The sequence below is a fragment of the Companilactobacillus huachuanensis genome, assembly GCF_005404815.1.
Taxonomy (GTDB): Bacteria; Bacillota; Bacilli; order Lactobacillales; family Lactobacillaceae; genus Companilactobacillus; species Companilactobacillus huachuanensis.
In genome coordinates this window covers 1-115,343 of the sequence record NZ_BJDF01000007.1, presented here as the reverse complement: position 1 = coordinate 115,343, position 115,343 = coordinate 1, and the positions used below count along the sequence as shown (strand labels likewise).

General features: G+C 36.9%; 109 protein-coding genes, 1 other RNA gene, 1 riboswitch and 1 other annotated feature (1 of these 112 running past the window's edge). Of the genes, 28 read left to right on the top strand and 82 right to left on the bottom strand.

Annotated elements, in window-relative coordinates; all coding sequences use genetic code 11:
• The 8 genes from queA to FFM71_RS05650 all read right to left on the bottom strand — a co-directional run.
• Window positions 1–1,020, bottom strand: the 5' portion of a protein-coding gene (queA, locus tag FFM71_RS05685) for a tRNA preQ1(34) S-adenosylmethionine ribosyltransferase-isomerase QueA (protein WP_137611203.1). The gene continues 18 nt to the left of window position 1, outside the view; 1,020 of the gene's 1,038 nt are visible here — the first part of the coding sequence; its start codon is at window positions 1,018–1,020; its stop codon lies beyond the left edge, outside the window.
• A 65-nt stretch (window positions 1,021–1,085) separates the two neighbouring features.
• Window positions 1,086–2,114, bottom strand: coding sequence for a Holliday junction branch migration DNA helicase RuvB (gene ruvB, locus FFM71_RS05680; RefSeq protein WP_137611224.1), 1,029 nt, complete (start codon window positions 2,112–2,114; stop codon window positions 1,086–1,088).
• Window positions 2,115–2,641: 527 nt separating this feature from the next.
• Window positions 2,642–3,229, bottom strand: coding sequence for a Holliday junction branch migration protein RuvA (gene ruvA / locus FFM71_RS05675; RefSeq protein ID WP_137611202.1), 588 nt, complete (start codon window positions 3,227–3,229; stop codon window positions 2,642–2,644).
• A 3-nt stretch (window positions 3,230–3,232) separates the two neighbouring features.
• Complete coding sequence (gene mutL, locus FFM71_RS05670; protein WP_137611201.1) at window positions 3,233–5,158, bottom strand: DNA mismatch repair endonuclease MutL; 1,926 nt, start codon at window positions 5,156–5,158, stop codon at window positions 3,233–3,235.
• Window positions 5,159–5,254: 96 nt separating this feature from the next.
• The gene (gene mutS / locus FFM71_RS05665; RefSeq protein WP_137611200.1) at window positions 5,255–7,897 is read right to left on the bottom strand and encodes a DNA mismatch repair protein MutS; all 2,643 of its coding nucleotides are present in this window, start codon (window positions 7,895–7,897) and stop codon (window positions 5,255–5,257) included.
• 13 nt (window positions 7,898–7,910) lie between these two features.
• A complete protein-coding gene (locus tag FFM71_RS05660; RefSeq protein ID WP_137611199.1) occupies window positions 7,911–8,714 on the bottom strand; it encodes a TIGR00282 family metallophosphoesterase in 804 nt (267 codons plus the stop codon).
• 87 nt (window positions 8,715–8,801) lie between these two features.
• Window positions 8,802–9,497 (bottom strand): DUF554 domain-containing protein, encoded by a 696-nt coding sequence (locus FFM71_RS05655; RefSeq protein WP_137611198.1) that lies wholly within the window; start codon window positions 9,495–9,497, stop codon window positions 8,802–8,804.
• Window positions 9,498–9,570: 73 nt separating this feature from the next.
• Complete coding sequence (locus FFM71_RS05650) at window positions 9,571–10,383, bottom strand: MerR family transcriptional regulator (protein ID WP_137611197.1); 813 nt, start codon at window positions 10,381–10,383, stop codon at window positions 9,571–9,573.
• Window positions 10,384–10,556: 173 nt separating this feature from the next.
• Between FFM71_RS05650 and FFM71_RS05645 the strand changes: the two genes are divergently transcribed.
• Entirely contained in the window at window positions 10,557–13,049 is a 2,493-nt protein-coding gene (locus tag FFM71_RS05645; RefSeq protein ID WP_137611196.1) for a DUF11 domain-containing protein, read from the top strand.
• Between the two features lie 270 nt (window positions 13,050–13,319).
• On the opposite strand, the gene FFM71_RS05640 is transcribed toward FFM71_RS05645, so the two are convergent.
• The 3 genes from FFM71_RS05640 to groES form a co-directional block, all read right to left on the bottom strand.
• Window positions 13,320–13,883 carry a hypothetical protein gene (locus tag FFM71_RS05640; RefSeq protein ID WP_137611195.1) on the bottom strand — a complete coding sequence of 188 codons (564 nt, stop codon included), beginning with the start codon at window positions 13,881–13,883 and terminating at the stop codon, window positions 13,320–13,322.
• Between the two features lie 457 nt (window positions 13,884–14,340).
• A complete protein-coding gene (gene groL, locus FFM71_RS05635; RefSeq protein WP_137611194.1) occupies window positions 14,341–15,972 on the bottom strand; it encodes a chaperonin GroEL in 1,632 nt (543 codons plus the stop codon).
• Window positions 15,973–16,022: 50 nt separating this feature from the next.
• Entirely contained in the window at window positions 16,023–16,307 is a 285-nt protein-coding gene (groES, locus tag FFM71_RS05630; protein ID WP_057892210.1) for a co-chaperone GroES, read from the bottom strand.
• A gap of 140 nt (window positions 16,308–16,447) precedes the next feature.
• On the opposite strand from groES, the gene FFM71_RS05625 reads away from it, so the two are divergent.
• On the top strand, window positions 16,448–17,074 hold the full coding sequence (locus FFM71_RS05625; RefSeq protein WP_137611193.1) for a CPBP family intramembrane glutamic endopeptidase: 627 nt from the start codon (window positions 16,448–16,450) through the stop codon (window positions 17,072–17,074).
• Window positions 17,075–17,467: 393 nt separating this feature from the next.
• Here FFM71_RS05625 and FFM71_RS05620 read toward each other — a convergent pair whose 3' ends face one another.
• The 3 genes from FFM71_RS05620 to FFM71_RS05610 all read right to left on the bottom strand — a co-directional run bounded on the left by FFM71_RS05620 (window position 17,468) and on the right by FFM71_RS05610 (window position 20,880).
• Window positions 17,468–18,748, bottom strand: coding sequence for a cation:dicarboxylate symporter family transporter (locus tag FFM71_RS05620; protein WP_137611192.1), 1,281 nt, complete (start codon window positions 18,746–18,748; stop codon window positions 17,468–17,470).
• A gap of 488 nt (window positions 18,749–19,236) precedes the next feature.
• Complete coding sequence (gene manA / locus FFM71_RS05615) at window positions 19,237–20,205, bottom strand: mannose-6-phosphate isomerase, class I (RefSeq protein WP_137611191.1); 969 nt, start codon at window positions 20,203–20,205, stop codon at window positions 19,237–19,239.
• Window positions 20,206–20,226: 21 nt separating this feature from the next.
• Complete coding sequence (locus FFM71_RS05610; RefSeq protein WP_137611190.1) at window positions 20,227–20,880, bottom strand: redox-sensing transcriptional repressor Rex; 654 nt, start codon at window positions 20,878–20,880, stop codon at window positions 20,227–20,229.
• A 136-nt stretch (window positions 20,881–21,016) separates the two neighbouring features.
• Here FFM71_RS05610 and FFM71_RS05605 point away from each other — a divergent pair, with 136 nt between their 5' ends.
• Window positions 21,017–22,930 (top strand): ABC-F family ATP-binding cassette domain-containing protein, encoded by a 1,914-nt coding sequence (locus tag FFM71_RS05605; RefSeq protein WP_137611189.1) that lies wholly within the window; start codon window positions 21,017–21,019, stop codon window positions 22,928–22,930.
• A 203-nt stretch (window positions 22,931–23,133) separates the two neighbouring features.
• Entirely contained in the window at window positions 23,134–23,985 is an 852-nt protein-coding gene (locus tag FFM71_RS05600; RefSeq protein WP_137611188.1) for a DUF368 domain-containing protein, read from the top strand.
• A 753-nt stretch (window positions 23,986–24,738) separates the two neighbouring features.
• On the opposite strand, the gene FFM71_RS05595 is transcribed toward FFM71_RS05600, so the two are convergent.
• From FFM71_RS05595 to FFM71_RS05420, 36 genes are all read right to left on the bottom strand, one after another.
• Window positions 24,739–25,449, bottom strand: a complete 711-nt coding sequence (locus tag FFM71_RS05595; protein ID WP_137611187.1) for a hypothetical protein — start codon at window positions 25,447–25,449, stop codon at window positions 24,739–24,741.
• A 102-nt stretch (window positions 25,450–25,551) separates the two neighbouring features.
• On the bottom strand, window positions 25,552–26,895 hold the full coding sequence (locus FFM71_RS05590; protein ID WP_137611186.1) for a PFL family protein: 1,344 nt from the start codon (window positions 26,893–26,895) through the stop codon (window positions 25,552–25,554).
• Window positions 26,896–26,904: 9 nt separating this feature from the next.
• On the bottom strand, window positions 26,905–27,171 hold the full coding sequence (locus FFM71_RS05585; protein ID WP_137611185.1) for an ACT domain-containing protein: 267 nt from the start codon (window positions 27,169–27,171) through the stop codon (window positions 26,905–26,907).
• 450 nt (window positions 27,172–27,621) lie between these two features.
• Complete coding sequence (gene tsaD / locus FFM71_RS05580) at window positions 27,622–28,644, bottom strand: tRNA (adenosine(37)-N6)-threonylcarbamoyltransferase complex transferase subunit TsaD (RefSeq protein WP_137611184.1); 1,023 nt, start codon at window positions 28,642–28,644, stop codon at window positions 27,622–27,624.
• A gap of 10 nt (window positions 28,645–28,654) precedes the next feature.
• Complete coding sequence (rimI, locus tag FFM71_RS05575) at window positions 28,655–29,194, bottom strand: ribosomal protein S18-alanine N-acetyltransferase (RefSeq protein ID WP_137611183.1); 540 nt, start codon at window positions 29,192–29,194, stop codon at window positions 28,655–28,657.
• The gene (gene tsaB, locus FFM71_RS05570) at window positions 29,169–29,891 is read right to left on the bottom strand and encodes a tRNA (adenosine(37)-N6)-threonylcarbamoyltransferase complex dimerization subunit type 1 TsaB (RefSeq protein WP_137611182.1); all 723 of its coding nucleotides are present in this window, start codon (window positions 29,889–29,891) and stop codon (window positions 29,169–29,171) included. Before tsaB ends, rimI begins: the two co-directional genes overlap by 26 nt.
• A gap of 68 nt (window positions 29,892–29,959) precedes the next feature.
• Window positions 29,960–30,481, bottom strand: a complete 522-nt coding sequence (locus FFM71_RS05565; protein WP_137611181.1) for a folate family ECF transporter S component — start codon at window positions 30,479–30,481, stop codon at window positions 29,960–29,962.
• A gap of 57 nt (window positions 30,482–30,538) precedes the next feature.
• A riboswitch (THF riboswitch) is annotated at window positions 30,539–30,633 on the bottom strand.
• Between the two features lie 63 nt (window positions 30,634–30,696).
• Complete coding sequence (locus FFM71_RS05560; protein ID WP_137611180.1) at window positions 30,697–31,440, bottom strand: acyl-[acyl-carrier-protein] thioesterase; 744 nt, start codon at window positions 31,438–31,440, stop codon at window positions 30,697–30,699.
• Window positions 31,440–32,315, bottom strand: a complete 876-nt coding sequence (gene rsmI / locus FFM71_RS05555) for a 16S rRNA (cytidine(1402)-2'-O)-methyltransferase (protein WP_137611179.1) — start codon at window positions 32,313–32,315, stop codon at window positions 31,440–31,442. Before rsmI ends, FFM71_RS05560 begins: the two co-directional genes overlap by 1 nt.
• Before the next feature lie 14 nt (window positions 32,316–32,329).
• Entirely contained in the window at window positions 32,330–32,695 is a 366-nt protein-coding gene (locus tag FFM71_RS05550) for an initiation control protein YabA (RefSeq protein WP_137611178.1), read from the bottom strand.
• An 11-nt stretch (window positions 32,696–32,706) separates the two neighbouring features.
• A complete protein-coding gene (locus FFM71_RS05545) occupies window positions 32,707–33,660 on the bottom strand; it encodes a DNA polymerase III delta subunit-related protein (RefSeq protein WP_137611177.1) in 954 nt (317 codons plus the stop codon).
• A 3-nt stretch (window positions 33,661–33,663) separates the two neighbouring features.
• Window positions 33,664–33,990 (bottom strand): cyclic di-AMP receptor DarA, encoded by a 327-nt coding sequence (gene darA / locus FFM71_RS05540; protein ID WP_137611176.1) that lies wholly within the window; start codon window positions 33,988–33,990, stop codon window positions 33,664–33,666.
• A 3-nt stretch (window positions 33,991–33,993) separates the two neighbouring features.
• Window positions 33,994–34,644 (bottom strand): dTMP kinase, encoded by a 651-nt coding sequence (gene tmk, locus FFM71_RS05535; protein WP_137611175.1) that lies wholly within the window; start codon window positions 34,642–34,644, stop codon window positions 33,994–33,996.
• Between the two features lie 616 nt (window positions 34,645–35,260).
• Window positions 35,261–35,548, bottom strand: a complete 288-nt coding sequence (locus FFM71_RS05530) for a YaaL family protein (protein ID WP_137611174.1) — start codon at window positions 35,546–35,548, stop codon at window positions 35,261–35,263.
• A gap of 1 nt (window position 35,549) precedes the next feature.
• Window positions 35,550–36,149, bottom strand: coding sequence for a recombination mediator RecR (gene recR / locus FFM71_RS05525; RefSeq protein WP_137611173.1), 600 nt, complete (start codon window positions 36,147–36,149; stop codon window positions 35,550–35,552).
• Window positions 36,149–36,478 carry a YbaB/EbfC family nucleoid-associated protein gene (locus FFM71_RS05520; RefSeq protein ID WP_137611172.1) on the bottom strand — a complete coding sequence of 110 codons (330 nt, stop codon included), beginning with the start codon at window positions 36,476–36,478 and terminating at the stop codon, window positions 36,149–36,151. The genes recR and FFM71_RS05520 overlap by 1 nt, the downstream gene beginning before the upstream one ends.
• Window positions 36,479–36,489: 11 nt before the next feature.
• The gene (gene dnaX / locus FFM71_RS05515; RefSeq protein ID WP_137611171.1) at window positions 36,490–38,199 is read right to left on the bottom strand and encodes a DNA polymerase III subunit gamma/tau; all 1,710 of its coding nucleotides are present in this window, start codon (window positions 38,197–38,199) and stop codon (window positions 36,490–36,492) included.
• Window positions 38,200–38,600: 401 nt separating this feature from the next.
• Window positions 38,601–38,683, bottom strand: an RNA gene (gene ffs / locus FFM71_RS05510) — signal recognition particle sRNA small type.
• A 43-nt stretch (window positions 38,684–38,726) separates the two neighbouring features.
• A complete protein-coding gene (locus tag FFM71_RS05505) occupies window positions 38,727–39,203 on the bottom strand; it encodes a nucleoside deaminase (protein ID WP_171000479.1) in 477 nt (158 codons plus the stop codon).
• A 1-nt stretch (window position 39,204) separates the two neighbouring features.
• Window positions 39,205–39,519, bottom strand: a complete 315-nt coding sequence (locus tag FFM71_RS05500; RefSeq protein WP_137611170.1) for a hypothetical protein — start codon at window positions 39,517–39,519, stop codon at window positions 39,205–39,207.
• 43 nt (window positions 39,520–39,562) lie between these two features.
• Window positions 39,563–40,165, bottom strand: coding sequence for a class I SAM-dependent methyltransferase (locus FFM71_RS05495; RefSeq protein WP_137611169.1), 603 nt, complete (start codon window positions 40,163–40,165; stop codon window positions 39,563–39,565).
• A gap of 70 nt (window positions 40,166–40,235) precedes the next feature.
• On the bottom strand, window positions 40,236–40,604 hold the full coding sequence (rplL, locus tag FFM71_RS05490; RefSeq protein ID WP_137611168.1) for a 50S ribosomal protein L7/L12: 369 nt from the start codon (window positions 40,602–40,604) through the stop codon (window positions 40,236–40,238).
• A 42-nt stretch (window positions 40,605–40,646) separates the two neighbouring features.
• Window positions 40,647–41,150: a 50S ribosomal protein L10 gene (rplJ, locus tag FFM71_RS05485; protein WP_137611167.1), complete on the bottom strand. Its 504-nt coding sequence runs from the start codon at window positions 41,148–41,150 to the stop codon at window positions 40,647–40,649.
• Between the two features lie 50 nt (window positions 41,151–41,200).
• Window positions 41,201–41,320, bottom strand: a sequence feature (ribosomal protein L10 leader region).
• A 34-nt stretch (window positions 41,321–41,354) separates the two neighbouring features.
• On the bottom strand, window positions 41,355–42,035 hold the full coding sequence (gene rplA / locus FFM71_RS05480) for a 50S ribosomal protein L1 (RefSeq protein ID WP_137611166.1): 681 nt from the start codon (window positions 42,033–42,035) through the stop codon (window positions 41,355–41,357).
• Window positions 42,036–42,138: 103 nt separating this feature from the next.
• Window positions 42,139–42,561, bottom strand: a complete 423-nt coding sequence (gene rplK, locus FFM71_RS05475) for a 50S ribosomal protein L11 (RefSeq protein ID WP_057880800.1) — start codon at window positions 42,559–42,561, stop codon at window positions 42,139–42,141.
• Window positions 42,562–42,742: 181 nt separating this feature from the next.
• Window positions 42,743–43,288, bottom strand: a complete 546-nt coding sequence (gene nusG, locus FFM71_RS05470; RefSeq protein ID WP_137611165.1) for a transcription termination/antitermination protein NusG — start codon at window positions 43,286–43,288, stop codon at window positions 42,743–42,745.
• A gap of 94 nt (window positions 43,289–43,382) precedes the next feature.
• Complete coding sequence (gene secE, locus FFM71_RS05465) at window positions 43,383–43,568, bottom strand: preprotein translocase subunit SecE (RefSeq protein ID WP_137611164.1); 186 nt, start codon at window positions 43,566–43,568, stop codon at window positions 43,383–43,385.
• Between the two features lie 14 nt (window positions 43,569–43,582).
• Window positions 43,583–43,732: a 50S ribosomal protein L33 gene (rpmG, locus tag FFM71_RS05460; protein ID WP_082330626.1), complete on the bottom strand. Its 150-nt coding sequence runs from the start codon at window positions 43,730–43,732 to the stop codon at window positions 43,583–43,585.
• A 70-nt stretch (window positions 43,733–43,802) separates the two neighbouring features.
• Window positions 43,803–44,363 carry a sigma-70 family RNA polymerase sigma factor gene (locus FFM71_RS05455; protein ID WP_137611163.1) on the bottom strand — a complete coding sequence of 187 codons (561 nt, stop codon included), beginning with the start codon at window positions 44,361–44,363 and terminating at the stop codon, window positions 43,803–43,805.
• A gap of 219 nt (window positions 44,364–44,582) precedes the next feature.
• Window positions 44,583–45,356, bottom strand: coding sequence for a 23S rRNA (guanosine(2251)-2'-O)-methyltransferase RlmB (rlmB, locus tag FFM71_RS05450; RefSeq protein ID WP_137611162.1), 774 nt, complete (start codon window positions 45,354–45,356; stop codon window positions 44,583–44,585).
• Window positions 45,337–45,750 carry a Mini-ribonuclease 3 gene (locus FFM71_RS05445; protein ID WP_137611161.1) on the bottom strand — a complete coding sequence of 138 codons (414 nt, stop codon included), beginning with the start codon at window positions 45,748–45,750 and terminating at the stop codon, window positions 45,337–45,339. The genes rlmB and FFM71_RS05445 overlap by 20 nt, the downstream gene beginning before the upstream one ends.
• Entirely contained in the window at window positions 45,743–47,155 is a 1,413-nt protein-coding gene (gene cysS, locus FFM71_RS05440; RefSeq protein ID WP_137611160.1) for a cysteine--tRNA ligase, read from the bottom strand. The genes FFM71_RS05445 and cysS overlap by 8 nt, the downstream gene beginning before the upstream one ends.
• Before the next feature lie 84 nt (window positions 47,156–47,239).
• Complete coding sequence (gene gltX, locus FFM71_RS05435) at window positions 47,240–48,736, bottom strand: glutamate--tRNA ligase (RefSeq protein ID WP_137611159.1); 1,497 nt, start codon at window positions 48,734–48,736, stop codon at window positions 47,240–47,242.
• Window positions 48,717–50,000 carry a PIN/TRAM domain-containing protein gene (locus tag FFM71_RS05430; protein WP_137611158.1) on the bottom strand — a complete coding sequence of 428 codons (1,284 nt, stop codon included), beginning with the start codon at window positions 49,998–50,000 and terminating at the stop codon, window positions 48,717–48,719. The genes gltX and FFM71_RS05430 overlap by 20 nt, the downstream gene beginning before the upstream one ends.
• 14 nt (window positions 50,001–50,014) lie before the next feature.
• Complete coding sequence (gene radA, locus FFM71_RS05425) at window positions 50,015–51,397, bottom strand: DNA repair protein RadA (RefSeq protein ID WP_137611222.1); 1,383 nt, start codon at window positions 51,395–51,397, stop codon at window positions 50,015–50,017.
• A gap of 19 nt (window positions 51,398–51,416) precedes the next feature.
• Window positions 51,417–51,959, bottom strand: a complete 543-nt coding sequence (locus FFM71_RS05420; RefSeq protein WP_137611157.1) for a dCTP deaminase/dUTPase family protein — start codon at window positions 51,957–51,959, stop codon at window positions 51,417–51,419.
• Between the two features lie 526 nt (window positions 51,960–52,485).
• On the opposite strand from FFM71_RS05420, the gene FFM71_RS05415 reads away from it, so the two are divergent.
• From FFM71_RS05415 to FFM71_RS05395, 5 genes are all read left to right on the top strand, one after another.
• Entirely contained in the window at window positions 52,486–52,788 is a 303-nt protein-coding gene (locus FFM71_RS05415; RefSeq protein WP_137611156.1) for a GNAT family N-acetyltransferase, read from the top strand.
• Window positions 52,789–53,478 carry a ribose-5-phosphate isomerase RpiA gene (rpiA, locus tag FFM71_RS05410; protein ID WP_137611155.1) on the top strand — a complete coding sequence of 230 codons (690 nt, stop codon included), beginning with the start codon at window positions 52,789–52,791 and terminating at the stop codon, window positions 53,476–53,478.
• A 13-nt stretch (window positions 53,479–53,491) separates the two neighbouring features.
• Complete coding sequence (locus FFM71_RS05405; protein WP_137611154.1) at window positions 53,492–54,835, top strand: C1 family peptidase; 1,344 nt, start codon at window positions 53,492–53,494, stop codon at window positions 54,833–54,835.
• A 467-nt stretch (window positions 54,836–55,302) separates the two neighbouring features.
• Window positions 55,303–57,726, top strand: coding sequence for a Xaa-Pro dipeptidyl-peptidase (locus FFM71_RS05400; RefSeq protein WP_137611153.1), 2,424 nt, complete (start codon window positions 55,303–55,305; stop codon window positions 57,724–57,726).
• Between the two features lie 124 nt (window positions 57,727–57,850).
• On the top strand, window positions 57,851–59,935 hold the full coding sequence (locus tag FFM71_RS05395) for a KUP/HAK/KT family potassium transporter (RefSeq protein WP_137611152.1): 2,085 nt from the start codon (window positions 57,851–57,853) through the stop codon (window positions 59,933–59,935).
• A 463-nt stretch (window positions 59,936–60,398) separates the two neighbouring features.
• On the opposite strand, the gene FFM71_RS05390 is transcribed toward FFM71_RS05395, so the two are convergent.
• The gene (locus tag FFM71_RS05390; RefSeq protein WP_137611151.1) at window positions 60,399–60,677 is read right to left on the bottom strand and encodes a hypothetical protein; all 279 of its coding nucleotides are present in this window, start codon (window positions 60,675–60,677) and stop codon (window positions 60,399–60,401) included.
• 472 nt (window positions 60,678–61,149) lie between these two features.
• On the opposite strand from FFM71_RS05390, the gene FFM71_RS05385 reads away from it, so the two are divergent.
• The gene (locus FFM71_RS05385) at window positions 61,150–61,437 is read left to right on the top strand and encodes a hypothetical protein (RefSeq protein ID WP_137611150.1); all 288 of its coding nucleotides are present in this window, start codon (window positions 61,150–61,152) and stop codon (window positions 61,435–61,437) included.
• 307 nt (window positions 61,438–61,744) lie between these two features.
• On the opposite strand, the gene FFM71_RS05380 is transcribed toward FFM71_RS05385, so the two are convergent.
• Window positions 61,745–62,563 (bottom strand): HAD family hydrolase, encoded by an 819-nt coding sequence (locus tag FFM71_RS05380; RefSeq protein WP_137611149.1) that lies wholly within the window; start codon window positions 62,561–62,563, stop codon window positions 61,745–61,747.
• A gap of 143 nt (window positions 62,564–62,706) precedes the next feature.
• On the opposite strand from FFM71_RS05380, the gene FFM71_RS05375 reads away from it, so the two are divergent.
• Complete coding sequence (locus FFM71_RS05375; RefSeq protein ID WP_137611148.1) at window positions 62,707–63,000, top strand: hypothetical protein; 294 nt, start codon at window positions 62,707–62,709, stop codon at window positions 62,998–63,000.
• 517 nt (window positions 63,001–63,517) lie between these two features.
• Here FFM71_RS05375 and FFM71_RS05370 read toward each other — a convergent pair.
• The 4 genes from FFM71_RS05370 to FFM71_RS05355 all read right to left on the bottom strand — a co-directional run bounded on the left by FFM71_RS05370 (window position 63,518) and on the right by FFM71_RS05355 (window position 66,777).
• A complete protein-coding gene (locus tag FFM71_RS05370; RefSeq protein WP_137611147.1) occupies window positions 63,518–64,375 on the bottom strand; it encodes a GRP family sugar transporter in 858 nt (285 codons plus the stop codon).
• A gap of 321 nt (window positions 64,376–64,696) precedes the next feature.
• Window positions 64,697–65,371 carry a 2,3-bisphosphoglycerate-dependent phosphoglycerate mutase gene (locus FFM71_RS05365; RefSeq protein WP_137611146.1) on the bottom strand — a complete coding sequence of 225 codons (675 nt, stop codon included), beginning with the start codon at window positions 65,369–65,371 and terminating at the stop codon, window positions 64,697–64,699.
• Window positions 65,372–65,435: 64 nt separating this feature from the next.
• Complete coding sequence (locus FFM71_RS05360; protein WP_137611145.1) at window positions 65,436–66,314, bottom strand: cation diffusion facilitator family transporter; 879 nt, start codon at window positions 66,312–66,314, stop codon at window positions 65,436–65,438.
• 250 nt (window positions 66,315–66,564) lie between these two features.
• Complete coding sequence (locus FFM71_RS05355) at window positions 66,565–66,777, bottom strand: hypothetical protein (RefSeq protein WP_223876480.1); 213 nt, start codon at window positions 66,775–66,777, stop codon at window positions 66,565–66,567.
• Between the two features lie 195 nt (window positions 66,778–66,972).
• Between FFM71_RS05355 and FFM71_RS05350 the strand changes: the two genes are divergently transcribed.
• On the top strand, window positions 66,973–67,710 hold the full coding sequence (locus FFM71_RS05350; RefSeq protein ID WP_171000478.1) for a DUF5067 domain-containing protein: 738 nt from the start codon (window positions 66,973–66,975) through the stop codon (window positions 67,708–67,710).
• Window positions 67,711–67,835: 125 nt separating this feature from the next.
• Here FFM71_RS05350 and FFM71_RS05345 read toward each other — a convergent pair whose 3' ends face one another.
• The 6 genes from FFM71_RS05345 to FFM71_RS05320 form a co-directional block, all read right to left on the bottom strand.
• Window positions 67,836–68,579, bottom strand: a complete 744-nt coding sequence (locus tag FFM71_RS05345; RefSeq protein WP_137611143.1) for a CPBP family intramembrane glutamic endopeptidase — start codon at window positions 68,577–68,579, stop codon at window positions 67,836–67,838.
• A gap of 493 nt (window positions 68,580–69,072) precedes the next feature.
• On the bottom strand, window positions 69,073–69,606 hold the full coding sequence (locus tag FFM71_RS05340; RefSeq protein ID WP_137611142.1) for a hypothetical protein: 534 nt from the start codon (window positions 69,604–69,606) through the stop codon (window positions 69,073–69,075).
• Window positions 69,607–70,316: 710 nt separating this feature from the next.
• Window positions 70,317–70,709 carry a DUF956 family protein gene (locus tag FFM71_RS05335; protein ID WP_137611141.1) on the bottom strand — a complete coding sequence of 131 codons (393 nt, stop codon included), beginning with the start codon at window positions 70,707–70,709 and terminating at the stop codon, window positions 70,317–70,319.
• 111 nt (window positions 70,710–70,820) lie between these two features.
• A complete protein-coding gene (locus FFM71_RS05330) occupies window positions 70,821–71,732 on the bottom strand; it encodes a PTS system mannose/fructose/sorbose family transporter subunit IID (RefSeq protein ID WP_137611140.1) in 912 nt (303 codons plus the stop codon).
• Between the two features lie 19 nt (window positions 71,733–71,751).
• Window positions 71,752–72,567, bottom strand: a complete 816-nt coding sequence (locus FFM71_RS05325) for a PTS mannose/fructose/sorbose transporter subunit IIC (RefSeq protein WP_137611139.1) — start codon at window positions 72,565–72,567, stop codon at window positions 71,752–71,754.
• Window positions 72,568–72,613: 46 nt separating this feature from the next.
• Window positions 72,614–73,588 carry a PTS sugar transporter subunit IIB gene (locus FFM71_RS05320; RefSeq protein WP_137611138.1) on the bottom strand — a complete coding sequence of 325 codons (975 nt, stop codon included), beginning with the start codon at window positions 73,586–73,588 and terminating at the stop codon, window positions 72,614–72,616.
• Window positions 73,589–74,213: 625 nt separating this feature from the next.
• Here FFM71_RS05320 and FFM71_RS05315 point away from each other — a divergent pair.
• Window positions 74,214–74,750, top strand: a complete 537-nt coding sequence (locus FFM71_RS05315) for a TetR/AcrR family transcriptional regulator (protein ID WP_137611137.1) — start codon at window positions 74,214–74,216, stop codon at window positions 74,748–74,750.
• Here the strand turns inward: FFM71_RS05315 and FFM71_RS05310 are convergent.
• Together FFM71_RS05310 and FFM71_RS05305 are read right to left on the bottom strand one after the other, a co-directional pair.
• The gene (locus FFM71_RS05310; protein WP_137611136.1) at window positions 74,739–75,566 is read right to left on the bottom strand and encodes an N-acyl homoserine lactonase family protein; all 828 of its coding nucleotides are present in this window, start codon (window positions 75,564–75,566) and stop codon (window positions 74,739–74,741) included. The genes FFM71_RS05315 and FFM71_RS05310 overlap by 12 nt on opposite strands.
• Before the next feature lie 258 nt (window positions 75,567–75,824).
• Complete coding sequence (locus FFM71_RS05305; protein ID WP_137611135.1) at window positions 75,825–76,505, bottom strand: DUF4867 family protein; 681 nt, start codon at window positions 76,503–76,505, stop codon at window positions 75,825–75,827.
• Between the two features lie 145 nt (window positions 76,506–76,650).
• Here FFM71_RS05305 and FFM71_RS05300 point away from each other — a divergent pair, with 145 nt between their 5' ends.
• Window positions 76,651–77,589 (top strand): 2-dehydropantoate 2-reductase, encoded by a 939-nt coding sequence (locus tag FFM71_RS05300; protein ID WP_137611134.1) that lies wholly within the window; start codon window positions 76,651–76,653, stop codon window positions 77,587–77,589.
• A 21-nt stretch (window positions 77,590–77,610) separates the two neighbouring features.
• Window positions 77,611–78,648 carry a PTS sugar transporter subunit IIC gene (locus tag FFM71_RS05295; protein WP_137611133.1) on the top strand — a complete coding sequence of 346 codons (1,038 nt, stop codon included), beginning with the start codon at window positions 77,611–77,613 and terminating at the stop codon, window positions 78,646–78,648.
• 150 nt (window positions 78,649–78,798) lie between these two features.
• Here the strand turns inward: FFM71_RS05295 and nagE are convergent, their stop codons facing one another.
• Window positions 78,799–80,778 (bottom strand): N-acetylglucosamine-specific PTS transporter subunit IIBC, encoded by a 1,980-nt coding sequence (gene nagE, locus FFM71_RS05290; protein WP_137611132.1) that lies wholly within the window; start codon window positions 80,776–80,778, stop codon window positions 78,799–78,801.
• A gap of 552 nt (window positions 80,779–81,330) precedes the next feature.
• On the opposite strand from nagE, the gene FFM71_RS05285 reads away from it, so the two are divergent.
• Window positions 81,331–83,982, top strand: coding sequence for an HAD-IC family P-type ATPase (locus FFM71_RS05285; protein WP_137611131.1), 2,652 nt, complete (start codon window positions 81,331–81,333; stop codon window positions 83,980–83,982).
• Between the two features lie 124 nt (window positions 83,983–84,106).
• Here FFM71_RS05285 and FFM71_RS05280 read toward each other — a convergent pair whose 3' ends face one another.
• On the bottom strand, window positions 84,107–84,847 hold the full coding sequence (locus tag FFM71_RS05280; RefSeq protein ID WP_137611130.1) for a winged helix-turn-helix transcriptional regulator: 741 nt from the start codon (window positions 84,845–84,847) through the stop codon (window positions 84,107–84,109).
• Window positions 84,848–85,233: 386 nt separating this feature from the next.
• Between FFM71_RS05280 and FFM71_RS05275 the strand changes: the two genes are divergently transcribed.
• From FFM71_RS05275 to pstB, 4 genes are all read left to right on the top strand, one after another.
• Window positions 85,234–86,136, top strand: a complete 903-nt coding sequence (locus FFM71_RS05275; protein ID WP_137611129.1) for a phosphate ABC transporter substrate-binding protein PstS family protein — start codon at window positions 85,234–85,236, stop codon at window positions 86,134–86,136.
• Window positions 86,137–86,213: 77 nt separating this feature from the next.
• A complete protein-coding gene (gene pstC / locus FFM71_RS05270; RefSeq protein ID WP_137611128.1) occupies window positions 86,214–87,131 on the top strand; it encodes a phosphate ABC transporter permease subunit PstC in 918 nt (305 codons plus the stop codon).
• A complete protein-coding gene (pstA, locus tag FFM71_RS05265; RefSeq protein ID WP_137611127.1) occupies window positions 87,132–88,019 on the top strand; it encodes a phosphate ABC transporter permease PstA in 888 nt (295 codons plus the stop codon).
• A gap of 11 nt (window positions 88,020–88,030) precedes the next feature.
• Window positions 88,031–88,825, top strand: a complete 795-nt coding sequence (gene pstB, locus FFM71_RS05260) for a phosphate ABC transporter ATP-binding protein PstB (protein ID WP_137611126.1) — start codon at window positions 88,031–88,033, stop codon at window positions 88,823–88,825.
• A 95-nt stretch (window positions 88,826–88,920) separates the two neighbouring features.
• On the opposite strand, the gene FFM71_RS05255 is transcribed toward pstB, so the two are convergent.
• The 3 genes from FFM71_RS05255 to FFM71_RS05245 form a co-directional block, all read right to left on the bottom strand.
• Complete coding sequence (locus FFM71_RS05255; RefSeq protein WP_137611125.1) at window positions 88,921–89,268, bottom strand: hypothetical protein; 348 nt, start codon at window positions 89,266–89,268, stop codon at window positions 88,921–88,923.
• Window positions 89,269–89,371: 103 nt separating this feature from the next.
• A complete protein-coding gene (locus FFM71_RS05250) occupies window positions 89,372–91,132 on the bottom strand; it encodes a thiamine pyrophosphate-binding protein (protein ID WP_137611124.1) in 1,761 nt (586 codons plus the stop codon).
• A 570-nt stretch (window positions 91,133–91,702) separates the two neighbouring features.
• Window positions 91,703–91,948 (bottom strand): hypothetical protein, encoded by a 246-nt coding sequence (locus tag FFM71_RS05245; RefSeq protein ID WP_137611123.1) that lies wholly within the window; start codon window positions 91,946–91,948, stop codon window positions 91,703–91,705.
• A gap of 190 nt (window positions 91,949–92,138) precedes the next feature.
• Between FFM71_RS05245 and FFM71_RS05240 the strand changes: the two genes are divergently transcribed.
• Window positions 92,139–92,804, top strand: coding sequence for a phosphatase PAP2 family protein (locus FFM71_RS05240; RefSeq protein WP_137611122.1), 666 nt, complete (start codon window positions 92,139–92,141; stop codon window positions 92,802–92,804).
• 72 nt (window positions 92,805–92,876) lie between these two features.
• On the opposite strand, the gene phnW is transcribed toward FFM71_RS05240, so the two are convergent.
• Genes phnW through FFM71_RS05210 form a run of 6 tightly spaced genes read right to left on the bottom strand, consistent with a single transcriptional unit; the run spans window position 92,877 to window position 98,243 of the window.
• Window positions 92,877–93,986 (bottom strand): 2-aminoethylphosphonate--pyruvate transaminase, encoded by a 1,110-nt coding sequence (phnW, locus tag FFM71_RS05235; RefSeq protein ID WP_137611121.1) that lies wholly within the window; start codon window positions 93,984–93,986, stop codon window positions 92,877–92,879.
• Window positions 93,980–94,774, bottom strand: coding sequence for a phosphonoacetaldehyde hydrolase (gene phnX / locus FFM71_RS05230; RefSeq protein WP_137611120.1), 795 nt, complete (start codon window positions 94,772–94,774; stop codon window positions 93,980–93,982). The genes phnW and phnX overlap by 7 nt, the downstream gene beginning before the upstream one ends.
• A gap of 17 nt (window positions 94,775–94,791) precedes the next feature.
• Window positions 94,792–95,643, bottom strand: coding sequence for a PhnE/PtxC family ABC transporter permease (locus FFM71_RS05225; RefSeq protein WP_137611119.1), 852 nt, complete (start codon window positions 95,641–95,643; stop codon window positions 94,792–94,794).
• Window positions 95,640–96,434 carry a phosphate/phosphonate ABC transporter permease gene (locus FFM71_RS05220; protein ID WP_223876479.1) on the bottom strand — a complete coding sequence of 265 codons (795 nt, stop codon included), beginning with the start codon at window positions 96,432–96,434 and terminating at the stop codon, window positions 95,640–95,642. The genes FFM71_RS05225 and FFM71_RS05220 overlap by 4 nt, the downstream gene beginning before the upstream one ends.
• Window positions 96,431–97,186, bottom strand: a complete 756-nt coding sequence (gene phnC, locus FFM71_RS05215; RefSeq protein WP_137611118.1) for a phosphonate ABC transporter ATP-binding protein — start codon at window positions 97,184–97,186, stop codon at window positions 96,431–96,433. The genes FFM71_RS05220 and phnC overlap by 4 nt, the downstream gene beginning before the upstream one ends.
• 13 nt (window positions 97,187–97,199) lie before the next feature.
• Window positions 97,200–98,243 (bottom strand): phosphate/phosphite/phosphonate ABC transporter substrate-binding protein, encoded by a 1,044-nt coding sequence (locus FFM71_RS05210; protein ID WP_137611117.1) that lies wholly within the window; start codon window positions 98,241–98,243, stop codon window positions 97,200–97,202.
• A 517-nt stretch (window positions 98,244–98,760) separates the two neighbouring features.
• Here FFM71_RS05210 and FFM71_RS05205 point away from each other — a divergent pair.
• Window positions 98,761–99,636 (top strand): aldo/keto reductase, encoded by an 876-nt coding sequence (locus FFM71_RS05205; protein WP_137611116.1) that lies wholly within the window; start codon window positions 98,761–98,763, stop codon window positions 99,634–99,636.
• A gap of 41 nt (window positions 99,637–99,677) precedes the next feature.
• Here the strand turns inward: FFM71_RS05205 and FFM71_RS05200 are convergent, their stop codons facing one another.
• Together FFM71_RS05200 and FFM71_RS05195 are read right to left on the bottom strand one after the other, a co-directional pair.
• The gene (locus tag FFM71_RS05200) at window positions 99,678–101,006 is read right to left on the bottom strand and encodes an aspartate kinase (protein WP_137611115.1); all 1,329 of its coding nucleotides are present in this window, start codon (window positions 101,004–101,006) and stop codon (window positions 99,678–99,680) included.
• On the bottom strand, window positions 101,006–102,181 hold the full coding sequence (locus FFM71_RS05195) for a homoserine dehydrogenase (RefSeq protein WP_137611114.1): 1,176 nt from the start codon (window positions 102,179–102,181) through the stop codon (window positions 101,006–101,008). The genes FFM71_RS05200 and FFM71_RS05195 overlap by 1 nt, the downstream gene beginning before the upstream one ends.
• A 112-nt stretch (window positions 102,182–102,293) precedes the next feature.
• Here FFM71_RS05195 and thrC point away from each other — a divergent pair, with 112 nt between their 5' ends.
• Together thrC and thrB are read left to right on the top strand one after the other, a co-directional pair.
• Window positions 102,294–103,784 carry a threonine synthase gene (gene thrC, locus FFM71_RS05190; RefSeq protein ID WP_137611113.1) on the top strand — a complete coding sequence of 497 codons (1,491 nt, stop codon included), beginning with the start codon at window positions 102,294–102,296 and terminating at the stop codon, window positions 103,782–103,784.
• Window positions 103,771–104,643, top strand: a complete 873-nt coding sequence (thrB, locus tag FFM71_RS05185) for a homoserine kinase (protein ID WP_137611112.1) — start codon at window positions 103,771–103,773, stop codon at window positions 104,641–104,643. The genes thrC and thrB overlap by 14 nt, the downstream gene beginning before the upstream one ends.
• Window positions 104,644–104,984: 341 nt before the next feature.
• Here the strand turns inward: thrB and FFM71_RS05180 are convergent, their stop codons facing one another.
• Entirely contained in the window at window positions 104,985–105,839 is an 855-nt protein-coding gene (locus FFM71_RS05180; RefSeq protein ID WP_137611111.1) for an AraC family transcriptional regulator, read from the bottom strand.
• 148 nt (window positions 105,840–105,987) lie between these two features.
• Here FFM71_RS05180 and FFM71_RS05175 point away from each other — a divergent pair, with 148 nt between their 5' ends.
• The 4 genes from FFM71_RS05175 (at window position 105,988) to FFM71_RS05160 (ending at window position 110,099) form a co-directional block, all read left to right on the top strand.
• Window positions 105,988–106,791: an alpha/beta hydrolase gene (locus tag FFM71_RS05175; RefSeq protein WP_137611110.1), complete on the top strand. Its 804-nt coding sequence runs from the start codon at window positions 105,988–105,990 to the stop codon at window positions 106,789–106,791.
• 13 nt (window positions 106,792–106,804) lie between these two features.
• Window positions 106,805–108,232 carry a PTS transporter subunit EIIC gene (locus FFM71_RS05170; protein WP_137611109.1) on the top strand — a complete coding sequence of 476 codons (1,428 nt, stop codon included), beginning with the start codon at window positions 106,805–106,807 and terminating at the stop codon, window positions 108,230–108,232.
• A gap of 474 nt (window positions 108,233–108,706) precedes the next feature.
• A complete protein-coding gene (locus tag FFM71_RS05165; RefSeq protein ID WP_137611108.1) occupies window positions 108,707–109,459 on the top strand; it encodes a DeoR/GlpR family DNA-binding transcription regulator in 753 nt (250 codons plus the stop codon).
• A gap of 13 nt (window positions 109,460–109,472) precedes the next feature.
• Window positions 109,473–110,099 (top strand): HAD family hydrolase, encoded by a 627-nt coding sequence (locus FFM71_RS05160; RefSeq protein WP_137611107.1) that lies wholly within the window; start codon window positions 109,473–109,475, stop codon window positions 110,097–110,099.
• 424 nt (window positions 110,100–110,523) lie between these two features.
• Here the strand turns inward: FFM71_RS05160 and FFM71_RS05155 are convergent, their stop codons facing one another.
• From FFM71_RS05155 to FFM71_RS05140, 4 genes are all read right to left on the bottom strand, one after another.
• A complete protein-coding gene (locus tag FFM71_RS05155) occupies window positions 110,524–111,336 on the bottom strand; it encodes an SDR family NAD(P)-dependent oxidoreductase (RefSeq protein ID WP_137611106.1) in 813 nt (270 codons plus the stop codon).
• Between the two features lie 57 nt (window positions 111,337–111,393).
• Window positions 111,394–111,972, bottom strand: coding sequence for a TetR/AcrR family transcriptional regulator (locus FFM71_RS05150; RefSeq protein WP_137611105.1), 579 nt, complete (start codon window positions 111,970–111,972; stop codon window positions 111,394–111,396).
• A gap of 99 nt (window positions 111,973–112,071) precedes the next feature.
• Window positions 112,072–113,466: a flavocytochrome c gene (locus FFM71_RS05145; RefSeq protein ID WP_137611104.1), complete on the bottom strand. Its 1,395-nt coding sequence runs from the start codon at window positions 113,464–113,466 to the stop codon at window positions 112,072–112,074.
• A gap of 1 nt (window position 113,467) precedes the next feature.
• A complete protein-coding gene (locus tag FFM71_RS05140) occupies window positions 113,468–114,853 on the bottom strand; it encodes a class II fumarate hydratase (RefSeq protein WP_137611103.1) in 1,386 nt (461 codons plus the stop codon).
• Window positions 114,854–115,343 lie beyond the last annotated feature (490 nt).

The following is a 115,343-nucleotide window of genomic DNA, read 5'->3' as shown; positions in this document are numbered from 1 at the left end:
ATCACCGAAACTGAAGAAACGATACTTTTCTTCAACAGCATGTTGGTATGCGTTCAAAATATTTTCTCGACCTGTAAATGCTGCTACAAGCATAACTAACGTTGATTTTGGCAAGTGGAAATTCGTGATAAATTCATCAACAACTTTCCATTGATATCCTGGTTTGATAAAGATGTCAGTCCAGCCAGAGTCAGCCTTAATTTCACCATCAAACTTTGTTCCAATTGTTTCCAAAGTTCTAATTGAGGTTGTTCCGGTTGCGACAATTTTGCCACCGTTCTTCTTAACGTCATTCAGGGTTTTGGCCGAATCTTCATCCAAACGATAAAATTCTGAATGCATCACGTGCTTGTCAACGTCAGTTTCAGTAACCGGTCTGAATGTTCCCAGGCCAACATGTAAGGTGACGTAAACTAATTTAACACCTTTATCCTCAACCTTTTGCAACAATTCTTTCGTCCAATGCAAACCGGCAGTTGGGGCAGCAGCAGAACCATTTTCTTTAGCATAAACAGTTTGATAGCGGTCAGGGTCATCGAGTTTTTCCTTGATATATGGAGGTAAAGGCATTTCGCCCAATTTCTCCAAAATCTCCATGAAAATACCTTGATAATGGAATTCGATAATTTTGCCACCATGTTCCAAGTTTTCAAGTACTTCAGCTTCAAGTTGACCATCCTCACCAAATTGAACCTTAGTCCCAACCTTGGCACGTTTAGCAGGCTTCATCAACACTTCCCACTTGTCGCCCTCAATATTATTCAGCAACAATACTTCTTCATGGCCATCAGTATCTTCTTTACTACCATACAAACGAGCCGGAAGAACTCGAGAGTTATTCATTACCAAGGCATCTCCGGGATTCAAATAGTCCAAAATATCATAAAAATGCTTGTCTTGATACTCTCCTGTTTCATGATCAAGAACTAAGAGTCTTGATTGGTCGCGATCCTTAATTGGTGTTTGAGCAATGAGTTCTTCTGGTAAATCATAATCAAAATCTTCTGTTGATAGTGACATAAAAATTCTCCTTTGATAGCTGGTTTAACGGAATTCTTCAGATACGCCAAAACGAGTAAATCACTTTACTCGTTTTTTTCAGGGTATGGCATACCCAAGTGTTCATAACCTTTTCTCGTTACAACACGACCCTTAGCAGTTCTCTTTAAGAATCCCATTTGCATAAGATATGGCTCATAAACTTCTTCAATTGTTTCTTGTTCTTCACCGATATTAGCGGCAATAACTTTTAGACCAACAGGACCACCATTATAAAGTTCAATAATCATTTCCATAATACGTCTGTCGATATGATCTAAACCGGCATCATCGACTTGTAATTGGTCCAAAGCCGATTCCGCCATATCATAATCAATCGTATCTTTATTGGCAACTTGGGCAAAATCACGCACTCGTTTTAACAGTCGGTTGGCAATTCTTGGAGTTCCACGAGATCTTCTGGCAATCTCATGAGCACCATCTTCGTCGACGTTAATATTCAAGACATTCGCTGAACGAAAAACAATCTTAGACAATTCATCTATGGTATAGTACTCCATTCTTTCGACAATTCCAAACCGATCTCTTAAAGGTGCTGAAAGCTTACCGGCAGCGGTTGTTGCACCAATCAAAGTATAAGGCACTAATTGGTGATGCAACGAACGAGATTCGCTACCTTGACCAACAATAATATCGATATAGAAATCTTCCATTGCCGAATATAAAACTTCTTCAACTGCTCGTGGCATTCGGTGAATTTCATCAATAAACAAGACGTCACCCGGTTCCAATTCATCCAAAACAGCCACCAAATCCCCTGACTTTTCAATTGAAGGACCAGTAGTTGTGTGAATTTTAACGCCCATTTCGTTAGCAATGATCATCGCTAGTGTTGTTTTACCTAACCCAGGAGGTCCATATAGTAGGACATGATCTAATGTTTGCTGACGTTGCTTAGCAGCTTTGATGTAAACATCTAATTCCTTTTTAGCCTTTTCTTGACCTAAGTATTGGTCAAAGCTTTGGGGACGTAACGTCTGCTCTACTATATCTTCGATATTATCAAGTGAGTCGGCATCAGTAAGCCGCTCGTCTTCATTTTCATTATGTTCGATTTTTTTAACACTCCCTTCTTGGAATATATGTGACCGTCTCCAGAGATGAGAGTATTTACCTGCTATGCGGACCGGATCGAGCCTGAGAAACGGTCTCGAACCTCGGTTTGAATCCTTGCACAAAACGCAAGTATCCAAACGCGCCCGGTGGTGTAATGGCTAAAGCCATAACGCCACACTCACAGCCGGTGAATACTCTCATCTCTTCCGACTAATTAATCTATTCTAACTTTTCGCTCGATTTAAATAATCTACCATGAGAATTATAACTTTTATAACTATAAATTCTATTTATTTATAAATGATTGCTGTACTTTAACCAACCAACTACAGGACACATTAGCTGGAGGTATTGAGGGAGAGGAGTAGCCCGCAGTGATAGTTTTGTTAGAGCTTTAGCTCTTACAAAACAGGACGTATTTTGAGACGCGGTCTTCGGCTCAAAATCGAGGGTCGAGACCGCTCTTTGGCTCGAGCCGTTCCCACAGCAGGCTGCTTCTCTCCCTCAAAACCGGAAGCGGCAACTTTTATTTGATCAATTTCAATCCCGCACGTAAATATTCATCCGCACTCTTGAGATTTTCTTTCTCTAATTGTGGTTTGATTCGGCTGATTTCTTTTGGTGAATATCCCAATGACTCTAAAGCCGCTAATCCATCTTCTAATTCTTGATTTCCTGATGTTAATTGTGCTGGCTCTTCGCCTAATGTCATTTGACCTTCAGCTGTAAATTTGCCTGATAGATCCAAGATAATTTGTTGTGCTGTTTTTCGGCCAATTTTAGGAAACTTAGTTAAGTATTTAACATCATCATTTTCGATGGCATGGATCAATCCTTGCAAGTCTTGACCAGCTAAAATTGCTAAAGCACTCTTGGGACCAATTCCAGATACGCTGATCAAATGTAGAAAAATATTTTTTTCATTCGAATCATAGAAACCATACAAGGCCTGTTCATTATCACGAACTACTTGTTCAACATAAACGCGGGTTTCTTGATTTTCTTCATAACGATAAGGATTGGCAACTTGAACCTTGTAGCCCACACCTTTGACGTCCACCACAATATATGAAGGGGTAACTATTGTTATTAAACCGTTTAAATATTCAAACATAATTTACTCGCTTTCTCTGGTATCATGTGAATCTTGAATTCGCTTAAACATTTTTTCGAGATCCTTATTACTGAATTCTACTAAAACAGGACGTCCATGGGGACAATTATATGGATTCTCAGCCTTTGTTAAATTGTAAAGCAACTGAGCGGCTTCCTGACTAGTTATATGGTGATTAGCCTTAATAGCTCGTTTACAGCTCATCATGATAGCATTTTTTTCACGGAATGCTGCCACACTGATTTTAGAATCATTTAAAACATAATCCACCATTTCTTTAATCGTTGATTCCTCTTGACCCTCAACAAACCATGTCGGATGTGTATTGACTACAAAACTATTCTGACCAAAGTCCTCCAGATATAAGCCGATATTTTCCAAAATCGGTTTCTTTTCTCGAATCAAAATACTTTCTGAATTCGGATATTCCAAGACGATTGGAACAAGCAATTTTTGCTGGTCATTGGAAACCTTCCCAATTTCTCGGCGATAATACTCATAATTAACACGCTCTTGAGCAGCATGTTGATCAATTAAATAAAATCCGTCCTGACTTTCGGCCACTAAATAGGTTCCGTGAATTTGACCAATATAACGTAAATCAGGGAAATCTGACTCCGTGATTGGCTGTGAATCAGGATTTTCTGAATCTTCAGAATCAATTACATGAACATTCTTAGCTGTTTCTTGTTGCATTCGTTGATCCCAAACTTGTAAATGCTCAGGATCCTCAAAAATAGGCATCCCTGTCATTGGAGTTTCGACTCGTTTAGAAGTCGAATTATCAACTGACTCAGGTGCAATTGTAGCAGTATTTCCTAATGGTTCATTAATTTTGTCAATTGATTTTATATCGTCAAAGCTTATTTGTTCTGGTTTATAGGTATCGACCGTTTGTGTGGTATCTTTACGACCCAAATTTTTCATAGCGTCGGGAATTAAATTCTGATTAGACAGACGCTTTCTGATGCCCTCACTGATTAAATCGCTGATATGACCCTCATTAGATAATCGGACTTCCTGTTTAGTTGGATGAACGTTGATATCCACCAATCCTGGATCCATCGTGATATCAATAACTGCAATTGGAAAACGTGCCACCATCAGTTTAGACCCATATCCTCGGACAACTGCATTAGCTAGTTGGAAGTTCTTAATGTAACGACCATTGAGAATTAAAGAAATATATGAGCGATTGGAACGTGTCGTATCAGGCTTTGAAAAGTAACCTTTGATTTCATAATCAGGGTCAGAATTTTCAAAATCTAACATGTGACTGGCAATTGTTCGTCCATAAATACCGGCAATCGTCTGTTGTAAATTATCGTTTCCCGATGTCCAAACGAGATCTTTGCCTTCATGAATCAAACGAAAGGAAATCTGTGGATATCCCATCGCTAAACGGTCAACAATATCGACAATCTTATTCAATTCCGTATGCAATGACTTGACGTATTTCAACCGGGCCGGCGTATTGAAGAACAAATCCTCAACCGTCTGAGTTGTGCCTTTCGACCGGGCAAAAGTTTCCTTTTTAATTAACTCGTTTCCAGAAAACTTAGCTCGTACTGCCGACTTGCCATCTTGACTTGTGACAACGGTTAACTTAGAAACAGAGGCAATACTTGCCAACGCCTCCCCACGAAAACCGAGCGTTCTGACATTAAACAAATCGTGATCTGTAGAGATTTTACTAGTCGTGTGCGGTAAAAAGGCGACTTCAACATCGTCCGCTGAAATCCCCTTTCCATTGTCATTAACTTCGATTGATTTTAAACCCGCTTGTTTAACCGTAATTAAAATTTGCGTAGCCTGCGCATCGATGGAATTTTCCACCAGCTCTTTAACAACTGATGCCGGGCGTTCAATAACCTCCCCAGCTGCAATCTGGTTACTTAATTCTACTGGTAGTTCATGAATAATACCCACTTTTTCCACCTTCTTCAATTTTGTAATTTAAATATGCTGCTTTTTGTGCCTCTAAACTTCCAGCTATTTAAAATTATTCATTATTCTTGATAATATTTATTTTAACTTCTTTTGCCATTTATAAAGTAAATTAATGGCCTCGATTGGAGTTATCCCCATTAAATCTTGGCTATCCAATTCTTTGATAACTTGTGATTCTTTGGTGGATAACTTTTTAACTTTTGTCGTTGTTTCTGGGAAAAGCGATAATTGTGTTTCTTCATCTGACGAATTATCAACTTCTTCTTTGACCACTTCAACCACTGGTTTAGATTCCACAATAGGAGTTGCTACGGGTTCCTTAATGCTTTCGGAAGTCGTTGTATGAACTGATGTCTCTTCCAAACTACTTAGTATTTTACTTGCGCGAGTCAATACGTCGTTTGGTAAGCCTGCTAATTTAGCAACATGGATACCATATGATTTATCTGCTGGACCTGGTAAAACTTTATGCAAAAATACTAGGTCACCGTTTTCTTCTGATGCATCAACGTGGACATTTCTTAAACCTGGTAACTGACTTTCGAGTTCCGTCAATTCATGATAGTGAGTCGAGAATAATGTCATTGCATTCACATGTTTATCGATATACTCGATAATTGCTTGTGCCAAAGCCATTCCGTCATAGGTTGCAGTACCACGGCCAATTTCGTCGAAAATTATCAAACTGTTGGCTGTAGCATTCTTCAAAGCATCGTTAGCCTCACGCATTTCTACCATGAACGTTGAATCACCAGAAATCAAATCATCTGCTGCTCCAATTCTGGTAAAAATGTGATCAAAAATTGGTAACTTAGCTGACTCTGCAGGCACGAAACAACCAATTTGAGCCATGATTACCGTCAAGGCCATTTGTCTCATATACGTACTCTTACCAGACATATTAGGTCCAGTTATCAACAGGATGTCAGTTTTATCGTCAAAATTAACATCATTGGGAATATAGCTGTTATTACTCAACACCTTTTCCACAACCGGATGACGACCATTAGTAATTTGCAACTCGTGTTTTTCGACAAATTCTGGTGCCACGTAGTGATACTCTTCACTGACAACAGCAAAACTTTGCAACGCATCTAAGCGTGATAAAACATTTGCTAACGCTTGAATCCGTCTAATTTGATCCTTAACTTGCTTCCTAATTTGATCGAACAGGTGATACTGCAAGCCTTTAGATTTTTCTTCAGCCTCTAGAATTAAACTTTCTTTATCCTTTAATTCTGGTGTGATATATCTTTCGGCATTGACGAGCGTTTGTTTTCTTTGATAACGATCTTCTGGTACCTTGTCGATATTAGCATGACTGACCTCAATATAGTAACCAAAGACCTTGTTGTAGCCAATCTTCAAATTATTAATTCCAGTCATTTCTTGTTCTTTAGCTTTTAAAGTAGCCAACCACTGCTTACCATTTTTAGAAGCATCAAGATACTTATCAAGTTGCTCATTGTAGCCTTCTTTGATCAATCCGCCACCTGTAACTGAAATTGGGGCTTCTTCAACAATGGCCTTATCAATCAAATCACGAATATCTGAAACTTCATCAATCTTTTCCACATAGGCTGTTAATTCATCGTCACCGATATCTAAAAGAATTGATTTAATCTCAGGAACTTGTTCCAAAGAGGTTTTCAATTGAATCAAGTCACGCCCATTGACTGTTCCATAAGCTACTCGACCAGCTAAACGTTCCAAATCATAAACTTTCGTCAAGTAATCTTGGAAGGATGATCTTTGGAAATAATTGTCCAAAAAGACTTGCACAAAATGTTGACGAGCTTTCAACTTGTCAACGCTGATTAAGGGACGTGCTAACCATTGCTTTAATAAACGGCTACCCATAGCAGTTTTGGTTTCATCCAAAAGCCATAAGAGCGTCCCTGATTTTTTGTTCGTCCGAATATTTTTGAACAGTTCCAAATTTCTTTGAGCAGAGTGATCCATCAATAAATAGGAAGAAGTTTCATAAGATTCGGCTGGTTTCAAATGATCCAACGAACGCATCTGAGTCTTGATCAAATAACTTATCAACAGCTTGACGGTATTAACTTCCGTATCAGCAGTGATTTTTGAGAAATCAAAAGAATAGTTATCCTCTAAATCATCTAATTTAGAAATCAAGATCCCGAATTTACGCAATTGGTCGAGATACTTTTGTGGAAAACTTCCAGAAACAACCGTTTCTTTGGTATCCAAATTTTGCAATTCATTAGTTAAATCTAATTGACTCTCAACTGATGTAACTTTAACTTCACCTGTTGAAAGGTCAGCATACGCTAGGCCGAAGGTATTTTGATGAGCAGTAATTGCTGTAATGTAGTTATTATCCTTGGCTTGATCAGACTTATCCATGATCGTACCGGGTGTAACTACTCGGGTCACACCGCGTTTAACCATGCCCTGAGCGTCAGCTGGATTTTCCAATTGATCACAGACTGCTACTTTGTAACCTTTATCCACAAGTGTATCAATGTAGCCTTCGATAGCATGGTGAGGTACCCCACACATTGGAATACCTTCATCAGCTTTTTTATTACGGGATGTCAATGTCAATTCCAGAATCTGTGAACCTTTAACGGCATCATCGTAAAACATTTCATAAAAGTCACCAACACGATATAGCAAAAAAGCATCTGGATACTGTTTTTTATATTCCAGATATTGCTCCATCATTGGTGTTTCTTTAGTTTTTTGAGGCATGAATTCCCTCCGTTTAATTTAAAAATGATTGATTATTTGGTGTAATAACGTAGTTCTTAATACTGCGAGCATTATTGGTTTCATCGTTGATATCAATAACCGCAAAGCCAATTTGCATGCGACCATCTTCATCAACATCAAACTTATTTGGTCTCTGTGTTAAGAAGCGATTAATAATTGGTTCTTTTTTATCGCCCAAGATACCATCGTATGATCCTGTCATCCCGACGTCTGTTAAATAGGCTGTTTGCTTGTTAATAACTTGTGCATCATTCGTTTGAACATGGGTGTGTGTGCCACAGACAGCAGAGACTCGACCAACCATATAGTTGGCAAAAGCAATTTTTTCACTAGTTGTCTCCGCATGAAAATCAACAAATTTAATAGCATCTTTATCTAAACTTGCAACTAATTTATCAGCCGCAATGAAAGGATTATCAAGTGGCTGCATCAAAGCAGTTCCTTGCATATTAATTACGTAAACTTCTTTAGTGTTAACTTTTATTTTTAGAAAACCACGACCAGGAACATGTTCTCCAGAGAAATTATATGGGCGTAAAATATTTTTCTTTGGATCGTCGATAAAATCTAAGATTTCACGCTTATCCCAAGTATGATTTCCTCCTGTTACCACGTCAGCTCCAGCACGAGTTATTTTTTGATAATCAGGTTCCTTCGTACCTTTTCCACTTGCAGCATTTTCACCATTTACAATGGTTAACTGTGGTTTGACCTTCTTTTTGATCTCGGGTAGATATGTTTCTATAGCCTTAATGCCGATACTACCAACGACATCGCCAACGAAGAGTATTTTCATAATATTTTATCCCCAATCTTTACCTTTGATATTGTATCAATTTTGACGAGAATTAAAAAGACCAGACGAACGTCTGGTCGTATCTTTTTAAAATAGTTGCATCACTGCAATAACCACGATTGGTACTACTAATGACGGCAATAAATTCAAAACTTTTATTTTTTTAATATTCAGTAATCCTAAGCCCGACGCCATGATCAAAATTCCCCCGACAATCGTCAGTTCTGTAATCATATTGTGATTGATCGAATTTTGCAACAACATTGCAATTAAATAAATACTACCTTGCCATGTGAAAACAGCGATTGCTGCCAAGGCCATCCCGATTCCAAACGTTGATGCTAAAACAATCGATGTAATTCCATCAAGCATCCCGTTAGTAAATAGGAAAGTATAATCCTTGTTCAAAGCCGCCTGAATTGGTCCCAGAATTGATAACGAACCGATACAGTATAACAAAATACCAGTTGCTAACCCTTCGGCCAAATTGTTCCCACCATTTTCTTTAGGCTTGGAAAACTTAGCGACTAAATTATCAAAGTGTTTTTCCAAATCAAACGCTTGTCCAATCAGACCCCCAACAGCCAGACTGACGATAAATAAAACTGGATAGTGACTCTTAGACATGTTCTGCACAACGGCATTGAGTCCAATGGCAATTGCAGCCAAGCCCAAAGCCTGTGTCAGGATCTCATTATACGCCGGTTTGATTCCTTTTTTAAAATAGCTCCCGACAAAGCTTCCTACTAAAATCATACAGACGTTAAAAATTGTTCCTATCATAAGATCCCCCCTCAATGAAGATGTTAATTCAAAATTATAAACTCTCTAGTGACTAGAGGGTCAACAATTTTCCTTAATCTTTAATAGGAATCCTGATTTCCGTCACGTATTTCGAATATTCGTTAGTAATACCATAATCAATCAAGGCCGTTTCTACCGCTGGGCCAATAATTTGATAATCATGTTTCTTACAGTAGTTCAACAATTTTTGATATTGCTCTGTAGCATTATTATGCGTGCCATGAAATCTTAATCGTAAATACTTTCCTGCAGCTAATGAGCCAGTGGCATCGGTATCATCCCCCGGTTCCAATATTAGTAACAAACCATTGTAATCAGAAAAATTTTGTTGCCGTAATTGTTCTACAGAAATCCTCAAAGCAATTTTTCCTAAAAAAATATTCTTATCAACACCATACTTCTGTCGCAAAGTTACGATAGGAAACTCAATATCATCACTAGGACGATAATCCTCATCTAAATAAATAACGGGGATTTCTGGTAAATCAATTAATTCAATCGTATCCAACTTACTATGTGTCGCATCCTCAACTTGTCTGATTCGAGTATCAATTCTTTGTTCAATATTTTGTAAAACCTTGATTTGAATTTGAACTTGTGACTTTTGTTTCTTTAACATTTCTTCCAATTTATCAATATCTCTGGCGTCAAAAAAATTCTTAATGGATTCAACCGATAAGTCTAAAGCACGCAAATAACCAATAACATTTAGGCGTTCGAATTCCTGTGTCGAATAGTATCGATAGTTCGTCTTAGCATTGACTTTAGCAGGTTTTAACAGACCAACTTCATCGTAATAACGCAACGTGGATATCTTGATATTAAAGAGTTCAGCAAGTTGACCAATTGAAAAAAATTGATTCATTTTTTCTTCCTTTTCTTAATGGTAGTTTATTTCATTCTGTGAAAAAAATAACATTGATATATGAACTATTAAATTATTTATTATGTATTATAATAAATTTGAATGGATTTGGGACAAATTAGGCTAAATTTTATAACTATTATATTTTTGATGGCGTTTTCGGGGGAATAAAAATGAAAAGGAATAAATTAGTCACTAAATTATTATTTATTTTATTTACAGCATTGATGATGATTTTAGTTCTTAATCAAACAGCTTTAAACGTTAAAGCTTTGAGTACCGGTGACTATTCGGCTGCTGAAAAGGTTTTCGAAAATTATGATGGTATCACGAACTGGAAATTGCAAAGCAACTCTCCATCTAATAATATCGGAAATATACCTATCGGTGGTGATGTTTCACTCGGTTATACTTTTGGTGCTGCTCGTGACTCTACTGGTAAGATTGTAGCTGGTGACAACACTATTACTAAGCAGAGCGCCTACACTATGAATAACAGTGTGCCCAATGTCTCTAATGGTAAAATAAACATTTTTTTAAATTACAATGGAAAATATTATGGAATATTACATCAGGGAACTGATTCATATAATGGAACTGGAGGTTCACCACAAAATGCCTCTGACTCTTCAATTGATTATGCCCTACTCACTGGTAATGGAACTTCTAATTACTATTCAGGTATGAATGTACTCACTAACCTAAGCGAGATTGACTCTTCCGCTAAAACTTACAAGCAATATTACACAGGTACAGATGCTAATGGTGTAGCTGCGTTTAAACTTTTGGGATATTACTCTAAAAGAAGTGTCTTTGTTGAAATAGTTCTCAAAGCTTCAATAACAGGTGCCCCCATTGTTCAACGTGAATTATATGTCTATAATCCATCTTCAAGTACCTCATCAACACAATTTCAGACATTCTATGGTGAAGATACTGGATTGAATCCTAATAATGGTGATACCACTGTTGATAACGTCCCAATGTACGCAATTGGTAATGGACAGGGATTATACTTGATGAGTGGTTCAAATTATCAACCAGCTTCAAAATTATTTGTTACTAACAATATTAATGGTGGTTTCCAAGATTTCATGGGTAGGATTCTCTCTAACCCAACTGATTGGAGCGTTAAAGGTAAACAAAATAAAAGTACTTCTGACATTACAGCGCCTAAACTCCCTTGGGCATCAAATCCTACTAGTGATCAAGATGGTGACACGAATGACGCTGCCGGTACCAATCTTCTAATCTCTAATGGTTATAACGTTGTAAATTCTGCTGGCCTTCAAGATTCAGCTTATACTCTCAGATGGCCGCAAACTAACCTATCCCCTGGTCAAGTAGCAGAATTCTCGTCTACTATCGGTGCAACTGTTGCAGGTTATGCTGTCCCTATGGTAAGTAAAACATACACCAATTTAACGTCACCCAACAGTACAGTAAATCATGTCGGAGATAAATTAAGATTTAGTTTGAATGTTAAAAATGAAGGTTATCAATCAGCATGGACTTTGACCAAAATTCTTGATAATATGCCTGAAGGTTTGACAATAGATAAAAGTACAACACAAAGCACATTAATAAATGGTGATGCAATTGACTTTAATCCTAATACTAATATCAACAGTGACTCTGGGGTTACGAGTGCTTCCTACACTTTCGATGCAACAATAAATAATCAAGCCCCATATTATTTGACGAATGGTAATTTGACTAATACCGCCTATTTTACAGGTAACAATGTTAATCAAAGTGATTCTAAAACGTATAAGGCAAGCATTGATGTCCCAGTTGAAACACCTACTTTCAAATATCGTTTCACTAAACAAGTCAGAAATGACACAACAGATCCTAATGGTACCTTCTCAAGCAAAACTACTGGTAAAAAAGATGACATAATTGAATACAACGTCAACTTTACCAGCAATGGTACTAGCACTTTAAGTGGGGCTAACTTTGCCGATAGTTTACCTGACGGACTAGAGTTAGTTCCTGGCAGTATAACATTAGACGGTACAGCTAAAGATAGTTTGAATTTCTCAGTTGGATCATTATCTAATAATTCTACTCACGTAATTTCGTTCAAAGCTAAAGTTACTGGCATAGAGGCATCCACAGCTTCCAATACTGCCTATCTAAACAATGTTTTAACTAATACTGGACAACAATACAGTAGTATCGCCACTGAAGCTCCTGCTGACGTCGATATTGAGGCTGCTCCATTGACAACTTCATTCGTAGAAGTACCAACAACCATCGACTTTGGTAGTGTCAACAGTGCTGCACTTGAACGTACTCTTTCTAACGTCAGTACAACTGGTAAATTAATTATCACTCACACCGCTGACACTCCTTTTCAAGTAAACGTTAGTTATGATAATAATGGTGATCACCCTATTGCAAGCAATGGTACAAAATTAATTCAAGATAACGGTGAATCATTACTATTCAATCAAGCAAATAGTGATACTGACAATAATTGGTATCCCCTTACACCAGATCCAGTTCCTATTAAAAGCGATGGATTCAGTGGATCACTTACCAATTACGACCTATCCAACTATGTCGGAGCTAATAAATGGAAATTACGTGTTCCTGCCGATAGCAAAGCTGGAGCTTATAGTGGTCAAGTAACTTGGTCTATGAATGATAGTATTCAATAACTGAAGGTTAAAAGTTTATTTAAGTATGCCGTTTCCAGAGCTGAGAGTATTCAATTTCTTTAATAGCAGGAACAGTAAATAAAGACTTATGTTTATTTAAATAAATTATCTCTAAGCCTGTAATAATAATGGTTAGATTAATTTCTCACCTTTCAACCATTAGTTCAATATTATACAAAAAAACGGAATCAACAATCAGAAATGATTATTGGTCCCGCTTTTTTGTATAATATTTTGTGTCAGATGCTTTTTCCTATTTTAAATTTTTAGTTAATTTTCTTGCTTAATGATTTCAGCCGGAATATCAGCTTCCGAACAAATCAAAGCAATGACATATTCAATTGTTTCTGTATCATCCCAATCGGCTGACAAATCCAAATTGACCTGACGACCGTCGTTCAATTTCAACTCCAAATAGTAGGGCGTTGGCAAGTGAAACATAATCTTCTTAGGAGCATTAAATGAGCCTCCTAGAATGTTACTAGGAGCATTCATCTCTTTACCAACAACTACTGTTAAACCTTTTATATCGTTAAATTTTAACGCCAGTTGACTTTCGCTAAACGGAAACATAACTGACTGCAATCTAATGCTGAAATTTAAATAATCGTAGCTTTTGATACCCTCGTCATTGATTTCCCAATAACCATAAAAATCATCCATTGAACGTGCATAGAGTAAAGCTGCAATAACCAAGGCTGTAACGCCTAGAAGTACCGCTAACAAAGTAATTTTTGTAAATACAAATATCAATATTCCCACTAATAACCCGACAACCAAACTCACCGTCATAGGGACATAGTTGATCTTACGACCAAATTCAATACTATCCATTATGATTCTCTCTTCTATTTTCTATTCGACAATAACTCATTTTATACTTTTATATGGCAGATAGGAAATATTACCTGATTTTCCGCCTCCGGACGACAGTAATATAAACATTGCTGTGACAGTTCTAAATTCAATTTATTTAAATATTAAAAGATCACAATTGTACATTCTTATTATTGAAAAACTAGTTGGAAGAGCTGAGAGTATTCATTTGCAGCGAAAGTAGCGTTATTGCTTCAGCAATTACACCACCGGGCGAGTTGGAGACTCGCGGGTTTTGCGAGGCTTCAACCGAGGTTCGAGACCGCTCCCCAGGCTCGGGCCGTTCCGCGCAGCAATTGAATACTCTCAGCTCTGGAAACGGCATACTTAACTAAACTTGTAACCTTTAGTTCAAAACAAAAAAACGTCAATAGAATTAATCTACCGACGTTTATAATTGTTTAATTTTAATGGATTACATCATTCCGCCCATACCACCGGCAGCTGGGTTAGCAGCTGGTGCAGCAGGAGCATTCTTATCAGGCTTGTCAGCAACAACGGCTTCAGTTGTCAACAACAATGAAGCAACTGATGCAGCATTTTGCAAGGCTGAACGTGTTACCTTAGTTGGGTCGATGATTCCGGCGTCAACCATGTTTTCCCACTTGTTAGTTGCAGCATTGTAACCAACTTCATTCTTTTCGTTCTTAATGTGTTCAACGATAACTGAACCTTCCATACCAGCATTTTCAGCAATTTGACGGAGTGGTTCTTCAAGAGCACGGGCAACGATATTGATACCTGTTTGAGCATCGCCTTCAGCTTTAAGAGCTGTGACTTTGCCAAGAACGTTCATGAAGGCTGTACCACCACCAGCAACGTAACCTTCTTCAACAGCAGCACGTGTGGCGTTTAGAGCATCTTCAATTCTGTACTTACGTTCTTTCAACTCAGTTTCTGTAGCAGCACCAACTTTAACAACAGCAACACCACCAGCTAATTTAGCTAGGCGTTCTTGTAACTTCTCTTTGTCAAAGTCTGATGTTGAGTCACTGATTTGCTTCTTAAGTAAATCAACACGTTCGTTGATAGCAGCCTTGTCACCAGAACCTTCAACAATAGTTGTGTTGTCCTTTGTAACAGTAACTTTACCAGCTTGACCTAATTGATCCATTGTTGTGTCTTTTAGTTCAAGTCCAAGATCTGAAGTAATTACTGTAGCACCAGTCAATGTGGCAATATCTTCAAGTTGAGCCTTACGACGGTCACCAAAGCCAGGAGCTTTAACAGCAACAACGTTGAATGTACCACGGATCTTATTCAAAACAAGTGTTGGCAATGCTTCACCGTCAATATCATCAGCAATGATCAATAGTGACTTACCTTGTTGAACGATTTTTTGTAGTAATGGCAAAATATCTTGGATATTTGAAATCTTCTTGTCAGTAATCAAAATGTAAGGATTGTCGAGGTCGGCTTCCATCTTGTCATTATCGGTAACCATGTATTGTGAAATGTAGCCACGGTCGAATTGCATACCTTCAACAACGTCTAAAGTTGTATCGATACCCTTTGATTCTTCAATTGTGATAACACCATCGTTACCAACTTTTTCCATAGCGTCAGCAATCAATTTACCAGTTTCTTCACTAGCTGATGAAACTGAAGCTACTTGAGCAATATCATTTTTTCCAGAAACCTTGTGAGAAATCTTGTGAAGTTCATCAACGGCAGCCTTAGTAGCCATTTCGATACCACTTCTGATTCCAACAGGGTTAGCACCAGCAGTAACGTTCTTCATACCTTCTTTAACAATTGCTTGTGTCAAAACGGTAGCAGTAGTAGTACCATCACCGGCAATATCATTTGTTTTTGAAGCTACTTCAGAAACAAGTTTAGCACCCATATTTTCGAAATGATCTTCTAATTCAATGCTCTTAGCAATTGTGACACCATCATTTGTGATCTCAGGTGAACCGTAACTCTTTTCAAGAACAACATTTCTGCCCTTAGGTCCGATTGTTGTCTTAACTGTGTCAGCTAGTTTGTTAACACCATCTAGCATCTTTGAACGTGCATCTTCTGAAAATTTAATTTCTTTAGCCATTAATTTCCACACTCCATAATTTAAAATAAAATTTATTGTTTAATTTTTAATTAGTCAACGATTGCCATGACATCTTTTTCATGAAGGATTAAATATTCATTGTCTTCATACTTAACTGTTGAGCCTGCATATTTATCAAAAAGAATCTTGTCACCTTTTTTAATACTCATTGGTAATTTAGTACCATTATCAGCAACTAACCCGTCACCTACGGCAACAACTTCGGCCGTTTGGGGCTTTTCTTTAGCGTTGTTTGCTAAAACAATGCCACCAACTGTCTTTTCTTCTTCTTTATCGACTGTTACAATGACTCTATCTCCAAGTGGTTTTAACAATTTAAATACCTCCAGTAATATTAATTCAATGTTTTTTAATTTATTTAGCACTCAACTATCTCTTGTGCTAATCACAAGTTTTATATTAACATTATATTGTGAAGTTGCAAGTATTTACCTTTAAAAATATGGGGGAAATTATGTCTTATCGAACAAATCAGTTTTTCACATTGCTGGCCTACATCCTGTTATTATCGTTGGGAACTATTCTGACGACATTCTCTATCACAGGCTCAGCCTACTTTATCACCATCACTATTGCGTCCATCGTCGTCGCCGGTCTAATGATTTATTTGGTCAAAGAAAGTGGTCCTTTAGAATTTGAGAAAAAAACTACCTTGAACCACGATCTACAGTGGATCATCTTAGGAACCGTGGGAGCATTGGTCGTTCAATTCGGAATTGGCTTTGCTGATAAATTATTATTCCACGCCAGCACCGATTCACAAAACACACTTAGTTTATTGTTGATGGTTAAAGAATATCCATACTACTTCATTTACGTGATGATTGCTGCACCGATTATGGAAGAAATCATCTTCAGAAGAGTCTTCTTTGCCAATCTGATCAAGCCAACTAACATTTACTTAGCTGCGATTATTTCAGCATTTATGTTTGCGTTTATGCATCAGGATACAAGATTTTTGGTTTACGTCTTTATGGGGCTTTGGTTCTCATACGTATATTACAAATCGGAAAATATTTATGTCAGTGCCGGCAGTCATATTCTTATGAATGCTATTGTTTTAACACTGGGGATAATGTAATTCCTATCTGCCGCCTCCGGTTTCGAGGGAGATGAAGTTGCCTGCTGTGGGACCGACTTGAGCCAAGGTCTCAAGTCTCGATTTTGAGCCGAGAACCACGTCTCAAAATACGTCCTGTGCTGTAAGGTCGGAAAATCACCGGCCTAACACCACTACCACTGCTGGCAAGTTCACTCCCTCGAAACCTCCGGCTAATGTATTATAGGATTTGATGTTACTCTTCGCTAATATATATAAATTACGAAAAATAAATAGAAGATATCCACAATTTTTAAAATATTGTGGATATCTTTTTGTTTGTCTTTATTTATGACTACCCAAAAAAAACAGCCTACCATTTCGGTAAGCTGTTCTTGTGTGTTTAAATTGTTTTTCGACTACATGGAGTGCTTATTAGTCCCCACGTGTATATGATTCAACGTACTTCTTCCGCTTTTCCTCATCGAATTCCTTTTCACTCTTAGCAATGATAACTGTAGCTAGTGAATTTCCGACAACATTAACGGCTGTACGTCCCATATCTACGAGACGGTCGATACCTGCAATGAAGGTCAAACCTTGCATTGGTACACCAATTGTTGATACCGTGGCTAAGAGTACAACAAACGATGCTCCGGGCACTCCGGCCATCCCCTTAGATGTTAACATCAATACCACAACAAGGGTAATTTGTTGCCCTATGGATAAGTGAATATTATAGGCTTGAGCCAAGAATAAGGCTGCTAATGATTGATAAATTGCTGAACCATCGAGGTTAAATGTATATCCGGTTGGAATTACAAAAGAAACGATACCCTTAGATGATCCGTAATCTTGCATTTTTTCCATCATTTTTGGCAATGCTGCTTCAGAACTGGCAGTGGTAAATGCAAGTGTAACTTCATTTTCAATAATTCTAAATAATTCATAAAATCTAACGTGGAATATGTGTCCCACAATTGCCATCACGACAAATACAAAGAATGCCATTGTTGCATAGGCGATCAGAATAAACAGTGCTAATGGCTTTAGCGAATTGAATCCCATTTCCCCGACTGTAACTCCAATCAAAGCACAGACACCAATGGGAGCTAAACGCATGACCCAGTTAGTAACTTTAAACATTACATTAGCAACAGCATTTAATACATCGGTAATGATTTTCCCCTGCTTACCAATTGAGGCTGTCCCTAATCCAAAGAGAACTGAGAAAAAGATAATTGGTAACATATCACCCTTGCCCAAGGAAGCAAAGATGTTAGTTGGAATGATACCCATTAGAATTGACCAAATACCCGAATGTTTAGCCGTTTTGGCGGTTGCTGTATATTGACTAATATCCGAACCTTTTAGGCTATGAATATCAATATAGGTACCAGGGTGGGTAACATTAGCCACTACAATACCAATAATAATCGCTAATGTAGTCATAATTTCAAAATAAACTAATGTCTTCAATCCGATTCGACCGAGTTTCTTGATATCACCCATATTAGCGATTCCAACGGTCAAACATGAAATAACAATTGGCAAAACAATCATTTGAATCATTGAAATGAACATCGTACCAATATTCTGCATTACCTGTATAGCAATCTTATTTTGGTAAAATACCTGTCCTAAAACAATACCTAGGATCAGACCAATAATAATTTGCCACCCTAGACTAACTCGAAAAAATCGTTGTCTTTGCAATTTTAAGTCCCCTTTTGAATTAACATATCTTTAAGTATAGAAGATTTTTTAAGAAATAGGAAAGTGATAGCGATTTCAAATTAAAACTTTTTTCATTTTATTAGTCGTTCCGAACATTGTTTATATGTAACGATGATATTGTTCTATTTTTCCTTATTTTTAGGATAAAAAAATACAGAATATACGGATTTATTTTTCCGATATTCTGTATTTAGTGAATGATTTTTTGTTTTTTTATTAGAATTTGGTAATTTTGTATAGGATTATTCGAAATATTAGAATCGATTTTAATTCCAATATGTTTTTCCCGTCTGTGGGTTTAAATATTTGATTTTATTACTTGGGTTGGGTGGGCAGCGGCTCTAAAACGAGTTCCACAGGCCAATTTCTTCCGCTTTTCATAACTAAGTGAATCGTCCGCTAAGTTCGGCGTACAATTCACTTAGTTACGAAAATGCTCGGAAATTCCCGGGCCTGCTCCACTCTCTCTAAGCTTCCCCAGATTCTGATGCTATTATATCCAAATCTCCATCTAGTGTCCAAGCATCAACTGTTGCTGGAACAATCAAGTGGATACCTTTCTTCAAGTCGTAATCCTTGCCATCAACGGTAATCTTTCCTTCTCCATTAATAACTGAAATCAAGGTATACTTACCGATTTGATGATGTAATTCGACTGGTTCTTTGATTTCCCAGTGATAAACTGAGAAGAATGGTGAAACTGGTGGTTGAACGAAGGTTGTGAATTTATTCTTGCCAACTTCTTTTGATTCAATGTTCAATTGTGGATCTTTATGAGGAACTGTTATTGTATCTTCTGACTGTTTAATGTGAAGATCACGTTTCTTGCCTGTTTCCTTTTCAACACGGTCATAGTCATACAAACGATATGTCGTATCACTGCTTTGTTGAGTTTCAAGTGCCATAATACCTTTATTCAGGGCATGTACAGTACCACTTGGTACGTAGTAGAAATCACCGGTCTTTACTGGAACTTTTCTTAACAAATGGTCCCAGTCGCCTGATTCGATCATTTGGTCGAGTTCAGCTTTATTCTTCGCATTGTGACCATAAATCAAGTATGAGCCTGGTTCAGCATCAATGATATACCAGCATTCTGTCTTACCTAATTCATGCTCATGTTTTGCAGCATAGGCATTGTCAGGATGAACTTGAACTGAAAGACTAGCTTCGGCATCCAAAATTTTAGTCAACATTGGGAAGACTTTCCCCTTGGGATTGCCAAATAATTCACTATGATTTTTCCATAAATCATCAATAAATTGTCCAGCAAATTCGCCGTTTTCAACTTCTGATCTACCATGTGGATGTCCAGAAATAGCCCAGCATTCACCAATGGCTCCATCAGGAATATTGTATCCAAATTTTGTTTCAAGCTTTCTGCCGCCCCAGATTTTTTCGTGGAAGACAGGTTTCAAAAATAATGGTTCACTCATAAAAAAATTCCTCCAAAAGATTTAATTTGTTTCATCTGTTGTTAAAGACTTATCGCGGTCTAGGAAAAAAATCAGTGTCTGCAATTCATTTGCCAAATCGACATAATGAACGCGGATGCTGTTTGGAACGTTGATAATAACTGGTGTAAAGTTCAAAATTCCACGAACTCCAGCATCTGCCAACAAGTCAGCAGTCGTTTGTGCAGCGTTTGATGAGACTGTCAAAATACAGACATCAATCTGTTGTAAGTTCAGTTGTTCCCTTAATTCACTAATATCATAAACGGGAACACCGCTCTTAACTGTTCCGACAATTTCTTTATTTATATCAAAAGCTGCCGCAATTCGAACATTATTCGTTCGAGAAAAGTTATAATTTAGTAAGGCGTTACCTAAATTACCGACACCAACCAAAGCTACATTGGTCCGCTTATCTTGATTCAACAGCTTCTTAAAGAATACTACTAAATCGTTTACATCGTAGCCGTATCCACGTTTTCCAAGAGCACCTAGATATGAGAAGTCACGTCTAATTGTAGCACTATCAATCTTGACCCCTTCTGATAGTTCACCAGAGGAGATTTTTTTTGTGCCTTCGTCTTTGAGAAACTGGAAGTAACGATAATAAATTGGTAAACGCTTTATTGTTGCGTTTGGAACAGTTGTTTTTGTCATAATTTACCACCATATGTGTGTCATTTCACTAACATTCATAGTAAATAAAAATCACTAAAAACGCAATACGTTAATCCTATAAAGACATAAATTATTAATTAATGATAAAATTGTGAATACATAAAGGAGTTATATTTTGATTTTATTACAAGCACAAAGCATTACAAAAAATTTCGGTACTAAGAAACTCTTCTCCAATGTCAGTTTCGAGATACAAGACAACAGCCGTATTGGTTTAGTCGGCCGAAACGGAGTTGGAAAATCTACCTTATTGAAGATTATATCTGATCAAGAGAGTTATAACAGTGGCAATATTGCACTAAAAAAAGACACTAATATTGGTTATTTAGCACAAGACTCTGGGCTTGATAGCGACAATCAAATCTTTTTGGAAATGGAAAAAGTTTTCGATTATCTCAAAGCTCAAGAAAAAAAGATGCATGCTCTGGAAGAAAAACTTGCTAATCCAAATATTGACGACTATGACGATATCCTCAAACAATACGATCAATTGCAGAATACTTTCCGCCAAGAAAATGGTTATGGCTATCAGTCAGAAATCCGCAGTGTCCTCAAGGGATTCGGCTTCGATGAAGATGTCTGGGAACATAAGATTTCAACCCTTTCCGGTGGTGAGAGATCTCGTTTAGCAATGGCTAAAATGCTTTTGGAACATCACGATATCTTGCTTTTGGATGAACCAACTAACCATTTGGATATTAATACCGTCGAATGGTTGGAAAGTTATCTCAAAGGCTATCGTGGCGCTTTAGTTATCGTTTCCCATGACCAATACTTCCTTGATAAAGTGACAACTGAAATTGTTGAAATCAATCAACATTCCTCGACTCACTACTCTGGAAACTATACTTTCTACTTAGATGAAAAGAAGAAGAATCAAGCTGTTGCATGGAAACATTACGAAGAACAACAAGCAGAAATCAAGAAAACTGAAGAATACATTCAAAAAAATATAGTCCGTGCTTCCACAACTAAGATGGCACAAAGTCGTCGTAAAAAGTTGGAACATATGGATATCTTAGACCGTCCTGGCAGTGACCAAGGTTCTGTTCACTTCTCATTTGAAATTGATAAAGAAAGTGGCAATGATGTCCTCTTAGTTAAAGATGCTGCTATCGGTTATGAAGATGAAATAATGTCTGAACCAATCAATCTGGATGTAAAAAAAGGTGAGCGCGTTGGTATTATTGGGCCAAACGGTATTGGTAAGTCAACATTTCTCAAGTCGATTCTCGGTCGTATTCCACTGATCAAGGGAACCAGTCAATTTGGTGCTAACGTTCAAGTCGGATACTACGACCAAAACTTAAAGGGACTTGATCCTAAAAAAGATGTCCTTCACGAAATTTGGGACCGCTATCCACGACTAGATGAACAAATCATTCGTAAGAAATTAGGGGCTTTCCTATTCAGTGGTGATGACGTACTAAAACCAGTTGCAGGTTTATCTGGTGGTGAAAAAGCTCGTTTAACTTTGACAAAACTATCTATGGAAAATAACAATTTTCTCATAATGGATGAACCAACTAACCATTTGGATATCGACAGTAAGGAAGTTCTTGAAGACGCCTTGAAGAGTTTCCCTGGTACCGTTCTGTTCGTTTCTCATGACCGTTACCTCTTGAACACGCTTGCCAGTAGAATTGTAGATATCAGTTCTCAAGGTAGCAAAATCTACCTTGGTGATTATGATTACTACTTAGAAAAAACTACCGATCAACCTGTCACTGAGGAAGATGAAAAACCTGCTAATGTCAGTGAAAAAAAGATGGAGTATCAACAGTCCAAAGAACAACAAAAACAAGAACGAAAGATCCAGCGTCAAGTTGAAGAACTCGAAAGTAAAATTGCTGACCTAGAAGATAAGAATGCTACCATCCAAACGGAAATGACTAAGGATGAAAACTTAACCTCTTACAGTAAGTTAGCCGATCTTCAAAAAGAGCTTGATGAAAATAAAGCTCAACAAGATACGCTTGAAGAACAATGGACCGAAAAATCAATTGAACTAGAGGATTTTAAAGGTTGATAGGACGATGTTTACAGAATTGAAAGTTTCCATCTTTCAACTTTTCAAAAAAGCATTGTAAAGCATCATGTGCCCTAATTTGGGACACATGATGCTTTTTTATAAAATTTAGTACTACCTGTTAAATTAGGTTTATATTTGCCATAACATATAAATTTTGCTAATCTGAATAAAATATCTTTTTCAGAGAGGAACCCCCCTTTATGAATATAAAACGGGATAATATCTTTATCCGCTTTTTCAAAGGTGTGATCATCGCCTTAGGATTCATTCTTCCAGGAGTTTCTGGTGGTGTTTTGGCGGCTATTCTTGGTATCTATGAAAGATTGTTGACCTTCATGGCCCATATTCGTCAAAATTTCAAACGTGATTTTCTTTATTTCTTACCCATTGGTATTGGTGGTATCGTCGGTATCGGTGTCTTATCCAAACCATTGGAATACTTACTTGCCAATTATCAAATGATTGTTCTATGGGGCTTTGCTGGTACGATTCTTGGAACAATGCCTACTCTTATTCGTGAGTCCACTTCTCAGACCAAGCGTGACAAATTTGACGTCATCTGGTTTTTATCGATGTTAATTGGTGGAGGAATTTTTCTATTCTTCATGAGTGAAATTTTTGGTACTATCCCCGCCAATTTCTTCGGCTTTCTTATTGCTGGAATATTGATTGCTCTGGGTGTTTTAGTTCCCGGACTTAGCCCATCGAATTTATTAATTATTCTAGGACTATACTCCCCGATGTTAAAAGGCTTCAAATCCTTTGATCCCTTAGTATTTATTCCAATTACTCTGGGTGGTATCATCTCACTTTTAACATTTTCAAAAGCAATGGAAAGTCTAATCAAGCATCATCATTCAAGGGTCTATCACTTCATCCTAGGTATTGTTTTAGCAAGTACCATTCTGATTTTAATACCCAATCCATATTCAACTGAAAGTATTTCATACCAGAATGTCACAGGGTCAGATTGGCTTTGGAGCATTGGTCTCTTCATTCTGGGAGCTATCTTGGCCCTTTGGATGAGTCGTTTAGAAGATAAATATAAATAACGTTGAGATTAATTTGGTTAAACGTTAGCCGTCTCCAGGGCTGAGAACATTCACCTGCTATGCGGACCGATTCGAGCCTGAGAAGCGGTCTCGAATCTCGGTTTGAAGCCTTTCCACAGACCGGAAAGTCTCCAAACTCGCCCGGTGGTGTAACGGCTAAAGCCGTAACGCCACACCCACAGCGGGTGAATATTCTCAGCCCTTCCGACTAATTTGTCTGTTTTATTAGACAGAATAGTTTCTGATGAATTCAATTTTTCACTTACAGATAAACTACGCAAAATGAGTTGTATCACACTTAAAGAACCAAATAATTAGGTGTGATACAACTCATTTTTTTGTTTTAATATTTATTGATTAACACAAATACTTTAAAAAAGATTATTAGTGAAAAAAGATTAATGAAATACCTAAATATAACCGTTATTGTTACAGACATAGAGTTAATTTATTTAAATAATTATTAGTCTTAGTTTTCAACCCCAAAAACAAATTAGTTGGAAGAGCTGAGAGTATTCATTTGACGCGAAAGTGGCGTTATTGCTTCAGCAATTACACCACCGGGCGTGTTGGAGACTTACCGGACTTTGGTAAGGCTTCAACCGAGGTTCGAGACCGCTTTTTGGCTCGGGCCGTTCCGCGCAGCAATTGAATACTCTCAGCTCTGGAAACGGCATACTTAACTAAACTTTCAACCTTTAGTGAAATATTTCTATAACCAAATTTAAGAAAGAACCATCCAATTTCTCAACGTTATTTTTTTAGATAATCATTTTTAATTTTATAGGAAGTTGTAAGATGGTCATCCTCAATAGCTTGAATCGAGTCGGCGTACTGATTCTCAAAAGTCTGATTATTACCAGCTTTCAACGTCTCAATACCCAATAGATCTTGGTAATGGAAAACTTGTTTCATTGTAAACTTATTTCCGGAAAGTAAGCCTAATATTGGAAAGTCATTCGTTTGTTCGGTTACGAAATGCATCACATTGCTAAATGTCAATTTATCGTTCTCACGTGGATTGGGTACGTATTCACTCAAAGCACTATTTTCAAACTTGAAATCAACTGGATCAGTCAGGCCATTACCCCACTTCAAATTCCAAGTTTTATCATCATGATCATATCTAACTTGATGCCATGATTCATAGTTTAAAGATGAAAAAATGTCTTTAGTAGATTCAAAAATAACAGCGACATAATTATAAACACGGACATTATTCTCAAAGGTTACATTAATTAATGGAATAAAAATATGATTTTCATCGACAAATGTTTGAAAATCAATCACTTTTTCTAGGATATATGTTTTAACATCATGGAACTTTGCGTCTCGTTTTTGAACGTAGTCAAAGGCGGGAATTTCATAAACATGATTTTCATTATTTGAAGTTTTTGTATAAATATTATCGGTTTGATCATCATACTTTAAAATTACGTATGAAATCTTTGTTCTGGTTTTCATGAATACACCTCTCATACTTTGTACCACAATTCGATTAAATAATTAAGCAATTTTGTCAAAAAACATAAAAAAATACCGATACGAATATCAGCATTTTGAGAATTAATTTTTAAATGAATGGATAGGCGCAGGAATTCTACCGCCTCGATGAATGAATGCTGCTGGACTATTAGTATTGACCGCCATCACAGGTGCACGTCCAAAGAGTCCTCCAAATTCAACTTCATCGCCGACCTTTTTGCCAGTAGCAGGAATAATTCTAACGGCAGTCGTCTTATTATTTATCACACCAATGGCGGCTTCATCAGCAATCATCCCGCTAATAGTTTCAGCAGTCGTATCACCAGGAATAGCAATCATATCAAGGCCAACTGAACAAACAGCAGTCATCGCCTCAAGTTTTTCAATATTCAAGTTACCAGCATTGACGGCACGAATCATTTCAGCATCTTCAGATACCGGGATAAAAGCACCTGACAATCCACCAACATGTTCACAAGCCATGACGCCACCCTTTTTAACTGCATCATTCAGCAATGCTAAAGCAGCTGTTGTTCCGGGGGCACCGACACTTTCTAAACCAATCTCTTCAAGAATCTCAGCTACAGAATCGCCCTCATTCGGCGTTGGGGCTAATGACAAGTCTACTATACCAAATGGCACGTCCAAAGCCTTAGAAGCTAAATCACCAACGAATTGGCCCATTCTGGTTACTTTGAACGTCGTCTTCTTGATGGTTTCAGAAACAACATCAATTGGTTGACCCTTAACATGTTCAAGGGCACTCTTAACAACTCCAGGTCCACTGATACCAACATTTATAACACAGTCAGCTTCACCGACACCATGAAAGGCACCCGCCATAAATGGATTATCCTCAACCGCATTGGCAAAAATCACCAAACTCATACAATTGACCGGATCAACTTTTGCCAAATCTTTAACCACTTGCCCCATCTGACCGATTGCATCCAAGTTAATACCTGAACGAGTCGAACCAACATTGACTGAGCCGCAGACACGACTTGTTTCCGTCAAAGCCTGTGGAATCGATTGAATCAGTTTAACATCACCAGACTGATAGCCCTTTTGAACAAGTGCTGAAAAACCACCAATCAAATCAACTCCTAAATCCTTTGCGGCTTGATCCATGGTTTTTGCGTAAGCCACATAATCCTTATCATCAGAAGCTGCTGCAATCAGAGAAATTGGCGTTACAGAAATTCGTTTATTAACGATTGGAATTCCATATTCCGATTCAATTTGATTAGCTACTTTCACAAGATTCTTAGCTTTAGTCATCAATTTATTATAAATTTTTTGACGGGCCTTTTCACCATCACTATCAATACAATCAAAGAGTGAAATACCCATTGTGATCGTACGAATATCGAGCTTTTCTTCCGAAATCATCTGAATTGTTTCTAAAATCGAATTAGTTTCCATGGCAGCCTCCTAAAGTTTCTGAATCGCATCAAAGATCTCTTCACGTTGAATGTGAATATCCAACCCCGTGGCCTGACCTAATTCGTTCAAACCATCTTTGATCGTATCAAATTTAGTGGCATCATCCCAAGTAACCATCATCATCATAGTAAAGTTTTCTTGCATCAAAGTTTGCGAAATATCAATAATATTAACATCAAGTTCGGCCAACTTAGTCGAAACTTTAGCCACGATACCAACCTGGTCGTGACCCAAAACTGTCAGAATAGCTTTCATAGTGATCCCTCATCTTTCGATTGTTTGAGGTAATCTTATATTATTTGGTTTGTGGGGGCAATAGGGAGTTTTAGATGAGTATAAAAAAATAATCCTAGACCATATGTGTAAAGGTCTGGGATTTTTTTACTATTTCTAAATTTTTTAAGGTACAAAAGCGAATCTTTATCTACTGTATAATTACATTTATGAACTTTATTGGCATTTAAATATTAAACTTTGAAGACCAATCAACCGTCATATATCAATAACCTAGAGCCCTCAAACACAAGAGCCGGAGGTTGGCAGTAATATAGCCTGCAGTACAAGTGGCGTTAGGGCTTTAGCCCTTACTCCACTGACGTATTTTGAGATTTGCGGTTTTTGCAAAGCTCAAAATCGAGGTGAGAGACCTTGGCTCGAACCGGTCACACCGCAGGCTATATTACTGCCAACCTCCGGCGGAAAAACCTATTCCATATCAAAATCCAAACTAGGATCAGCATTTAAATCCAATTCCGCAAAGTCACCTTTGTCATATTGAATCTGAGCCATAGCGCCAATCATAGCCGCATTATCACCACACAAACGCAATGGTGGGAATACCAATTCCATATCCATATTGCGCTTTTCAATCTCTTCAGCCAGACGTTTACGCAAGCCTTGGTTAGCTGAAACCCCGCCACCAACGATCAACTGCTTAACTGGATGTAACTTCAAAGCCTTGAAAGTTTTATTTACCAAAATATCCAAAACGGCTCCTTGGAAACTGGCAGCCAAATCATCTTTATTCAGCTCTTCATTAACTTGATCAGCATGGTGAACGGTATTTATGAAGGCACTCTTCAAACCACTGAAACTGAAGTCTAAATTATCTTCTTGAACCATAGCTCTAGGAAAATTGAAAGTATCATTTCCGACAGCAGCCATTTCATCGACTTTCTTACCGGCTGGATAATTGATTCCTAGCACACGACCAATTTTGTCATATGCCTCCCCAACAGCATCATCGCGAGTATCGCCCAAGGTGTGGAAAACTCCAGGAGCTGTGACCAAAACTAATTCCGTATGTCCACCGGAAACTAACAATGACATGAATGGGTACTGTAATTCCGTCACAAAATTAGCGGAATAAATATGTCCTGCCAAGTGATTTACTTTGATCAATGGCAAATTATGCGCAAAAGCTACCGTTTTAGCAGCCATAATTCCAATCAATAATGATCCAACTAATCCAGGGCCATAAGTAACAGCAACTGCATCAAGATTCTCATAACTGACTTTTGCTTTGTCCAAAGCTAAATCAATGCACTTAGTAACTTCTTCAACGTGATGCCGGCTGGCAACTTCTGGTACGACGCCACCAAAACGCTGGTGACTCTTTATTTGTGTTGCAATAATATTAGATAAGATTTCCTTACCGTTTTTGATAACAGCAACTGATGTCTCATCACAGCTACTTTCAAACGATAATATTAATGTATCTTTTTCCACAGTAATCTCCTCACAAATCAACGATCATTTCCCATGCATCGTGATGATTTCTAAAATAATACTTTTTATGCACAGTTCGAACTTTAAAACCAAAGGCCTCATATAGGGCCAACGCTGAATCATTAGTCACATCCACTTCTAGTGACATCTTCTGATAGGTGCGATTGCGACAGTAATCAAAAGCCTCATTCAACAGTAAATGACCGATTCCCATAGTTTGGTAATCAGCATGTACAGCTAAATTAGTAATATGCGATTCAGTCTTGTCACCTAACGAAATACCGATAAAGGCAATCACCCGATTATTTTCTACTAACGATAAATAAAGTGCATTCTTATTATCGATCTCCATGCGGACGATATCGATGGGCCAAGGTACTGGAATCGGATAAATCGTCTCCTGAATATCCATAAACTGAATGGCATCCTTTTGAATAGCTTTTCTTAAAGTGAACTTTCGATCATCAATTGAAACTATTTGTTCTTCAAAATCAAATTTCGCAGTTTTATTTAAAAATAAACCCTTAAACTTCTTCAACATAAGAAACATTGCCATCATCCTTATGTCCTTTGGCATACCAGTCGTGTTCAGCTTGCGTCAAACGTAAATATGTTGGAATAAAATCATCAATATCTGTGACTGGTTTCTTTGACTCAGCTAACTTGGCAAGTTTGGCTGCATCTGGCAATGAATCTTCAACGGTAATAATTTTGGCGTTTGGAAACTGATTTTGAATTAACTCTTGTAATCTTGGTGTAGCGTTGATAAATTCCAATTGATTTTCATCATATTCCTTCAAAGCCTCAAAAAGTTTCTCCATTGAAGTGTGATGATCCCCAATAATACTTACAAATTTATCTCGCGAGTTTTGATACACGCCGGCAAAGGCATTATCATTTCTCGCATCCATCAATGGAACCAAAATATGTGCTTTGTCTCCGTCGGCGGCCAGCAATTCAAGGCTGGAAACTCCAACTAGATTTTTATGCAAAGTATCGGCTAAAGTTTTGGCAACTGTAACAGCAATTCTGACACCGGTGTAAGAACCAGGTCCCTTAGCAACAGCAATTAAATCAATATCATTGATCGTCAAATTGGATTCAGTTAAAGCTTTTTTAATATCTGGCAAAATAGTGACGCTATGAGTCTTCTTTTCAGTCGACTCCAAATGAGCTAAGACCTTGCCATCAACTACAACGGCAACGGATAGCGGCTTATTAGATGTATCAAATGCTAATATTTTCATATTTATCCCTCATTCTTCATAAAACCTATTTTAACACAGAATTTTTATACAAAAAAAAATCGGCCTTATTAGCCGATTTTATTAAATTTCGAATTATCGATCCATTTAAGAACGATGTATAAAAGACCCGTCTGATAAACTAGACTGAACGCCTCTTTAGCAAGCCTTGGAACTAATAATGCTACATAAGGCACATTAGTCATCATGTGAATCCACAAAGTGTTCAATCCGGTATTAACAATCACTGTAATCAATAGGACAGTGACAAAGGTTCTCCAAACTGATACTTTGCGGTTATAAAGCATGAATCCATAAATTGCACCTGCCACTAAGGCTGAAAAAGTGAATCCGATGAAGAAACTTCCACCAGAAGGTAAAATCAAAGTACCGATCACATCAGCCAAAACATTGGCAATAGCAGCTTTAAAAGGTCCGAAATAATAACCTAATAACCCAATTGCAATGAAACTAAATCCGACTTTCAAAGTATTGCTACCGAATGACAACTTTGCTAGCACCATTTGTAATGCTATCAACAAGGCCATCCAAGTAACTTCTTGAACGCTTATTACTGAACTTCTACTGTTCATAATCGACATCTCCCGAAAGGAGCTGCCACCAGATATAGGCAAAAGAGACGTATATAAAGTGGCGAATGCGGATTCAAGATCGCGAGAAAACTCTTTGTTCGATGTTCACATTCCGTTCCATCGACACTTAACGCCTTGAACCCTACCCCAAATTTTTTTAAGTACTCGTCAATAATAACACTATTTTTTCTGTAAACAAGTAATTTGTTTGTAAATTATTTATCTTTCCACTCAAATTGAGCAATAACGTTCAGTACGTCACCATTCTTTATCCAATGAATTGATTTATTATTCGTATTATCGAGTTTTGCATATGAAACTGGTTCGCTGTCGATATTCAATTCTTTGTCGTATTTAATATCCATACTCTTTAAAGTGTGATCAGCAATAAAGTCCATATCCAGAGTGTCGACCATCCAGTCAAAATAATATGAATTATTAACATGTTTATTAACATCAATATTGTAGTAACCAATATGTTGCGGTTGTGAATAATCAAAATCAGTTGGTTCCTTCAAACGATTGAAGCGTTTTAATTTCGTTGTTTCTTCAGCACCAAATAAATCATCTAGCCGATCACTGGCACTGACAATTTTACGTTCCTTAATATCAATCAAAACGAAGGCACTCTCCGCTTTAACAATTGTTTCGCCTTTTTCATCTTCTATCCAAAAATCACGATAGAAGAAATACTTGTTATAGCTGGTTGCTTGAGTGATAACCTTCAATTTCTGGCCCATTTTAGGCATCTGTTTAATGTCCATGTGATATTGAACGACAACCCAACCAAGTCCTTCGTTCTGCACCATTTCAGCACTATCGAGATCAGATTGATGGAGTTGTTTTTCTGAAGTTAACAACATAATATCTATCAAAGCTGACAAACGCATGTCTCCTGAAAAGTTGACGAAATAATATGGTACTTCCATTTCAATTGCAAAAGTTCTTTTCTCTGTCACTATTGTTCCTCTCCGATTCCGTGATAAAGATTGTAAACATCTTGTTTCTTCAATCCATTACGAGCCGCAACTTCTTTAATTGCTTTGTTGGGCTTTTCACCTTGTTTAATTAAACTATCAACTGCAACTACTAAATCATCATCTGACTCATCTTGAGTAGCGGCTTCCACTGGTTTTCCAGCAATAATCAAAACATATTCACCTTTAGGATCATTGTCTTGATAATACTTGGCAACCTGTTCCAAACTGCCTCGCAAAAAAGCTTCATGGATCTTAGTCAATTCACGAGCTAAAGTAATTTGACGTTCAGCTCCAAAATTGTCGATCAAGTCTTGAATAGTCTTTTTAACACGATATGGTGATTCATAAACAATCGTTGTCTCACCACGCTGTGATAAATCATTCAAAGCTTCAGTTCTTTCTTTACCTTTACGTGGCAAAAATCCATAGAAGTAGAAAGGCTGTGGGGCGATTCCCGAAGCAATCAATGCTGTTACAGATGCCGTAGCTCCTGGTAGTGGAACAACTGGAATATCGGCTTTAATGGCAGCTTTAACTAGCTCTTTACCAGGATCACTGATCGACGGTGCACCAGCATCACTGACTTGGGCAATTTTTAAGCCCGCATTCATTTTTTCTATTAATTCCGGAATACGTTGTGCAGTGTTGTGTTCATGAAAACTTATTAATTCTGTTGGTATTTCAAAATGATTTAATAAATTTTTAGTATTACGTGTATCCTCAGCTGCAACTAAATCGGCGTCTTTTAACGTGTTGACAGCTCGAAAAGTCATATCTTCCAAATTACCAATTGGTGTTGGCACTAAAAAAAGGCAGCCCTTCGAATTATCAACAAAACTCCTTTGTTCTTTCATTCAAATAGCTCCCCTTATCTAATATTAACTTTATTTTTCTTACCTTTGTCATTACTTCCATAAAGAACATTGGTACAGAAGATGCATTCTTCCTTGTCTTTACGGTGAGTCCCATAAAATTGTTGGCAAACATGAAATCCTTTACGATATAAACTCTCAAGATTCAATCGTGAGTAAGATAATTCATTGCCCTTAATATCCTTATCCTCATAACCCATTTTTTCCAAATGTTTACGAAGATTTTGATTCTCTATCTTTAACTCCTCTTTCTCTTCAAGGGCCTTAGATAGTTCCTCTTTAAGCAAAGAAACCTTTTTAGTTATATCATTCAATTGATTTGTGATTGTCTCAAATTCATCATATAAATCCTTCTCTGCCATGATTTCACCTACTAATCCACAAATTTTAATGATAAATCTTCTAAAATAGCCTGAAACGATACATTACTTTTCCACATTTGCTCGGCTGTGAATAAATCATCTGACATACTGACAATTTTTTTGATGCCTTTTTGATCCAAGATATCCACCGACGTCAATGTTGATTTTTCTAAATTGTACCTAATTGATAATATATCACTAAAAATTTGATTCAACATGTCGAAAACCAAATGTTGTTGATCTTTATTCTCAACTAAAGGCATGATATCAGTCTGTATGTCGACAAAACTATTTATTTTTTGTTTATTAACTTCTTTTAACCAGTTTGTGAGTGCTGTACTCAAAGCTTGGTATTTATCACCTGTAATACTTTCCAAATATTTAATATCGGTAACCTGTAAGGCACGCTGAGCTTGTTCACTCTTAAAGCCAACTTCGATCAAACTAGCAATCTCGTCGTTATTACTCTGATTCGACAAGTGAAAAATTTGCACCCGTGATTGAATCGTTGGTAAAAGTTGCTTAGAAGAATCTGCTAACAAAATAATCATTAAATTGCCCTCTGGCTCTTCAATAGTTTTTAACAGGTTATTCGCAGCTTGAACTGTCATCTTCTCGGCCTCATCAATAATCAAGATTCTTCGATTACCCTGTGTGGCAGCCATATTAGCTTCTTTTTTGAAAAACTTAATATCATCAACACCGATACTTTGTTTTTCAGTCTGAATTTCTAACACATCAGGATTATCTCCCAAGGCAATTGTCTGACATTTTTGACACGTCTGATCAGGTGCACCATTTTGCAAATTTTCACAAAACTGACTTTGTGCTAACCAAATCGCCATCTGCTGTCTAATCTTAGATGAGGCATTGTCGATTAGATATGCATGCGACAACATATTAGTCGAAATAATTTTTTTAAATTCATTAACAACTCGAGGTTGTTCTTCTAATAAGCTTTCCATATATTAGAATCTCACGAATTTATCAACTGGCAAAATAAAGCATGTTGCTCCGCCCACTTGGACTTCTACTGGTTCACTCAAGCTAGACGCTGCTTCAGGCATGAGAAAAGTTGGCGTCACATACTGAGCTCTAGTATGGCACGTTTTCTTAATGACAGCTAAGGCATCGTCGACTTTTTCCTCTTCAACACCAATCAAGAAGGTACAGTTACCGGCCTTCAGAAAACCACCAGTTGATGACAACTGTGTAGCTCTAAAACCACCCTTAACAAGACTTGCTTGTAATTGTTGACTATCTTTTGATTGAATTATGGCTACAATGAGTTTCATGATTTATTCTCCTTTGTTAAAAATATTTGGAAATTTTTTAATTATGGCATCCAAAGCATCCGAAACAACTTGTTTGGGTGCTTGTTCTGCATTAATTGTTTTTATTCTATCAGGATTATCCTTGACAATCTTCATATATGAATCGTAAACACGATTATGAAAACTAATAGCCTCGCGTTCAAGACGATCCATTTCACCTTCATGGTCTTTTCTGATACGTGATAGACCAACCTCAGGGGTTACATCAAAGTAAATTGTCAAATCTGGAAAATGTCCATCAATGGCAAAATCATTGATATTAGCGACCTCTTTCATCCCAATTTCACGGCCACCACCTTGATAAGCAATAGAACTGTCAACAAAACGATCACTCAACATGATTTTATTGGCCTGTAAGGTTGGTAAAATAACATCAATTAAATGTTGACGTCTGGCTGCGGCATACAACAAAGCCTCAGTTCTGGGGTCCATTTCTTCTTCATGAATGTCTAAAATGATTTTTCTGATTTTTTCGGAAATGGGACTGCCACCAGGTTCACGTGAAAGAACAATTTCTTGATTGGTCTTTGCTTGCAAAAGTGGCATTAGTGTTTTGAGAGCAGTAGTTTTACCTGCCCCATCGGGTCCTTCAAACGATATAAATATTCCTGACATAGATTAATCTCTCCTAGATGATTACTACTATTTTACTTGAAATCAGCCTGAAATGAAACTTTAGGTCTTGTTAATTTGCAACATATCTTTGAATACTGAAAAATTTAATCATTATTAGTCAACTGAAAGTTGAAAGGTTAGTTAAGTATGCCGTTTCCAGAGCTGAGAGTATTCAATTGCTGCGCGGAACTGCCCGAGCCAAAGTACGGTCTCGGACCTCGGTTGAAGCCTCGCAAAACCCGCGAGTCTTCAACGCGCCCGGTGGTGTAATTGCTAAAGCAATAACGCCACTTTCGCTGCAAATGAATACTCTCAGCTCTTCCAACTAGTTTATTTTTTTTGGCTGGAACAATAAAACTAAGACTAATGATCATTTAAATAAATTGACTCTAGGCTTGTAACCACGACTATATTAATTTTCCAACTTTCAACCTTCATTTAGTTAATTTACAATACACTACCAAACTCCAATTGTGTATGCAGTAGACATCGCAATCAGACTAAAAAAAACAAGCATCCCCAAAATATTCAGGAATAACTTGATTTCATTTTTAATCATCTAAATTTTTCAACAACTAATCAACAAAAAATGCACTAGCTTCCGAAAACGGAACTCCTACCAATGCTTTTCAGCTCGACTAGGCTGTTTCAAAAATGTATCTTCATCACCAAAAATAATATTAGTAGTAGCCTTAGCTGTTGCTTTTCGTCTTCTGGCTTCCAAATATAAAAATTGATACTTCATTTTATCAAGTTTCAAATGAATTCTGGTCGTATCATCGACATCCACTGAATTATTGATCATTCGTTGGGTATTACCGATTCGTTGTTGAATCTGATGAATATTGTCTAAGAGGCGATCGTCCTCCATTTTTTGAACAGTTACTTTTCTTTTACCAAACATGTTAAATCTCCCTGCGTCCTAAAACGGCACTCTTCAAGGTCATCTCATCTGCATATTCAATATCAGATCCGACTGCTAATCCGTGCGCTAGTCTAGTTACTTTTATTCCTGCTGGCTTAACTAATTTGGCTAAATATTGGGCCGTTGCTTCTCCTTCTGGAGTTGCATTTGTCGCGATAATCAATTCTTTAACGTTTTGATTTTCCTTCAAACGGTTTAGCAACAACTTAATATTCAAATCTTCTGGTCCGACTCCGTCAACTGGCGACAAAACTCCACCTAGCACGTGATATAAGCCATTATAACCATTCATATCATCAAGTGACATAATATCTTTGGCCTGTTCAACAACTAGGATTACTGACTGATCACGGTTCTTATCACTACAGATTGAACAAATTTCATCAGTTGTAATATTTCCGCAAATTCGACATGATTTCAAATCTGTCTTAGCAGAAACTAAATTGTCAGCAAACTCTTTAACTTGGTCTTTGTCCATTCCCAAGGTAAAAAACGCCATCCTGGTAGCAGTCTTACGACCAATACCTGGCAACATCATATAACTATCAATTAATTTGGATATTGGTTCTGGATATTTCATTACATCAACCCGTTCGTATATTTCCCTAATTTAGATTGTTTATCATCATCAACAGCTTTAAAAGCATTGTTCAAGGCATCAATCAACATGTCTTGCAAAGTATCTGGATCATCTGGATCAATAATTTTTTCACTGATTGTTAGATCAGCAATCTTCTTATCACCAGTAACTTTTACAGTTACGAAATCGTCTACTGAACTACCAGTATATTCAGTCTTATTCAATTCTTCAGTTGTTGTTTGAACTTCTTTTTGCATCTTTTGGGCTTGGCGCATAATGTTGGCCATATTGCCACCCATTCCACCCATATTTGGCATTCCTTTACTCATTGTAATTCCTCCTAGTCATCTTTTACATCAACTATATCGTCACCAAATAATTTTAAAGCTTCATCAACGGTGGGATCAGTTTTTTTAGTCTCTTCTTTAGATTTTACATTCTTTGGCTTATTAGAATCAATATTATTATCAATATATTCTTTACGAATATTAGGCCAATCCTTCTTTGGTACTAAGACAATCTGACAGTCCTTCTTCAAGAGGCGACCAGTGTTATTAGTTAATTCTTGCAAGAACTCACTGTCGTCTTGAGCCTGCTCAAACCATAACATATAATCAAAAGCCACAACGACACCATCGGGCGAAGCTGCAACTGGATCTGAGACTTTCATCATAGCACGTTGTGAGATAGAAAGCATACTCATTAAATCGGGCCAAATATCTTTTGCGGCATTCAAATCTCCCTTAGTAGCACTACCCAAGACTTTGTAAATTGCAGTCTTATTCAAGCGGGTATTATTATTTCCACGGCGATGTGTTTTAGGCTTGGCAGGTTCTGTTTTAACTGTGCCATTAGATAAACCTTTCACTTCATTTTGTAAGTGTGAAATTTCATCTCTCAACTTGTCAAATTCAGCGTTATCAACCGTATTATCAGTTGTTTCTGGCTGACTAATTTCTTGAGCGACTTTGGGTTCACTGATCTTAACAGTTAAAATTTCCATATAAATATCAGTTTGATTCGAGTTCTTGATATTTTTCTGTGTGGCGCTAACTTGATCAACAATATAAAATAAGCGACTATTGTCAAACTTATCCGCAATTGCCAACAATTCATCTGTCATCACTGACTTGTCCATCTGACTTGATAAATCTGAATTTGAGTTGTAAAGAATCAGATTTCGGCAGACGCGAATAATCATCTCTGTAAATCTGAGAGCTGAACGACCACTGGCCAAAATTTGATATAAGCTCGTCAAAGCCTCAGCTGGTTTCCCATCTGCAATAGCGGTCATATATGAAACAATTTGTTCATTACTCAAGGCACCTGTAACTTCTTGGGCGTTCTTAAGTGTCAGCTCATCATCACCATATGACAAAGCCTGGTCAAGAATACTTAACGCATCACGCATTCCACCTTCAGCAGAGGCCGCAATAATATTCAATGCTTCTTCATCATAATTAATCTTTTTATCATCTAAAATAAATTTCATTCGTTTCAAAATATCAAGACGTGAAATTCGGCGGAAATTGAAACTTTGGGTTCTCGAAATAATTGTTGCTGGAATCTTCTGAGGTTCAGTTGTTGCTAAGATAAACATCACATTAGCTGGTGGTTCCTCCAAAGTCTTCAGTAAAGCATTGAAGGCACCTTGAGACAACATATGGACTTCATCAATAATATAAACTTTAAACTTTGCTTCAGTTGGTGCGTACTTAACTTTGTCACGAATGTCACGTATTTCTTCAACACCATTGTTAGAAGCGGCATCGATTTCAATCACATCATTGAGACGATTTTCGTTAGCAGCGATACAAATCTCACATTCATTACAAGGTTCTCCGTCATGTGGATTCAAACAATTGACCGCTTTGGCTAAAATTTTGGCACAAGATGTCTTACCAGTACCTCGGGGACCACTGAACAAATAAGCATGACTGGTCATTTGACTTGCCACAGCATTGCGTAAGGTCTGAGTGATAACATCTTGACCGATTACATCAGAAAAGGTTTGGGGACGCCAAACTCGATAAAGTGCTTGATATGCCATTTTTACTGCTATGTAAAATGTATATAAATGCAAGAATCATGATTGTCCTCAACATTTAGAAAGATTACATATTTCCTTTCTTTATTTAACTACTGCCATTAAGAATTAGTATTCTGATATTTCCAAAAAGAATAATCACATTGACTAACTATGACAATTTCAGGACCTAGCCAGCCCCATGAATTTTTTATTTCAATCAAATTAAATCTAACAAATCGGCAACAACATTTTTATCACGATTTAACACTGCTCTAGTGTAATTTTGTCATTGCCAACTGAAGGTTGAAAAGCAAAAATTAGTATAACCATTGTTATTTCAAGCTTAACTTGAAATAGCGACTCTTATAAATTTTAACACAAAAAAACTCCTAATCCTGAACAGATTAGGAGGCTAATATACATAACAAAAGGCACATGGTACACCTTACTTAGTGCTGCTTTCTTCCGAACCTGACACGATTCACAAGAGCACCATTGCCCTAAGGCCTTACGGCAATAACTATAATACTATAAATTGCCAAAAGATGCTACTTTTTACGTCTAATTTCTCGAAAGAAATTCCTTAACAATTCTGCCGATTCATCTGCTTTAACCTCGCTTAACACCTCTGGTTGGTGATTGTAGCGCGTTTCAGCCAAGAGATTATTGATAGAACCGACTGAACCAGCTTTCGGATCTTTAGCACCATAAATAACTTCTTCGATACGACTGTTAATAATCGCCCCAGCACACATTGGACATGGTTCCAAGGTAACAAACAAACTTGTATGTTCTAAACGCCAACTGCCAATTTTGACACAAGCGGCTTCAATTGCAATAATTTCCGCATGTTTGATGGCATTTTGAGTCTCTTCTCGTTCATTCGAACCACTGGCAATCACGTCACCTGTTTGGTTGTCGACAATTACACAACCGATAGGAACCTCACGCCTAGTTTCAGCTTTTCTAGCTTCCGCTAACGCCAAGTCCATATATTCATTTATTTTATCTTCTGTAAATATCATTTTAGCTTAATAAGTTAGTTACTTTCTTCTCTAAGTATTTTGGAAAAATGGGTGATTTTAATTTAAGTTGGTCTTGTTCTTTTTGAATTCTCTCAAGAATATCAAGTAATTCTTTAACTTGGTCATCTGACAAAGTTCCAATGAATTGCATTATCTTTTCATTTCCGTGAAGATACTTCTCGACATAGTCTTCCAATTTTTTGCGTTCGTTATTGATCTTTTTATTCTTCAAAAATTTAACTACCGAATAAATTACCAAAAACATGCCCGCTGAAACAAAAGATAAAATAGTGAAAATTAAAATTTTCTTTTTCATTTGCAAACGCCTCCAACATGAATATAACACATTGAGATAATTTTTAAATCAATTTACTTTTCAAAATATAATATCCTTTATCACGAGTTACTACTTCAACGTTGCCAAAAGTTTCATCCATCAATTTTTTAGCTGAAGGTGCACCTTGCTTCTTTTGCAAAACAATCCATAGCTCACCATTGGCATTCAGATAGTCTTTAGAATCGGCCAGAATTGACGTCACAACACTCTTACCAGCACGTACGGGTGGATTTGAGACAATCAGTGAATACTTGCTCTCAACGCTCTTATAAGTATCTGATTCGAAAATTTCAACATTCTTAACTTGATTGTTATTGGCATTCTTCTTAGCTAGATCCAAAGCACGCAAGTTAACATCAACCATAGTAACTCGACGACTCGGTTGATCTTTAGCTAAAGCCAGACCAATAGGACCATATCCACAGCCAACATCCAAAATATTACCACTCGGAATGTTTTGAAAATCGATTGCATCAATCAAGACACGTGAACCATAATCGACTGTCTGACGAGAGAAAACTCCACTATCGGACATAAAGTCGAAATTATGATTACGGAGGTTAAAATTAAAGTTTTTGATTTCGTGTTCCAAATTTGGATCATTTTCAAAATATTGATTAGCCATACATTTCACCTTTCCTTTTAAGGGTAAAAAAAAATCCTCTTACGAGGATTAATTTTATCATTAAAGTGTATTACTTCAATGTAACTGTAGCACCAACGGCTTCAAGTTTTGACTTCATGTCATCAGCGTCAGCTTTAGCAACGCCTTCCTTGATAACCTTAGGAGCGCCATCAACTAGGTCTTTTGAGTCTTTCAAGCCAAGTCCTGTGATACCACGAACTTCCTTGATAACCTTAACCTTTTCTTGTCCAGCTTCTGTAAGTTCAACGTCGAATGAGTCCTTTTCAGCAGCGGCATCTGCACCAGCAGCACCAGCAGCTGCAACAGGAGCAGCAGCCTTAACGTCAAATTCTTCTTCAATAGCCTTAACAAGGTCGTTAAGTTCTAGAATTGAAGCATCTTTTAAATCATCGATAATCTTTTGTGTATCTAAAGCCATTATAGTATCCTCCAAATATTATGAGTTTTTAGTTTTGTTTAATTAAGCGGCAGGTTCGTCATCTTTGTCTGCAATGGCCTTAACAACCATAGCAAAGTCGCGAACTGGAGCTTGTAATACAGATACCAACATAGATAGCAAGCCATCTCTGTCTGGTAATGTTGCAAGTTCTTGAATTTGTTCAAGAGTTGCTGCTTTACCTTCGATGATTCCACCTTTAATTTCAACGGCTTCAACATCTTTGGCAAACTTAGCTGCTACTTTAGCAGGTCCAACTGGATCTGTTTCTGAGTAAGCAATAGCTGTTGGTCCAACGAAGAATTCTTCAAGACCTTCAACGCCTGCTTGTTCAGCTGCACGTCTTAAGATTGTATTCTTAATAACTTGCATTGTAGCGCCTTGTTCACGTAATTCTGCACGCATTTCTGTAGCTTGTTCAACTGTAAGACCTAAGTAATCAACAACGATTACTGATTTTGCGCCTGTAAGTTGCTTAGCGATTTCATCAACTTGTGCTTGTTTTGCTGCTAATACATCTTGCTTCATTATTACGTTTCACCTCCACAATTTTTTAGTTAATTATCTACAAATTTCGGCTTAAAAAAATAAAATCTCTGTGCCCAAGGGACACAGAGATTAAGTGAAATAATCTTCTGGCCTCGGCAGGATATTAAGACTTTCATCACCTGAGTCTTCGGTAGAAATCAACTATATTAATCTATCATTATTTTGGTTGTTAGTCAACTCTAATTAAGCGTTGATTTTTAGACCAGGTCCAAATGTAGATGTCATGTTAACACTTGTTACATAAGCACCCTTAAGTGATGCTGGGCGTGCCTTCAAGATTGCGTTATAGAAAGTATCAAAGTTTTCTGTAATCTTGTTTGTATCAAATGAGATCTTACCGATTGGTGCATGAATAAGACCATTTGAGTCAACACGGTATGTAACTTGTCCGGCTTTAATATTATTAACAGCCTTTGTAACATCCATTGTAACTGTACCTGTCTTAGGGTTAGGCATCAAACCTTTAGGTCCAAGAACACGACCCAAACGACCTACTTTAGCCATCATTGGTGGTGTTGCAACAGCAACGTCAAAGTCTAGCCAGCCGTCTTGAATTTTTTCAACAAGGTCATCAGAACCAACAATATCAGCACCGGCTGCTTCAGCATCCTTAGCTTGTTGTCCTTCAGCGAAAACGATAACCTTTTGTGTCTTACCAGTACCATTAGGTAGTACGATAGCACCACGAATTTGTTGATCAGCTTGTTTAGGATCTACATCCAAGTTAACAGCAACTTCAACAGTTGCGTCAAATTTAGCGAAGTCAACCTTCTTTAATAATTCGACAGCTTCCTCAGCAGTATAGCTTTTGTTTTTATCTACTTGTTTTAATGCTTCTGTATATTTTTTTCCATGCTTAGCCATGCTAAGTTCCTCCTTGCTTTGTGGTCTTTCGGAGAATAATATTTTCTCCTCCCACTTGTTAAGAATGTTTTCACATTCCTGTAAACTGCTTAAATCTAGTCTTTTACTTTACTTCAAAGCCCATACTTCTTGCAGTACCAGCAACCATACGCATTGCAGCTTCAACACTAGCAGCGTTTAGGTCTTTCATCTTGGTTTCAGCAATTTCGCGAACTTGGTCTTCAGTAACTGTGGCAACCTTATTTGTGTTAGGTTCGCCAGAGCCCTTTTCAACGCCAGCAGCCTTCTTCAATAGAACAGCAGCTGGTGGTGTCTTAGTAACGAAATCGAATGAACGGTCTTCATATACTGAGATAACAACAGGGATAATCATACCCTTTTGATCTTGTGTACGTGCATTGAAGTCCTTTGTAAAGGCAACAATGTTAATACCAGCTTGTCCTAAAGCAGGACCAACTGGAGGAGCTGGAGTAGCCTGTCCAGCAGGGATTTGTAATTTTACTACGTTAGCAACTTGTTTAGCCACGGTGCATACCTCCTTGTTCCGTGATGTGGTTATAATGAGAATCTAAATTTTCTCTCCCACATGTATGTCTCAAAAACATACCGTTTTATAGTAGCACGGTCTACTTGTCATTACAATATTTTTTTTTGCCATCTCCGGTTTTCAGCAATATATTTCTCAGCTCTGGAGACGGCAAAATTAATTAGTTTTGCTTTTCAACTGATGTAAAGTCAACTTCAGCTGATGTCATACGTCCAAACATATCAACGTCAACTTTAAGTTTTCTGTGTTCATCATCAATTTCAGTAATCTTACCAGTTGTATCTGTGAAAGCACCGTCAGTGATTTTAACTGTTTCGCCAACTTCAAAGTCAGATGCTTTTTGTGAATCCATACCAAATTGACTAAGAATGTTGTCAATTTCTTCAGGTAATAGAGGTGCAGGTTTACTACCAGAACCGTGACTGCCGACAAAACCGGTAACACCTGGAGTATTACGAACGATAAACCATGATTCATCAGACATAACCATTTCTACTAGAACATATCCAGGGAAAGTTTTTTCCATTTCTTTCTTTTCTTTACCGTTTTTAACTTTTGTTTCTTCTTCTTCAGGAACAACTGCACGGAAAATGAAATCTTCCATACCCATTGATTGGGCACGTGATTCGAGATTTTCCTTAACCTTGTTTTCATATCCTGAATAGGTATGTAGTACATACCATTGTTTTTCGCCAGCTTCAGCCATAATTTCCTCCAAAATTCAAAATAAAAAAACTCCGAACCATGTCGAAGTTTTTCTCGTTACAAACATAATAGCAAATTTTTGACGCTCTTACAATCTATTTACCCATTACGAAGCGTTGCAAAATTGCAATCAAGCCCCAGTCAACTAGAGCAAAGAAGATTGCGTACATTAGTGATGTTCCGATAACAATCCAAGTATCACGTCTGTTTTCTTTAAATGTAGGCCAAACAACTAATTTCATTTCTTTGTTGACACTACCAAAAAATTTAAATAGTTTCATTTGTTCCTCCAGAATTATCTTGTTTCTTTATGCAATGTATGTTTACCACAGTGCTTGCAAAACTTTTTAACTTCTAGTCTTTCTGTACGACTAGGGTTTTCAGTGATTGTGTAATTTCTTGATCCACAAACTGTACAAGCTAAGGCAACTTTTCTTAATCCCATGTTTTTCTCCAAAATCTAAACTTAATCTTATTAATTGTAAACTCTGAAACATGGTTTGTCCATTGCAATATCATGACAAATGATTATCCTGCTGTTCTTTGATTTTTCTTTTACATCTTTGAGCCGCCGCTTTAAGGGCTTTACCATCACAGTTTGCCTGGCGACAAGCCTCGTCTAACCGAGTGCAACCATAGACATATCCTAGAGCAATTAATTCTCTAAGATTCATTTCTGTTGTTGCAATTCGAATATTATCAAAATCTTCGACCGCATTTTTGTGACTAGGAGTTGTCATTTTAGACTGGTCGATTTCATCAAGTGATTCTGTTAACCCATTGACCTTCCTTTTATTTGCATTTTCATATCTAATCAAATCAATAATACAATGTGTGAATTTCATTTTAAAAAAACTACCAAATTTGGATCCACTTGAACCATCAAATAATTGACACGATTGAAAACAAGTAAAATAGGCTTCCTGATACCAGTCATCACGTTCATAACTAGTTATGAAATATTGCTTTGCCAAGTTATCAATCATTGGACGGTACTTATTAACCAGTAGTATTAAAGCTGGAGAATTGCGGTCATTTCTAACCTGTTCAATCAATAATGATTCTTCACTAAGCATTAGACAAATTTATTACAGACGATAATTTTACAATTATAAGATTACAGGAATTATTTTTGATAATCTAGCGAACATTTGTTTACAAAAAAAGCGAATGATTTTTAATTATTCTGTTCATAATATTTGTTGCTATTAAAATATGCCGCCTCCAGAGCTGAGAATAATCTCAACTCTAAAAACGGCATACTTAACTAAACTTCCAACCTGTTGGAAAAACTACTAGGCATTTCTTGATGCAAATGCTTGATACAACAAGATACCCGTAGCAACACTTGCATTCAAGCTTTGCACATGTCCTACCATTGGAATATTCAATGTTTGATCAGCCTGTTTCAATACTAAAGGTGAAATACCCTTGCCTTCATTACCGATGATCAGAGCAATTGCTCCCTTAGCATTCCAGTTACGGTAGTTTTCACCTTCCATGGCTGTTCCAAAGACCCAAACGTTCTTCTCTTTGAGTTCATTGATGGTATTAACTAAATTTGTTACTCGGACAACTGGTACATGTTCGATAGCACCAGTTGATGTCTTCGCTACGGTTGATGTTAGACCAGTCGATCTGTGCTTTGGTACGATGATCCCATGAACTCCGACGGCATCAGCTGTACGCATAATTGAACCCAAGTTATGGGGATCTTCAATTTTGTCTAGAATAAGGATGAATGGATCTTCGCCCTTTTCTTCGGCTCTTTTAAAGATATCGTCCAATTCAGCGTATTGGTATGGTGCAATATATGCGGCCATCCCTTGGTGATTGCCACCATCACTGATGTCATCTAGTTTGTTCTTAGGAACTTCTTGAACAATCAAGCGGTCTCTCTTAGCTAACTTGATAGCCTCAGCGATATGCTCACTGGAAAGTCCCTTTTGAACCAAAACTTTGTTAACCCTTTGATTTGCGGTTGCTGACTTCAATAATTCGATTACTGAATGAACACCATAAATTAATTCTTTTTCTTCACTATTACTATTATTTGAATTGTCTGTCATCTGCTTCACCTGTCTCCACTTCATTTATGCACCATTGTGCTAGTTCTTTCACGCGTTCTTTGTTGCCAGTAATATCTAAATAGCCAAAAACTGCTTCAAAACCAGTGGACATGTGATATGTGACGACACTTGTATTCTTTGCTTTGGTTTGTTTTTTCGCATTACGACCATTCTTGTAAATACGAATCTCTTGTTCAGATAAAACGTCTTTATCCATCATCAATGTAATCAATGATGCTTGTGCTTTTGCGGAAACGTAATGTTTCGCTTGGTGCTGTAATTCGTTAACTTTGACAATATTTTTTGAGAGTAAGTGTTCACGAATAAATACTTCATAAACAGCATCCCCTAAATATGCCAAAGTTACGCCATTAAATTTCTTAACATCAGTCATTAATATGCCACCGTGTTCCTTGTGGTGTATCCTCTAAGATCACACCCATATCCTTTAGTTGGTCACGTAATTTATCGCTGGTAGCAAAATCTTTGTTTGCTCGAGCGACATCTCGTGCATCGACCATTTGTTGGATTTCTTCAGATAAATCTTGTTGCTCTTCATCCAAGTTGACACCCAAAATGCTAGTCAATTTAACCATAGCTTCTAGGATAACATTCGCAGCATTTTTAGCAACTGTATCTTGAGCAGCATAGTTATTAGCAACACCGACCAAGTTAAAAATCTCTGTCAAGCCATTTTGAACGTTAAAATCATCATTCATTGCCGTGGTAAATCCATTCATAATTCCAGTAATCTGTTCTTGAATATCCGCAATATCAGTAGCATCTTCGGCTCCATCAAGACGAAACTTCAAGTTGTTATATGCTGTTTTTATCTTATCAAGATTATCGGCGGCCTTTTGCAAATTGGCTTCTGAGTATTCGAGTGGGCGACGGTAATGCGTTGATGACAAGAAGAATCTTAAAATCTGTGGATTGGTTTTCTTTACTAAGTCATGAACTGTAACAAAATTTCCGAGTGATTTACTCATTTTTTCATTATTCTCAACAGTTACGAAGCCATTATGCATCCAATAATTGACAAATTTCTTGCCCGTTTTAGCTTCACTTTGAGCAATTTCATTTTCATGGTGAGGAAATTCCAAATCTTGACCGCCACCATGGATATCAAAAGTATCACCCAAGTATTTTGTCGACATTACCGAACATTCGATGTGCCAACCTGGACGTCCTTCACCCCATGGTGAATCCCATTTGATCTCACCGGGCTTGGCTTTCTTCCAGAGTGCAAAATCAATTGGATCTTGCTTCTTGTCAAATTCAGAATCACCAACGTGTTCACTAGCCCCTTCAACTAACTGGTCAATATTTTGATCAGATAATTCTCCGTAATGCTTGAACTTACGGGCACGGTAGAAAACATCCCCTTGTGATTCGTAAGCATAGTCTTTTTCAATTAAATCCCTTATAAAATCGATAATTTCTTGAATGTTGTCAGTTGCACGTGGATTGATAGTTGCCCTTTCAACATTAATTTCGTCAATATCTTCATAAAAGGCTTTGATGAAACGGTCAGCAACTTCAAGAACAGTAATACCCTCGCGGTTTGCTTCTTTAATCATCTTATCGTCAACATCGGTGAAGTTGGAAACAAATTTAACATTGTAACCTAAGAATTCCAAATAGCGACGAACAGTATCGAAGGCGACGATTGAACGAGCATTGCCAATATGAATATAGTTATACACAGTTGGTCCACAGACATACATATTTACTTGCTTAGGTGTTATCGGTTTAAATTCTTCTTTTTCACGCGTTAAGGTATTAAAAATTTTCAACATAATCTTCACCTATATAAAAAAGGGGTTGAGGCAAACTAAGTTTTCCTTCAACCTCTTTTTCTGTTTTATTTTATTTGAAATGAATTATTTCATTTCATTCAAAGTCTTGTCGATATTAGCAAGAACTTTTTCTTTACCAAACAATTCGATTGTTTCAGCAATAGCTGGACCATGCATTGTTCTTGTTGCAGCAATTCTAGCTGGCATGTAAAGTTTTCTACCTTTGACACCAGTATCAGCTCTAACTGATTGGATAGCAGCCATAATTTGTGTTGCTGTGAAACGGTCAAGTTTTTCCAACTTACCCTTCAAATCTTCAATAGCTGTCTTCGAATCGTCATCAACAAGTTCTTGTTGTTCATCATCTGTTAGATGTTCTGGTTGATTAAAGAATACATCTGACAATTCAACGATTTGCTGTGTGTAACTCATTTGTGGCATGTAAAGCTCTGTTAAATGTCTAACCCATTGAATTTCATTTGTACTTGGATCAGCAGGAATACGTTTGGCTTCAATTAAGTTTGAAAGTACCAAATCAGTAATTTCACTGACATCAGCACCCTTTACGTATTGGTTGTTTACCCATTCAAGTTTCTTTTGATCAAACTTAGCAGGTGATCTACTCAAACGATTTTCATCAAAAATCTTGATAAATTGTTTACGTGTGAATAATTCATCTTCACCAACTGGTGACCAGCCTAGCAAAGTAATGAAGTTAAACATAGCTTCTGGTAAGTATCCTAAATCACGATATTGTTCGATGAATTGGAGAATTGATTCATCACGTTTACTTAATTTTTTACCAGTTTCAGTATTGATGATAAGTGTCATGTGACCGAACTTAGGTGCTTCCCAGCCAAGTGCATCGTAAATCATCAATTGCTTAGGTGTGTTAGCTACGTGATCATCACCACGAAGGACATGAGAAATTTCCATTAGGTGATCATCGACAACAACGGCAAAGTTGTATGTAGGCATACCATCACGTTTTTGGATGACCCAATCGCCACCGATAGTATCAGAACCGATTGAAACAGTACCTTTTACGATATCGTCCCATTCGTAGTTTTTAGCATGTGGTACGTGGAATCTGACAACTGGTTGTAAACCGGCATCTTCAGCTTTCTTGATCTTGGCAGCTTTTTCGTCTTCAGTCATACCAGCAAATTCGTATTCATAGTGTGGCATTTGACCATTAGCTTCTTGATCTTCACGCATTTTTGTTAGTTGTTCTTCAGTCAGATATGATTTGTAAGCTAAGCCCTTTTCAAGTAATTCATCAATATATTTTTGATAAATGTCTTTTCTCTCTGATTGACGGTAAGGACCATAATCTCCACCGACATCTGGACCCTCATCCCAATCAACGCCAAGCCATTTAAGGTTTTCTAGTTGGCTTTTGGTACCGCCTTCAACATTACGCTTTGTATCTGTATCCTCGATGCGGATTACGAAGGTTCCCTTGTGACTACGTGCGAATAAGTAGTTAAAGATAGCTGTTCTAGCGTTCCCAATGTGCAAGTGACCTGTTGGACTTGGTGCATATCTTACACGAATTTTGTTATCTGACTTTTTTGCCATTTCTGTTTTCTCCCCTTTTATTTCTCGAGTTGTTTCGATTTGAATTCCGGTTGCCATTACTGTTGTTAGAACTACTGTTGTTATTGGAACTATTAGTACGGCTGTTGGTATTCTCCTTGGCACTACTCTTTTCCTGGATACCATGCATTGAATGCTTAGGTTTTGCAAAAATCATTTTACCAGCATCAGTTTGCAATGCACTAGTTACGACGACATCGACGTCCTTACTGATGAAGTATTTACCTTCTTCAACAACGACCATCGTACCATCTTCTAGGTATGCGACACCTTGTTCTCTTTCAGTACCCTCTTTAATAACTTTAACAGTCATCGTTTCTCCTGGCAAAACCATAGGTTTCAAAACTTTGGCTAATTCGTTAATGTTAAGCACTTGAACATTTTGAAATTCACTTACCTTACTTAAATTATAATCATTTGTGATGACAGCACCACCGATTTCTTTAGCTAATTTAAGCAATTTCATATCCACTTCTGGAATATTATCATAATCGCGTGTGGTTGTTTCATAATTAATTGTTTGGTCCATCTTAATTTCATTCAAAATGTCCAAACCACGACGGCCACGTTCACGTTTTTGATTATCACTGGAATCAGAGATCAATTGTAATTCATGGACGACAAAGTCCGGAATCATCAACTTACCTTCCAAAAATCCGGTTTGTGCTAATTGATGAATTCGACCATCAATTACGACTGATGTATCCAAAATTTTGTATGGATAAAAGTCTTTTTTAGCTGAACGACGAGTTACTTCGCCTTCGGACGCAATTCCATTATCCTTTTCAGCTGCCTTGTTATTGTTGTTTGTATTACGTTTTGAAATGGAAAAATTACTCCAGTCGTTACGACGACTAGTTCCCATTCTAAAACCGATCCATCCAAAAACAATCATTAAGATTACCGGAATGACTTTTGAAAACATATTGTGCATCATGTAAAAAGGAATCGAAATGATGTTGGCCAAAACCAAGCCACCAATTAAAAATCCTGATCCATAGATGATCCAACCTGGTGATCTCGAATTAAGATATTTTTCAATCTGTTGATTCAAATCTAATATTGGTTTAACAAACAAGAACGACAAAAAATAAAATATAATACATCCAATAAGTCCATCAAAATAGCCGTTATTGATAAAGGCAACTCCTGTTAAACCTGATACTTCCCACAGGCTAGGTAAGGCTGTTATCCCTACAGCAATGCCTAGTAGTGCAAAAATTATATTTACTACGATCTTTCGCATAAAAACCTCCTCATTTAAAAAATTTTCTTCATTGCATCTGCTACTGTACTGACACCGATTATTTGAATTTTGTTGTCTTTTGACCAGTCGCCAAGATTATTCTTAGGAACAAAAATTCGCTTAAAGCCTAACTTCTCAGCTTCATTGACACGTTGGTCGATTCGATTAACACGGCGTACTTCACCAGTCAAACCAACTTCACCAACGAAACAATCTGTTCCGGGTATTCCAATATTCTTGTAACTTGATGCAATCGACATTGCTAACGCCAAATCAATTGCCGGTTCATCTAATTTTACGCCACCTGTTGATTTCAAGTAAGCATCTTGATTTTGGAGCATCAAGTTGCCTCGTTTTTCCAACACGGCCATGATCACTGAAACACGATTGTGGTCCAAGCCAGTGGCGGTTCTCTTAGCATTACCGAAAACTGTCGGCGTAATTAGCGACTGAATTTCAACCAAAATTGGTCTCGTACCTTCCATTGAAACAACGACCGCAGAACCATTGGCATCAGCTAAACGTTCTTCCAAGAAAATCTCTGATGGATTAGCCACTTCGACCAACCCTTTAGTACGCATTTCAAAAATACCGATTTCATTTGTTGAACCAAAACGGTTCTTAACTGAACGCAAAATACGGTAACTGTGATGGGTGTCCCCCTCAAAGTATAAAACAGTATCAACCATATGCTCCAAAATTTTTGGACCAGCAATAGCACCACCTTTAGTAACATGTCCTACGACGAAGACAGTGATGTTTTGTTGCTTAGCAATGTTCATCAATTCCGCAGTAACTTCACGAATTTGAGAAACACTACCAACAGCGGATGTTATTTCTGGTTCATCCATCGTTTGAACAGAGTCAATAATCAAGTAATCCGGATGCATTTCATCAATGTTTTCACGAATATAACTCATATCTGTTTGTGGATAAAGATACAAATTATCACCCGTCACATCGATTCGATCAGCCCGCATTTTAATCTGGGAAGCACTTTCTTCACCAGAAACGTACAAAACTTTACTGCCATCCCTTGCCAATTGACCGGATACTTGCGTCAAAAGCGTTGACTTACCGATACCAGGATCTCCACCAATCAATATTAATGATCCCGGAACGATACCGCCACCAAGCACACGATTCAACTCACCAAGTTCAGTTTTAACACGTGGTTCCTTTTCGAATGAAACCTCACCCAACTTGACCGGCTTAGATTCAACATCACTGACGCGACGGCTTGGTGTTGCATTAGCCTTACTTATTTTAGCAATATCTGGCTGTTCAATTTCTTCAACCATTTGATTCCATACACCACAGTTTGGACAACGTCCCAAATACTTTGGGGACACATATCCACAATTTTGACATACGAATTTTGTTTTAGCTTTTGCCAATAAAATAGTTCCTTTCTTATTATATTCCTGAAGAACCAAATCCTCCATGACGTTTTGTTAATCCACCCTCATCGTCATCAGTTGTAAGGTATTTGATGAATATTCCTTGGGCCAAACGTTCACCTTTTTTAACCGTGTAATCCACTGGAAAAAAGTTGATCAATTGGACAAATAGTTCGCCCTCGTTGCTATCATTATTGTAATAATCTGCATCAACAACTCCAATACCATTAGGAATTGATAAGCCACGTTTCAAGGGATTGCTGGAGCGACTAGCAATAATCAAAACTTCATCATCTTGCATATAAGCTTTGACACCCGTTGGTACCAACACTGGTTTAATTGATTTTTGAACCTCAGCAATTTTGTTGTCCTCCATTTTGCCCTTATTCAGCAAAAATTTCAAAACATTTAGAACACCAAATTTCCAAATTGAGGGAACTACAAAATCCTCAGAACTCTCGATATCATAACCAGCAGCATTTTTAGTTTGACGAATTGGTAAATTGATTCCTTTACCCTCGTACTTCTTCACAATTTCAAATCCACGCTTTTTTGTCAAATTGAAAACTCCTTTAATATTAGATGGGTGCCGTTCTCCAGATTCGTAAAATATTCGTTGGTTGTACGGATTGGCGCTGTAATAACAGCACCTCCACTACCCATAAATATTTTACGTCTCTTCGGACTAATTGGTTAAAAAATTCAAATACTTTTTGAAATATAATCAAAAACACATTCAAAACAAATGATACAGATAACTTTGAAAACTAACTGAAAATCTAAGGTACTAAACCTGATACAACAACATCCACAATAGATTGGAATATATCAGCTAAAGATTGAAATGTGAAAAATTAATATAGTCGTTGTTGTTAATACCTAAAGCTAATTTATTTAAATAATCAGGAGTTTTCGCTTTTATTATTCCTGCCATTCAAAAATAAACTAGTTGGAAGAGCTGAGAGTAATAACCTTCAGTAACTAAAATAATAGCATTTTAACCGCTATAAAACTATTCATTACACTGACTTTCTTCTTATAATAGAGTAGTATAATATTAAATTAATCTAGCAGGAGGTAATTTTATGGAAATGAAACATGAAGACGGTCGTTTCTTTTTTGAAGACAACGATAAAATGATTGGGGAAATTACATACTCCACCGTTAAAGATGGTGTCATTTCACTCGACCATACTTTTGTCAGTGATGACTATCGTGGTCAAGGATTGGCTGGCAAGCTTCTCAACGCTGCCTTGGATTTTGCGGATTTAAAAAATCTCAAAATTGTGCCAGTATGCGAATATTCAAAAGCTGCTTTTGAGAGAAAACCAGAGATCAGATTTTTGTTGACAGAAAATTACCAAGAGCTTTTAAAGGGGGAAAAATAGTTGGATCAAAATGAATTAAAGCAGGCCGTTGGTATTAAGTCTGTTGACTTTATCAAAAGTAATAGTGTTGTAGGACTTGGTACTGGCTCCACAGTTTATTATATGATTGAAGAACTCGGAAAGAGATATCAGGCTGGCGAGATCAAAAATATCGTCGCTGTAACCACTTCTTCGCGCTCTGAAAAGCAAGCTAAGTCACTCGGAATCCCAACCAAGGATCTTAATGATGTTGACCATATCGACTTAACGATTGATGGTGCCGATCAAATCGACAAGAACTATCAAGGTATCAAAGGTGGCGGTGCTGCTCACTTGCTTGAAAAGATGGTCGCAACTAATTCCACCAAAAATATTTGGATCGTCGATCAATCAAAACTGGCTGACACCTTAGGAAGCTTCCCATTGCCACTTGAAGTTATTCCTTTTGGTTGTGAAAAGACCTTTGAAGATCTCCAAAGAGAAGACCTTCATCCTGAATTTCGTTTAGACGACGATGGCAAACGCATTTTGACACACAATAAAAATTACGTCATTGACCTAAAAATGGGGGAAATTACTCACCCTCACCTATTGGCCGAATGGTTAGATCATCAAGTTGGAATAGTTGCACACGGACTATTTCTTGATATAGTTAATACTATTATCGTCGGTTATGAGGATGGACCAAAAGTAATCGATAATATCAGATAGAGGAGAGAATTGTATGACTAAAGAAATCACATCATCAGAATTAGATAATTTTAAAAACGCTTTTGAAAACACACCAGGTTCTTCAGCAATTAAAAACGCTGTTGCTAACAATGGCCTGTTCAAATCAAGTGAAACAATTGCATCTAAAGTTGCTATGGACCCTACCTTCTCAGTTGAAATCGATACTGGTAAAGTTGCCGACCAAAAACAATCTGGATTATGCTGGGTTTTCGCAGCTCTAAATACAATGAGACACCCTGTTCAAGATAACTTTAAGATCAAGGGCTTTGAACTTTCACAAGGTTACATGCTTTTCTGGGATAAGTTAGAAAAATCTAACTACTTCTTCGAAAATGTTATCAACACAGCTGCCCTACCAACTGGCGACCGTAAAGTCGACTTCCTAATGGAAACACCTCAACAAGATGGTGGTCAATGGGATATGGTTATGGCACTTGTTCAAAAATATGGTGTTGTTCCTAAGGCCGTAATGCCAGATACATTCAGTCGTACAAACTCATCTGAACTAAATAATGTCCTTAACAAGAAATTACGTAAGGATGCTATCATCTTGCGCAACCTGGTTAACGATAATAAATCTGAAGAAGATATCGAACGTAAGAAAAATGAATTACTAAGTGAAATCTATAAAATTTTAGTTTACACAGTTGGCGTTCCTCCTACAAAATTTGACTGGGCTTACCGTGATGATGATAAGAACTATCACAAAGAAACAGGCATCACACCTCAAGAATTCTTCAAAAAATATGTCGGCTGGGATTTAGACAGTTATATTTCAACAATCAATGCTCCAACAGCTGACAAGCCTTACAACCACGTTTACACAGTTGAAATGCTTGGTAACGTAATTGGCGGACGTCAGGTACGTCACTTGAACCTTGAAATCAATGACTTCAAGAAATTAGCTGTAAAACAACTTCAAGCTGGCGAAACAGTTTGGTTCGGTAGTGATGTTGGTCAAAGTTCAGATCGTAAGATTGGTATCATGGATACAAATATCTATGACCTTGAAGGCCTATTAAACACCGACTTGAAGATGACAAAAGCAGAACGCCTTGACTACATCGAAAGTATGATGACACATGCAATGGTTATTACCGGCGTTGATTTAGACGAAAACGGCAACCCATTGAAGTGGAAAGTTGAAAACTCATGGGGTGAAAAAGTCGGAACCAAAGGTTACTTTGTAATGAGCGACTCATGGTTCGACGAATTCGTTTACCAACTAGTTATCAACAAGAAGTACCTATCAGATGATCTCAAGAATACCTTTGAAACAGAATCAAAAGAGCCAAAAGTATTGGCACCATGGGATCCAATGGGAGCATTAGCTTAAAAAAGAGAGTGGAGACAGGCCTGGGAATTTCCGAGCATTTGCTTAACTCCACGAATTATCCGCGTATTTTGCGGATGGTTTGGGAAGTTAGGCAAAGCGGAAGAAATTGGCCTGTGCAACTCGTTTGAATAAGAGAGTGGAGACAGGACGGCCAGCTTCCGAGCCACTTCCTATTTAAAAATACAATTATCAAAAAGTCACAAATTACAATAACCTGCAGTGGTCGGTAATTTGTGACTTTTTCTATACTCTATTTACTAAACTGCAAGTCGAAAGGCGAAAATTTATTTAAATAATCAGAAGTCACTATTTTATGGTCACTATTTTATTGTTCCTACCACCAAAGAAATAAACTGGTCGGAAGATCTAAGAGTATTCAATTACTACGCGGAACGGCATTTATAATAAGGCAAAAAAATCACCACTGCACTATAATGATAATAATATCTAATAAGGGAGTTGTTTCTATGAAAAATAACCAATTTGCAATTCGTCCAACAGAATTTAAGAATCAATTAATAGAACTCACCGAAATCGGTTTTCTCGATAAGGATAATGAAACAGAAACCAATCCCCTGCAACTTTGGATCAGCTTTTTAAGCAAGAGTTTTTTAGAAGATAAAACTTCATCAACTTTTGAAGAGACTCTAAAGACTTATATGGCAACAGACGACCAGGACTTGAGTGAATACATCGACTCAGCCACCCATGTTTCAGTCGCGGCTTTCTATAATGTTGCTTTACAACTGCTCAGGTTTAATCCCGATGTGGACTTTTCATTCACTGATCCTTTAGCAGCAATGGATAAAATTCAATTGCTGGTTGCTGACCATAACGGCGATTCATTCACCATTGATGAGTTGAAATCTGCTTGGTATTGGTTATTGGCAACTCACAATAAGATGGGACAAACTTACCTTGACTCACTTGCTTCTAAAGGCTACTTCACTAAATTTTACGGTAAGATCACTAAACCAATGCTCTTCAATGGTAAAACATTACCTGTCTTCAATCCTCATAAATTAATTCGTGAAGTCGTCTATGTGGAATCTCCACAAGACAGCGACCATGATGGCAAACGTGACCTACTAATGGCTGAAATATTACGTCCTAGTGAAACTGAAAAAGGTTTGAAAGTCCCAGTACTCTATACCGCTAGTCCTTACAATCAAGGAACTAATGATGAAACCGGTGAAAAACTAACTCACAATGTCAACGTATCTTTGACACACAAACAACCAAATAATCTTCAATATTCAGACATTGAATACAAAGACAATGAGCAGCCTATCCCAGCACCAAGAAAAATCGATGGCGAAACTAAGAAAGCTGAGCAGGACTTCTCCAGAGAAAGTTCTTACACTTTAAATGACTACTTCTTAGCTCGTGGTTTTGCTGTCGTCTACATGGCTGGTATCGGTACTAAGGATTCGGACGGTTTCAGAACTACCGGTGATCCTGACGAAACCATTTCAACAGTTGCCATAATTAAGTGGCTGACTGGTCAATTGCCTGCTTTTACTAATCGGACCGATAATATCAGAATTAAAGCTTGGTGGTCGAATCAAAAAGTTGCTATGACCGGTCGTTCATATCTTGGGACATTGGCAACTGCAGCCGCAACTACCGGTGTCTCTGGTCTAAAGACTGTTATCAGTGAAGCTGCCATTTCTAACTGGTATGATTACTATCGTGATGGCGGCCTAGTTATCGCTCCTGGAGGCTTCCCTGGTGAGGATGCGGATGTCTTGGCAGAAGAAACTTTCAGTCGTCGTTTACAACCCGGTGATTTCCACAATATCAAGTCACAATGGAACAACCAAATTGAAGAAATTCAAAAAGGTGAAGATCGGACAACCGGGGATTACAATACTTTCTGGGATGCTCGTAATTATCACAAAGATTTCAAAAATATCAAAGCAGATGTCTTTATGGTCCATGGTTTAAACGACTGGAATGTTAAGCCTCGAAACGTTGAGCGTCTCTGGAACGGCATTAAGCATAACGGCGTTACGCAAAAGATTATTTTGCATCGGGGACAACATATTTACATCAACGCCTTTCGTTCTATCGACTATAACGATATCATCAACCTCTGGCTGACCCATGAATTACTTGGAATCGACAATCAGGCCAAAGAAATCATCCCTGATGTTATCATTCAAGACAACACAAAAGTTGAACAATGGAACGCCTATAAAGACTGGTCTAGTGCTGAAAATGAGCACATTAAATATAATTTATCAGCTGATAAATTAGTTACTGAATCAGTCTCTGAATCAACTCAATCATTTAAAGATCAACTAGAACAATCGATTTTTGATAACTACACTAAGCATAACGATACTTGGGAACATGATTTGATTGCTGCCGATAAAAAGCTTGCCGATAATCAACTAATTTATAAAACAGAATCTTTAACAAATGATTTAACAATTGATGGTAAAGTCAACGTACAACTCAAGGTCAGTTCCAGTGAAAATATTGGGCTCTTGAGTTTCCAATTAATTGATTACGGCGAGGCCAAACGTTTAACTGTTTCACCAACGTTATTATCCAAAAATGGTTTAGCTGGAACTTACGATTGGCGTGAGGATGACCTGCGTGAATTCACATACGACCAACCTACGCCGTTCAAGATGATCACAAAAGGTCACATTAATTTACAAAATCGTGAAAACAGCTATAAAATTGATGAACTAAAACCAAATATTTTCTATAATATTGATGTTGAGCTTCAACCAACATTTTACAAATTACTAAAGGGACATCAATTAGGTTTGATCGTCTACGCAACAGATTTTGGCATGACCGTTCGTGGTAATCAAAATATCAAATATACAGTTCAGGCCAATGATTCTTCATTAGTCGTTCCAATACATACGAATTAATACCAACTACGATTAATTGCTGTGATATATAGCGAAAATCACTAGACCAAAATTAAGTGGTTTCATACTAGCAATTCTAATGTTATAATCGCCGTTGAACTGTTTATTTTTGGAGATTATTTATATGGAAAAGACACAACTAAATTCATTAAAGAATAACCCCCATTCAAAGAAGAGTGTTGCAGGATTCCTAATTGCTTTAGGAATCGTTTATGGAGACATTGGTACTTCGCCTCTATATGTTATGCACTCTTTAATGGTTGGGAACGGTGGACTGGAAAAAATGTCCACTGATTTTATTCTAGGCAGTGTTTCATTAATATTTTGGACACTGACTTTAGTCACGACAATTAAGTACGTTTTAATTGCTTTACGTGCTGATAACCGTGGTGAAGGTGGTATTTTCGCCCTCTACACTTTGGTTAGAAAGCGTGCTAAGTGGCTGATTATTCCGGCTATGGTTGGTGGGGCAACTTTCTTAGCCGACGGTATGATGACACCTGCTGTTACTGTCACTGCCGCAATCGAAGGTCTGAAGGGCATCGCCATTCACAATACCGTTTTGATTGGAAATCAGAATCAAGTAATCATTGTTACACTGATTATTTTGTCGACCCTCTTCTTTATCCAAAGATTTGGTACTCAATTAATCGGTAGAGCCTTTGGTCCTATCATGTTAGTTTGGTTCACATTCCTTGGTTTAATGGGAATCATCAATCTATCATCCGATTGGTCAATGCTTCGTGCTTTGAACCCATATTATGCTTTTGCATTGCTCAGAAGCCCAATCAATATTCGTGGTATCTTCATTCTTGGTAGTATTTTCCTTGCTACCACTGGTGCTGAAGCCCTCTATTCTGATATGGGCCACGTTGGTCGACCAAATATTTATACTAGTTGGCCATTCGTTAAAATTTGCTTATTGCTAAGTTATTTAGGACAAGCAGCCTGGCTTTCAAGCGTTAAAGATAATCACATGCTTCAAAACATGGGTTCAGCAATGAATCCTTTCTACCAATCTATTCCAGCTGATTTCAGACTCTTCGGAATCTTCCTGTCAGCCATGGCCGCCATCATCGCTTCTCAAGCCTTGATCTCTGGTTCTTACACATTAGTATCTGAAGCTACCAAATTGAAGATCTTCCCAAGATTGAAAACTTATTATCCAACTAATTTCAAAGGTCAACTTTATATTCCAACAGTTAACTCAATTATCTGGATTGTTTGTTTGTTCATCGTCTTCTATTTCAAAACTTCCGAAAACATGTCAAATGCCTATGGTCTAGAAATTACTATTACAATGTTAATGACAACAATCTTGCTCCATCAATGGTTGTTGATGAAACGTGCTAATCGATTCTTTACGACAGTTATTATCAGTTTCTTCTTTATCATTGAAAGTATTTTCTTCGTAACCAACAGTAGTAAGTTCATTCACGGTGCCTACATTACTATGTTTATTGCCGCCTTACTTATTGCTGTTATGTTCATTTGGAGATATGGTGAAAGACTCAAGGATGACAATACCTTCCGGAGTCACTTCGTTTCACTGTTAGCTTTCAAACATCAACTAAATGATTTGAGAAAAGATCCAAGTTACCCACTTTATACAACTAACTTGGTTTACCTAACTAAGATTCACGATGGCTACCGTATCAAGAAGAATATCCTTTATTCAATTCTTGATAAGCGTCCAAAACGTGCTCAAGTCTACTGGTTTGTAACTGTAAATGTTACTGATGAACCATATACAGCTGCTTATAGCGTTGAAACTTTCGATACTGACTACATGGTCAGCGTTCAACTTTATTTAGGATTCAGAGTTGATCAAAAGGTCAATGTTTACTTACGTCAAGTCGTTAACGATATGATGTCTAACGGCGAGATCAAGCCACAGCCACAGAAATATACAACCATTCCTGATCGTGACGTTGGTGACTTCTCATTTGTTATCATCAAAGAAGTCCTTTCACCGGACACTAAGATCAGTAGTTTAAAGAAGAGTGTTATTCACATGCGCTTCTTCTTACAAAAATTCATCTCTCCTGCTAACTGGTTCGGACTTTCCTACAGCGATGTAGTCGAAGAACGTGTACCTTTAGTACTTGGAAAAGTTTCACTCAACCGTTTACGTTTAGTCAGAAAAGATCGTTCAGCTTTGAAAGATATTAAAGTCGACGAAGAAATTGATGATGATGACGAAGATTAGAAATTGGCTTGCGGAACTCGTTTTAGAACCATTGCATATATAAATAAAATAAGAGCAGATAATCAGTTTTCCCTGATTATCTGCTCTTTTATTTTCTCAACCTGAAGGTTGAAAGGTGAAAATGTGATATAAACATTGCTGTTCCAGTCCTAAATTCAATTTATTCACCGATTTAGTTAGATGGCAAGAGATCACAGTTGAACATTATTATTATTAAAAAACTAGTTGGAAGAGCTGAAAGTATTCATTTGCCGCGAAAGTGGTGTAAGGACTTTAGTCCTTACACCACCGGGCGTGTTGGAGACTTACCGTTTTTTGGTAAGGCTTCAACCGAGATTCGAGACCGCTTTTTGGCTCGAAGCGTACCGCGCAGCATATGAATGCTTTCAGCTCTGGAAACGGCATAACTCATCAAACTTTCAACCTTTAGTTCTCAACCGAAAATTAAACATAAACTAACCATTCACATCTGCAAAATCTGTACCGTTTTCTGATTCAACTTAGAAGTAATGAAGTCAACCACCCATTCAACATCCTTTTCAGGAGCACCTGATTTCAGCAGATTCCAAGATAAGTCCAAGGCAACATCGTGCCCGTTATCTAATTTCAAAATAATATAATGTGGTAACACCTTATCGGCCTTTTTATTAACAACCAAAGAGTAGGATATGATATCTTCAAACGAAACTGATTCCTGCTTTTTCCAATAGGTAAAAAGATAGCCTTTATTCGTTTCGTCCACGTATTGTAATCGTAGTATGATACTGCCCCGTCGTTAACCTTCCAACATCCATACAAGCTTGGTAAATAGCGTGGATAAACAATTGTACTTTGAATTAAAAATGCTACTGTTCCCAGTACAATACCAGCGGTTATATCATTATCAGCCAAGATATACGTAAAACTTCCAATTGCTGCACCAAGAACCAAACTGTTAAATAAGGGTTTCCAATTTAACTTTCTTGCAAAGCTCTTTTCCATCTTCATCGCCTACTTTTTCAGTTGCTAATTTTTATTATTAACAACTTTATAAGATTTAAACTAAAAATAGCTTCTATTCACACTTTTAGCAACGATCTGGCTCAATAATAGACGTCTTGTCAGTTCTAAGTGTCTGATTTCATTCCTCCATAAATTAGCGTTTATAATTCACATCAATCAATAATACATATTTTTTTATTGATTGATATTTGTGGAAAGAAGGTGTGAATCTTATGTACACCTATATTCAAATTATCGACAAGGATTCTAAAGTATTTAAAGGTTATGTCTTCTATAATATTGAAAACGAGCAACTATCAATGACAATCGTTAGAGGTATGAAAGCTCTACACCGTATCAATATCCCATTCTCTAAAATTGTTGACTTACAGATTAATAAATTCTATGGCGAGGATCGTATCAGTTTTATATATCAGGGTAAAAAGTACTCCTTTCTTTACACTGGATATGGTGAAGAACAGTACCTTGAACAACACCTACTTAAAACTATGAAGGCATAGATTTTGGACATTAAACATTATTATCATTACAAATGTCGCTTAAACGCGCGACAAACTTAAATTTTCAGTTTAAACCAAATAGACGCTGTAATCCAAAGCTGGATTACAGCGTCTATTTAGGTTAACAATCGAAAGTCGACCGTATTTTGGCTCACTCTTTATTCCTTATGCCTAATTTAAATTCGATATTAACTCAATTCACTTGAGGTTATCAAAATTTGCGTTGTCAGCTCGTTTTATCTATTTGACCGTCCAACTCTAGCTTATCGAATAATCCTGTCTGACAAGTGATTTTTTAACCATTAATCTATATTGACGATTCAGAACTTAAATATTTTTGAATTCCAAAGGCTACACCATCGTGATCATTGTCGTTGGTAATAAACTTTGCATAATCTTTTACTCCGGGCAAGGCATTGTCCATAACAATTGGTGTCCCTACTTGTTCAAGCATAACTAGGTCATTATAGCCATCTCCAAACGCTGCCATATCTTCCTTAGTCAAATTCTCTAAATCCTGTATATATCTGATACCACGCGACTTCTTAGCCAGTCTATGAGTGATTTCAAGGTAATTCTCGGCGGACTGAGTTACAGTCACATCACCTGAATTTAAGTGTTCAAGTTTTTCATTCATTGCTTTCATTTCCTGTAAATCGAACGAAATTAACATGATTTTGAAAACTTTTAGGCCATCCTGTTTCAGTAAAGAAACAAAATCAGTAACAATTGGTTCAAAATCACATGTTTGAGCCTCATATTCGATACCCTTATCGATTTTTTCAACATACCAATTGTCCAAATCATACAACGAGCAGCTAACATCAGGAAATTCTTGCCTCAATATCGTTAATACTTGGCTTATTCCATCCACACTAATTGGCTCTGATTGGAGAATTCTTTTCCCCTGAGCAGTTTTTTGAAAAATAAGACCGCCATTGAAAGCAATTTGTGGCTCATGTAAATCAAGTTTATCAATGGTTTCAATCATCTCTCTTGGTGATCGTGCTGAAACTAATGTAAAAGGAATCTGACTGTCCTTAATTACCTTAACGTTCTTTTCACTGATTTTACAATTACTTTGTAACAGGGTTCCATCCATATCGGAAAAAATGTGTTTTATCATAATACGCTATCCTCTGTGTCATTTTAGTTAATAATTGTCGAACTGGTTCTATACAAATTAACTTTTTCTTAAGCAATACCCTTGCTATGAAACGCGTTCTATAACCTACTCTAGAGGCGAATTAAGAAAAGGACGTGAAAATCATGTTTGCATACATTCAAGTTATTGATCAAAAATTAGGTATTAGTTATGGATACGTTAGTTTCAAATTCTCCAATCACAATCTCTATATCTCATCTCTAAAAGGAGTTGTCAACATTGACAAGATTACAGTTCCTGTTTCAGAAATAAAAAATATTACTGAAGACTCATATTATGGTTGGAACAGAATCAAATTTAATTATAATGGAAAGCGCTTTATTTTTCTATATAGTGGCTATGGTGAATTCGATTATTTGAAGGATAATATGCTTGAGGCTGCCTCTGATAATCAATAGTATATAGTCCGTCTGCTATGAGGAAAACCAAGTCTCAAAAGTCGTACGTGGTGTATTTAAGGCCCTAACTCCACATGCACTGCATACTGACTTCAAGCTTATTGGACGTGCAATCAGTTTAGATACGCTACCAAACATTAACTAAAAAAATGCAGCAATCCTTTTTGTGGGATTACTGCATTTTTTCTCTATATGTTGAAGATTGAAAAGTGAAAAATTTATATAACCATGTTATTACAGCCATAGACTAATTTATTCAAATAATCATAAGTCTAAATTTTATTGTTCCTGACCCTCAAAAATAAACTAGTTGGAAGAGCTGAGAGTATTCATTTGCAGCGAAAGTGGCGTTAGGACTTTAGTCCTTACACCACCGGACGTGTTGAAGACTCGCTGTTTTTGCGAGGCTTCAACCGAGGTTCGAGACCGCTCTTTGGCTCGGGCCGTTCCGCGCAGCAATTGAATACTCTCAGCTCTGGAAACGGCATACTTAACCAACCTTTAAACCTTTAAATATTTATGCGAATGATGTAGCCACACTACCTACTACAATTAATACGATTCCTAAGATAGTAAACTTCAATTCACGGCTACTCTTTTGTTCATGTAGGACGAAGATCCCACCAAATGTTCCAATCACTACGTTCAATTGCGTCCAGATAAATGCCGATGTATTACCGTTGGCTTTGGCTGAGAAGATGTACGCAAATGCCGCAATTCCCCAAGCAACCCCGGCAATCATATTTTGATATTGTTGCTTCTGTTTAAATGAATTTTTATCTGTAAATAAAGCGTAAATGATTGATCCTAGTAAAATTCCTAACATTTCTGGTAGAAAGATACCTGTTGGACTTTCAGCCTTAACAATTGGCATATTTGGAAATGAAGAATAGATCCAAAATCCAACTGTTGTACATAATAGAAAGAGTGCATCCTTAGTCTGCATCTTTTGTCCATCGGTGCTATCTGAAACTGACGTCAATAAAGCACCGATAACAACGATAGCTAAAGCGATGATACCAATAACTTTGGCATGTACTCCGGACCAATCACCAAAAATCAACATTCCGATAACTGAGTTACCAACTAATTGAAAAACTGTTGATAGTGGAACTGTTCCTGAAACGCCGATACGCTTGAAAGAAATGAACTGACCGATTTGACCGATCGTCCATAAGGCACCACAGAGAACTGAGAACCAAAAAGCTTGAGCACTAACACTTGGTTGTGTAACTAGATAAGAGATCAAACCAACAACGGTTGCACCAGCACCAATTCCGAACATTTGGTTGACTGGAGATCCCCCAACTTTACCAGTAATGATTGGCATGAAGCCCCAACCAAGCGCTGGAATTAACGCAATTAAAATATTCATTATGAAACTCCTTCTTGTTTTAAACTGAATATTAGTAATAATTATTTTTTTAATGTGGTATATCTGATTTGCATAAAGAACTACTTGTTTCTCATAATTCAATCTCTACTACTCATGATTAAACGAACATTATTACAATCAAATTGTCTGAATAAGTACTTTTGGCACTAAAAAAATGTCATAACTTATCTAGACCATTTAAATAGTTTAACGCATTATTTTCAAAAAGAAAGCATTTTCTTTTAAAAAAGTAAAAAAAATGAAAGTGCATTCAAAGTCTCTTTCGACTTGAATACATCTTTCATTTATTTTCAAAAATAATTATTTTTCTGTGCGATTACTGCTAATAATATTAAAATTTTTATCAAATTCGTAAATCAATGGTTTACCATTTGCAACTTCAATTCCGTCTATGTCCTTGTCGCTGATTCCCTCAATATACTTGATCAAAGCCCTGATAGTACTACCGTGAGCAACAATTAATTGATTCTTATTGTCCAACAATTCCGGGGCAACATGATCAACATAATACGGAATGATCCGTTGATAAGCTTCATATAAACTTTCAGCAACCGGCATAATACTAGACTCATAATATTTGTAAGGACCAACATTAGGATCTGGTTTGGACAATTCTGGGGGAACAGAATAGAAACTTCTACGCCACAGATGAACTTGTTCAACACCGAATTCACGTCTAGTAGCATCCTTATTTTGACCTCGTAAGGCTCCATAATGACGTTCATTTAAGCGCCAAGACTTAGTGATTGGCACGTAGTTAAGATTCAAATCATCTTGAATAATATAAGCTGTGATGATAGCCCTTTGCAAAACAGATGTGTGTACATGATCAAAATAAAAACCTTGCAACTTTTTAGCGGCCACGTGTGCTTGGACGATGCCCTCTTGAGTTAAACCAACATTATTCCACCCCGTATATTGATTTAAAGCATTAGCAATACTCTCTCCATGCCTTACCATGACAAGTTTTACCATATTACGACATTCCCAACTTTCATATAGAATTACCTTCTAATACTAGCACAATTCTACATTCTTATTAATCAATCAACGAATTATCCAATCCTCTTGAACACTCAGCCTGCAAAGTTACATGCGTTATATTGAACTTGTCTTTTAACAACTTATCGACTTGATCATAAAGTCCATCTAATTCGGCCATATTACAATTTCTCTTAACATTAATATGTGCATCCAACATGATGTGATTTTCATCTATCATCCATAAGTGTACGTGATGAACTTTGACGATTTCAGGTATTGTCAAAATTGCGGCCTGAACGGCGTCCAAATCAATTTTGGGACTTGCCTCCATCAGGATATTAATCGTTTCAGAAACAACCGTATAAGCTTCTTTTAAGAGCCAAATAGCGATTAGAATGGTTATGATTGGGTCGACCCAATTCCAATTGAACAGAATTACAAAGATTGAGGCAATAAAAACACCGACTGAAGACAATGTATCTGTCAACATATGTAAAAAAGTCGCTTTGATATTTAAATTATGCTTCGATCCGCCCAATAGCATCAGCATTGAAATAAAATTAGCTGCTAGTCCGATCAAAGAAACAATCATCATCAATTTACCATTGATATGTTGCGGTTGCGATAATCGTCTAAAGGATTCAAAAACCATCATTAACGTTATCACGACTAGAACAATTGAATTAACGAATGCTGCTAAAATTTCAGCTCGTTTGTATCCAAAAGTTTTTTTAGTATTATTCTTGCGCTTGCCAATAACGTTAGCTGCGTATGAAATTACAATTGACAGTGAATCTTCCAAATTGTGGAATGCATCAGAGATCAATCCTAAGCTTCCCGAAAAGAAGCCTCCAACAAATTCTGTAATAGTAATCAATACATTCAGCACAGTTACGTAAAAGAAACGCTTACCCGTTACTTTTTCATGATCCATAACATCGCCACCTCGTGTCTATCATACCAATATTTCTACAAATGTGCCGTCTCCAGATTCAAGAAATTCTCAATCCACTTATAATTGATAACCGATTAAATAATTGATTCAACACTTCTCGAACCTACCGCCTAAATTCTTAACAATTTAAGATTGGAAAGAGCATACTTCTTTCAACCTTAAGTTAAGGTCAAAAAAAAAGACTGAAACTAAAAAGTTTCATCCTTTTCCAACGATATATTTTTATCCTTTATTTAGCTGTTAGCTTAGCAACAACTTTAATGGGATGAGCTACATCAATGATATCAGAGAATCTGTTCGTTACATAATCTCTCATACCGTCACGGGCTTCTTTCTTAGAAACGTTGTGACAAATGCGCTTCTTAGCAATTGTTTGGCCTTCCTTGCTAAAGAAATTACAAGTAACTTCATAATCGCCATGATTACCAAAAAACAACATCATTGGACCCCCTTCTACAAAAAATAACTATCTCATTAACTTCGACCAGATATTTATACCACTTTTTTAAAGTCAGTTCAACACCGTAATTTGAAATTTCTTTTTTAAAGAAAAACTAAGCATTTTTTAGTTAATTAATTTCGACTAACTAATTATGATATTATGGTCTTAACGAATTATTTGCAGGGGAGTAACATTATGAAAAGGCAAAACGGCAATAGTAGATCTCGCATGACTCGTGAAGCACTCCGTCGGAAAAGATCGCCATTTTATAAGAAAAAGTCTTTTATCATTCCACTTATTCTGGTCATTATTATAGTAATTGGTATATTCACTTTTTGGAAGATCAATAGTTCCAATAATACTAATTCTACGCAATCTTCTCACAAGGTTGAAAAGGTCACATCTAAAAAATCCACTAAAAAAAAGACAACCAAAAAGGCCAAAAAGAACGCGGCTCAAAAGGTTACTAAAGAACAGCCCGCCCAAAAGGTTGAAAAACAACCTGAGCAAAAACAAACAGCTCCACAAATAAAAAATCCAGGAACTTACAGTGATTTAACTTACGATACTGATTGGTATACATTCAAAATTTCAAATGAAGTTAAGTTAATTAAAGATGCCAATGGTGATGCTGCTTTGATGGTCAAATATAATTACACCAATAAAACTAACAATAATGAAGTACCTCAACAAGTTCAAAACAATGCCATTATGTTGAAACAAGATGGTAAACAATTATCTGCTACAACTGCTACAGGCGACAATGCAGCTATTATTAATAGTAGTAACAATGGTCAAGTTCAAGCAGGAAAGAATTTTGATGGTGCACTTTTAGTTAAAGTTAACAGCACGACCTCAGAAGTCACAATGTACTTTAAGAATATTCAAACTAATGATTGGCTCGATAGTACACAACCTTTGAAACTCGATTAAATATTTGTATCACTTTTTCACCTTTCGATCTTCAGTTATTGAAATCACAAAAAAATAAGTTGTATCACACTTAAGGAATCCAATAAATTAGGTGTGATACAACTTATTTTTTTTAGTTTTAATACTTATTCCTCAGCTTCTTTTACCGTATAGTCTCGTAATTGAATATTAGCGATGAACAATGCAATCAATAAAAATACGACCGTTACATATAGTGAAGCCATTGAAAATGTCGTATGACTCATTTGTGCAACCATCTTGTCTGAAAACATTGGAAACATATCGCGTAAAGCATGCAAAGCAATCACAATACTCAAATTATGTGTTTTAATATAAATCGTCCCAAAAAGAATTCCAATTGCGGCCGCAAAAATTACTTGAGCTGAAACGTATCCAATAGGCAACGCTTTTAAGTTCATCATATGAATCAATCCAAACATAATACTGGAACCAATCACCGCACCCAAGGCGTTATTATGCGTTAATTTTAAGAATAATCCAATCAATACTCCTCGAAAAATGTATTCCTCGGCCAACCCAACTAACAAACAAATAATGATAACTTCAAACTTAACTTTAAAATCAGGCACAGCCAACATCGGCGAATCCAAAAGAGCAACAATAATTATAGCTGGTACAGCTGTTGCTAACTGAGCACTGGCTTTATGACTATTGAACCAATGAATCTTCTGTCGAAAATATTTAGCGTTCAACAGATAGGCCACCAAAAATACTGCTAGATCACCGATTGCTTGCAGAATACTCGTGGAAGATTTGTTAGTAACCAAAAATCCCATGATAGTCATAACGAATGGAAAAATCAAACTAGCAATGATAATTTTGGTAATATTATTTTTTAATAAATTCATAAAAGCTCCTTTTCCTAACGCTATACGTTTTCCTATTAAACAATACCTTTTCTATCTAAATGTTGAAAGTTTAGTTAAGTATGCCATTTCCAGAGCTGAACAAGAATAACCTGCTCAGCTGAAAATACTAAATAAACTACTTTGTTAACAAAGAATTAGATTCATTTAACTGTCTTTGCTAGTTAAAGTATATCGAATGATACGTTTTCATCAAAGCCAATTTGAACATTTAGCTTTAATGAAAACGTATTTTTTGATTAAGTATTTTTAAAAATATTTATAAATATTTTCTTGACATGAAACGCGTTCGATAAAGTATTCTTTTACTGTTGAGATACGAATTTAGTAAATAACACGCATGATCCTCTTTTACCGAGTTTACCCTTCAAATTGTATTTCACATAATTTATTTGTTTGTTAAAAGCCCATGATATGGGCTTTTTTGCTAAAAAAAAGAAACAAATTCCAAAGAATTCATTCCTAAATTTATGAATTATATTTTTGAATTAATTAATTCAACAACATTTTTAATATCGGTAGGTGTGGTCGGAATGCCAGAAGAATTCCAGGCAAAGCTCAATTTAACATTTCGTTGATTCGTTTGAATAATCAGATAATGAATCTTTCGTGTTAAAGGCTTGTTTAACGCTCCTCCAAGTGAAGATTGCGTATTCATGATAGATTGACCATCAACGACCACAAAGGCCTTAATAGACGAATATGGCACATCAACAACCCTACCTGATGATGGCGAAAAAATTGCTTGAACCTTCTTATTCCAGGTTCCATAGTCATAGTAGCGAATCCCGTGATCATCGACTTTCCAATAACCATAATACTTGGTCAGATACTTCGGATAAATCAGCAAACTATCAAACGCAAATCCCAACAAACCCATTACAATTCCAATGAGCGGATACATTGGAAATATCGAATAGAAAATAGTCGCCAAAATTATTCCAAAAAAGATACTGATCAATAATGGTTCAAAATTGATTTTTTTAGCAAAGCTCAATTCTTTTTCCATTTAAATCACCTTATTTTTGCTCTATGAGTACTCTAAAAATAATACATAACGACCATTTTGCAAAAAATAAAGTCCTCAAATATCCTAAATGTCTTATTCGAGAAATCTAATATTTTCAATTCTGAAGATATCCTACTACCACCAAAAGTATGAAATATTTCAAGACAGTTTACGATAGTTAACAATAATACAAAAAAAACGCAAATAAAAAAGAAGTCATTTTTCCCCTGAAAATTTTCCAAGTGAAAAACAACTCCTGTTATAACTCCAAATGTAATTTATTTAAATAATCAAAAGTCTTTATTATCCCTGCCATTAAAAAAATAAACTAGTTGGAAGAGCTGAGAGTATTCATTTGCATCGAAAGTGGCGTTAGAGCTTTAGCTCTTACACCACCGGGCGTGTTGAAAACTCGCGGGTTTTGCGAGGCTTCAATCGAGGTTCGAGACGAGGCTGCTGAAAAACTCCTGAATTTTTAATTTAAAAAAATCAATTCCCATAAAACAGTTATTATTGAGTACAAAAGTGGGTGGAATTACCCAAAATGGTGCTTCAAATAAAACGAAAATGGTGGATTAAATTTCTCTAATTTAGTTTTTCAGCAGCCTCGTTCGAGACCGTACTTTGGCTCGGGCCGTTCCGCGCAGCAATTGAATACTCTCAGCTCTGGAAACGGCACTACTTAACTAAACTTTCAACCTTTAAACAATTTACTTTTTAGACTTTTTAGATTTCTTATTAGGATTTCTAGTAAAGGCACGCTTTACAACCTGGAAGAATCCGAGTGAACGTACGATATGGTCCGGTTTAATATAAACTCGGATAGCTCGCAAAACTTTCTTAGGATCTCTTGCTGAAAATGAGAACGTCCCATTCTTCTTTGTTTCGATCGCAAAACGAGGAATCCACTTACCACCGAAAATAATTGACACGATCACCAAACGAACTTCAGTCCAAGGAATTTGGATATAGTTACTAGCATCACGGTCATCATAAAATTCGAAACCTTTGTCTCCAACCATGATCTTACCGTAATCTGCCATTCCTAAGTGAGAAGTTGCATTCATGACCAAATCCGACTTCGTATTTAATGATTGAACCATTTAAACTAACCCCTTTATCTCTATTTATAAAAGTATTATACGTCTTTATTTACTATCAAAAAAGAGGCGGAACTCTTTTGAGTCCACCCCATAAGTGAAAGTTTCGAATAATTACATAATGTGAAGTACGTGTAGTACAACACCGACAACGAACAATCCAAGAATAATAACAATTGGAGAAACTTTCTTCTTTAGTAACCACATACAGAACAATGTTAGTAGCAATGCTGCTAAACCAGGGATCAATTGATCCAAGTTATCTTGCAATGTTGTTACTTTATTAGTAGTCAATGATAGACCCGCTTGTTGTTGAATCAAGGCTTCCTTGATTCCTTGTGCACCAGCTGGAATATGTGACCAGTCGATAAAGGCACCTTTATCAAGTTTAACTGATGAAACTGTTGGTGTGAACTTAACAACAACCCAACGGTTGATCAATGAACCCAAGATGAACATACCCAGAATTGAAGCACCCTTTGTGATATCTTGTAGAATACCACCAGATAGGTCATCTGTAATCTTTGAACCAGCTTTGTAGCCAAGTTCTTGTGTGTACCACATGAAGGCCATACGAATGGCATTCCATGCTACGAAGTAAATGATAGGTCCCATAATGTTACCTGTCATAGCAAGTGAAGCAGCTAGAGCACCAATGATTGGCTTAACAGTGAACCAGAACACAGGATCACCAATACCAGCCAAAGGACCCATCATACCAACTTTAACACCTTGAATAGTTACATCATCAATAGGTGCACCATTAGCACGTTCTTCTTCCAAAGCCATAGTAACACCAAGAATAGGTGAAGCTAGGTATGGGTGACAGTTGAAGAATTCCATGTGACGCTTCAAAGCTGCAGCACGGTCTTCTTTTGTCTTATATAATCTTTTTAGTACTGGAATCAATGAATAAGTCCAGCCACCATTTTGCATACGTTCGTAATTCCATGAACCTTGAAGGAATGTTGAACGCCACCAAACGGAAATTCTATCTTTTTTAGAAATCTTTACTTGATCTGCCATGTTTGTGTGTTCCTCCCTCTTAGTAGTTATCTATTATATCGCCGACTGGGTCACCAGTGTTAGAGTTTCCTCCATCACCGTTGCCACCATTACCACCTGATTTAGATAATTTCAAGTAGATTAAGGCAATAGAAATACCGATAGCACCAAGACCGATAAGTGTTAATTGTGTAACTGTAGCAAGTACGAAACCAATTGCGAAGAATGGCCATACTTCTCTAGTAGCCATCATATTGATAACCATAGCGTAACCAACAGCAACAACCATACCACCACCGATTGACAAACCATCTGACAACCAAGCAGGCATAGCATTCAATAGTTCCTTAACGGGACCAGCACCAATTGCTAAGATCAATGCAGCAGGGATAGCAATACGGATACCTTGCATTGCAATAGCGATATATTGCCACATTTCAATCTTTCCAAAACTACCTTCTTCGGCAGCTCTATCCATGATGTGGACAATACCAGTTGCTAATGTACGTGCCAAAATTGTTAGTAGTAATCCGGCAACAGCCAAAGGAACAGCAATAGCAATAGCTGAACCAACACCGGCCTTACCTTTACCACCAAGAACAAGAATAATAGCTGAAGCAACAGCTGCCAAAGCAGCATCAGGTGCAACGGCAGCACCGATATTTGACCAACCTAAGGCGATCATTTGTAATGAACCACCTAAGATAAGACAAGGTAATAATTGACCTGTAACTAAGCCGATTAATGTACAAGCGATAACTGGTTGGTGAAAATGGAATTCATCCAAAATACCTTCCATACCAGCTAAGAAAGATACAATAACGACTAAAATCATTTGAATAGCATTCAATTGCATGATTATAATCCTCCGTGTTATTTCTTACATATATGTGTGAATAAAATTAATTTTCTTTGTTCAATTCTGCTTGAGCTTTTTTCATAATGTTATCGAGATCATCTTCTGAGTCTGTAGGAACTTTACGAACATCAAACTTGATGCCTTCTTTTTCCATAGCCTTATAAGTATCGATATCGTTTTGATCAAAAGCCAAAACTTTGTTTGGTTGAACTTTACCAACTGAATGAGCCATTGAACCAACATTAATTGTTGTCAATGGAACTCCCCCGTCAATTGCCTTCTTAACATCTTGTGGTGTTTCGAAGAGCAATAGTGCACGTTCAGCACCAAAGTGCTTGTCATCTTTTGCAATCTTGATCATTTGGTCGATTGGGACAACGTGAGCATGAACACCAACTGGTGCAGCTTGCATAATCAATTGTTTACGCAAATCATCCTTAGCAACATTATCTGAAACAACAATGATACGAGTAGGATTTGTTGACTTACTCCATGCAGTAGCGACTTGACCATGCAATAAACGTGAATCAACACGAGCCAATACATATTTCATTGGTCCTGGTTGACCACCTACAGGTCCTTGTTTTGGTGCAGCAGCCTTAGGAGCTTCCTTTGGTTGTAGTGATTCTGGACGAACCTTCACACCATCTTTTGCTGTTTCAATAATATGAGCAGCAATTTCGTGTGCTGAGTTCATCGATAGACGTGAAGCATATGCTTCAATCAGCATAGGCAAGTTAAGTCCAGCAACAATAGCCCACTTGTCCTTATGTGCCTCGAACAAACCATTTACTTGGTTAAATGGTGTTCCACCCCATAAATCAACTAGGAACAATACTTGTTCTTGGTCTTCTAGAGAAGAAACAGCTTCTTCCAATTTTGCCTTTAGGTCATCAGGACCCATGCTAGGTTGCAATGTAACGGACTGAACATCTTTTTGTTCACCGAAAATCATTGAACCTGACATCTTGATGCCATCGGCAAAGTCACCATGGCTTGCAATAACAATTCCAACCATGTTTAATCCTCCTTTATTTTTATGTCATTAAAGCGCTTACTTTGACCACCCATTTCAGGTCAATACTGACAATAAAAATAGAATAATTTCTAAATAAACCGCTTTAATAGAGCTCACCCTTCATGTGAACCCTTACATAATATCATTTTTTCAGAAAAAAAACACCTCTTTTAACAAAAAGAACCAAATTAAAACAAATATAAACTTTTAAGATAAATATTTTAATTCATTTTTCAGATTTCTGGTTCCTCTATAGTAGCTTCCATATCAATATGTTTGAAAAATAGGTATTATTTAGTCAAAGCAAAATGAACTGTTTTTCCTTTAATTATTGACCCTTTGTGATGTTTGAAAGTTATCATTATTTTTCATCGTTTTCATTTAAAAGCCGGTCTAGTCCCCATCATATCAACATTTTCAATTTACTTTAAAAAGATGATATATTTATGTTAGATTTATTTCACATGTTACATATATGTAACAGCTTGTTACTTATGTTTACGAGGATTTTTTGTTTGAGAAATATACTGTCGAATAAATCACTATTTACTGAAACTGGTAGTTACCAATTTGTATAGTCCATTTTTAGTTAAAAAAAATCTTAAAATTTCTTAAAGGAGTCAAAATGACTAAAAAAGATCTGAGATATCAAAAAACCAATGAGTTACTTCAAATAACTTTGATTGATTTATTGCAAACCCAAACTTTCGAAAAAATTACTGTTAATGACCTTTGTCAACAATCCCTAATTGGACGAAGTACCTTTTATCACCACTACGACGATAAATACGAATTATTGAATCAAATGATCACAGATCTTAGTCAAAAATTTCAAGAACTTATTAATAGAAGAAACACACAACTAAATGATGATTCACTGCTCATTTATTTATACAAAGAATTATTCGATCAACGCCAAACCTTTCTCACATTATTAGACCTCAAATCAACTACTAACGACCTGGCTACTCAGATCCAACAAATTTTAAAAAATGCGAGTCTGGATTTAATAGAAAAATTACCATCAAATTTACCTATAGATTTTCTAACCGATATCTATGCAATTAATGCCCTGACTGCTATTACTTGGACATTAAAAAACGGCTATTCCAAAGAGGTAGCCGCTTTTATGAATGATTCTTTAAAAAAACTAATACTCTAATTCAATTATTTGCTGTTCAACCTCTGGATCGTGATTAGCAATCGCAGCAACACAGGCAGGATGATAAGCCATTTCTCTAGTCCATCCCAATGAAGTCACTGCTTGATTTCGATTGACGCAGATTCCCGGCGTTAACATTTTCCCCCAAGACATTTCTGAATAACCTGTATCAGCTGCTAATAAAACATATTTTCCATCTTTACCACGAATCAAAGTTGATGTTAAACCACTTGAATGTCCGGGTGTATAAATTTGTACAACACTGCCATCACCAAACAAATCGAAAGATTTATTAAAGGGTCCTATTTTACTTTGATTAAAATCAAAAGTCTCCACATTCACGCCAGCCCATTCGTGAGGCAAATAAACTAAGGATAATTTATTGGCGGCTTGCCATTCGTCACTAGAAACCAAAATTTTTTTGGCATCCTTAATTAATTTCATCCCACTAGCATGATCACAATGCAGATGACTCATCAAAACATAATCCAGGTCGGTCGGCTGATATCCCAAAGCATCCAATCTTTCATCTACAGCCCACCCTGCTGGTAAGTAACCTTTATTGACTTGCATTTGAGGTCCTAATTCTTTCCAATTGCTTTGTCGAATAGTTTTATTCCAACCAGTATCTATCAAAATCAATCCTTTTGGATGTTCAATTAAATAACTGGAAACTGGCACAGTCACTTGATTGACTTCGCTTCTGAATAGCCCAGTAAAAGCCATGGGATTACGATATAAACCATGGTATGGCAAAGCTCTATCAACTTTGACTAGTCCTGTGTGTAAAACATGTATTTTTATTTTCGCAGACATAAAAAAACCTCCAGTTATTTATCTTGATTACAGATATATCATAACTTGAGATTTAGTTTATTTATAGAATCAATTTGAGACAATGTGTCTCATAAGATACATTATTCTGGATTTTGAGTATTAATTGTTCCAAAACTATTGGAATTAGCTTATGTTACTGAAAGTTGAATTGTTCTCGCCATTATAAAAAAATAGAAGAGCTCATCAGTTTTTTTACCGATGGGAACTCTTCTATTTTTTTGTAATCTATTTAACGCATTATTTATCTAATGGCTTCATTTCAATCAACTTACCAGTCAAACCAACTTGAACGCCAATAGCAATCTTGTCCTTACGACTTGGATCAACTAATTGGAACTTATTTTGCTTAACGATACGCTTGTTTGTACTCTTGAAATCTGCAGGCAACTCTTCATTAGAGCCTTTGATCAACATTACAATAATTGAGAATCCTGAATCATGAACCTTGATTGGAGCATAGTGTAAAGTTGAACTATAAAATTCAACGACTGTGCCTGCTGGAACGAAGAATGTTTGACCATCGTCTGCAGGACTGTATGAACCTTTAGTATCAAGTGTTGAGCGTTGTCCCAAAACCATGATGACATCAGTCAACATAATATTAGTTTCACTACCTTGGTGATATTCGATAGCTGAAAAGTTGGTTGATTGACCGGTACATTCGCCAGCTTCAATTGGCATATAAGCATAAATATCTCGACCCATTTCTTGGATAACTGGAATTGCTTCAAGGCCCTTATTAGTTGGTGTGTAAAAATTAGCAGGACTAGAAATTTTAACATTCTTATCCATATAATCAGTTACTTCACTAATATCATAGTTTGTATAAACCTTACCGTACTTCTTGAAATCTGGATCATCAATTGAGAGGATCTTATATTCTGGATTTAATTTTTGGAAATCTTCTAATGAACTCATGCTGTTCCCCCATGTTTACTATTGTTTATTTCAAACATAATCTAACAGTTGAAAACGTTTTAGTCAATAGCTATCTAATTAATTGTAGCTTTTTTCACAATAAACCAAGTATAATAATGACATAATTAAATTAAGGAGAGATACTATGAAAATTATTATTGCAGGTGCGGGTGCTATGGGCAGTCGCTTTGGAATCATGCTCCATCAGGGTGGCAACGACGTTACTCTAGTTGATGGTTGGCCTGATCATGTCAATGCTATTAAAGAACATGGTCTCAAAGCCAACTTGAATGGTGAAGATATCACAGTCAATATCCCCGTAATGCTCCAATCAGAAATCAAAAGTACTGAAAAGGCCGATTTAATTATTTTATTCACTAAATCTATGCAGTTGGATAAAATGTTGCAAGATGTTAAATCATTGATTTCAAAAGATACAAAGATTCTTTGCTTGCTTAACGGTATCGGACACGAAGATACCATTGAGAAGTACATTCCGATGGAAAATATCTTTATCGGTAATACTATGTGGACAGCTGGTTTAGTTGGTCCTGGACAAGTTAAGCTCTTCGGTAATGGTTCTGTAGAATTGCAAAACCTTGGCAATGGTCAAGAAGATATGGCTAAGCAATTGGCAAAAATATTATCTGACTCGGGCTTAAACGCTAACTATTCTGACAATATTCACTATTCAATCTACCGTAAGGCCTGTGTCAACGGCACAATGAACTGTCTTTGCTCAATCCTTGATGTCAATATGGCCGAATTGGGTGCTACTAAACCAGCCCATGATTTAGTAGTAACAGTCGTCAATGAATTTGCCGCCGTAGCTCATGCTGAAGGTGTGGATCTTGATACTAAAGAGGTTGTTGCTCACGTTGAATCATGTTTTGATCCTGAAACTATTGGTAAACATTATCCATCAATGTATCAAGATTTAATCAATAATCATCGTTTGACAGAAATTGATTACATCAACGGTGCTGTTTCTCGCAAGGGTCAAAAATATAACATCGCTACCCCTTACTGTGATTTATTAACGCAATTAATTCATTGTAAAGAAGATATACTTGGAGCCAAATAATCCAATTACAGGAGTTCACATATGAATAACACACTAACACCCAAAGTCTTTCTCAACAAAGTTCTGTCAGGAACGGCGACCGGTATTATTATCGGTTTGATTCCAAATGCCGTGTTAGCAGCAATTCTAAAAATCTTTGGGAACAACCCGTTTGCTGTTGCAATTGGACAAATGGCAATCATTTTCCAACTTGGAACGCCACTTTTGATTGGAGCTTTAATTGCTTTACAATTCGGTTTTAAACCAATGCCAATGATGGTTGTCGGTGGTGCCGCTTTCGTCGGTTCCGGAGTTATCAAGTTCAATGAAAAAGCTCAAGCATACATTGGCGCCGGTACAGGCGATATCATCAATACTATGTTAACTGCATCAATCGCCGTTGGTATGATTTTATTGATTGGTGAAAAATTCGGTTCAGTTGCAATTGTTTTAACCCCAATTGTTGTCGGTGTCGGAGCCGGATTAATTGGTTTTTACCTCTATCCTTTCGTTACTGACATTACTAAGGCTATTGGAGATGGAATCAATTCATTCACAGCTTTACAACCGATTATAATGTGTATTTTAATCAGTTGTGCTTTTGCGACATTGATTATTTCACCAATTTCAACCGTTGCGATTGGTATGGCTATTCAATTGAACGGTATTTCCGCTGGTGCTGCCGCTATGGGAGTTGCCGCTACAACAATCGTATTAGTAGTTAATTCTTGGAAAATCAACAAACCCGGTGTGACGATTGCAATCGCCCTAGGTGCAATGAAGATGATGATGCCAAATCTATTTAGAAAACCAATCATCTTAATTCCCTGCCTGATCACTGCTGCCATCTCTGCCATTCCTGTAGCTTTATTCAGTATTTCGGGAACACCTGCCTCAGCTGGGTTTGGACTTGTTGGATTAGTTGGACCATTAGCTTCATTGGAAGCTGGATTGAACGTTGTTCTGCTATTGATAAGTTGGTTAGTTGTTCCAATTATCGTTGCCTTAGCATTACAATTCTTATTAGAAAAAGTTTTACATTTATATAACCGTAAAGATGTTTTTGAATTCTTAGGTTAATCGCAAAAGGGCAGTCCCGACGGGATTGCTCTTTTTTATCATGTTTGCAACAAGATTTGAATGTTCCCTCAGTCTGATCAAACAAAAATAAATCCCCCTAAAAATTAAGATTTCTAGGGGGATTACTTGATTTATGAAGGGTGAGACTCTTTACTTAGTCGTAGCTTTAACAACTTCAACATCTAACTTAACATCCCTATCAAGGACATTATATTTCATATAGGCGACACTTGGCATATTGGTAATAATAACCATCATGTCAGTTTTCTTGCCAGCTTGTGTAATTTTATTCAAATCAACTTGTGCTAGTTGATCACCATGTTTAACTTCTTGACCTTCTTTGACCTTAAGATCAAATGGTTCACCTTTTAATTGAACAGTGTCGATACCCATGTGAACTAAAACTTCTAGTCCACTGGCAGTCTTAATCCCTAATGCGTGCTTCGTTGGGAAAATCGTGGAAATAGTTCCGTCAACAGGTGCTGTAATCTCACCGTCTGTTGGTACGACCGCATATCCATCACCTAACATCTTTTGGGCAAAGGTTGGATCAGAAACTTTTTCAATATCCTCGACAAGACCATTGGCAATGCTATAAAAAGTATCCGTTTCACCAGATTTTACATCACTGACTGGTTCAGCCTTTTTTGGTTGGTCAGAAGGAACAGCAGTAGCTGTTATTGAAACATTTTCATCATAAAGTTTCTTCAAAGCGTCAGCCACAAATTGAACTTCGGTTCCGACAACTATATGAATATTAACTTTATCCAAAACATTCACACCAGCAACGCCAGCACTCATGATCTGAGATTTATTAATTTTACCAGTATCTTTTAATTGCAAACGCAAACGAGTTGTACAATTATCGATCACACTAATATTATCGTGACCACCAATACCAGCGTAAACTTTCTTAGCCATAACCATGTATTTATCATCAGTATTAGACGTCGAAACTTCCTCAACTGGTACAGAATCTTCTTCGATCGGCTCACGACCAGGTGTCATTAAATTGAATTTCTTAATGGCAAAATCAAATCCGAAGTAATAAATAACCGCCATTACTAAACCTTGAACTAACAACATATAAGGCTTATTTGCAATTGGCATGTGAAAACTCAAAATATAATCGACTAATCCGGCACTAAATGTAAATCCGGCTGTCCAATGCATGAATGCCGCAAAGGCCATCGACAATCCCGTAAAGATCGCATGGATAACATAAAGTGGCCAAGCAACGAACATGAATGAGAATTCCAATGGTTCCGTAACACCAGTAAAGAATGATGCAAAGGCTCCTGCCAACATCAAGCCGGCCGTAGTCTTCTTATGCTCTGGTAAAGCATTTTTGTAAATTGCCAAGGCTCCAGCAGGAAGCCCAAACATCATTACAGGGAAATAACCAGCTAAGTACATTCCAGTGACACCTTTAGTACCCTTATTAGCCCAGAAATTACCAATATCATTGATACCAGCAATATTGAATTCAAAGACTTGGTTCAATGCTTGATGTAATCCAGTTGGAATCAACAGACGATTGAAAAATCCGAAAAGTCCCGCACCGACCCAACCTAGATTTACGATAAATTTACCAAAAGTAATTAAAGCCCCGTATAATACGGGCCAAATAAATAACAGAATAACTGAAACTAGTAGCATTACGAGTGTTGCCATAATTGGTACAAGTCGTTTACCACTGAAGAATGACAACGCCATTGGTAATTTGGTCTCATGAAAGCGATCAAACAAGGCTGCCGCAATCAAACCAGCAACGATACCAATAAAAACATTTCCGGCAATCGCATTAAAAGCAGGATCAACCTCTCCCACTTTGATACCTTTTAACAATGCCACTTGATTAGGTGCTAAAACATAAGTTGGTACGATATATACTACAACACCAGCCATAGCAGCGGCCCCATCTTTCACCTTTGCCATCCCAATTGACAATCCCACGGCGAATAATAAAGCTAACTGACTGAGGATAGCAGTTCCTCCAACTTGCAAGAACTGTGATAAGCCCCAACTCTGTGGCAACCAGTGACCAATTCCTTCTAATAATGCTGCGGCCGGTAAAACGGCAACAGGTAATTGAAGAGATCGGCCCATTCTTTGAAGATAGGTTTTCATTTTCCCATTTTCCTCCCCAAATTAAAATATTCTTCTAACAAATTCAATCATACTGGTATACATTGTATGTGACAATACTTTTATTATAATTTATGTATTATGTAAGGAAGTTAAACGTTTTCAATAGCCTATTGGACTAGATAGATTCATTATTGGTATATTCCATATTGAAATTGCCATTACAAAAAACTAATCATTTCTTTAATATTGACATAATGTATATACCCTGATATATTTATATCTACACAGCATTTAAGGAGTGAAATTTTAACTGAAAACGAAACTTATATATTTCTTGCATCGAATTAGACATTAGCGGCGGCACATTACTTCAATTAGCAATGCGCTTTTTTTGCACCATAAAACTGAAGGTCGAAGTTATTCTTAATCTTTAATAACTACAGACTAACCAGAGGTTTTAAGAGTGAGAAACCTGTAGTAAACGTGCGTTAAGTCATTGAACTTTTCGTTCTTACATCACAAACTTCCCACTGTCAAAGCCGAAAACAAAATCGAACTTTTATCTAATTTAAACGAATGAGGAGATATTAATTGAAAACTAAACCCTATCAAATAGGATTTAAAAATTTAAAAGAAACATACAAAACAAATGATTTCAAAAAAGGGCTTTCTACAAAGGAAGCTCAAAAACGTTTGAGTGAAAATGGTCCTAACAAATTAGAGGCCCATAAGACACCAAAATGGAAAATATTTTTCCGTCAATTCAACAATATGGTTATCTACGTCTTAATTGCAGCCACGCTGATCACACTATTGATGGGACACTATTCGGACTCAATCATTATTTTCTTGGTAGTTATTATCAATGCCATCATTGGTTATTATCAAGAATCTAATGCTTCCGATGCACTGGATAAGATTAAACAGATGCTCTCAATTGAAACGACTGTCTACCGTGATGGTCAAAGAAAAGACATCCCTGCCGAAGATTTGGTTGTCGGTGATACCGTCTTTCTAGAGGCTGGTGATAATGTCCCCGCCGATCTCCGAATCATTGATTCCGATAATTTGCGAATTCAAGAATCAGCTTTGACTGGTGAATCAAACTCTGTAGAAAAAATTGCAGACGCTTTACAAAATGATGTTCCACTAGCTGAGCAACGAAATATGGCTTTTGCTTCCACTGCTGTAACTAATGGTAGTGGTAGTGGCTTGGTAGTTGCGACCGCTAAAGATACTGAAATTGGTAAAATTTCTGACGAAGTTAGTTCTGTTAAACAGCGTAAGACACCTTTAATGCAAATTATTGATAGTTTGGGAACTAACGTTTCTTACTTCATTGTTGCCGCATCAATAATCATCTTCATTATTGGTTTAATCTTCGATACTTATTCATTACCAGTGCTTTCTTTGGCCGTCGTCGCCATGATGGTTGGTGCGATTCCCGAAGGTATGCCCGCTACAACCTCTGTTATTTTGGCCAAAGGTGTTAGCGATATGGCTAAACGTCAACACACCATTGTAAAAACTTTACCAGCTGTTGAAACATTGGGCTCGGTCGACGTTGTGGCAACTGATAAAACTGGTACCTTAACTAAGAACGAAATGACAGTTACCGATATTTTGATTGATGACCAAGAGTACCAAGTTACAGGAACTGGCTATGAACCAACTGGTGAAATTGTTCAAAATAATCAACCAGTCGAAATATCTAAACGCTTGAAATTATTCTTAGAGGCTGGTTACCAAGCTAATGACACTACCCTAGTTCATGAAGATGATCAATGGATAATCAATGGTGAACCAACCGATGGTGCCTTCTTAACCCTTTATCACAAGGTTTTCCCTTATGGTCAAGAAAATAAATATCGAGAAATCGACATCTTACCGTTTGATTCGGACTACCGTTATATCGGTAAAATCGTTGAGGATTCTGAAAAGAAACGTTTCCTTTTTGTTAAGGGATCACCTGATAAATTATTGGAAATGGCCCAGAAACAAGATGCCAACTTTAATTACGATTATTGGTTGCAAAAAGTTTTACAATTTTCTGCTGAAGGTAAACGCGTCATCGCCGTTGGTTACGAAAAGGCACCTAATGATGCTGATGAAGTAACTCATGAGATGATTGTCGATGGCCTGAACTTCTTAGGTTTAGTTGCAATCATCGATCCGCCTCGTGAAGAAGTTATTGAATCTCTGAAAATCATGCGAGACGCCGGTGTTGAAGTCAAAATGATTACTGGTGACAATGCTGTTACTGCTAAATCAATTGGTGAAAAATTAGGTTTAGCTGCAGAAATACATGCCATTACCGGTCCTGAGTGGGATAAGCTTTCTGAAGACGAACGAATTAAAGCTGCTGACAAGAATCAAGTTTTCGCTCGTACAACACCAAGTAACAAGTTAGAAATTATCAAAGCTTTACAAGAAAATAACAAAGTTACCGCTATGACTGGTGATGGTGTCAACGATGCCCCTGCTCTAAAGCGTGCCGATATCGGTGTTGCCATGGGTATCAAGGGAACTGACGTTGCCAAAGATTCTGCTGACATGATTCTGACAGATGACAACTTTGCTACGATGTCATCTGCCATTCGTGAAGGTCGTAGAATTTTTGATAACATCAAGAAAAGTATTCTCTACTTATTGCCAATTTCATTCTCAGAAGGTCTGATTGTTGCCTACGCCATCTTGACCAAACAAGAAATTCCGCTACAACCGACACAATTGCTTTGGATCAACATGGTTTCAGCAATTACGATTCAATTTGCCTTAATATTCGAACCAGCTGAAGATGGCATCATGAATCGGGCTCCTCGAAAAACTGGTAGCAAGTTGATGAGCCGTCATGATATTTTCCAAATGACTTACGTGGCGATTCTGATTGCGGCTGTCAGTCTAATTATCGATATCTATCTAAATAATCAAGGTGTCGGTGAAGTTATCTCCAGTACAACAATGGTCAACACTTTGATCATTGGTAAAATTTTCTACCTATTCAATATCAGAACTCCTAAATTAGCACTTTCAAAAGAGTTATTCTCAAATCCCAAGGCCTTTTTATTCGTAGGTTTGATGATTCTCTTGCAGCTATTTCTAACTTACGTGCCATTCATGCAAGGAATCTTCTCAACAGGTTCAATTGGCTGGGCACAATGGGGAATGGCAATTGCTGCTGGTGCTATCGTCCTAGTGGTTACTGAAATTGATAAGTTAATTCGTCTCAAAATCAAACGATAATAAAGTTTGAGACAAATCAGGTTCAACCTTTAAGCAATAAAACAAATAGGCCGCAATCCAAATTATGGATTGCGGCCTATTTGTTTTGATTCTCAGATTTTAAAAGGAAAAATCATGCCCTTTGTTACTTTTCAGACACTAGTGGATAATCATTATCTAACACGTATCCGAAGCCACGAACTGTCTTAATACAATCCGTTGACTTAGATTTCTCTGCTAATTTATCACGTAAATGACTGATGTGAATATCTATGGTTCGACTAGAACCTGCTGAATCATAGCCCCAGACGCCTTCTAATAATTGATCTCTGCTAAGTACTTTGCCACGATGTTGAACTAAATACCAAAAAAGGCTGAATTCCTTTGGCGTCAGGCCTAAATCATAGCCATTATGGGTCACGCGATAATGTTTAAAATCAATTACGATATCATTAAATTTTACAGTATCATTTTTAAATTCTTTTCTTGCGGTTTTAGGTACATCTTTAGTGATAGAAAACTGGTCATAAACCCAGAATAATTGTTTAACTTTTGCGACTAGTTCTGGATATTCAAAAGGTTTCGTGATGAAGCTGTCGATGTTGATGTTATAAAATAAGGATCTACGTTTTTTCTCTTTAGCTGGTGCCAAAACAATTATTGGACCAGATATTTTACTACGAACATTTTTGAGTATCTTCAACGATTGATTTAAATCAGTCGTCGAGAAATCCCATAACAATCCTGCAATTTCTTCTTTTTCAACTAACTTCTCGACTTCATTTGGATCAGTGATATTACGAATGAACCAACCTTGATTATTAAAATAACCATTGATTTCAATAAAGAGTGGTAGCTTATTGCTGAGCAATACTAGCGGTTGCATGTACACTACTTCCTTCCTGTCATTTAATATTGCAAGGGCAGAAACTATTACAATATTAAAATTCAAGGCATCCTTGCAAATAGATTTCTTGAAATAAAATTAACTACAGCCACATCACAATTTGATTATAGCAATGTAAATACTGTGGGTCATTTATATTGACCAAATCCCCTATTGTCTTTCAATATATACAAATACAAATGTAATAATAATTGGCTGCTCCTTGATTCCCCTGCGTTTCCTAGTCTACAAACCAAATGTATATTTTTTTAACAACTTTACAAAAACTTTACATGAAATAAACATTATATATACACGCCACCGTTATCTTTATAAGTGTTCAGTAAAAGATTTTATTAATTCGAATTTGAATAGGGGTTTTAGAAATGAAAAAGAAAACTATTATTTCATTAGTGCTAGGTTTCGCCGCATTGATGTTGGTTCTAACTGGCTGTGCAAATAACAGTAGCAAGAGCGCTACTTCATCAAAGAGCTCAAGTAGTGAAGCTTCAGGCAAAATTACTGTCGTTGGTTCAACTGCCTTACAACCACTTGTTGAAAAAGGTGCTGCAAACTTCCAAAAGAAGAATAGTAAAGTTAACATCACTGTTCAGGGTGGTGGTTCAGGTACAGGTTTGAGCCAAGTCCAAGACAAATCAGTTACAATTGGTAACTCAGATATTTTTGCTGAAGAAAAACAAGGTATTGATTCAAAGAAATTAGTTGATCACAAGGTTGCTGTTGTTGGTATGGCACCAGTTGTTAACAAAGACGCTAACGTTAAGAACCTTACTATGGATCAAGTAAAACAAATCTTTACTGGTAAGATCACAAACTGGAAAGAAGTTGGCGGCAAGGATGAAACAATCACTGTCGTAAACCGTGCTAAAGGTAGTGGTACTCGTGCAACTTTTGAAGCTGCAGTTCTTAAGGGTTCCGAAGCTGTTAAGTCTCAAGAACAAGATTCAAATGGTACTGTTCAAAAGATTGTTGAAAGTACACCAGGTGCTGTAAGTTACCTTGCATTCTCATACATTAATGACAAGATTCAACCTATCTCAATTGATAATGTAAAACCAACTGACGATAATGTTGAATCAGACAAGTGGAAGATTTGGTCATATGAACATATGTACACTAACGGTAAACCCGACAGTGCTACAACTAAGTTCCTTGACTACATGAATTCTAAAGATGTTCAAGACTCATTAGTTAAAGATATGGGTTACATCAGTATCCACAATATGAAAGTTCAAAAAGATTCTAAAGGAACAGTTAGTTCAAAATAATCAATTATAAAGAGAACTTCAACCTTGTCCTATCTTGGTCGAGGTTCTTTTTTTAATATACAGGAGCGTGATTCCCGATGGATGATATTCAAAAAAAACTACAAACGAAGTCCAAAGCCACTTTCCAAGACTACTTTGGTAAGGGAATTTGTTATCTTTGTATAGGTTTAATCATTTTACTAGTTACTTGTATCCTCTATTTTATTGCTTCCAAAGGATTAGCAACTTTCACCAAGGACCATGTTAGAGTACTCGATTTTCTAACCAAATCTAATTGGAACCCCGGTGCAACTGATGCCTCAGGACATCCTGAAGTCGGTGCATTACCAATGATCGTAACTTCATTCAGTGTTACCCTTTTGGCTGCTTTGATAGCAACTCCTTTTGCTTTAGGTGTCGCTATTTTCATGGCGGAATTTTCAAGCAAACGTGGTAGCAAAATTTTGCAACCTGTAATTGAGTTACTTGTTGGTATCCCATCAGTTGTTTATGGATTTATCGGATTAACCGTTGTCGTACCCTTCATTAGAAATATTTTTGGTGGCACAGGATTCGGTATTCTCTCAGGTACATTAGTTCTCTTCGTAATGATTTTACCTACAATTACTTCACTGTCAGTCGATAGCTTGAAGTCAGTACCACTCTATTATCGTCAAGCATCGTTAGCACTTGGTGCTACCAGATGGCAAACTATTTACAAAGTCATCTTACGTGCTGCTGTACCAGGAATTTTAACCGCTATTATTTTCGGAATGGCTCGGGCTTTTGGTGAAGCTTTGGCCGTTCAAATGGTTATTGGTAATGCAGCTTTAATGCCTAAAAACTTAATTTCTCCAGCATCAACTTTAACAAGTAAATTAACTACCGATATCGGTAACACAGTGATGGGCACTTTGCCTAACAATGCACTCTGGTCATTGGCATTGATCCTGTTATTGATGTCCTTAGCCCTCAATATGCTTGTTAAATTCATTGGAAAAAGAGGTCGATTCTAAATGAATGCAAAAAAATGGGACCACGTTGCTTCAGGTGTTATTTACACTTTAGTAGCAGCCGTCATTTTAATATTAGTAGCAATTCTAGGTTACATTCTCTTTAACGGAGTACCAGATATATCTTGGCATTTCCTAACGTCTCCCGCTCAGTCATTCAGTGCTGGTGGTGGTATTCGTGATCAACTATTCAATTCTCTTTATTTACTAGTCCTAACAATCATCGTCTCACTACCAATTGGTCTAGGTGCCGGAATCTACTTATCTGAATATGCGTCTGACAATTGGTTTACTGATTTAATCAGAACCAGTGTTGAAGTGTTGAGTTCTCTGCCTTCTGTAGTCGTTGGTTTGTTCGGATATTTACTATTTGTTATTAAATTAAATCTAGGTTTCTCAATTCTCTCAGGTGCCATTGCGTTGACATTCTTCAACTTACCTTTATTAACGAGAAACATTGAAGAATCACTGCGTAGTGTTCCAAATTTACAAAGAGAAGCTGGTATGTCACTTGGCCTTTCTAATTGGAAGACAACTACCAAAATCATTTTGCCAGCAGCTCTACCCGGTATTTTAACTGGTTTGATCCTCAGTGCCGGAAGAATTTTCGGTGAAGCTGCCGCATTAATTTACACAGCCGGTCAGAGTGCTCCAACAGTGGATTATTCGAACTGGAATGTTTTCTCAGCAACCAGCTTTTTAAATCCAATGCGTCCTGCTGAAACATTGGCTGTTCATATTTGGAAAGTTAATACCGAGAGCGTTACCCCAGATGCCAATCTAATTTCAAGTGCATCATCTGCCGTTTTGATTATCGTTATTTTGATTTTCAACCTAGGAGCACGTTTCTTGGGTAATAAATTATACAAAAAAATTACTGCCACGAAATGAGGTCCTAACTTTTGAAAGAATATAACTTAAATGAATCATACATAACTGATATCCCGGAAAAGAAGGCACTCTCAACTAAAAATTTACAAGTTTACTATGGCGACAATCATGCCATTTTTGATGCAAATATGGATTTCCCACGTTACAAAATCACGGCTCTGATTGGTGCTTCTGGTTGTGGAAAATCGACCTTTCTTCGTTGTCTGAATCGTATGAATGATAAAGTTGCTCGTGTGGACGGTAATATCATGTATCGTAACGTTGATATTAATAGTCCAAAAATAAATGTTTACGAAGTTCGCCAACATATCGGAATGGTTTTTCAAAGACCCAATCCATTCGCTAAATCTATTCGTGAAAACATCATTTTTCCCCTAAGAAATACTGGTATTAAAAGTAACGATGAACTGGAAGAACGTTTGGAACAAAGTCTACGTGGAGCCGCCCTTTGGGATGAAGTTAAAGATGACTTAAACAAAAGTGCTCTAGCACTCTCTGGTGGTCAACAACAACGTCTATGCATTGCCAGATCAATTGCCATGCATCCGGATGTACTTCTACTAGATGAGCCAGCAAGTGCTCTAGATCCGATTTCAACATCTAAAATTGAAGAGACCTTGCAAATATTGAAGAAAGACTATTCAATCATCATCGTGACACATAATTTACAACAAGCCTCACGTATTAGTGATTACACAGCCTTCTTACACTTAGGTCATATTGTTGAATACAATTCGACAGCCAACGTCTTTACTAAACCTAAAATGCAAGCCACAGACGATTACGTCTCTGGAAACTTTGGATAATAAAAAAAGAGATAATTCAATTAAGAATTATCTCTTTTTTTATTTGCTTTAGCAGCGATTTTAAAGATAACAAAATCAAACTTAACACGTTTGTGTTAGTTAGTTATGCTGTCCTCAGCACCGGAAACTTGCTTTCGCAGAGCCAGCTCATATTTATTATTATCATCCGTCTTCTTAATAATATAGTGACGAAATATCACATGCTTTAAATCAGCTCGATTTTTCTTTTTCTGACTCATAAATGCCCGATGAATCTTGTGGTTGAACAACGTGATTATTGCCATCCAACCATGAGTAACCGCAATTGACCAGTCATTAGCACTGCCAACAACCTGCTCCATATGAATTTCATAACACAAATCAAATGCGGCCCCAGAAACTTTAAAATTGTTTTCCTTATTACTTGTCGCTTTTTTCAAATCTTCAATACTATCAATTAACATAGACAAACCTCACATTTATGAATAAAAAAAGACGAGTCATCTTTTTGACCCGTCTCTTATTTTACTTGTTTATCAAATAATCTAAAGGCTGAAAAAAAATCAATTACAAATTATCACCCTGTGCACGTAATAATTCACCCAAAGCAGGTTGAGTATTAGGATCAATTTCATACTTTTTAGCATACTCATCAACTGCATCTTGACCATACAATTTAGCATCCATTGGCATGAAGGCAGTTGCAATTGGATCAACTTGTCTAATAACTGCATTGACGACGATTGGTTTCTTATTACCATTAGCCTGTAATTTTTTGATTTTACCAAAGACCTCGTCGGCTTCTTTAATTGAACTGACAGTGAAACCAATACCGCCAAGTCCCTCGGCAACTTTAGCCCAGTCAGCTCCGGTCAAATCGACACCATATAAGTGTTGTTTTGAAGCTACTTGTTCATAATAGATAAAGCCTAATCTTTCGTTCGAAAGAATCACGTTGATAACTGGCAATCCATATCTAGCTTCAGTAATTAAATCAGGGGCGACCATTGAAAATCCACCATCACCTGATAATGTCCAAGCTTGAGCGTCAGGAACACTCAAAGCACCAGCCAGTCCTGCGGGTAAACCAAAGCCCATTGTGGCAAATAATCCTGACAAAGCAAAACGTTGGTTATGGTTCATTGGCAATCCACGAACACCAAATTCTGTGACATTACCTGTATCGACACCATAAGTATCGTTAGGACCAGCCATTTCAGCCATTTTTTTAGTAATTGTTTCTGGATTCAAACCTTGACTGTCATCAGCAGCACGACTATCAAGCCATTTGTCCCAGTTAGTTTTATTTTCTTGGTTAGCTTTCAACCAAATTCCAGCTGATAAAGTTTCTTTCGTATCAATCAAACCTTGCAAATAACTCTTAGCATCGGCAATCACTGCATAATCGACATCAACCGTCTTACCAATATCATAAGGGTTATTATTTACATCAATAATTTTGACACCTTCTGGCCAAAATCTAGCAAATGGAAATTCTGAACCGATAAATAGAATCAAATCAGTGTGTTGCAAAGCCTCAAATCCTGACTTAGTACCCAAACGGCCAAAGGTCCCGATAAAGTTAGGATGGTCGCTGCTAATAACACCAGTGGCAGGAACAGTTGTCATAACTGGCACATTGAATTGTTCAGAAAACTTAGTCAAAACATCCTTAGCGCCTAACAAACCACGACCAGCATAAACTAATGGATGCTTGGCATCCTTCAACATCTTCAAAGTATTTTGGATATCCTCAGGATTAATTGTTTGAGTATAAGTTTGTTCAACAGTCTTTGGCGTCTTGCTTGGAACATAGTCAATCTCAGCACTAGTCAAATTTTCTGGCAAAATAACTACAGAAACACCATTTTGACGATAAGCCTCACGGATAGCTTGATTGATAACGTAAGGTATTTGTTCAGCAGTTGTCACAGTCCGATTGAAAACTGCAACATCGGTAAACATTGGACCTTCATCCATTTCTTGGAAATAGTTAGTATTCATGTTCTCTTGTGGTACTTGACCAACTAATGCCAAAACCGGAACGTGATCCATCTTTGCATCATACAAACCATTGAACAAATGTGTAGCACCGGGCCCAGCTGAACCAAATGTCACACCAATTTTACCAGTAAATTTAGCGTCCGCGGAAGCGGCAATCGCACCAACCTCTTCGTGACGAACTTGAATATACTTAATCTTGTCTTTTTCTAAATAAAGACCTTCAACTGTATGATTAATTGAACCACCGGGAACACCATAAATATGATCAACATCCCAGTTCTCAAGAACTTTAACTAAAGCTTGTCCAGCAATCATTTTTGTCATTTTTTCCACTTTCCCTCTGCAAAGTTTCGATAAAAAAAGTCTTACATTATATACTGCTTGCAACCGTTATCATCGGACACTTTTAAGAAAAAATCAAATAATTAATCTTTACCATAATTTAATTAGTTATCAAATAATGTGACACGATTAATATTTATTACTGAAGGTTGAAAGTTGAAAAAGTGATATAGACGTTGTAGTTACAGACCTAGAGATAATTTATTTAAATCCCGATTTAAATAATCAGAAATATTAATTTTATTATTTATATTCCTGCCATTAAAAGAATAAATTAGTTGGAAGAACTGAGAGTATTCATTTGCAGCGAAAGTGGCGTTATTGCTTCAGCAATTACACCACCGGGCGTTGAAGACTCGTGAGTTTGGCGAGGCTTCAAACAACCTAAGGTTCGAGACCGCTTCCCAGGCTCGGGCCGTTCCGCACAGCAAATGAATACCCTCAGCTCTGGAAATGGCATACTTGCCTAAACTTCCAACCTTTAGTTTATTAATAAAGTTGAAAGTTTTTGAAAATATAAAAGGACAAGGCCTCCGCCCTGTCCCACTTTTATTAATTATTAAAAAATCGTGATACGACTAAGAAAACTATTCCACCTACAATTACCCCTATTCCAATAATCAAGTAATTCCACAATCCAAGGACTCCTAGTAAAATTAGAATTATTCCGATGATTGGATGATGTAATAAAGCAATCCCCGTTTTGATAAATAACCAAATAATCACGAGAATAGCCGCTCCAATAGCGATTAGTAGTGGCGTTGAACTACTGGAACTGGCTGCCATTAATGTGAGCATTTTCAGCCTCCTTTTTAGTAAACCAAATTATACCATTTTATTATTCTGCAGGTATATCTATTTGTATGATTAAATATATTTTAGGAATTTATGTAAATACCTGTATTTATTATGAAAATAATATTACAATCAAAGCTTAAGAATAGATAAGGGGGAATCTTATCATTCTGATTTCAAAGGAGTTCGTATTTTGATATTCAAGGAAAATAGTCGCAGAAAATGGCTCGCCATAATTTATGTGGTCGCATTCTTTCTGTTAGAAATATTAATTGTTACCAACAGTTCTTTTATTTATGGTATTGATCACGCCACCCAAAATATCTTTAGTGCCATCACTTCACCATTCAATACAAAGATTTTTTCATTTATTACCTTTCTCGGTAGTCCCCTCATGGATGTTATTTATTTAATCATCATGATGCTCTTGCTCTATCGAATGGGTAGGAAAGACGCAAGTTTCTGGATTGGATTTGTCTTAATTGGTGGCAATATTATTTCATACTTGATTAAGATAACTGTGAAAAGAACTAGACCGACTGACAAAATCATCCCTGCATCAGGTTTCAGTTTTCCCAGTGGACATGTTTTTGGAACTATGTTAGTTATTATGACCTTAATATTTTTAGTTTTGCCAATGATCAAATCATTATCGAATAGACATACTATCAATATTCTTTTAATTATCTGGTTGATAGTTGTTGCAATTTCCAGAGTATATTTGAGAGGACATTTCCTCAGTGATGTGACTGGTAGCATGTTATTAGCCGGTGCTTGGTGGGAATGTTCAGAGATGTTATATCTGAAATATTATGATTCAATTGGTAATTTTTTAAGACTAAATAAATCTGACCAATAAAAAAAGACAATCAGCATAATAGTTGATTGTCTTTTTTGTTACTTATTCACTGAAAATCTAAAGGTTGAAAATTTAGTTACGCAAACCATTTCCAGAGTTTAGTATATCTTTAATTGCTATAAGTAACTTAGTAATATCCTCATCATAAACTTCCCCAATATTACCAATCCTAAAAGTTGGTACTTGAGAAATTTTACCTGGATAAATTACGAAGCCATCTTTTTTTAATTTATGATAAAACTCATTGAAATCAAAGTCGTCATTTGGATAAATGAATGAAGTGATGATTGGTGATTGATACTTTTCATCGATCAATACTTTGAATCCAAGATCTTCCATGCCAGTAGCTAAATGTTTCTGATTGCTTTCATAACGCTCGTGTCGAGCAATTACCCCGCCCTCTTGTCCTAGTTCTTGAAGGGCCTCATAAAAAGCGTGAACTACATGGGTTGGTGAAGTAAATCTCCACTTACCATGATTGCGTTCCATTTCAGCATACTGATCAAATAAATCAAGTGACAAAGTTCTTGATAAACCTCTCGATGCTTCAAGAACTTGTTTTCTAGCAATTACAAATGAAAATCCAGGAACACCTTGAATACATTTGTTAGAACTACTAATCAAATAATCTATTTTCTCTTCCTGAACATTGATGGGAACACCACCAAAGCTACTCATGGCATCCACGATAGTAACAATTCCTTGTGCGTTAACGTAAGGAATAATATCTTCAACAGGATTCAAAATACCTGTGGTTGTCTCACAATGAATCATGGCAAAATGTGAAATTTCAGGATACTTGTCCAGATACTCTGTTACTTTTTCTAGAGTAATCGGTTCTCTTTCATCAACCACTAAATCAACGTGATCAATACCATAAATATCAGCCATTTCACTGATTCGTTTGCCGTATGCACCATTAATAGCAATCAACAATTTATCATCGTCTGAAATTGTTGAACTGATAACTGACTCCACACCATAGGTACCACTACCCTGGATAGGAACAGCTGTATATTCATCAGCATTAACCTGTGCTAAATCCAACAATGACTGACGAAATGATTGTGTAATTTCTTTATAATCATCATCCCAAGTACAGTAATCAAAATCCATTGCTGCTTTAACTGATTCACTAGTTGTTAAGGGACCTGGAGTTAGAAGTAAGTATTTTTCTACCATTTTTTATCCATCGATTCATTTAAGTATTCAATAATTTGAACTAAGTCATAGATACTATCAATTACAAAATCAGTATTGACTGTTTCAAAACTACGTTTAACTTCATTACGTTTAGTTATCTGATCTTCAGTATTCAATTCATCAAATTCAACTTGTGATAATCCCATCAAACTGCTTCCTTCAACTATCCCAACGGTCTTCACATTAGCATTTTGACCCTCTTCAATGTCAACCAAAGTATCCCCTACTTTAATGACCTTCTCAGGATCACTGATATCGAATTTTTTCATAATAAATTGAATCATTGCTGGTGATGGACGGCCTAATCCATTTACATTTTCTGATGTAATGATTAAGTCTGGAGTATAACCTGCTTCAGCAGCCTTATCCTGAACGACCTTCATCATCTCTGCAGTATAGCCAGTAGTTGTCGCAACTTTTATTCCGTACTCTTTAAGGTAGTTAAAAGTCTTTATTACCCCGGATTTTAATTCAGTAGATTCTCTCAAATAACGAAGTAATGCTTCTTGAAAATCCGCATAGATTTTCTTGCGGTCGTCATCATTAGGCTCTTTTGAATACTTTTGTTCCCATTGTTGTTTAACATCATTGAGCTCTAAGATTCTACCAATATGGTCCCATTTCGCCATTCCCATATCTTGACGAATATCTTCATCACTCAATTCAATACCGGCATCTTTGAACGCCTTTTTAAATGCGATAACTGGAGCCAAACTACCATAATCAACCGTTGTTCCAGCCCAATCAAAAATTACTGCTTCAATCATAAAATTCTCTCCCTAACCTAACGGTTCAAATAAAACTGTCTAATCTTAACCGCAATAAACTCAAGTACAAATGTTACTAAAATAACTAAGTAAACGATAAACCCTGTCTCATGGAAATCAAAACTCATTCCACTAACTACGAATAGTTGATAACCAATTCCACCCGCACCTGCAGCAGCACCGACAGCAATCGCATTGGCAAAATTAATTTCTAGACGGATGAATGTCCAAGAAACAAAGGATGCCACAATCGTTGGCCAAATTGCTTGAAAAACGATAACCCAGAATTTTGCGCCAGTAACTTTTAAGGATTCAATTGTCGACTTATCAATTCCTTCAATACTTTCTGAATAAGCTTTTGTTAAATAAGCGATACTATGAAAACTCAACCCCAAGATGGCAGCTGTGGATCCTAATCCACAGACAATAGAGAAAATCAAAGCCCAGATAATTGTGGGGATTGCTCGGACAATTGCCATTACAACTCGAATACCTGCTCCTAAATATGCATTAGTCAAATTTTTAGAAGCCAAAACAGCAAATAAGAATCCAAAAACCGCACCGATAATAGTAGTTAGTATTGAAAGCATTACACTACTTGCCAAAGCTTGAAGTAGCAATGGCACCCCGTCGGTACCTGCATTAGGTTGTAAGAACATCTGATTCAAAGTCATTGCTAATTCTCTAAAAGCAACGTTAACTTTGACGCCGGCAGTATCTAAATGAGTCAACGTATATCCCGTAATTAAAACTAAGCTAATAAAAACTACGAAGATCATTGTTCTTGAAAGAGATTTTTCATGCAACTTAATCTGAGGAGATCTTGGATTTTTAGGTTTTTGAATAATTTTCTCTTCACTATTTATCACAAGATCACCCTCCTAATTTGATTTGAAATAGTCTCCAAAGCAATTACAACGATAATAATTGCCAATACGGTCATACCAGCAGCATCAAATCGGAAGCTCTTGTAGTAAATATCGAAAATAAATCCAATACCTGTACCAGTCAAAATACCAACCAGCGTAGCGTCACGAACATTATTTTCAATCATATAAAGAATCCAACTGAGAATACTTGGCAAGATCTGTGGAAGAACAGCTTGGAAAATAACTTGGAAGTAACTAGCCCCCGTCGCCTTCAAGGCCAACATAGTTTCACTAGCTTCATCCTCAATGATTTCCATAAAAGCGCGTATCAAGTAACCAACTGACATTAACAGCAAGGCTAAAAATCCAGTAAAATCGCTTTGTTTAAATGCAAAGAGTAGAATCATCGACCAAGCAACTAATGGAATATTTCTAAAGAAAGAAGCAATCCCACGGACAATTGTTTGAACGAAGGCATTAACCCCTGTTACTTTAGATCCTAATAGCGCTACAAAAATTGCAACAAATGCAGCTACAACGGTTGATGAAATAGCTAATAGAACTGTTTGTATCAATTTTTGCCAAATTCTTGGCAAATATGTCATTGAATTTGCTGTTGGCTTGAAATTGATTCCTAACCAGGCAAAAGCCTTAGGAACAGCAATTAATCCATTTAAATTATTAAAATCTAGTGCCCAACTACCGAATACGTAGATACCACCGATAATGGCGATAACTGCCGTTTGATGCCAACCTTTATGTGCTAAATACTTTGTAGGAGATTGCATCATTCAAGCTCCTCTGTAATATCTTGATCATAAAGTGTCCGTAAAATATCTTCTGACAATAAATCAGAACTTTCATCGAAAACTAGCTTTCCTTTTCTGATTCCGATAATTTGATCAGCATATTTTTTGGCCATATTAATTTGATGAAGATTGGCAATACAGATTAGGTTGTATTCTTCGGTTAAGTCTTTTAATAATTCCATGACATTTTGGGCAGAAGCTGGATCCAATGAAGCAATTGGTTCATCACATAGGATGACCTTAGGATGTTGAATTAAAGAACGTGCTATCCCAACACGTTGCTTTTGACCACCACTCAATTCAGAACATCTCTTTAAAGCAAAGTTTTCTAAACCAACTTTCTTTAAAAGTGACATTGCTTCTTCTTTTTCTTCTTGAGTGTATCGTCCAAAAACACCGGCCAATGTTGATTTATAACCTAGTCGACCGTGCAAAACATTTTCAATCACTGTCAATCGTTCTACCAAATTGTAATTTTGAAAAACCATTCCAATCTGGCGGCGAAACTTTCTCAATTGTGTCTTGTTAGCGGTACGAATGTCATCCCCATCTAAGAGGATCTGACCATCGTCATCTTTAATCAACTGGTTCAAACTTCTTAAAATAGTTGTTTTACCAGCACCAGAAGGTCCAATAATAGCCACGAATGTACCTGGCTTGATATCAAATGAAATGTCAGTCAAAGCGGGTCTATCTTTCTCGTAACTCTTCTGTAAATTTTTAACCTCTAACATAGATAACTACCTCTTATTTACCAATTAGTTCGTGAGTTGGTTTGTACCAATCATCAGTAACTTTTAGAAGAACCATCTTGTCGCTCTTCTTTTGCCATAGTGTTGGTGTCTTGCCTTTACCATCTGAGAATAAATCTTTGTTGTCTGTAAAATCTTTTGAAGTAAAGCGTTTGGCAATTGCGTCTGTATCTTTCTTGCTTAGAGCTTTTGTATTAACTACGAAAGGTCCATTTTGAACAGGTAGAACTGAAATATTAACTAATTCCTTACCCTTAAATTCTGTAAATGGAGCATCAGCATCATCTTTAACTTTGAATGTTGAGCCAACCTTGTCATAACTACCTTCTGAAACCTTTAGGAATGGTGTTAGATCAATATCATCAAATGCAGCAACGTCAGCGTCGCCCTTCAATAAGTTGATTGCTGAACCGGGATGAGTACTACCGTAAAGAACTTTATCAAAGAACTTGCCACCCTCAGACAAATCATCTTTGTTCTTCAACTTGAAATGCTTTTGGATTTCATCTGTTGGAACAGCGAAACCTGATGTAGAACTTGTTGATACGAATGAAGCCTTTTCACCCTTGATCTTGTCGATATTGTACTTGCCGTCTTTCTTGTATTGATCGGCTTTATCTTTATTTACCATTAGGTATGAACGATAACTAGCACCCTTAGTAGTACCGTCTGGACCTGATTGAAGAAGTAATGGTTCAACCTTGCTATTTTGAGCATGAGCTTGAATATAACCATCAGCGCCCATGAAGGCCAATTGTGCCTTACCTGATGCAATAGCTTCGATAGCTACGTTGTAATCTGTTGTTGTTTGAATGTTAACTTTCTTACCTGTTGCCTTGTGTAATTCTTCTTGCAAGGCTTTACGTGAAGCAGTAAAGTTCTTTGCTGATTCATTTGGATAGAAAACCATAGTAATTTCTTTACTATCTGCACTTCCTGTTTTTCCTGCTGCTGAACTCTTTGATGAACAACCAGCTAGAACCCCAGTAAGTAGCAAGAATACCCCTAGAAAAGCGGTTAATAATCGCCCTTTTTTCATAAATAACTCCCAACTTTCTCTCTATTTTTTTGAACATCTTAAGATTAATAAAGCTATGTAAATTAACAGTTAATTTTCTGTAAAATAATTAATTGAAATCTTTACATGATTTATACACTTTATATACATTTAGGTAAGTTATAGCTAAATCCTGAACGACAAAAAAAATATAACCATTGTCATTCAATTTATTTACATAATCAGAAATATTTGTTATTTGCGTTTGTTATTTGTTTTATTGTTCCTGTTATTAAAGAAATAAACTAGTTGGAAGAGCCGAGAGTATTCATTTGCAGCGAAAGTGGCGTTATTGCTTCAGCAATTACACCACCGGGCGTGTTGAAGACTCGCAGGTTTGGCGAGGCTTTAACCGAGGAACGAGTTCGCTCTTTGGCTCGGGCCGTTCCGCGCAGCAATTGAATACTCTCAGCTCTGGAAACGGCATACGGCATACTTACCTAAACTTTCAACCTTTAGTAAGCTATAATGGAATTGAAAATAACTAGGAGGTAGGTTTATGGCTACAAATATTCCTTATATCGAATTAGCAAATGGCGTCATGATTCCCCAAGTTGGTTTGGGAGTCTTTCGAATGGATGACGAACAAGTTTTGAATAGTGTTAAATGGGCTATCGAAAGTGGTTACAGACACATTGATACCGCTAGCTTCTATGACAATGAAGAGGCTGTTGGAAAGGCTATTAAAGAATCCGGCATTGATCGTAAATATCTTTTCATCACAACCAAGGTCTGGAACAATATTCGTGGCTATGATGAAACAATTGCCCAATTTAATAATTCTTTACAAAAGTTAGGCTTGGATTACTTAGACCTCTACTTGATCCACTGGCCTGCCGCAGGTTTTGAAGAAAACTGGCGTGCAATGGAAGACCTTTATAAAGCGGGTAAAATTCGTGCCATTGGTGTTTCAAATTTCAAGGCTCACCATATCGAACAATTGTTGAAAACTGCTACGATTGCCCCAATGGTCGATCAAATTGAAACACATCCTTATCTTCAAGAAACTGACCTTCATGAATATCTTCAAGAAAAACACATTGCCCACGAATCATGGAGCCCACTTGGTGCCGGTTTGAACAAGGTTGTGGATAATCCTGTTATTAAAGAACTTGCTGAGAAGTATCGTAAATCACCCGCTCAAATTATCTTGCGTTGGCACATTCAACGTGGGGAAATTGTTATTCCTAAGTCAACTCACGAAAATCGTATCAAGGAAAATATTGACTTGTTCGATTATCACTTTGACTTAACAGCGGATGAAATGACTAAAATTGCTACGTTGGACAGTGATCAACGTGTTGGTGCTGATCCTGATGATGAAGAATTTTTGGAAAAATCAACTACCTATACAAATCAAAATAATGCCAAATAAAAAATTCCAAGATAGGATTAATCCTACCTTGGAATTTTTGATTACGCAGAAATTTTCTTCAAATGATGTTCCATTGACTCGCGATAAATGCGTTTAATGGTCTTTTCATAGTCATCGTTGTTGACACCAAAAACTATTTTCAAATCGCTGCCTTCTTGGAAAACAAAACGAACATGAATCAAACTATTATCTAAGTAATTCATAATCTTACCTGCAATAGCTGGTCTTTTGCTCAACTGTAAAGATACTGCTGCAACCAAAGCAATATTTTGATTAACTTCTACAGAATCAATCCCACAGGTATGCTTCAATTTTTCAATTAGGGCTGGTAAACGTGTGGCAATTTCTCCATGTTGACACAAGAAGCTGAATCCATCGTTTCCCGAGGGAACTGAGCTAATTGTTAAATTAAATTTTTGGAAGACTGACAAAACCTTTTGTAAAACTTCCAAATGTTTATTTAACTGATATTTACGAATAGTAATGACCGTACAATCTTTTCGACCAGCAATACCAGTAACGATATGGTCATCTATCTTATCTTCATTGGCACTGACAACCATAGTTCCACCGGCTTTAGGATTATTAGTATTCAACACGGCTGTTGGAATTCTTTTTTCACGGACTGGACGAACGGCCTCTTCTTGAAAGACGTCAATTCCCATATAAGATAATTCTTGCAATTCATCATAAGTTAAACTGTCAATTTTTTGTGAATGGGCCACAATTCTTGGATCAGCCATCAATATTCCTGAAACATCTGTCCAGTTTTCATACAATTCGGCATCAACTAGATTGGCCAAAATCGATCCTGAAATATCACTGCCACCACGAGGCATCAAATGAATCGATCCATCTACATTGGCTCCATAAAATCCGGGAACAACTAATTTAGCATGTTGAGTTAAAACTTTTAACAAACGTTGCTGCGATTGATTGTAATCAATTCCATCATCACTAAAAATCAAAATATCCTTAGCATCAACAAAATAATAATTTAAATATGCAGCCATTAATTTGGCTGTTAAATATTCACCCCGAGAAATCAAATAATCGTGCGAGCAATTATGTAAATTAACTGCAATTATATTCAAATCAGATTCAATATTAACGTCTAATCCTAGGTTATCGCGAATACTAATGATTCTTGAACTAATAGCTTGAAATATTGGTTCCGGATCTTCGTCCTCAGCTAATCTTTGCTCCAAATCCAGTAACATGTCAGTTACCTTTATTGATTCAGTAACGCTCTTCCCGGCTGCACTAACAACAACAATTTGACGCTTGGCATCACTTTCAACAATCTGTTTGACCTTTTTAAACTGTCCAGCATCTGCTACCGAACTACCACCAAATTTTGCAACTTTCATTATGCGACAGCCCCCTGACTGGGCAGACTAACCATAAAGGCCGCTGCATCTTTTTGTAAAACCGTTCTCATTAATTGATGCATTTTGCCAACTGGAATTTGATGAACAGCAAGATAACTTCCTTCTACAGATGGTTGAAAATCTGCAAACAAATCTTTGACATTCACGTTACTGCGAACTAGATAATCGCCTTTAGTCAATTCTGGGCAATATTCCAACTTCTTATTAAAATCTCGTTTCAAATGGCTCTTGGATTCTTTGATATCCAAAACATCTTGAACAACGGCATTGGCTGTAGGAAACATCCCTGCACCCTGACCAAAGAAATCGAGTTTGCCAATAGTGTCACCATTTAAGGAAATCAAGTTGTAATTATCTGGTGTATTAGCCTCCAAAGTTCGGTCTAAAAATAAAGTTGGTTCCACCACATAGTCAAATTTATTACCTTTTTGATGTGTTCGTCCAATTAATTTAACAGCTAACCCTTTGGCCTGAAAATACTTCACATCAGCACATGTAATATTACGAATACCAAAAATTGGTAGGTTTTGGTGATCATGTATGTCGATATCATAAGCAATATCAGCGCTGATACATAGCTTATTTGCCACATCAATGCCATCAATATCGGCGCTAGGATCAGCCTCCGCGTAACCTAACTGTTGAGCCTTCTTCAAGACATCAATAAATGATTCACCATTACGACTCATTTGGTCAAGAATAAAATTACTTGTTCCATTAAAGATACCGGAAATCGAATTGACATTGTCTATTCTCAAGGCTTTCTCTAAACCTTGAATCCAAGGAATTCCACCACCAACTGAAGCTTCAAAATAAAATTTAACATTATGCTGGTCAGCCGCTTCTGTAAACTCTTTGAGATAACGGGCAATCACGGCCTTATTAGCTGTAATAACGTGTTTACCATGCTTCAAAGCTGCCAAAATATATTCATGGGCTGGTTCAATTCCACCGATAGCTTCTACTACAACTTCTGTTTGTGAATCATTTAAAATTTCATTCATATCGTCAGTCATTTCAGGCATCAGACGAGCCTTATTTTTTCTAATTAAGATATGACTTACAGAGAGGTCTTGCGTTTGTACATTGGCCTTCTTAATTATTTTGTACACGCCTTTTCCTACAGTTCCAAATCCTAAGATTGCAATTTTCATAGGTTTAACCTCCTGCTTCTTCGTTTTATTGTGTTCATGAATAATAAACACTTGTTTTTAATTTATAGACAGTTTACTATATAGATAATTTAAAAGCAAGGAGTTATTACTTATGAATAAAAACTATACCAGCACTCGTAACAAGCAAATCAAGCTCTCAGCCAAGGATGCCATAAAAAAAGGCTTTGCTGATGATGGTGGGCTTTTCGTCTACCCCGAATTATCTCGACTCAATGTTGATCTCAATTCTATGGAAGAAATGAGTTATCAACAAATCGCTAAGGTTGTCCTCGAAAAGTTATTACCGGACTTTTCCACAGCCGAGATAGAAACAAGTATTGCCTCCGCTTATGATCATAGTTTTGACACTGCCAAAATAACTCCGCTTGTCAAAGTAAACAATTTTCACGTTCTCGAACTATTCCACGGCCCAACCAGTGCTTTCAAGGATATTGGTTTACAAATGTTACCTCAATTAATGAAACGCGTACTCAAGAAGGATAACAAGGTCATGATTTTAACAGCTACTAGTGGTGATACTGGTAAAGCTGCTTTGGAAGGATTCAAAAATCTTGATCAAACTGCTATCACTGTTTTTTATCCCCACAATGGGGTCAGTAAAGTTCAGCAACTTCAAATGGAAACAACCGACGGTAATAATACTGAAATTACTGCCATTAAAGGAAATTTTGACGATGCCCAGAGTAATGTTAAAAAGATTTTTAACAATCAAAATTTGGAACAGCAATTAGGCGACAACATCAGCCTTTCTAGTGCCAATTCAATCAATATTGGTCGTTTAATACCTCAAGTCGTCTACTACTTCGATGCTTACTTACAATTGGTCAAGCAACAAGAAATAAAGCTTGGAGAAAAAGTTAACTTCACGGTTCCAACAGGTAATTTCGGTGATGTTTTGGCTGGCTACTACGCTAAACAAATGGGTCTACCAGTAAATAAATTCATCGTTGCCAGCAATGCTAATAATGTTTTGACAAAGTTTTTTGAAACAGGAATTTACAATCGTAATATTCCGTTCTTACAAACTGACGCTCCTAGTATGGACATTCAAATCTCCAGTAATTTCGAGCGGCTGCTATATTACAAGAGCAACGGCGATACCGAATACGTTAAAAGTTTGATGGATGATTTGGAATCCAAAGGTTCCTACCAAGTTTCAGCGGAAATTTTAAAGAATATTCAAGCTGATTTTTTCTGTGGTTTCGCTACTGATGTCGAAATTGAAACTACTATTAATGATGTTTACAAAAAAGATGGCTACTTAATGGATCCTCACACAGCTGTCGGCTACAAAGTTATGCGCGACTATCAAGCAAATGACCCTGATACACCATCAATTCTCCTGAGTACTGCTAGTCCCTATAAATTTGTTCACGTCGTTACGAAATCAATCATGGACGAAAATTTTGCCGACGACCATCTATCTATGAAACGCCTTCAAGAATTCACCAATCAACCAATTCCTTCCAATCTGGCCAAAGTTTGGGACTTGCCAATTCTTCATCAAGATGTAATCGCTCAGGATGATATGGAGAAATATGTTTTAGAGAAAGTAGAGGATAACTTCAATGATAAAAATTAGTGTCCCCGCTACAAGTGCCAATCTAGGTGTCGGTTTTGATTGTTTAGGCCTTGCCGTATCGCTTTATTCAACAACCACCTTTGAACCAAACGATAGTAAATTAAAAATCAGTGGTTGTGATAAAAAATATCAATCCGTCGATAATCTAATTTATCGCGCTTTCACCAAAGGTTGTGAGTTTCTTAAACAAACCGTCCCAAACGTCAAAATAACTATTGATAATCACATTCCAATCTCTCGCGGTCTAGGTAGCTCAGCTTTTTGTATCGTTTCTGGTTTGATGGGTGCTGATGCTTGGTTTAATGGTCATTTGTCTAAGGAACAATTGTTAGATTTAGCCACTAAAATTGAAGGTCATCCTGACAATGTTGCACCAGCAATTTATGGAAATCTAGGTGCCTCGTTTATGGATGGAAATGACGTCCAAACTGTCCATTTCGAAGTTGCTTCTGATTTACATTTCGTTTCTTTAATACCTGACTATCCAGTCAGCACTGAAAAAGCTCGCCAGATATTACCAAAAGAGATGTCATATCAAACAGCAATTTATCAAATTGGCCATGCGGTTGCCTTATCAAAAGCCTTTGAACTAGGTGATCTTAAGTTGATAAAATCAGCCATCGTCGACAAGATGCACGAGCCCTTTCGCTCACAATTGATTCCTGATTATCAAGCTGCCAAAGAGATTTGTCAGGCTAATGAAAGTGTAATGTACATCAGTGGCAGTGGTTCCACTATGATGGCTATCACCAAAGATAGTAACTCCGCTGACAAAATTATTTCGAATATCACAAAGAGCTTTCCTAATTGGGAAACTCATCTTTTAAACGTAGGTACTAACGGCGCTACTGTAATTTAATTGTAGATACCAAAAGAAGTTACCTTTCACATTGGACAATTCAAGTCCTATGTGAAAAGTAACTTCTTTTTGCTCTTAACTGAAGGTTGAAAGGTGAAAAACTAATATAAACATTGTTGTTACTGGCCTAGAGCTAATTTATTTAAATAATCAGGAGTTTTGTTTTATTATTCCTTTTATTAAAAAAACAACAAGTTGGAAGAGCTGAGAGTATTCATTTGCAGCGAAAGTGGCGTTATTGCTTCAGCAATTACACCACCGGACCTCGGCTCGGGCCGTTCCGCGCAGCAATTGAATACTCTCAGCTCTGGAAACGGCATACTTAATTAAACTTTCAACCTTTACCTTTTAGAGACCAGCCGCAATTGCCGACGGTACTCCAATGGTGTCTGATGATACCGATCCTTAAATGCAGCATAGAAACTCTTCTCATCAGGAAATCCAGTCTCTGTCACAATTTCTGTAAACCTATTATCAGTGTTCTCAATTAGTTCAGATGCTTTTTGTACTCGGAGATGTGTTAGATATTTCTTTGGGGATAATCCTAAATATTTTTTAAACATTTTAGAAAAATAGGCATAACTATAATTATATTTCTTGGCCATGTCTGATAATTGAATCTCATTTTGATATTGTTCATGAAATTCGGCGATTATTTGTGAAATCACTTCCGGAATATCATGCTTTAATTCTTTATCTAGAGTAAAGTTCTTTACCAAAACACTTATCAATTCAATTGAAGTAGACAATTGATTCAGGTGATTATCTTCAGAGGGTTCTTCAGTTTGGAAATCCTTCGTATTATTAATCAAATTAATTAACTCGTTAAAGGCCGGAATTTGATTACCATTATTTGGTAGCTTGATCAAATCAAAACTTTTCTGCTTCACAGTCTGAGGTAAACAATGTTTCAACCAATCATAATTAATCAACAACGTGACAATTCGCTGATCATCTGTAATAAAAGTATTAAAGCTGTGAATCAAACGAGAATTAATTATGTAAACATCCCCAGCCTTCAGTTGATATTCCTGATCTTCAATAAACATTGTTCCGGGATTTCCCTTAGCAACATAACAAATTTCAATTGCTTCATGCCAATGTGGAACAATAAATTTTTTTCCGATCGGCCGATGATAAATACACTTAATGGGATTTATATAATCAAATTCTAGTAGTTCCATTGGTGTTGCCATAATTAAGCACTCCTTTGCCACAAGACAATAAACGGTAGTTGTTTGAACACATTAAAGGTTATTAGTTCAATTGTAAGCGTATACAATATAACTTGTCAATGAGATATTAAGATTACCCATAACTCAAATAATCACTAAGGAGCAAAAAATGGCACATATTCAAGTTAATTACTTTTCAAATACTCTACTCAAAGATTGCCAAATGGATGTCTTACTTCCGCAAAGAACCGCAGACAATCCTGATTGGACTAAAGATACACTAAAAGATTTACCCGTAATTTACTTACTTCACGGTATGAGTGATGACAACACTTCTTGGTTACGTAAAACTCGCCTTGAGCGATTGGTTAAACATTTACCAATTGCAGTAATTTTACCTAACGCTGATTTGAGTTGGTATTCTAATACCACTTATGGCATGGATTATTATGATGAAATTGCGATTGAATTACCAAAAATAATTCATGAACTCTTTCCACAAATTTCTACTGAACGTGAAAAAAGCTTCATTGTTGGAACTTCCATGGGTGGTTATGGAGCCTATAAGATTGCATTATCGACCAATCATTTTAGTTATGCAGCTGCCTTGTCTGGAGCATTTAATCCTAGCGGCTCTAACGAAACTCTTGAAAGTTTTCGTAGCAAGAATTATTGGAATGGCGTTATCAATCAACGCAATGATTTCGAAAATTCATCTGACAACCTAATCCATTTAGCTAAGCAAAAATTGGCTTTAAATGAACCAATTCCAAAACTTTATGCTTGGTGTGGTCGACAGGATTTCCTTTATCAAGATAACCAAAAATTTATCAAAAATTTAGAGGCTTTAAATATCTCAGTTGACACTGAATTTACCAATGGTAAACATGATTGGTACTACTGGGACAAGTTTATTGAAAATATTTTGGAATGGTTACCAATCGACTATATTCCCGAAGAAAGATTATGTTAAAGGAGGATTTATCATGGACTACTCAAAGGATGCAAAACAAATCATCGCTGAAGTTGGTGGTGATCAAAACATCAACACATTGATTCACTGTATGACACGACTACGTTTTACACTTAAGGATGAGAGTAAGGCCAACGCTGCTGCACTTGAAAAAATGGATGTTGTCATTAAAGTTATGCAAGCTCAAGGGCAATACCAAATTGTTATTGGTAATAAAGTCACCGACGTCTTCGATGCCATCCTATCGCAACTACCCCGTTTGGCGACTGAAGATGGAGCGGTGGTTGCTTCAACAACGACTAATGAAAAGGATGTTCCCCGAGGTTTCGGAGCTAAATTTAAACATGGCTACGATGAATTTATCGGTGTGCTAACAGCATCCATGATGCCAATTATCGGTGTGCTTGCTGGTTCGGGTATTACTAAAGGAGTTCTTGCTGGCTTAGTCAGTGCTAACGTTTTAAGTGACAAATCCGGTATTTTCATGTTAATTAATACGATGGCTGATACAATTTTCTACTTTTTACCTGTTATTCTAGGATTTACAGCCGCCAAAAAATTAGGTTCTGATCCAATTGCTTTAGCAGTTATCGGTGCCTTCCTGATTCATCCAAATATCATTGGCATCGCTTCAGCCAAAATTCCTGAAGTTGGTTTATGGAGTGGTTTCGCCGTCAAAGTCATGAATTACTCTGGTTCAGTTTTTCCAATCATCGTTGCTGCCTGGTTAGGTAAATACGTTGAAAAGTATCTGAAAAAGGCCATTCCCGAAATGGTACAAGGTATCTTTGTCCCTATTTTAGAAATAATTATTCTTTCATTCGCATTACTATTATTAGTTGCTCCAGTAATCACTGTTTTGAGTAAAGGCCTAGCCGATGGAATTTCAATATTACTATCGTTCAATGGTATCATCGGTGGCGCTATCTACGGTGCATTCTACCCTATCTTGGTAGTCTTTGGCCTGCATTGGCCACTCATCCCAATCGTTATCAATGATTTGGCTGTTACTGGTCAAAGTGTTATCTGTGCCTTAACATCAATCACAGCTGTTGGTATCGCAGGTGGTGTCCTCGCTGTTGCTATTAAAACTAAGAAAAAGAAACTTGAAGCACTTGGTTATTCAGCTGGAGTTTCAGCATTCTGTGGAATTGCTGAGCCATCACTATACGGAATTCTTTTAAAATATAAACGTGTCTTCTATATGGTCATGATCGGTAACGCAGTCGGTGGAGCTGTAGCTGGAGGTATGCACTTAGTTATCTACGGATTCACTGGAAGCCTGATTGGTTTCCCATCATTTATAAATCCTAAAACTGGTATTGATGGTAATTTTACCGCTTATGTCATTTCACATTTAATTGCCTTTGGAGTTGCATTCGTTCTGACATTTCTCTTCGGATACAATGACAAGATGGAATCATCAGATGCAGAGGCTTAATAATTATTGATAACATGTGGTGCGCCGTTTCCAGAGCTGAGAGTATTCATATGCTGAGCGGTACGACCGGTGGTGTAATTGAATACTCTCAGCTTTTCCAACTAATTTATCTTTTTTATGACAGGAACAATAAAACTAAGACTTATGACTATTTAAATAAATTGTCAACTAGCCTCATACATTACTGATAATAAAAAAGAAGTCATTTTTCATTTTGGACCACGTAAAATTTAATTACGATTCCAAATGAAAAAGCCTTCTTTTTTTGTTATTGTATTATAAGTCATAATAAGCTACTATTAAGGCAATTACTTATTGCAGCTTAAATATGATGATGCACACGGTTCTGGTTAAAAGTTAGTTTTAATATTGAAGTATTCTTAGTATTCCAATCGAGGCTATAACAGCACGTAAATACTATCAGATTTGGAGACAACATATTTAACTAGTACCTCACGTATATGGAGATTACTTATGCAAAAAGAACGTTTAGATTTAATTTTAAAAGCCCTTCAAGAAAAACAAACTCTAACACTTAAGGAAATTATTGATTTAACTAATTCTTCACGTGACACTGCCCGCCGCGATATCGTCAAGTTAACTGAAAATAATTTGGTTGAACGAAGTTATGGTGGCATCAGCATGCCCAACACTTTCAAAAAGTTGGACGGTTATTTAGAACGAAGCGACGATTACGTTAATTCCAAACGAGAGCTTGCTCAAAAAGCTGCCATCTACGCCAATCAAGCCACGCAAATTTATTTAGATGTTTCTACAACAGTCGAATTTATGCCGAAATATCTAACTAACCAAAATCTCTTTGCTGTAACTAACTCACTCGACATTGCCGATCAATTAATACGTAATTCGCCTTGTCGAGCTCGAATTATTGGAGGAAATTTGGATGCTGAAAAACGCTGTGTCACTGGAACTAGACCCTGTCTAGATTTGGAAAATTATACTTTCGACTATGCATTCTTGAGTAGCGTAGGTATTGATGAAGAAGGTATTTACTACGCTTATGATGACGATATCGATTACAAGGCTAAGATTCGCAAACAATCTAAGAAATTAGTTCTACTTCTGGATAGTAGCAAAGTTAATGTTAAACACAATTTTAAAGTTCTCAACCTTGATCAAATTGACTACATAATCACCAACAGTCACTTGCCTCAAAAGTTAGAGAATCGCTTATTAAAATCTAAAACTCAAATGGTTTATGTCTAAGGAGAAATTATTTATGTCAAAAACAATTTTGTTTGACGTCGATGGAACCCTTGTCGATACTGAAAAAACTATCATTAAGTCATGGCAAAAAACTTTAAAAGATACTTTAAATATTGAACCAGCGGCTGAAGAACTTTTCTATGTCTTGGGTATTCCGGGAACTAAAGCCGTTCAAAAATATTCCAATAGTCCACAACAGAGTAAAGAATTATTGACGTTATGGGAACAAAATGATCATAAAATGTTTCATTATTCCGAATTATTCGACGGTATCACATCCATGCTGCAACAATTAACCGCAAAAAAAGTTCAGCTAGGTGTTGTTACCTCAAGAACCAATCAAGAAATGCGCTTAGTATTGAACAATTTTGAACTTGAGAAATACTTTTCAACTTTCATCACTGCGTCAAAAACAAAGCTTCATAAACCAAATCCAGAACCCATCCTCAAGGCCATCGACACACTTCAAATCGATCCTGCTGAAACCTTATATATCGGGGATTCAATTTACGATTTTCAATGTGCTCGAAATGCCAATGTAGAATTTGCTTTGGCTAGTTGGGGCGCTAAAGATAATCCTGAATTTTCTAAAGTTGATTATCTATTGCAGAACCCAACTGATTTGATTAAGTTAGTTTAAAATTGTGCTGAAAAAAAGTTGCTTTTCACTTGGACCAAGGCCGTTAATACAGGCTGTAAGTGAGAAACAGCTTTTTTATACGTTGGAATGTAAAAATTTAATATACCCGTTGTTGTTACAGACCCAGAGTTAATTTATTTAAATAATTAGACGTTTTCATTTATTATTCCTTCCATATAAAAATAAACTAGTTGGAAGAGCTGAGAGTATTCATTTGCAGCGAAAGTGGCGTTATTGCTTCAGCAATTACACCACCGGGCGCGTTGAAAACTCGCGGGTTTTGCGAGGCTTCAACCGAGGTTCGAGACCGCTTCCCAGGCTCGGGCCGTTCCGCGCAGCAATTGAATACTCTCAGCTCTGGAAACGGCATACTTTCGGCCTTAGATATATAAATACAAATTTTCAGTTGGAATATTCAAGATCATTAATTGTTAATTATTCTAGAAACAATCGCCCGATAAGCATTAGGCATTGTTCGTGCAAAGATTACTGTTGCATGATCAGTAATTGAATTAAAGTAACGTCGTTTTGGTCTTACATCCGTTGCTGCTTTATAAAATACGTGAGCTAGATCTTCAGCTGTAGCACCAAAATTCATATTCTCCGTCAATTTCTCAGCACGGCTTACCAAAGGTTCATATGGTGAATCTTCTTGTAAATTCTTACGGGCATTACTGAGCGCCACTGTTTCCCACTCTGTATCAGTTCCACCTGGTTGTACAATAACTGAACGAATTCCAAATGGTTTAACTTCCATATCTAACACATCCGACCACATATTAATACCGGCCTTAGTTGCATGATACCAACCACCCAATGGCGTATAAAGATCTCCACCGATTGATGAAACATTCACGATTCGACCGTATCCTTGACGACGCATTACTGGTAAAACAAATTGTGTAATTTCATTGGCACCAAAAAGATTCACTTCAAATTGTTTTTTGGCATTTTCTGTTGGTACTTCTTCTAACGGACCATATTCTCCATATCCAGCATTATTTATCAAAACATCAATTTGACCTTGTTCCTTTACGGTATGATCAACCAATTGACGAATTGATAACTTGTCAGTCAAATCTAATTCTTGGACATGGATTCCTTTATCAGCTAAATCTTGCATCCGTGACATTCTTCTGGCTCCACCGTAAACTTCAAAACCTTGTTCTTGGAAATATAATGCGGCTGCGTGACCCATTCCTGATGAAATTCCTGTAATAATTGCTACTTTTGTCATAATGATTCTCCCTTTAGTGAACTATCGTTCAGTTATTTTTTAAATAAAAAGCCGATTTTATTCGACTACATTCGTACTTATCAAAATATCAATTAGTTCTGTCAGTTTATCTTTAGGCACTGGCTGCCCCATTCGAAAGTAATTCTCGGTAAATTCTACAACTGGCGAAAAAATGATGGCAGTTAGAATTTCCATATCATTGGTGATCCAATGACCGTTTTCCACACCTTCGGCGAATAAATCATACAATGACTGCACCAATTTTTGAGACTGCTCAATCACACCATCATTAACTAAAGCCGGATTAGACATAATTGCCCGCATAAAATTGGCCTCATACGGATACTCAACAAAACCTTCTGCAAAATGAGAAACAGCATTATAAGCTCGTTGATTGAATGGCAAAGAACTTTTCATCTTTTCATCCAATCCCGTATCCATTAACTGCTTCACTTCCAAAAAAATTTTGCTAAGCATATCTGTCTTGTCAACATAGTAAACATACATTGTCGCCTTACTGATACCAACTTGTCGAGCAATCTTAGCAATCGAAAGATTCGTGATACCTTCATCGTACGTTATTTGAAAAACTGCTTTGGTAATTGCTTGTTTTTTAGCTTCGTCTATTTTTCGCATGGCCCTATACTAAACCATCGTTCAGTTAAAATCAATAAAAAAATTCATAATTTTTAAAAATTATGAATTTTTATCCCGAAATAAAGTGTTGTATTAGATTTAATGCTCAGAATTCAAATATTTAAATACCTGTTGCCCAGCCTGACGGCCAAAAATAACTGTTTCGGCAATTGAATTACCGCCAATACGATTATTTCCATGTAATCCACCGACAACTTCTCCGGCTGCATACAACCCAGCAATAGCATTACCGTCTTCATTAAGAACTTGAGTCTGGTGATTGATAGCCACACCGCCCATTGTATAGTGAACGGCTGGTGCTATGTGAATTGCATAAAATGGTCCGTCAGAAATATCTCTTTCCATACCAGTCGTACGATTGAAAGCTGGATCATTATGATTTTTAACTGCTTGATTCCACTCTGACACAGTCTGTACTAATTTGTCAGCATCAATATTAATTTCGGCTGCCAATTTGGCAACTGTTTGCCCAGTTGTTACTAAACCAACGTGATCATAAAACTCAATAGCCTTTACTCGATTTCTAATCTCACGGTCAAAAATCAAGTACGCACCAGTACCACCTAAATCATCAATTGCTTTCGTAACATTCTTTCTAGTATTCAATTCATTAACGAAACGTTGGCCATCGTTATTGACCAAGATTGCTCCCTCACCTCGAACAGCTTCACCAATCAAGAAAGCATGCGGTGTATCCTGCTGAACGGTTGGATGAACTTGAACCTGATCCATATCAACTAATTTAGCACCAATTTTTTCAGCCAATTTCAAACCATCCCCGGTTGCTCCAGGTTGATTAGTTGTCCGGAGATTCAATAAATCAGAACGATATTTTGCTAATAAATCTTTACCAGCACCAAAACCACCCGTAGCTAGAATTACTGTCGGAGCTTTGATTTGAATTTCTTTATCAGCATCGGCTTTAACACCAACAATGTGACCATCTTCAAGCAATAAATCTGTCACTTTAATATTATCGAACAACTGAATTTTATCCTTGGAAATCCACTTCAACAATTCAGTCACCAAGTAGCCACCAATTGGCGCTAATGTACTTGGTCGGTGTGTTCTCATCGTCTTCATACCGCCAGAGATTGTCAGATCATTCAACTTGATGTCGTGTTGAGCCAACCAGTCGATAGCTAAAGGACCGTGTTCCGTGAAAAATTTCAATAATTCGGTATTATTTTGCTTGCCACCACCAACATAAGTTTCGTTATAGAAATCTTCAAAACTATCGACGATTTTGTGGTCTAGTTGAACTGAAGTTTCTGCAGCATTCATGCCAGATGAAGCGCGATTTGTATTACCACCTAGTTTATCCATCTTTTCCAAAATAACCGGTGATAGTCCTAATTCATGTGCTTGAATGGCAGCCGTTAACCCTGCGCCACCGGATCCAATAATGATAACGTCATAATGGTCTTGCAATTGTTCAATTTTAGTTGGTTCAAAGATAAATTTTTCTGCCATGCTATTTCTCCTCAATATTAGTCATATCAATTGGTACAACCCACTTATCAAATTGTTCCTCAGTTACTAATCCCGATTTAAGTGCAGCCACTTTCAAGGTTGTCCCATCATGCAATGCTTGTTGTGCAATCTCTGCACTTTCATGATAGCCAATATGTGGTGACAACGCTGTTACAGTCATCAAAGAACGGTCAACTAATTCTGCCATTCGTTTTTCATTGACTGTCAAACCAGCAATCATTTTGTCGGCAAAACCATACATTGTGCCAGTTAATAAATCAGTTGATTCCAAAAATGTATAGATTAATACTGGTTTATAAACATTCATTTCAAAGTTTCCCTGACTGGCAGCCACATTAATAGTGACATCATTTCCCATAACACGAACAGCAGCCATGGTAATAGCCTCGGCTTGCGTTGGATTAACTTTGCCTGGCATGATTGAAGATCCTGGTTCATTAGCCGGAATATTCAGTTCACCATAACCTGATCTGGGACCACTACCTAGAAAACGAACATCATTAGCAATCTTCAATAAATCGCTAGCCAAGGTTTTAATAGCACCGTGAACGACGTTTAAACCCGAGTGTGCTGCCAATCCAAAGAATTTATTTGTTTCGGCTGTAAATTCATGTTCATAAACGACACTCATCTGTTCAGCAATTTCATCGGCAAAGTGTGGTGCGGCGTTCAATCCTGTTCCGACAGCCGTCCCTCCCATTGCCAACTCGCTTAAGGTTCGGTTCAAGGTCTTAAGGTAATCTAAATCATGTTCAAGCATGCTGACCCAACCACTAACTTCTTGTCCAAAAGTCAGTGGTGTTGCGTCCTGCAAATGCGTCCGACCAATCTTAACAGTCTTCCAATACTTGGTTTGTTTTTGTTTCAATTCATCAATTAAATGCTGAATTGAAATCTCCAGATTATCAACTGCTATGGCAGCAGTGATGTTCATTGCAGTTGGGAAAATATCATTGGAACTCTGCCCATGGTTAACATCATCATTTGGTAAAATTTCAATTTCAGAATTGATTCTCTGGGCAACATGAGCAACGACCTCGTTCACATTCATATTAGTTTGCGTTCCAGAACCCGTTTGATAAACAACCAATGGAAAATCTTTTCGTAAGTCAGTATCATCGAGATTCAACAGTTGATCGATTGCTTCCACAATCAAATCAGCCTTTTTAGCATCAATTGCTTGCACTTCCTTGTTAGCAATTGCAGCAGCCTTTTTTATCTGCAATAACGCTTTGATAATTTCCAATGGCATTTTCGCACCAGTTGAAAAGTTATTACGACTGCGTTCAGTTTGTGCACCCCAGAGTGCTTCGGATGGTATTTTGACGGCACCTAACGTATCTTCTTCAATTCTATAATCAGACATATTTTCCCTCCATAACGAAATAATTACCTCAATTATAGCGAAGTTTACGACCGCAACAAAATATTAACTGCCTCCAGAAATGGTTAGTAATATGGACCACCGTAATAATATTATTTTCAAACTAGTTAAAATACTAAAGGTTGAAAGTTTAGGTAAGTATGCCGTTTCCAGAGCTGAGAGTATTCAATTGCTGATCGAGTAGGAGGTACCTTATGTACCGACCTCTCACACGAGGCTGCTGAAAAACTAAATTAGAGAAATTTAATCCACCATTTTCGTTTTATTTGAAGCACTATTTTGGGTAATTTCACCCACTTTTGTACTCAATAATAACTGTTTTATGGGAATTGATTTTTTAAAATTAAAAATTCAGGAGTTTTTCAGCAGCCTTCTCTCACACCACCGTACGTACGGTTCCGTATACGGCGGTTCATTAATTAGGTATTTTGAATAAGCTCAAGTTTTTCGGACATATCTATAAGTCCAAGAG

What these genes read in the sequence shown, in the direction of transcription:
- mutS (WP_137611200.1), bottom strand. Translation starts at nt 7,897, where the DNA reads ATGCCTCAAAAAACTAAAGAAACACCAATGATGGAGCAATATCTGGAA.
- FFM71_RS05160 (WP_137611107.1), top strand. Translation starts at nt 109,473, where the DNA reads ATGTCAAAAACAATTTTGTTTGACGTCGATGGAACCCTTGTCGATACT.
- FFM71_RS05610 (WP_137611190.1), bottom strand. Translation starts at nt 20,880, where the DNA reads ATGACAAAAACAACTGTTCCAAACGCAACAATAAAGCGTTTACCAATT.
- FFM71_RS05255 (WP_137611125.1), bottom strand. Translation starts at nt 89,268, where the DNA reads ATGTTAATTGATAGTATTGAAGATTTGAAAAAAGCGACAAGTAATAAG.
- FFM71_RS05310 (WP_137611136.1), bottom strand. Translation starts at nt 75,566, where the DNA reads ATGTCTGCGAAAATAAAAATACATGTTTTACACACAGGACTAGTCAAA.
- FFM71_RS05145 (WP_137611104.1), bottom strand. Translation starts at nt 113,466, where the DNA reads ATGGCAGAAAAATTTATCTTTGAACCAACTAAAATTGAACAATTGCAA.
- FFM71_RS05315 (WP_137611137.1), top strand. Translation starts at nt 74,214, where the DNA reads ATGACTAAAAAAGATCTGAGATATCAAAAAACCAATGAGTTACTTCAA.
- rsmI (WP_137611179.1), bottom strand. Translation starts at nt 32,315, where the DNA reads ATGAAAGAACAAAGGAGTTTTGTTGATAATTCGAAGGGCTGCCTTTTT.
- FFM71_RS05650 (WP_137611197.1), bottom strand. Translation starts at nt 10,383, where the DNA reads ATGAATCAATTTTTTTCAATTGGTCAACTTGCTGAACTCTTTAATATC.
- FFM71_RS05655 (WP_137611198.1), bottom strand. Translation starts at nt 9,497, where the DNA reads ATGATAGGAACAATTTTTAACGTCTGTATGATTTTAGTAGGAAGCTTT.
- pstC (WP_137611128.1), top strand. Translation starts at nt 86,214, where the DNA reads ATGGATGATATTCAAAAAAAACTACAAACGAAGTCCAAAGCCACTTTC.
- FFM71_RS05400 (WP_137611153.1), top strand. Translation starts at nt 55,303, where the DNA reads ATGAAAAATAACCAATTTGCAATTCGTCCAACAGAATTTAAGAATCAA.
- recR (WP_137611173.1), bottom strand. Translation starts at nt 36,149, where the DNA reads ATGAAATATCCAGAACCAATATCCAAATTAATTGATAGTTATATGATG.
- FFM71_RS05625 (WP_137611193.1), top strand. Translation starts at nt 16,448, where the DNA reads ATGTCTTATCGAACAAATCAGTTTTTCACATTGCTGGCCTACATCCTG.
- FFM71_RS05640 (WP_137611195.1), bottom strand. Translation starts at nt 13,883, where the DNA reads ATGGATAGTATTGAATTTGGTCGTAAGATCAACTATGTCCCTATGACG.
- rplA (WP_137611166.1), bottom strand. Translation starts at nt 42,035, where the DNA reads ATGGCTAAGCATGGAAAAAAATATACAGAAGCATTAAAACAAGTAGAT.
- ruvA (WP_137611202.1), bottom strand. Translation starts at nt 3,229, where the DNA reads ATGTTTGAATATTTAAACGGTTTAATAACAATAGTTACCCCTTCATAT.
- pstA (WP_137611127.1), top strand. Translation starts at nt 87,132, where the DNA reads ATGAATGCAAAAAAATGGGACCACGTTGCTTCAGGTGTTATTTACACT.
- FFM71_RS05370 (WP_137611147.1), bottom strand. Translation starts at nt 64,375, where the DNA reads ATGAATATTTTAATTGCGTTAATTCCAGCGCTTGGTTGGGGCTTCATG.
- FFM71_RS05550 (WP_137611178.1), bottom strand. Translation starts at nt 32,695, where the DNA reads ATGGCAGAGAAGGATTTATATGATGAATTTGAGACAATCACAAATCAA.
- rplJ (WP_137611167.1), bottom strand. Translation starts at nt 41,150, where the DNA reads ATGAAGCAAGATGTATTAGCAGCAAAACAAGCACAAGTTGATGAAATC.
- FFM71_RS05220 (WP_223876479.1), bottom strand. Translation starts at nt 96,434, where the DNA reads ATGATGCAATCTCCTACAAAGTATTTAGCACATAAAGGTTGGCATCAA.
- FFM71_RS05375 (WP_137611148.1), top strand. Translation starts at nt 62,707, where the DNA reads ATGTTTGCATACATTCAAGTTATTGATCAAAAATTAGGTATTAGTTAT.
- FFM71_RS05520 (WP_137611172.1), bottom strand. Translation starts at nt 36,478, where the DNA reads ATGAGTAAAGGAATGCCAAATATGGGTGGAATGGGTGGCAATATGGCC.
- FFM71_RS05355 (WP_223876480.1), bottom strand. Translation starts at nt 66,777, where the DNA reads ATGATGTTGTTTTTTGGTAATCATGGCGATTATGAAGTTACTTGTAAT.
- FFM71_RS05195 (WP_137611114.1), bottom strand. Translation starts at nt 102,181, where the DNA reads ATGAAAATTGCAATCTTAGGATTTGGAACTGTAGGAAAAGGCGTGTAC.
- FFM71_RS05345 (WP_137611143.1), bottom strand. Translation starts at nt 68,579, where the DNA reads ATGAATTTATTAAAAAATAATATTACCAAAATTATCATTGCTAGTTTG.
- cysS (WP_137611160.1), bottom strand. Translation starts at nt 47,155, where the DNA reads ATGTTGAAAATTTTTAATACCTTAACGCGTGAAAAAGAAGAATTTAAA.
- FFM71_RS05585 (WP_137611185.1), bottom strand. Translation starts at nt 27,171, where the DNA reads ATGAAAGCTATTCTGACAGTTTTGGGTCACGACCAGGTTGGTATCGTG.
- phnX (WP_137611120.1), bottom strand. Translation starts at nt 94,774, where the DNA reads ATGATTGAAGCAGTAATTTTTGATTGGGCTGGAACAACGGTTGATTAT.
- FFM71_RS05330 (WP_137611140.1), bottom strand. Translation starts at nt 71,732, where the DNA reads ATGGCAGATCAAGTAAAGATTTCTAAAAAAGATAGAATTTCCGTTTGG.
- FFM71_RS05175 (WP_137611110.1), top strand. Translation starts at nt 105,988, where the DNA reads ATGGCACATATTCAAGTTAATTACTTTTCAAATACTCTACTCAAAGAT.
- FFM71_RS05320 (WP_137611138.1), bottom strand. Translation starts at nt 73,588, where the DNA reads ATGGTTGGAATTGTTATTGCAAGCCATGGTGACTTTGCCGATGGCATC.
- FFM71_RS05300 (WP_137611134.1), top strand. Translation starts at nt 76,651, where the DNA reads ATGAAAATTATTATTGCAGGTGCGGGTGCTATGGGCAGTCGCTTTGGA.
- gltX (WP_137611159.1), bottom strand. Translation starts at nt 48,736, where the DNA reads ATGGCAAAAAAGTCAGATAACAAAATTCGTGTAAGATATGCACCAAGT.
- FFM71_RS05455 (WP_137611163.1), bottom strand. Translation starts at nt 44,363, where the DNA reads ATGCTTAGTGAAGAATCATTATTGATTGAACAGGTTAGAAATGACCGC.
- dnaX (WP_137611171.1), bottom strand. Translation starts at nt 38,199, where the DNA reads ATGGCATATCAAGCACTTTATCGAGTTTGGCGTCCCCAAACCTTTTCT.
- FFM71_RS05660 (WP_137611199.1), bottom strand. Translation starts at nt 8,714, where the DNA reads ATGAAAATACTCTTCGTTGGCGATGTCGTTGGTAGTATCGGCATTAAG.
- groL (WP_137611194.1), bottom strand. Translation starts at nt 15,972, where the DNA reads ATGGCTAAAGAAATTAAATTTTCAGAAGATGCACGTTCAAAGATGCTA.
- FFM71_RS05530 (WP_137611174.1), bottom strand. Translation starts at nt 35,548, where the DNA reads ATGTTTGGTAAAAGAAAAGTAACTGTTCAAAAAATGGAGGACGATCGC.
- FFM71_RS05415 (WP_137611156.1), top strand. Translation starts at nt 52,486, where the DNA reads ATGGAAATGAAACATGAAGACGGTCGTTTCTTTTTTGAAGACAACGAT.
- FFM71_RS05405 (WP_137611154.1), top strand. Translation starts at nt 53,492, where the DNA reads ATGACTAAAGAAATCACATCATCAGAATTAGATAATTTTAAAAACGCT.
- FFM71_RS05140 (WP_137611103.1), bottom strand. Translation starts at nt 114,853, where the DNA reads ATGTCTGATTATAGAATTGAAGAAGATACGTTAGGTGCCGTCAAAATA.
- FFM71_RS05295 (WP_137611133.1), top strand. Translation starts at nt 77,611, where the DNA reads ATGAATAACACACTAACACCCAAAGTCTTTCTCAACAAAGTTCTGTCA.
- thrC (WP_137611113.1), top strand. Translation starts at nt 102,294, where the DNA reads ATGAATAAAAACTATACCAGCACTCGTAACAAGCAAATCAAGCTCTCA.
- FFM71_RS05500 (WP_137611170.1), bottom strand. Translation starts at nt 39,519, where the DNA reads ATGAAAAAGAAAATTTTAATTTTCACTATTTTATCTTTTGTTTCAGCG.
- FFM71_RS05595 (WP_137611187.1), bottom strand. Translation starts at nt 25,449, where the DNA reads ATGAAAACCAGAACAAAGATTTCATACGTAATTTTAAAGTATGATGAT.
- FFM71_RS05545 (WP_137611177.1), bottom strand. Translation starts at nt 33,660, where the DNA reads ATGGAAAGCTTATTAGAAGAACAACCTCGAGTTGTTAATGAATTTAAA.
- phnC (WP_137611118.1), bottom strand. Translation starts at nt 97,186, where the DNA reads ATGTTAGAGGTTAAAAATTTACAGAAGAGTTACGAGAAAGATAGACCC.
- FFM71_RS05495 (WP_137611169.1), bottom strand. Translation starts at nt 40,165, where the DNA reads ATGGCTAATCAATATTTTGAAAATGATCCAAATTTGGAACACGAAATC.
- rimI (WP_137611183.1), bottom strand. Translation starts at nt 29,194, where the DNA reads ATGTTTCTTATGTTGAAGAAGTTTAAGGGTTTATTTTTAAATAAAACT.
- FFM71_RS05150 (WP_137611105.1), bottom strand. Translation starts at nt 111,972, where the DNA reads ATGCGAAAAATAGACGAAGCTAAAAAACAAGCAATTACCAAAGCAGTT.
- FFM71_RS05365 (WP_137611146.1), bottom strand. Translation starts at nt 65,371, where the DNA reads ATGGTAAAACTTGTCATGGTAAGGCATGGAGAGAGTATTGCTAATGCT.
- rpmG (WP_082330626.1), bottom strand. Translation starts at nt 43,732, where the DNA reads ATGGGATTAAGAAAAGTTGCCTTAGCTTGTACAGTTTGTGGATCAAGA.
- rplL (WP_137611168.1), bottom strand. Translation starts at nt 40,604, where the DNA reads ATGGCTTTAGATACACAAAAGATTATCGATGATTTAAAAGATGCTTCA.
- secE (WP_137611164.1), bottom strand. Translation starts at nt 43,568, where the DNA reads ATGAAACTATTTAAATTTTTTGGTAGTGTCAACAAAGAAATGAAATTA.
- nagE (WP_137611132.1), bottom strand. Translation starts at nt 80,778, where the DNA reads ATGAAAACCTATCTTCAAAGAATGGGCCGATCTCTTCAATTACCTGTT.
- FFM71_RS05335 (WP_137611141.1), bottom strand. Translation starts at nt 70,709, where the DNA reads ATGGTTCAATCATTAAATACGAAGTCGGATTTGGTCATGAATGCAACT.
- FFM71_RS05505 (WP_171000479.1), bottom strand. Translation starts at nt 39,203, where the DNA reads ATGATATTTACAGAAGATAAAATAAATGAATATATGGACTTGGCGTTA.
- tmk (WP_137611175.1), bottom strand. Translation starts at nt 34,644, where the DNA reads ATGTCAGGAATATTTATATCGTTTGAAGGACCCGATGGGGCAGGTAAA.
- tsaB (WP_137611182.1), bottom strand. Translation starts at nt 29,891, where the DNA reads ATGAAAATATTAGCATTTGATACATCTAATAAGCCGCTATCCGTTGCC.
- manA (WP_137611191.1), bottom strand. Translation starts at nt 20,205, where the DNA reads ATGAGTGAACCATTATTTTTGAAACCTGTCTTCCACGAAAAAATCTGG.
- FFM71_RS05430 (WP_137611158.1), bottom strand. Translation starts at nt 50,000, where the DNA reads ATGCGAAAGATCGTAGTAAATATAATTTTTGCACTACTAGGCATTGCT.
- FFM71_RS05445 (WP_137611161.1), bottom strand. Translation starts at nt 45,750, where the DNA reads ATGACTGATGTTAAGAAATTTAATGGCGTAACTTTGGCATATTTAGGG.
- FFM71_RS05340 (WP_137611142.1), bottom strand. Translation starts at nt 69,606, where the DNA reads ATGGAAAAAGAATTGAGCTTTGCTAAAAAAATCAATTTTGAACCATTA.
- FFM71_RS05600 (WP_137611188.1), top strand. Translation starts at nt 23,134, where the DNA reads ATGAATATAAAACGGGATAATATCTTTATCCGCTTTTTCAAAGGTGTG.
- FFM71_RS05590 (WP_137611186.1), bottom strand. Translation starts at nt 26,895, where the DNA reads ATGGAAACTAATTCGATTTTAGAAACAATTCAGATGATTTCGGAAGAA.
- FFM71_RS05360 (WP_137611145.1), bottom strand. Translation starts at nt 66,314, where the DNA reads ATGGATCATGAAAAAGTAACGGGTAAGCGTTTCTTTTACGTAACTGTG.
- FFM71_RS05155 (WP_137611106.1), bottom strand. Translation starts at nt 111,336, where the DNA reads ATGACAAAAGTAGCAATTATTACAGGAATTTCATCAGGAATGGGTCAC.
- FFM71_RS05305 (WP_137611135.1), bottom strand. Translation starts at nt 76,505, where the DNA reads ATGAGTTCATTAGAAGATTTCCAAAAATTAAATCCAGAATATAAGATC.
- FFM71_RS05565 (WP_137611181.1), bottom strand. Translation starts at nt 30,481, where the DNA reads ATGAACAGTAGAAGTTCAGTAATAAGCGTTCAAGAAGTTACTTGGATG.
- rlmB (WP_137611162.1), bottom strand. Translation starts at nt 45,356, where the DNA reads ATGACAGACAATTCAAATAATAGTAATAGTGAAGAAAAAGAATTAATT.
- darA (WP_137611176.1), bottom strand. Translation starts at nt 33,990, where the DNA reads ATGAAACTCATTGTAGCCATAATTCAATCAAAAGATAGTCAACAATTA.
- FFM71_RS05275 (WP_137611129.1), top strand. Translation starts at nt 85,234, where the DNA reads ATGAAAAAGAAAACTATTATTTCATTAGTGCTAGGTTTCGCCGCATTG.
- thrB (WP_137611112.1), top strand. Translation starts at nt 103,771, where the DNA reads ATGATAAAAATTAGTGTCCCCGCTACAAGTGCCAATCTAGGTGTCGGT.
- FFM71_RS05165 (WP_137611108.1), top strand. Translation starts at nt 108,707, where the DNA reads ATGCAAAAAGAACGTTTAGATTTAATTTTAAAAGCCCTTCAAGAAAAA.
- FFM71_RS05380 (WP_137611149.1), bottom strand. Translation starts at nt 62,563, where the DNA reads ATGATAAAACACATTTTTTCCGATATGGATGGAACCCTGTTACAAAGT.
- FFM71_RS05350 (WP_171000478.1), top strand. Translation starts at nt 66,973, where the DNA reads ATGAAAAGGCAAAACGGCAATAGTAGATCTCGCATGACTCGTGAAGCA.
- FFM71_RS05250 (WP_137611124.1), bottom strand. Translation starts at nt 91,132, where the DNA reads ATGACAAAAATGATTGCTGGACAAGCTTTAGTTAAAGTTCTTGAGAAC.
- FFM71_RS05280 (WP_137611130.1), bottom strand. Translation starts at nt 84,847, where the DNA reads ATGCAACCGCTAGTATTGCTCAGCAATAAGCTACCACTCTTTATTGAA.
- FFM71_RS05200 (WP_137611115.1), bottom strand. Translation starts at nt 101,006, where the DNA reads ATGAAAGTTGCAAAATTTGGTGGTAGTTCGGTAGCAGATGCTGGACAG.
- FFM71_RS05210 (WP_137611117.1), bottom strand. Translation starts at nt 98,243, where the DNA reads ATGAAAAAAGGGCGATTATTAACCGCTTTTCTAGGGGTATTCTTGCTA.
- nusG (WP_137611165.1), bottom strand. Translation starts at nt 43,288, where the DNA reads ATGGCTGAAGCTGGCGAAAAACAATGGTATGTACTACATACCTATTCA.
- FFM71_RS05245 (WP_137611123.1), bottom strand. Translation starts at nt 91,948, where the DNA reads ATGCTCACATTAATGGCAGCCAGTTCCAGTAGTTCAACGCCACTACTA.
- FFM71_RS05645 (WP_137611196.1), top strand. Translation starts at nt 10,557, where the DNA reads ATGAAAAGGAATAAATTAGTCACTAAATTATTATTTATTTTATTTACA.
- phnW (WP_137611121.1), bottom strand. Translation starts at nt 93,986, where the DNA reads ATGGTAGAAAAATACTTACTTCTAACTCCAGGTCCCTTAACAACTAGT.
- FFM71_RS05180 (WP_137611111.1), bottom strand. Translation starts at nt 105,839, where the DNA reads ATGGCAACACCAATGGAACTACTAGAATTTGATTATATAAATCCCATT.
- FFM71_RS05325 (WP_137611139.1), bottom strand. Translation starts at nt 72,567, where the DNA reads ATGCAATTGAATGCTATTCAAATGATTTTAGTCGTTATTGTATCTTTC.
- FFM71_RS05205 (WP_137611116.1), top strand. Translation starts at nt 98,761, where the DNA reads ATGGCTACAAATATTCCTTATATCGAATTAGCAAATGGCGTCATGATT.
- FFM71_RS05170 (WP_137611109.1), top strand. Translation starts at nt 106,805, where the DNA reads ATGGACTACTCAAAGGATGCAAAACAAATCATCGCTGAAGTTGGTGGT.
- FFM71_RS05385 (WP_137611150.1), top strand. Translation starts at nt 61,150, where the DNA reads ATGTACACCTATATTCAAATTATCGACAAGGATTCTAAAGTATTTAAA.
- FFM71_RS05395 (WP_137611152.1), top strand. Translation starts at nt 57,851, where the DNA reads ATGGAAAAGACACAACTAAATTCATTAAAGAATAACCCCCATTCAAAG.